Below are 115343 nucleotides of genomic sequence, written 5' to 3'. Positions count from 1 at the left end.
GGAGTACGTGTGGTGGAGCTGGCAGGCATCGGGCCGGGCCCGTTCGCGGCCATGCTCCTCGCCGATCTCGGCGCCGACGTCGTGCGCGTCGACCGTCCCGGCGGCGGCGGCCTCGCGATCGATCCCGAGTACGACGTGACCAACCGCAACAAACGCTCCGTCGTCGTCGACCTCAAGTCCGACGAAGGACCGGCCCGCGTCCTCGACCTGGTCGAACGCGCCGACGTCCTCATCGAGGGCTACCGGCCCGGCGTCGCCGAGCGCCTCGGCGTGGGCCCCGACGCCTGCCACGCCCGCAATCCGAAGCTGGTCTACGGCCGGATGACCGGCTGGGGCCAGGAAGGACCGCTCGCCCGGCGCGCGGGCCACGACATCGCGTACATCGCCATCACCGGCACCCTGGGCATGATCGGCAACCCCGACGAGCCGCCCGCCGTCCCCGCCAACCTCGTGGGCGACTACGCGGGCGGCTCGCTCTACCTCGTCGTCGGCATCCTCGCCGCGCTGCACCACGCGCGCGAGCACGGCACCGGACAGGTGGTGGACGCCGCCATCGTCGACGGCGCGGCCCACCTCTCCACGATGATCCACGGCATGCTCGCGGCCGGCGGCTGGCAGGACCGCCGCGGCGCCAACCTCCTCGACGGCGGCTGTCCCTTCTACGGCACGTACGAGACAGCGGACGGCGGCTACATGGCCGTGGGCTCCCTTGAGCAGCAGTTCTACGACGAGTTCACCACCCTGCTCGGCCTCGCCGACACCGCGCCCGCCCGCAAGGATCTGGCCCGCTGGGGCGAGCTGCGCGAAGCCGTCGCCGCCCGCTTCAAGGAACGTACGCGTGACGAGTGGACGGCCGTCTTCCAGGACTCCGACGCGTGCGTGGCGCCCGTGCTGTCCCTGCGCGAGGCGCCCGCCCACCCGCACCTCGCCGCCCGCGGCACCTTCACCGACCACGGGGGCATCACCCAGCCCACCCCCGCGCCCCGCTTCTCGGCGACCCCGACCCAGGTCCGCACCGGCCCCGCACAGCCCGGCGCCGACACCGCCGACGTGGCCCGCGACTGGGGCGTACCGGCCCTCGCGCACCCCCCGACCGAACCGCCCCGAGCGACCGCGGAGGAAGACCACTGATGCAGATCTCCGCACCGCTCGCCTACGCGGGCGACCCGCGCGAGGCCGCCGACAGCGCCGCCGCCCTGGAGTCCGCGGGCCTGGACGCCGTATGGGTCGCGGAGGCGTACGGCTTCGACTCGCCCACGATCATGGGCTACCTGGCGGCGCGCACGGAGCGCATGAAGATCGGCGCCGCCATCCTCAACGTCTACTCCCGCACCCCCGCCCTGATCGCCCAGACCGCGGCGGGACTCGACGCGGTCTCCGGCGGCCGCGCGATCATCGGGCTCGGTGCCTCCGGCCCGCAGGTCGTCGAGGGGTGGCACGGCAAGCCGTACGACAAGCCGCTCGGCCGCACCCGCGAGGCGATCGAGCTGACCCGCCGCATCCTGCGCCGCGAGGTCATCGACCACCACGGCATCACGGACATGCCGCTGCCTCCGGAGAAGGGCGGCAGGCTCGGCAAGCCCCTGAAGATCCTCACCCGACCGGTACGGCCCGAAGTCCCGCTGTACGTCGCCTCCCTGGGGCCCGCCAACGTCCGCATGACCGCCGAGATCGCCGACGGCTGGCTGCCCACCCTCTTTCTCCCGGAGAAGGCCCACCAGGTGTGGGGTGCCCCGCTCGCCGCGGGCAGGGAGAAGCGCGATCCGGCCCTCGGGCCGCTGGAGACCGTCGCCGGGGGACTGCTCGCCATCGGCGACGACGCGGCGGCCGTACGCGACCTCGCGCGCCCGCAGATCGCCCTCTACGTAGGAGGAATGGGCGCCAAGGGGAAGAACTTCTACAACGACCTCGCGGTCGCGTACGGCTACGAGGAGGCGGCCGCACGCATCCAGGACCTCTATCTGGCCGGGAAGAAGAGGGAGGCCGAGGCCGCCGTCCCGGACGAGTTCTGCGAGCTCATGTCGCTGTGCGGGCCCGCGGGCTATGTACGCGAGCGCGTCGAGGCCTTCCGCGAGGCCGGCGTCACCATGCTCAACGTCGTTCCCGTCGGCCCCGAGCCGGCCAAGTCGATCGAAACCGTCAAGGGCTGGCTCTGAGAGAGCTCGCCGGCTCATCCAGGGCTCCAGGAGGCCACGTACACATGAAGCGGCAGATCTTCTCCGCCGAGCACGACGCGTTCCGCGAGACCGTCCGCACCTTCCTCGCCAAGGAGGTGCTGCCCCACTACGAACAGTGGGAGAAGGACGGCATCGTCTCCCGCGAGGCCTGGCTCGCCGCGGGCAAGCAGGGGCTGCTCGGCCTCGCCGTCCCTGAGGAGTACGGCGGTGGCGGCAACGACGACTTCCGCTACTCCGCGGTCCTCGCCGAGGAGTTCACCCGCGCGGGCGCCGCGGGGCTCGCCGTCGGCCTGCACAACGACATCATCGGGCCCTATCTGACCTCCCTGGCCACGGACGAGCAGAAGCGGCGCTGGCTGCCCGGCTTCTGCAGCGGCGAGACCATCACGGCCATCGCGATGACCGAGCCCGGCGCGGGCTCCGACCTCCAGGGCATCCGCACGAGTGCCGAGGACCGCGGCGACCACTGGGTGCTCAACGGCTCCAAGACGTTCATCTCGAACGGCATCCTCGCCGACCTCGTCATCGTCGTCGCCAAGACGTCCCCCGAAGGGGGCGCCCACGGCCTGTCCCTCCTGGTCGTCGAGCGCGGCATGGAAGGCTTCGAGCGGGGCCGCAATCTCGACAAGATCGGTCAGAAGTCCCAGGACACCGCCGAGCTGTTCTTCAACGACGTACGCGTCCCCAAGGAGAACCTGCTCGGCGAGTTGAACGGCGCCTTCATCCACCTGATGACGAACCTCGCGCAGGAGCGCATGGGCATCGCCGTCGCCGGGATCGCCGCCGCCGAGCACCTCCTGGACATCACCACGACGTACGTGAAGGAGCGTGAGGCGTTCGGGCGTCCGCTCGCCAAGCTGCAGCACATCCGCTTCGAGATCGCGGAGATGGCCACCGAGTGCGCCGTCACCCGCACGTTCCTCGACCGGTGCATCGTCGATCACTCGAACGGGGAACTCGACGCCGTGCACGCGTCGATGGCGAAGTGGTGGGCCACCGAGCTGCAGAAGCGCGTCGCCGACCGCTGTCTGCAACTGCACGGTGGCTACGGCTACATGACGGAGTACCGCGTCGCCAAGGCCTTCACCGACGGACGCATCCAGACCATCTACGGCGGCACGACCGAGATCATGAAGGAGATCATCGGCCGTTCCCTGCTCGGCTGACCCGCACCGCACCCTCCCGGACAGCCCAGCACTTTTGGACCTCACCCTCTCGCACACCCTCGAAAGGCTCACGCGTGACCACCGAAGCGTACGTATACGACGCGATCCGCACCCCGCGCGGACGCGGCAAGGCCAATGGCGCCCTGCACGGGACCAAGCCCATCGACCTCGTCGTCGGCCTGATCCACGAGATCCAGGCCCGCTTCCCCGGCCTCGACCCGGCCGCCATCGACGACATCGTCCTCGGCGTGGTGGGCCCCGTCGGCGACCAGGGCTCCGACATCGCGCGCATCGCGGCGATCGCCGCGGGTCTGCCCGACACGGTCGCGGGCGTCCAGGAGAACCGCTTCTGTGCCTCCGGTCTGGAGGCCGTCAACCTCGCCGCGATGAAGGTCCGCTCGGGCTGGGAGGACCTGGTGCTCGCGGGCGGCGTCGAGTCGATGTCGCGCGTGCCGATGGCCTCGGACGGCGGCGCCTGGTTCGCCGACCCGATGACCAACTTCGAGACCGACTTCGCGCCGCAGGGCATCGGCGCGGACCTCATCGCCACGGTCGAGGGCTTCACGCGGCGCGACGTCGACGAGTACGCGGCGCTCTCCCAGGAGCGGGCCGCCGCGGCCTGGAAGGACGGCCGCTTCGCCCGCTCCGTCGTGCCCGTCAAGGACCGCAACGGCCTCGTCGTCCTCGACCACGACGAGCACCTGCGCCCCGGCACCACCGCCGACTCCCTCGCCAAGCTGAAGCCGTCCTTCAAGGACATCGGCGACCTGGGCGGCTTCGACGCGGTCGCGCTGCAGAAGTACCACTGGATCGAGCAGATCGACCACGTCCACCACGCGGGCAACTCCTCCGGCATCGTGGACGGCGCGTCGCTCGTCGCCGTCGGCACGAAGGAGGTCGGCGAGCGCTACGACCTCACTCCGCGCGCGCGGATCGTCTCCGCGGCCGTCTCGGGCTCCGACCCGCTGATCATGCTCACCGGGCCCGCGCCCGCGACGCGCAAGGCGCTCGCCAAGGCGGGGCTCTCGATCGACGACATCGACCTCGTCGAGATCAACGAGGCGTTCGCCGCGGTGGTGCTGCGCTTCGTGAAGGACATGGGGCTCTCCCTGGACAAGGTGAACGTCAACGGCGGCGCGATCGCGCTCGGTCACCCGCTGGGCGCGACCGGCGCGATGATCCTGGGCACGCTCGTGGACGAACTGGAGCGGAGGGACCTGAGGTACGGGCTGGCCACGTTGTGCGTGGGCGGCGGCATGGGCATCGCCACGATCGTGGAACGGCTGTAGGGCCACGCGCCGTTGGGGCCGGGGTGCGTCGCCCACTGCGGGTGTGTGGTGGTTGCCCGCGCAGTTCCCCGCGCCCCCAAAGGCATACGGCTCCGCCGCGCCTTTCCCGCGACACGCCTGAGACGGCGCACGGAGTGCGCCTTTCAGGGGCGCGGGGAACTGCGCGACCAGCCCCCACCGGCGGCCAGTCGGCAATGACACCGCAGCCACCCACCCCGGGCCCCGCCCTCCCCTCAGACTTCACGGAGAAGAAGACATGACCGAGAGCACCACCATCCGCTGGGAACAGGACGACACCGGTGTCGTCACCCTCGTCCTGGACGACCCCAACCAGTCCGCGAACACCATGAACCAGGCGTTCAAGGAGTCCATCGCGGCGATCGCCGACCGCGCGGAAGCCGAGAAGGACTCGATTCGCGGCATCATCTACACCTCCGCCAAGAAGACGTTCTTCGCGGGCGGCGACCTCAAGGACATGATCAAGGTCGGCCCGGAGAACGCCCAGGAGGCCTTCGACGCGGGCACCACCATCAAGAACTCGCTGCGCCGCATCGAGACCCTCGGCAAGCCCGTCGTCGCCGCGATCAACGGCGCCGCGCTCGGCGGGGGTTACGAGATCGCCCTCGCCTCGCACCACCGCGTCGCCCTCGACGCGTCCGGCTCCAAGATCGGTCTGCCCGAGGTCACCCTCGGCCTGCTCCCCGCGGGCGGCGGCGTCACCCGCACCGTGCGCCTCATGGGCATCGCCGACGCCCTCCTGAAGGTGCTGCTCCAGGGCACCCAGTACAACCCGAAGCGCGCCCTGGAGAACGGCCTCGTCCACGAAGTGGCCGCCACGCGCGAGGAGATGCTGGAGAAGGCGCACGCCTTCATCGACGCCAACCCCGAGTCGCAGCAGCCCTGGGACAAGCCCGGCTACCGCATCCCCGGCGGCACCCCCGCCAACCCGAAGTTCGCGGCGAACCTGCCCGCCTTCCCCGCCAACCTGAAGAAGCAGACGGCGGGCGCCAACTACCCTGCCCCGCGCAACATCCTCGCCGCGGCCGTCGAGGGCTCGCAGGTCGACTTCGAGACCGCGCTGACCATCGAGGCCCGGTACTTCACCGAGCTGGTCACCGGCCAGGTCGCGAAGAACATGATCCAGGCGTTCTTCTTCGACCTCCAGGCCGTCAACTCCGGCGCCAACCGCCCCAAGGACATCGAGCAGAGGACCGTGCGCAAGGTCGCCGTGCTCGGTGCCGGCATGATGGGCGCCGGCATCGCGTACTCGTGCGCCCGCGCGGGTATCGAGGTCGTCCTCAAGGACGTCTCCGCGGAGGCGGCGCAGAAGGGCAAGGCGTACTCCGAGAAGCTCTGCGCCAAGGCCGTGGCCAAGGGGCGTACGAGCCAGGACAAGGCGGACGCGCTGCTCGCCCGCATCACGCCGACCGCGGACCCGCAGGCCCTCGCGGGCTGCGACGCGGTGATCGAGGCGGTCTTCGAGGACACCTCGCTGAAGCACAAGGTGTTCCAGGAGATCCAGGACGTCGTGGAGCCGGACGCGCTGCTCTGCTCCAACACCTCCACCCTGCCGATCACCACGCTCGCCGAGGGCGTCTCGCGGCCCGTCGACTTCATCGGCCTGCACTTCTTCTCGCCGGTCGACAAGATGCCGCTCGTCGAGATCATCAAGGGCGAGCGCACCGGTGACGAGGCGCTGGCCCGCGCCTTCGACCTGGTGCGCCAGATCAACAAGACGCCGATCGTCGTCAACGACTCGCGCGGCTTCTTCACCTCGCGCGTCATCGGGCACTTCATCAACGAAGGCGTCGCGATGGTCGGCGAGGGCATCGAGCCCGCCTCGGTCGAGCAGGCCGCGGCCCAGGCCGGCTACCCGGCGAAGGTCCTCTCCCTCATGGACGAGCTGACCCTCACGCTGCCCCGCAAGATCCGCAACGAGACCAGGCGGGCCGTCGAGGAGGCGGGCGGCACCTGGGCCGGTCACCCCTCCGACAGCGTCATCGACCGCATGGTGGACGAGTTCGAACGTCCCGGCAGGAGCGGGGGAGCGGGCTTCTACGAGTACGTGGACGGCAAGCGGGACCGTCTCTGGCCGGGCCTGCGCGAGCACTTCACCAAGCCGGGGCACGAGATCCCGTTCAAGGACATGCAGGAGCGGATGCTCTTCTCCGAAGCGCTCGACACCGTACGCCTGCTGGAGGAGGGCGTCCTGACGTCCGTCGCGGACGCCAACATCGGCTCCATCCTCGGCATCGGCTTCCCGGGCTGGACGGGTGGCGTCCTGCAGTACATCAACGGTTACGAGGGCGGCCTGCCCGGCTTCGTGGCACGCGCGCGTGAACTCGCCGAGACCTACGGGGAGCGGTTCGCGCCGCCCGCGCTGCTGGTCGAGAAGGCGGAGAACGGCGGGAAGTTCAGCGACAGCTGACGTCCCCTCGGTGGCTCCGGTTCCGCCTGGTCAGGGGTGGAACCGGAGCCGTCGCCGCCGCGTCGTATCCTGCCGAAGAGCATGATCACGACAACTGAAGGGTGGCCGTTGTGCGGTTCACGACCGGGGGAACGACGCGCGCGGTCGGCGTCGGAGTGCTGGTCCTCTCGCTGGCCCTGACCGGCTGCGGGGGTAAGAAGGACAAGAAGAAGCACAAGCGGGGCTCCTCGTCCTCGCACGGCCGCACCGTGGGCGGCCACACGGGCGGCAAGGGCGCCGGGTCGCTGAGCGCGGCGCGTCAGGCCGAGACGATCCTGCCGCCCCTGGACACGATGCCGGCCGCCCTGCGCCACGTCGGCACGGAACTGCACACCCGCGCGAAGGCCCCCTCCGTGTGCAAGGACCCGGGCGGCAAGTGCAAGGGCGCCGTCGCCAACGGCCGGGTGGGGTACGTCACCGGTGACAAGGCCGAGGGCGCGGGCTACGAGCTGATCGCCTATCGGAACACCCGTGCCGCCGAGCGTGCCTTCGCCGCCTGGGAGAGCTACGTACACAACGACCGGCGCGAGATCACGGTCCTCGACGGCGCCCCGCAGGGCGACGAGAGCACCCTGTACGCGTACAAGTCTCCGGCGAAGAGCGACACCGTGACGATGGTGATCCGCCAGGACGAGTACATCGGCACGCTCGACCTGCGGGACACCGCCGGCCGCGCGGCCGGACAGAAGGACCTCGCGGCCCTGTCCGAGGTCTACGCCCAGCGGCTCGCGCAGGCCACGCGCAACGAGACGCCCAGCGCGACGGCGGCCCACGTCAAGGTCTGAGTGGTCGAGGGGGGAGTGGCCCTTGCGCGTGGCTCAGCTCTCCTTGAGCCACTCCCTCAGCTCCTCCTTGAGCGAGCGCTGGAACGCCGTCACCAGCGCCTGCACCACCATCGGCTGCATGTGCGCCGACAGCGACCGCATCGCCGCCACCTGCTCGGCGTCCTCGGCGTCCGATTCGCGCGCGCGGTAGGGGCCCCAGACCTCGTCGCGGAAGAGCCGGGACAGCTCACCGGCCGCCGAGCGCGTGTGCTCGAGCAGGACCGTGCGCGCCGCGAGGATCGTCTCGTGCGCGATGGGCACGTCCAGGAGCTGCACGCCCAGGCGCAACAGGCCCGGGTCCACGCGGTACGTCCCCGGGGCCTGGGTCCTGGCGACCACGCCCATCGCCGCGAGGCGGTCCAGGTCCTCGTCGTCGAGCGCACGGCCCGCCCTGCGCTCCAGCTCGGCGCGCGGGACGTCCTCCGCCGAGTCGGGCGCCCAGGAGGCCACCAGGGCGCGGTGGATGGCCAGGTCGTGCGCGCTCAGGTCCGCGGGCAGCTGTTCCAGGTACCGCTCGATCGCGGCGAGCGTCATGCCCTGGTGCTGCAACTCCTCGATGAGCGCGAGCCGGGACAGGTGCTCGCTGCCGTAGTGGCCGACACGGCGCGGGCCGATCACGGGCGGTGGCAGCAGGCCCTTGGTGCTGTAGAAGCGGATCGTGCGGACCGTGACCCCCGCGCGCGCGGCGAGTTCGTCGACCGTGAACGTCGGCTCACCCGTCTCGGTCGCCACGCCCTCGGTATCGGTCGTCATGGTGCAACAGTATTGCTGGCACACCAGTGTTGTGAAACCCTCCCGCCCAATCGATGGGCTCAATCGATGGCACCAGGAGGCGGTCATGACCACGATCCTGCGACTCCCCGGAGATCCTGCCGACATCACGCTCCCCGCCCTGCTGCTCCGCAATGCCGAGGACCACGGAGATCTTCCCGCGCTCTCCTGGCGCACGGGGGAGGAGTGGTCGACGCTCACCTGGCGCGAGGCGCGGCGCAAGGTCGCCGTCCTGGCCGCCGGTTACGCCGCGCTCGGCGTGGAGCGCGGCGAACACGTCCTGATGATGATGGGCAACCGCCCCGAGCACTGGCTGAGCGACCTCGCCCTGGTGCACCTCGGCGCCGTCCCCGTCACCGTGTACGCCACCGCGGCCCCCGAGCAGGTCGCACACATCGTCCGGCACAGCCGGGCCCGCTTCGCGATCGTCGAGGGCGCGGGTGAACTGCCGCGCTGGGAGCCCCTCCTGGCGGACGACACCGCACCCCTGGAGCGCCTCGTCGTCGTTGAGGCCGCCGAAGCGGGCGAGCACCGCACGTACGGCTCCCTGCACGCCACCGGCAGCCGCCTGTTCAACCCCGACGCCTTCGAGAAGGGGTGGCGCGAGAACCGCCCCACCGACGCCCTCACCGTCGTCTACACCTCCGGCACCACCGGCGACCCCAAGGGCGTACGCCTCACCCACCGCAACGTCCTCGTGGGCGGCGTCGCCCTGGACGGCGTCGTCGAGTTCCCCGACCACGTGGGCCACATCTGCTATCTGCCCTTCGCACACATCGCGGAGCGCCTGCTCGGCATCTACCTGCCGGTGCTGCGCGCCGCCCACGTCCATCTGTGCGCCGACCCCGCCCAGGTGGCCGCCACCGCGCGCGAACTGCACCCCTTCCAGTTCTTCGGTGTCCCGCGCGTGTGGGAGAAGCTGGCCGCCTCCGTACGGGCGGCGCTCGCCGGGCTGCCCGAGGAGCGGCGCCGCGCCATCGAGGCCGCCAACGAGACGGCACGCGCGCACGTGGCCTGCCGGGAGCGGCGCGAGGAGCCGTCGGAGGCTCTCCAGTCCGCGTACGAGGAGGCCAGGAGGGACATCCTGGACCCGCTCCTCAGTCTGGCCGGGTTCGACCGGCTCGTGTGGACGGCGAGCGCCTCCGCGCCGATGCCGCTGGACGTCTCCCGCTTCTGGGCCGGGTTCGGACTCGTGATCATGGACGCGTGGGGGCTCACCGAGACCTCCGGCGTGGTCACCACGAACAGTCCCGACGGCTTCCGGCTCGGCTCGGTGGGCCGCCCCCTGGAGGGGCTCGACGTACGCATCGCGGAGGACGGCGAGATCCTCGTGCGCGGCGCCACCGTCTTCGACGGCTATCTGCGGCCCGACGGAGGTCTCGACGACGCCCGGGACGCGGACGGCTGGTTCGCCACCGGCGACATCGGACGGCTCGACGAGGACGGCTACCTCTGGCTGACCGACCGCAAGAAGGAAATGATCGTGACGTCGACGGGCAAGAACGTCTCGCCCGCCCTCGTCGAGAACACGCTCAAGGAGCACCCTCTTGTAGGGCAGGCCCTCGTCCACGGGGACGGCCGCTCCTACCTCGTGGCGCTGCTCGTCCTCGACCGGGAGATGACACCCGCCTGGGCCGCCGCGCGCGGGATCGATGTAGAGGGCGATCCGGCCACGCACGAGGCCGTGCGGGCGGAGGTGGAGCGCGCGGTCGAGGCCGCCAACGCGCGCCTCAACCGCACCGAGCAGATCAAGCGCTACCGGCTCCTCAGCGAGGAATGGGGACCCGAGACGGGCGAGCTGACACCGTCCCTCAAGCTGCGCCGACGGGTGATCCGTGACAAGTACATGCAGGTCATCGACGGTATGTACACCCCCTGACCAGCATGTGAGAAGTCCCGCTATGTGACGTGCGCCACCGCGTGGGAGGCGATCTCTGGGGGAAGGTGTCCCGTCGGTCCGCGCGCGTCAGGGGTGCGCGGACCGGGGCACATCCGGACCCCGGAGTTCTTCCGGGCACCAGAGAGTAGATCCACCACGTGAGCAAGGAAGCCGTAGATTCGGCCATCCTGGACGCACCCCGCGCGGATGCGAACCAGGCCCCCGCGGACGCGGGCGACGCCGGATACAGCAAGGACCTCAAGGCCCGTCACGTCAACATGATCGCGATCGGTGGCGCGATCGGCACCGGCCTCTTCCTGGGGGCGGGCGGCCGTCTCCACTCGGCGGGCCCCGCGCTCGCCCTTGCCTACCTCGTGTGCGGCATCTTCGCGTTCTTCGTCGTCAGGGCGCTCGGCGAGATGGTCCTCTACCGGCCGTCGTCGGGTTCGTTCGTCTCGTACGCGCGTGAGTTCCTCGGCGAGAAGGGCGCGTTCTTCGCCGGTTGGATGTACTTCCTCAACTGGTCGACCACCTGCATCGCCGACATCACGGCGATCGCGCTCTACACGCACTACTGGAGTTTCTTCACCGACATACCCCAGTGGGTGCTCGCGCTGGTCGCCCTCGCGGTCGTGCTCGCGGTGAACCTCGTCTCGGTGAAGTACTTCGGCGAGATGGAGTTCTGGTTCTCGATCATCAAGGTGGCCGCACTGAGCGCCTTCATGATCATCGGCATCTGGCTGCTCGCCAGCCAGCACAAGCTGGACGGCGAGAAGCCGGGCCTCAACATGATCACCGACCATGGCGGCCTCATGCCGAATGGCCTGATGCCGGTCGTGATCGTCATGCAGGGCGTCGTCTTCGCGTACGCCTCGCTGGAGCTGGTCGGCGTCGCGGCGGGCGAGACCAAGGACCCGCACAAGATCGTCCCGCGCGCGGTGAACTCGATCATGTGGCGCGTCGGCCTCTTCTACGTCGGCTCCGTGGTGCTGCTCGCGCTGCTGCTGCCCGGTGTCATGTACTCGGCCGACCAGAGCCCGTTCGTGACGGTCCTCTCCAAGATCGGCGTGCCGGCCGCGGGCGACGTCATGAACTTCGTGGTCCTCACCGCCGCCATGTCCTCGCTCAACTCCGGCCTGTACTCCACCGGCCGCATCCTGCGCTCCATGGCGATGTCGGGCTCCGCCCCGAAGTTCACCGCCAAGATGAACCGCAACCAGGTGCCCTACGGCGGCATCCTGCTCACCGCGTCCCTCGGCGTCGTCGGCGTCGGCCTCAACAAGGTCGTCCCGGGCAAGGCCTTCGAGATCGTCCTGAACGTGGCCTCGCTCGGCATCATCGGCACCTGGATCACGATCATGGTCTGCCACCTCGCCTTCGTGCGCAGCGCGAAGCGCGGCGAGATCACCCGGCCGAAGTTCCAGCTCCCGTTCAGCGGTGTCACCGAGTACGTGACCATCGCGTTCCTGCTCGCCGTCCTCTGCCTGATGTGGAAGGACGCCGAGGTCGGCCGCAAGACGCTCTTCCTCATCCCGGTCGTGGGCCTCGCCCTGGTCGCCGGCTGGTTCGGCGTCAGGCGCCGGGTGGGCCGTCAGCCCGAGGGCCTCACCGGCCCGCAGGACCGGTAGCCCGCCCGCCACTGTCAGTGGCAGCCCGTACGGTGGCGTCATGTCGGAGATCACGTATGTCCGAGGTGACGCCACCGCGCCGTTCGGCAAGGGCCCCAAGCTGATCGCCCATGTCTGCAACGACCTCGGGGGCTGGGGGAAGGGCTTCGTGCTCGCGCTGTCGCGCCGCTGGCCGGAGCCGGAGAAGGCGTATCGCGCCTGGCACCGGCAGCGCGCGCAGAACGACTTCGGGCTGGGGGCCGTCCAGTTCGTCGAGGTCGGCCGCGGCCTGTGGGTCGCGAACATGGTGGGGCAGCGGGGGATGCGCACGGGCAGCAAAGGCGTCCCCGTGCGGTACGAAGCGATCGACAAGGCCCTGGTGGCCCTCGCCGACAAGGCCGAGGAGCTCGGCGCCTCCGTGCACATGCCGCGCATCGGCTGCGGACTCGCGGGCGGCAAGTGGTCCCGCGTCGAGCCGCTGATAGCCGAGCGCCTGGGGGCGCGGGGAATCGCGGTGACGGTGTACGACTTCGGGGACTGAGGGTGGACCGCGGGCGACCGGGGCCGTCCCGTCCGGGTACGGCGGTTGACCCACCTGCCGACAACTGCCCTGCATGTGTGCGTTGTTGTGCACGGATGAGCGGGTAGAGCCCCGTCATGCAGTTCATCCGTGTTCTCGCCGCACGTCTCCTGCTCCGCGTGGAGCGCGCCCTCCTGCCCGTCCCCGCCTTGGTGCCCGTCGTGGCCCCCGCCCTCGCGGAACCGGCTCCGCCCGCCGGTCGGCGGCGAACGGTGTCGACGCTGCTCTCGGAGGCGCACACCGGCGGGGCCCGGGAGGGCGCCGGGCCGCCGGCCACCGGGCAGGCCCGGGGAGAGGCGGAGCGCGCCGAGGCCGAGGCCGAACTGCGCCGCCAGATCTCCGAGTGGGCCTCCGAGGTGGCGGGACGCGCCGCGGCCGACCCGCTCGCGGGGCCTCCGGCGGGACCGAGTGCGACGCAAGGGCCCCCGGCGGGACCGGGTGCCACGTCGGGAACTGATCCGTCCGCCGACCCCGGCACCGATCCGTCGGCTTTTGGTCGCTAGGCGTACGGATTCACGCCCACGTCCCCCGCCCCCACTGGCGGGCCGGACACCGCGCCCCGAGACTCGCAGGCATGGACGTCATGGTCTCGGTCAAGGACGGCGAACTGTGGTCGCACGACTCGGGTGAACCGAGCGGCACGGGCGGCGGAAGCCTCCCCCTGGTCCTTCTGCACCCGGGTGTCGGCGACTCCCGCATCTGGGACGGCATCCTGCCGCGCCTCACGGAGCGCCACCGGGTGATCCGCTACGACGCACGTGGGTACGGCAGGTCACCCGCGCCGACCGCCTCGTTCTCACTGGTCGAGGACCTGATCGCGGTCCTGGACCACTACGGCGTGGGCCGGGCCGTCCTGGCCGCGTCCAGCATGGGGGGCGCGACGGCCATCAGCCTCGCACTCCGCGACCCCGCACGCGTGGCGAGCCTCGCCCTGATCGTCCCGGGCGTCACCGGCGCCGACGACCTCCTCCCGCCCGAGTTCATGGCCGAGGTCGGCCGCCGCGCCCAGACGGGCGACGTGGACGGCATCGTGACGATGATGCGGCGCGTATCCGCCGCTGCGGGCACCGGCGCCGACCCCGAGGTGACGGCGCTGCTCAAGGCCGTGGTCCCGGCGTGGTTCGCCGTGCATCCGCACCACGTGCCGGACCCGCCCGCCTACGACCGGCTCGGCGAGCTCGACGTCCCCTGCACCCTGGCCATCGGCGAGCACGACCAGCCCGAGGTGGTCCAACTGAACGAGGCCATGGCGCGGCGCATTCCGGGCTGCCGCGCGGTGCGGCTCGCGCACAGCGACCACTTCCCGACGGTGCGGGAACCGGACGCGGTCCTCGACATCATCCTGGAGGCGTACGCCGAGGCCCGCTGAGGCAGGTGCGTTCGCGGTCGCATACTGGGACGTGCACCAACAGGGCACGTCCGAGGAGCACGTCGAATGAACCACCCGGCCGACGCGCGCGAGCAGCACGCGGCCCACGACAAGAGCGACTCCGCCGACGCGTCCCCGCCCCCGCCCCCGCCCGGCGGGATCCTCTGGAACATCGCCGGTGACATCCGCATGCTCCTGATGCTGCCGCCCGCGCTCACCATGCAGGTGGCGCACCCGGCGGTCGGCGCGGGCGTCGACGAGCACTCGGTGTTCCGCACCGACCCGTGGGGGAGGGGCGAGCGCTCCATCCGCTCTGTCCTGCTGTGGGTGTACGGCGGGGACGAGGCGGCCGCCGAGGGCCGCAGGCTGCGCGTGCTGCACCGCACCATCCAGGGCACGGACACCCGAGGCCGCCGCTACCACGCGCTGATGCCCGAGAACTACGCCTGGGTGCACGCCACGGGCTTCCCCGTCTACCGGCACGCGCAGCAGTACCTGGGCCGCCCCTTCACCGAGGCGCAGGAGCGGCAGCTGTACGCCGAGTGGCTCCAGGTCGGCCGCATCCTCGGCATCCACGACCGGGACATGCCGCAGACGCTGGAAGAGTTCTGGCCGCACTACCGCAAGGTCCTCGCCGAGGAGATCGAACTCACCGGGGTCGCCGCGGAGCTGACCGCCGTCGACAAGACCGTCCCGCCGCCGGACCGCGGCCCGGCCGCCCTACGGCTGCTGCTGCGGGCCCTGTGGCCCGTACTCGTGCCCCCGCTGGCCCGCTTCCGCCGCTTCGTCACGATCGGCCTGATGCCCCCGGACGCCCGCGAGGCCATCGGCCTCCCCTGGACCGGCACGCAGGAGCGCAGGCTGCGCCGCCTCGGCCGGGTGGTCCGCACGGTTGTGCCGCTCCTGCCCGAGCGCCTGCGCTATCTGCCCGCGGCGCGCAGGGCCCGCGCACGCCACCGCGCCGCCGGGAGGTAGCCCCCCGGCGGCGCAGCGCACCGGATCGTCAGTGATCGTGCCCGTGGTCGTGCACGCCGTTCGTCGCCGCGATCTGCTTCCACGACTTCGGCTTGGCCGGGGCGGCGGCCGAGCGGGCGATGCCGGCCTCGCGCACGGCGGGCGCCGCGGGCCGCGACGGCTGGTACAGCCACGTGTCGAAGAGCTCCGCGAGCGGCTTGCCGGAGACCTTCTCCGCGTACTTCACGAAGTCGCCCACCTTGGCGTTGCCGTACGCGTGCTTCTGCGGCCAGCCCTTCAGGATCTCGAAGAACGTGTCGTCGCCGACCTCGTTGCGCAGGGCCTGCAGCGCCACCGCGCCCCGGTCGTAGACCCCGCCGTGGAACTGGTTGTCCGGGCCCGGGTCGCCCGGCTTGACCTTCCAGAACGGATCGTCGGCGGGGTGCTGGGCGTACACGTAGTCCGCCAGCTCCTGCGCCGTGCCCTCACCCTCCTTCTCCGACCACAGCCACTGGCTGTAGCGGGCGAAGCCCTCGTTGACCCAGATGTCCTTCCAGCCGTCCACCGAGACGCTGTCGCCGTACCACTGGTGGGCCAGCTCGTGGACGACGATGGAGGCGTTGGAGCCGTTCGCGAACGCGGAGGGGCTGTAGAAGGGCCGGGTCTGGGTCTCCAGGGCGTAGCTGCTCTTCACGTTCGGGACGTAGCCGCCGAGCGCGTTGAACGGGTACTTGCCGTAGAGCGTCTCCAGCCACTCGGCGACCTCGGTGGTCCGCTCGATGCTGGCCCGCGCCGCGCCCGCGTTGTCGCCCAGGTCCTTGCTGTACGCGTTGAGGACGGGCAGGCCGCCCTCCGTCTTGTCGGTCGTGATGTCGAACTTGCCGACCGCGAGCGTCGCGAGGTAGCTGGCCTGCGGCTTGTTCGACCGCCAGTTGTAACGGGTCCAGCCGAGCTTGGAACTCTGCGACTGCAGCACGCCGTTGGAGATCGCCTGGGTGCCGTCGGGCACCGAGACGGACACGTCGTACGTCGCCTTGTCGAGCGGGTGGTCGTTGGACGGGAACCACCACACGGCGGCCTCCGGCTCCTGCGCGGCGACACCGCCGTCCGGCGTCCGGTGCCAGGCCGTGTAACCGTTGATCTTCAGCTCGGAGGGCTTGCCCGCGTACCGCACGACGACCGTGACCGCCGTGCCCTTGGGCAGCCCGGCCGGCGGCGTGATCTGCAGTTCCTGGTCGCCGGTCTTCTTGAACTTCGCCTTCTTGCCGTTGACCCGCACCTCGGAGACCTTCAGGCCGAAGTCGAGGTTGAAGCGCGAGAGGTCCTGCGTGGTGCGGGCGTTGAGCGTCGCCGTGCCTTCGAGCAGGTCGGTCTTGGGCTGGTACTTCAGCCGCAGGTCGTAGTGCGAGACGTCGTATCCGCCGTTGCCGCTCGCCGGGTAATAGGGGTCGCCGATGCCCGGGGCCCCGGGGGAGAAGTCCGCGGCCGATGCCGGGATCGCCAGCAGGAGAGAGGCCGCCAGAGCGCCCGGGGCGATGAGTCTGCGGTGCACAAGAGCTCCAAGTCGTAGGGGCAAAACATGCGTTCGTCTTGGTCGTCGAGCCTATTCAGCCCCTTCCGTACCCGTCATGTCCATGGCCCCACCCGTCACACGATTGCCATTCGGCCGACATGTGCCTCAATGTCCCATGCACCTGTCGCCGCTGCGTGCTGCCCTCTGTCGCCCGGGAGTTCACCGGTGTACCTTCCGCGCCATGCCGATACGTGCGCGACGCACCCGCATCCTGTGGAGAACGCTCCTGACGGCGGCCCTCGCCGCCCTGATCGCCGGCCTCATGTCCCCGGGCGCGGCGCAGGGCGCCGCCGAGGCCTCGCGCATGCCGCGCGAGAGCAGACCCGTCTACTCGTACGAGGACGCGATACGCGAATCCGTATGGGTCGACACCAGGATCGACGGCGACGCGGACGGGAAGACCGACCGCGTCGCCGTCGACATAGTCCGGCCCCGTGAACTCGACCGCCGGGGCCGCCGCATACCCGTGATCATGGACGCGAGCCCGTACTACTCCTGCTGCGGCCGCGGCAACGAGAGCCAGAAGAAGACGTACGACGCGAACGGCAACCCCGTCCAGCTCCCGCTGTACTACGACAACTACTTCGTCCCGCGCGGCTACGGCTACGTCGCCGTGGACCTCGCGGGCACCAACCGCTCCGACGGCTGCGTCGACGTCGGCGGCCGCTCCGACGTCCAGTCCGCGAAGGCCGTCGTCGACTGGCTGAACGGCCGCGCCCGCGGCTACACCAGCCGCACCGGCACCGAACGGACGCGGGCGACCTGGAGCAACGGGGCCACCGGAATGATCGGCAAGAGCTACGACGGGACCGTGGCGCAAGGCGTCGCCGCCACCGGAGTCCCGGGCCTCAGGACCATCGTGCCGATCGGCGCGATCTCCTCCTGGTACGACTACTACTTCGCCAAGGGCGCCCCGCTGTACGGCAGCGGCCCCGACCGCCTCGCGAGCGGCATCGAGAGCCCCGAGGCCCGCGCCCGCTGCGGGGCCGTCAAGCAGCGACTCATCGAGGGCGCGCCCCGCAGCGGCGACTGGACCCCGCTGTGGAGCGAACGCGACCACGTCCCGGACGCCGACCAGGTGCGCGCGAGCGTCTTCGTCGTCCACGGCATGCAGGACCTCAACGTGCGCACCAAGCACTTCGGCCAGTGGTGGGACGCGCTCGCCGAGAACGGCGTGGACCGCAAGATCTGGCTCAGCCAGGCCGGTCACGTCGACCCCTTCGACCTCCGCCGCGCCGACTGGGTCCGCACCCTGCACCGCTGGTTCGACCACGAACTCCTCGGCTACGACAACGGGGTCGACCGCGAGCCGATGGCCGACATCGAGCGCGCACCGGACCGCTGGAGCACCGACCGCGTCTGGCCCCCGCGCGGCACCCGCGCCGTCGAACTCCGCCCCGCCAAGGGCACGGAGCCCGGCGTCGGCACCCTCGGCACCCGGCGCGGCAAGGGCACCGAGACGTTCACCGACGACCCGCGCCTGAGCGAGACGGCCTGGGCCGAGCAGATCGACATGTCGACACCGGCCAAGGCGGGTTTCACCAGCAAGCCGCTCGCCCGTGACCTGCGGCTCTCCGGCTCCTCCACGGTCACCGTCACCGCGACCCCGACGACCCGCACCGCCCACCTCTCCGCGGTCCTCGTCGACCTCGGCCCCGACACCATCCGCGACTACGCCGCCGCGGGCGAGGGCATCACCACCCTTCCCGAGCGCACCTGCTGGGGGCCGAGCACCGCGGGTGACAGCTCCTGCTTCAAGGAGACGCGCGCGAACACCGCCGACGTCGACTACACGATCTTCAGCCGGGGCTGGGCCGACCTCGGCAACTGGGCCGACGCCCGCCGGGGCCGCCCGCTCACCCCGGGCAAGCCGCACACCATCACCCTCGACCTGGCCGCCACCGACCACGTCGTGCCCAAGGGCCACCGACTCGCGCTGATCGTGGCGGGCACCGACCGCAATCTGATCGAAGCCCCCGCAGACACCCCGACGCTCACCCTCGACCTGGCCCGCACCTCGGCGAAACTGCCCCTGGTGGGCGGCCCCGGCGCGTTCACCACCACCGCGTCCGGCACTCCCCGCGAAGCCCGACTCGACGGCGTGGCCCCGCCGCGCCGCATCAACCCCGTCCCGGGAGGCAGCACTTCATGACACCGCGCATCCGCTCCCTCGCGCTCGTCTGCGCCACCGCCGCGCTCGCCGCGCCGTTCCTGACGGCGCCCGCACAGGCGACGCCGACCCCGCCCCGTACCGGATTCGAGGAGACGAACGGAGCGCGCTGGACCTCCCAGCCCGAGGAACAGGACCTGCTCGCCACCGTGGACCGGGCCACCAAGAGGGTCTCGGTCGACCGCATCGGCACCACCAAGAAGGACCGCCCCGTCCAGCTGGTCCGCATCGGCGAACGCCCGGCGAAGAACACCGTGCTGCTGATCTGCAGCCAGCACGGCGACGAACCCTCCGGCCGCGAGGCCTGTCTGTCCACGATCCGCGACCTGGCGTACGCGAAGGACAAGAAGACCAAGCGCTTCCTCAGCCGCACCACGCTCCTCGTCGTGCCGACCGCCAACCCCGACGGGCGCGCCGCGGACACCCGCGGCAACTCCGACGGCGTCGACATCAACCGCGACCACCTCTCCCTCAAGACCGCCGAGGCGCGCGCCATGGCCGCGGTGATCCGGGACCGCAAGCCCGACGTCATCTACGACCTGCACGAGTACGGCGCCACGCCCAAGTACTACGACAAGGACCTGTTCGACCTCTGGCCGCGCAACCTCAACACCGACGAAGCCGTGCACGGGGAGGCGCAGACGCTCTCCACGGCGTACGTGCGGCCGGCCGCCGGGCACGACGGGTACACCACGGGCACGTACGGCATCTGGACCGATCCGGTCACCGGCGACCCCATCAAGCAGACCGCGGGCGACGGGCAGGAGCGCATCCTGCGCAACATGTCCGGCATCAAGCACGCAGCCGGACTGCTGATCGAGAGCCGCGTCGACCCCCTCACCGAGGCCGAGAAGAAGGACGCGGCGCTCAACAACCGGCGCCGCGTGGCCTCCCAGCGCTCGGCGCTCGGCGGCCTGTTCGACTACACGGACGAGCGCCGAGGGAAGCTGGAGGCGGCCACCGGGGCGGCCCGCGTCGAGGGCTTCCGTGACCGCGGCCCCGTCTACATCGGTGGTGCGGACAACGACCCCGCCGAGCCGTCCGAGATCATCCAGGACCCGCCCTGCGGGTACCGCCTGGACGCCGCCCAGTACGGCGACATCAAGGACGAACTGGCCCTGCACGGAGTCACCGTGAAGCGCACGAAAACTGGCGCATTCGTTCCCCTGCGGCAGTCGGCCCGTGCGCTCGTGCCGCTGCTGCTCGACGAGCGTGCGCCGTATCACATGGTCACAGGTCGGCCCGACATGGCCTGTTGAGAAGGTGAGAGGTACGTCACATGTGGTAGGGGGTAACGAAGAACAAACTCTCGACTCGATACCGACCCCCTGAAAGGTGTCACTTGTGACGCAGGATCAGCATAAAGCGGACGACGGGGGAGGGGCGTCAGAGGCCATGACGCCCGCCCCCGGCGGCCGATCCCCGCAGACGGACCGGGTGGTGTTCGGTGTCACCGCCGTGCTCACCCTCGCGTTCGTGGTCTGGGGCGGAGTATCGACGGACTCGCTCGAGAATGTCTCCACGGACATGCTCAACGGTCTGATGCACAACGGCGGTTGGTTCTTCATGCTGACCGCCACAGGGTTCGTCGTCTTCGCGCTGTGGCTGGCCGTCAGCCGGTACGGAAAGATCACCCTCGGCAAGGAGGGCGAGGACCCGGAGTTCCGCACGGTCTCCTGGGTGGCCATGATGTTCAGCGCCGGCATGGGCATCGGCCTGATGTTCTACGGAGTGAGCGAGCCCCTCGCGCACTTCAAGGACCATCCGCCGGGCACCGACCCGGCGGACGCGCCCGCGGCCATGGAGACCGCGATGGCCACCACCCTCTTCCACTGGACGCTCCACCCGTGGGCGATCTACGCGGTCGTGGGTCTCGCCATCGCGTACAGCACCTTCCGCCGCAACCGTAGGCAGACCATCAGCGCCGTCTTCGAACCGCTCATCGGCGAGAAGCACGCCCGCGGCGCCTGGGGCCGCGTCATCGACATCCTCGCCATCTTCGCCACCCTCTTCGGCTCGGCCGCCTCGCTTGGCCTCGGCGCCCTGCAGATCGGCAGCGGCATGGAGGAGGTCGACTGGATGGACAAGGCGGGCACCGGGCTGCTCGTCGCGATCATCGCCGTGCTGACCCTGGCCTTCGTGGCGTCCGCCATCTCCGGTGTGGAGAAGGGCGTGCAGTGGCTCTCCAACATCAACATGGTGCTGGCCGGGCTGCTGGTCGTCTTCGTCTTCATCGCGGGCCCGACCGTCATCATCCTCGACATGGTGCCCACGTCCATCGGGGCCTACCTCAACGACCTGCCGCAGCTCATCGGCCGCACCGAGGCGTCCAGCGGCGAGGGCGTCGCGGACTGGCTGAGCAGCTGGACGGTCTTCTACTGGGCCTGGTGGATCTCCTGGACGCCCTTCGTCGGCATGTTCATCGCGCGCATCAGCCGCGGCCGTACGATCCGTCAGTTCGTCGGCGGCGTCATCCTGGTGCCCAGCACCGTCAGCCTCATCTGGTTCGCGGTCTTCGGCGGCAGCGCCATGACGGTCGCCGACCGCGGCGGACTCAAGGGCGACACGACCCAGGAGGCCCAGCTCTTCGGTCTGCTGAACGAGTACCCGATCGCCACCGTGACCAGCCTGCTGGTCATGATCCTCGTCGGCATCTTCTTCGTCTCGGGAGCCGACGCCGCGTCCATCGTCATGGGCACGCTCTCCCAGAAGGGCGCCCTCGAACCCGGCCGGTTCGTCGTGATCTTCTGGGGCATCGTGACGGGTGCCGTCGGCGCGATCATGCTCCTCATCGGCGACGGCAACGACGACGCGCTCACCGGGCTGCGCAACCTCACGATCCTGGTCGCCGCGCCCTTCACCATCGTGATGATCGGCATGTGCGTGGCCCTCATGCGGGATCTGCGCCACGACCCGCTGATCGTGCGCGGCGAGCACGGCACGGAGGTCCTGGAGAAGGCCGTCATCGCAGGACACGAGCACCACGACGGTGACTTCGAGCTCCAGATCGGCCCCGCGACCGACGACAACGGCGACGGTCCCGAACGGGACAACGACCCGGTCGCTCCCCGCTGACCCGCGGCCCCGGGAGGCGGCGCCACCGAGCGCGCCGCCTCCCGGGCCGCCCGGTATCGGAATGTGCGATGCCGTGCTCAGATCCCACCTCAGGTGGGGATACTCACAGCATGTCTGCCGAGTACGCGACCTTCGGTCTGGCACCGGCCATCCGCGCCGGTGGGGTTCTCGCCAACGGTGACTACCAAGTGCACCGCGATTTCGTCGACTTCATCGTCGACGGCCGCCCGCTCCTCTTCCGGCTCTCCGACCTCGACGCGGTGTCGCCGCTCGCCTCCGACATCCCGCCGGCCATCTTCACGACGCATGTGCGCCGACTCCTTCTCGAGGCGCAGGCGCCGCTGGAGGAGGGGCGTTACGTCATTTACGGCTGCCCCGAGTGCGAGGGCCTGGAGTGCGGCGCGGTCACGGCGGTGATCGAGAAGTGCGCCGACGGCAGCGACGACTTCGTCTGGCGCGACTTCGCCTGGCAGACGTCGGAACGGGCCGACCTGGCGCTCAACGGCTACCACGGCATAGGGCCGTTCCGTTTCCGCGGGGACGAATACCGGGCGGCGCTCGGGCAGTTGCTCGCCGAGGGCGACGCGCGGAACCGTCGCCGGGTCCTCCTCATCGGCGCGCGTGTGGCGATCCTCGCCAAGCTGGCGGCCGCGCTGCGGACGATCGGGGTCGGCGCGGAGATCGCGGCGGACGCGGCGGGGGTGCCGGCCGACGAACTCCGCACGTACGGTGCGGTCGCCTTCGGCCCGACGGTGCCCGAGGCCACCCGGCAGTCCGTGCGCGCGGCCTTCGACGCCGCGGCCGTCCCCGTCGCGTACGTGGACGGCCTCGCCCCGATCGTCCCGCTCCTGGTCGCCCAGATCGAGGACGCGCTGGACCGCAGCCCCCAGGAACAGCGCCGCCTCACCCGCCTCGCCGCGGGTCCCCGCTCGGCGGAGCTCGACGTCACCTCGACGTGCCGCGTGCAGCTCACGGCGTACCGGATGGACCGCCTCTCCCGCACCCACGTCCACGAAGTCTTCGACGAGGTCCTGGAGCCGGGCCACCACAAGGTCCCCCTGGCCCCGAGAACCACCAAGGGCACGTCGTACGTGGTGGCCCGCACGTCGACCCACGTGTTGGTCACCCCTACGTCGGCCCTGCCGGGGTGACGAGCGCCCAGACCGGCGCTCCGCGGCGGATGTTTCCCACCCGCCCGCCCACCCACCCACTACGACCTCGGCCACCTCCCGGAACCTCGCCGACCTACAATTGCCCCCTGATGACCGCAACCCTCGTCGCCAAAGATCTCGCCGCAGGCCACGGCGACCGCACCCTGTTCGCCGGACTCGACCTCGTCGTCGCCCCCGGGGACGTCATCGGGCTCGTCGGGGCCAACGGAGCGGGCAAGTCCACGCTGCTGCGGCTGCTCGCGGGGCTTGACGCCCCCGAAGGGGGTGAGCTGAGGCTCTCGCCGGTCTCCGCCTCCGTGGGGCACCTTCCCCAGGAGCCCGACCGCCGCCCGGGCGAGACCATCCGTGCCTTTCTGACCCGCCGCACCGGCGTCGCCGAGGCGCAGCGGACCATGGACCGGGACACGCAGGCCCTCGTCGACGGCGCCCCGGGCGCGGACGACGCGTACGCGGCCAGTCTGGAGCGCTGGCTCGCGCTCGGCGGCGCGGACCTCGGCGAGCGCGCGGAGGAGGTCGCCGACTCGCTCGGGCTCGCCGTGAGCCTGGACCAGCCGATGACCGCCCTCTCGGGAGGCCAGGCGGCCCGCGCCGGACTCGCCTCCCTGCTCCTCTCCCGCTATGACGTGTTCCTCCTGGACGAGCCGACCAACGACCTCGACCTCGCGGGCCTTGAGCGTCTGGAGGCCTTCGTGCGGGGCCTGCGCGCCGGCACGGTCGTCGTCAGCCACGACCGGGAGTTCATCACCCGCACCGTCACCAAGGTCCTCGAACTCGACCTGGCCCAGCAGCAGATCAACCTCTACGGCGGCGGCTACGACGCGTACCTGGAGGAGCGCGACACCTCCCGCAGGCACGCCCGCGAGGAGTACGAGGAGTACGCCGACAAGAAGGCCGCCCTGCAGAGCCGCGCCCAGATGCAGCGCTCCTGGGCCGACAAGGGCGTCAAGAACGCCCGCCGCAAGGCGGCCAAGGGCGGCGACAACGACAAGATCGGCCGCAACTTCCGCGCGGACGCCAGCGAGAAGCAGGCGGCGAAGGCCCGCCAGACGCAGCGCATGATCGAGCGCCTGGACGTCGTCGAGGAGCCCCGCAAGGAGTGGGAGCTGCGGATGGAGATCGCCGCCGCGCCCCGTTCGGGCGCGGTCGTCGCGAGCCTGCGCGACGCGGAGGTCCGCCGGGACGCCTTCACGCTCGGCCCGGTCACCCTGCAGATCGACTGGGCGGACCGCGTCGCGATCACCGGCGCGAACGGCTCGGGCAAGTCGACGCTGCTGGCGGCGCTCCTGGGCCGCGTCCCGCTGGACGAGGGCCACGCCGCGCTCGGCTCGGGCGTCCTGGTCGGCGAGGTCGACCAGGCGCGCGCCCTGTTCCACGGCGAGGAGTCCCTGCTCGACGCGTTCTGCGCGGCCGTCCCCGACACCGAGCCGGCCGAGGTCCGCACGCTGCTCGCCAAGTTCGGCCTGAAGGCGGATCACGTGCTGCGCTCGGCGGCGACGCTCTCGCCCGGCGAGCGGACCCGCGCGGGCCTCGCGCTGCTCCAGGGCAGGGGCGTCAACCTCCTCGTTCTTGACGAGCCGACGAACCACCTGGACCTGCCCGCGATCGAGCAGCTGGAGACGGCCCTGGACGCCTACCAGGGCACTTTGCTGCTCGTCACGCACGACCGCAGGATGCTGGACGCGGTCCGCGTGACGCGCCGCCTGGAGGTGGCGGAGGGCAAAGTGACGGAACTGCCACTCTGACCTCCACCCCTCGGTCCTGCGACGGCCCTAGGACGGTCCCGCGAAGACCCCGCGCGGCTCAGCGCCTGTCTTCGAACCCCCGCCTGCGCAGCGCGCGAACGACGGGGCTTCGAAGACAGGCTCTCAGCGCCGCTTCGGGTCGACCAGACCGGCCCGCCGCAGCGCCTCGGCCATCGCGTCGTTGGCGGGCGGCGGGCCCTGCCGCTGCGGCTTCTGCCCGCGGCCACCGCCCCGCTGTCCCTGGCTCTGTCCCTGGCCCTGCTGGCGTCGTCCCTGACCGCCGCCCTGGCCGCCACCGCCCTGGCCCCGCTGCCGCTGCTGCGGCGGACGGCCGCCGCCCCGCCTCGGCTGCTCCCCGTCACCGGCGGCCGCGTTCGCCTCGTCGTCGAGCCGCAGCGTCAGCGAGATCCGCTTGCGTGGGATGTCGACGTCCATGACCTTCACCTTGACGATGTCGCCGGGCTTCACGACGTCCCGCGGGTCCTTGACGAACGTCTTGGACATGGCGGACACGTGCACCAGGCCGTCCTGGTGGACGCCCACGTCCACGAACGCGCCGAACGCGGCCACGTTCGTCACGACGCCTTCGAGGACCATTCCGGCGGCGAGGTCGGAGATCTTCTCGACGCCGTCCTTGAAGGTCGCCGTCTTGAAAGCCGGCCGCGGGTCGCGACCGGGCTTCTCCAGCTCCTTCAGGATGTCCGTGACCGTGGGCAGACCGAAGACCTCGTCCACGAACGTGTCCGGCTTCAGCGAGCGCAGCGCCGCCGTGTTGCCGATCAGCGAACCGACCTCCGCGCCCACCGACTTCACCATCTTGCGCACCACGGGGTACGCCTCCGGGTGCACACTGGAGGCGTCCAGCGGGTCGTCGCCGCCGCGGATGCGGAGGAAGCCCGCGCACTGCTCGTACGCCTTCGGGCCGAGCCGGGCGACGTCCTTGAGGCCCTTGCGGCTCTTGAAAGGGCCGTTCGCGTCGCGGTGCGACACGATGTTCTCCGCGAGGCCCGCGCCGATGCCGGAGACCCGGGCGAGGAGCGGGGCGGAGGCGGTGTTGACGTCCACGCCGACGCCGTTCACACAGTCCTCGACGACCGCGTCGAGGGAGCGCGACAGCTTCACCTCGGACAGGTCGTGCTGGTACTGCCCGACACCGATCGACTTGGGGTCGATCTTCACGAGTTCGGCCAGCGGGTCCTGGAGGCGGCGGGCGATGGACACCGCGCCGCGGATCGACACGTCGAGGTCGGGCAGCTCCTGCGAGGCGAACGCCGACGCCGAGTACACCGAGGCGCCCGCCTCGGAGACCATGACCTTCGTCAGGTTCAACTCGGGGTGCCTGGTGATGAGTTCACCGGCGAGCTTGTCGGTCTCGCGCGACGCCGTGCCGTTCCCGATGGCGATCAGGTCGACGTCGTGCTCCTTCGCGAGCCGCGCGAGCGTCGCCAGCGACTGGTCCCACTTGTTGGCGGGAACGTGCGGGTGGATCGTGTCGGTCGCGACGACCTTGCCGGTCGCGTCGACGACGGCGACCTTCACGCCCGTACGGAACCCGGGGTCCAGGCCGAGCGTGGCGCGCGTGCCCGCGGGCGCCGCGAGCAGCAGGTCGCGCAGGTTCGACGCGAAGACCCGCACCGCCTCGTCCTCGGCGGCGGTCCGCAGCCGCAGCCGCAGGTCGATGCCGAGGTGCACGAGGATCCGCGTCCGCCAGGACCAGCGGACCGTGTCCTGAAGCCACTTGTCGCCGGGCCTGCCGAGGTCGGCGACGCCGAAGCGTTGGGCGACGATGCCCTCGTACGAGGACGGGGTCCCCGGCGTTTCGGCGGGCTCCTCGGGTTCCAGGACGAGGTCGAGGACCTCCTCCTTCTCGCCGCGCAGCATGGCCAGGACGCGGTGCGAGGGCAGGTCGGTGAAGGGCTCGGCGAAGTCGAAGTAGTCGGCGAACTTGGCGCCCGCCTCCTCCTTGCCGTCCCGGACCTTCGCGGCGAGCCTGCCGCGCACCCACATGCGCTCGCGCAGCTCGCCGATCAGGTCGGCGTCCTCGGAGAACCGCTCGGCGAGGATCGCCCGCGCGCCGTCCAGGGCGGCCTGCGGGTCCGCGACGCCCTTGTCGGCGTCCACGAACGCGGCGGCCGCGGCCTGCGGTTCGACGGTCGGGTCGGCGAGCAGCCCGTCCGCGAGCGGTTCGAGCCCCGCCTCGCGCGCGATCTGCGCCTTGGTGCGCCGCTTCGGCTTGAAGGGAAGGTAGATGTCCTCGAGCCGCGCCTTCGTGTCCGCCTCGCGGATCCGCGCTTCGAGCTCGTCGGTGAGCTTGCCCTGCTCACGGACCGAGTCGAGGATCGCGGCGCGCCGGTCCTCGAGCTCGCGCAGGTAGCGCAGGCGCTCTTCGAGCGTGCGCAGCTGCGCGTCGTCGAGCATCTCGGTCGCTTCCTTGCGGTAGCGCGCGATGAAGGGCACCGTGGAGCCGCCGTCGAGCAGGTCGACGGCGGCCTTCACCTGCCGCTCCCGTACGCCGAGCTCCTCGGCGATCCTGCCTTCGATGGATGCTGGGGTGGACGTCTTCAAAGCTGCCACGTTCCGGTACCGCCTTCTCGCTGAGGTTGCCGGGCAATTGTGGCAGGTGGCGCCGACAGAGGGTGATCAGACCCGGCTGGCCCGGCCCGTGTGTCCCGACCGTCGCCCGCCCCGCCCCGCGGAACGGGACGCTCCGCCGAACAGTCGGGCCACGGCCCGGAACGGCAGGGTGACGACCGTGGCGAGTGCGCCGCCGATCTGGCGCAGAACGTCCGCTATGGCACGGAACATGAGAACTCCCCTTTCGCCCCCGGGCCGCCGGGGATCGGCGGCGCCGGTGGACGAACGGGTACCTCGGACGCGCGAAGCCATGCGCGCCGGGCGGCTGGTGTCCGGCGCGCGTCTGTTCAGCGCTTGCCGAGCAGGTCCGCCGGGAACGCCCCGGCCTGGAGCGCGGCGCCGGCGATGAGGGTGCCGAGCTCGGTGAGCCGCTCGACGCCCGCCGCGCCCAGGTGCTCGTACGGGGCCCGGTCCAGGCGGTCCGTCTCGGCCTCGACGTCCCGGCGCAGCGCCACGCCGGTCTCCGTCAACTCGCCCTCGCCGTCGAGCACTCCGCGGTCCCGCAGCCGGTCCACGGCCGCGTCCCACTCCTCCTGGTTCCAGCCGCGGGTGGAGAAGACCCACTTCGGCCGGGTGCCCTTGCCGGTCGCGGTGTGGCTCACCAGGGCTTCGAGGCCGTCGAGTCCGGCGCCGAGCAGCGCGGTCAGATGGCCGTCGCCGCGGTGCTCGCGCAGCAGCGTCGCCGCGTGCCAGTAGGCGAGGTGCGGCTCCTCGGGGACGGGCAGGTCGGCGTGGGCGGCGTACAGCGGGCGGGCGCCGCGCGTGCACGCCTCGGTGGCGCGCAGCGCGAGGTCCGCGGCCTCGGCAAGCTCGGGCGAGGCGACGAGCTCCTCGCCGAGCAGCCGCCGCAGCGTCGTGTCCACGCCCCGCAGACGCGCCGCGAGGATGTCCTCCGGAGAGGCCGTCCGCCACACCTGGGGGACGTGCGCGGCGACGAGCTCGTACTTGTAGTTGTAGAAGGTGGCCGCCACCGTCCCGGGGCCGACGGCACCGAGCGCCGCCGCGCGCACGGCGAAGTTCACGGCGGTGGGGTGGGAGATGCCGAGGCCCTTCAGCTCCCGGTTCACGTCCGGCGAGAAGTAGTGCGTCGAGTGCAGGGCGTTCAGGACGGAGTGGCAACGGCGTCCGGCCCGTGACTCCAGTGCGGCGGACGAGGAGGACGAGGTCGTCGAAGAGGTCATGGGAGCACGTTACCTACTGGTCGGTATGTAGTGCGTGGGGCGGTGGCCCACCATGGCAGGAAAGGTGGGGTGCTCGTCATTGCGGACATCAGGTGCCGGGCGAAGAATCGACGGCATGACGCAGCGAATCGTCCTGGTCGTCCTCTTCGACGGCGTCCAGAGCCTTGATGTCACGGGTCCCGTGGAGGTGTTCACGGGCGCCGGGCTCTGCACGGGCGACACCCAGGACGGCTACCTCGTCCGTACGGCCTCCCCGGACGGCGGGCCCGTGCGCACCTCCAGCGGCCTCACCCTCGTCCCCGACCACGCGCTCGCCGACGCCCCCGTGCCGCACACCCTGCTGGTCCCGGGCGGCCACGGCACGCGCGGGGAGGACCCGGGGCTGACCGCCTGGCTGCGCGAGCACGGCCCGCGCGCGGAGCGCCTCGTCTCGGTCTGCACCGGCGCGATCCGCCTCGCCGAGGCGGGCCTCCTGGAAGGGCGCAGGGCGACGACGCACTGGGCGTACTGCGAGAAGCTCGCCAGGGACCATCCGGGCATCGACGTCGACCCCGACCCCATCTACGTACGGGACGGTCACGTCGCCACGTCCGCGGGGGTCACCGCGGGCATCGACCTCGCCCTGGCGCTCGTCGAGGAGGACCTGGGCCGCCACGTGGCGCTCACGGTCGCCCGCCACCTCGTGGTCTTCCTGCGGCGCCCGGGGAACCAGGCGCAGTTCAGCGTCCAGCTCGCCGCGCAGACCGCACGGCGCGAGCCGCTGCGCGAGGTCCAGCAGTGGATCACCGAGCACCCGGCCGCCGACCTCTCGGTCGAGGCACTCGCCGCGCGCGCCCGCCTCTCGCCCCGCCACTTCGCCCGCGCCTTCCAGGCGGACACCGGTCTGACCCCGGGCAAGTACGTCGAGCGCGTCCGCGTCGAACACGCGCGACGCCTCCTGGAGGACACCTCCGACGGCGTCGAGGAGGTCTCACGCGCCTGCGGCTACGGCACTCCCGAGGCCATGCGCCGCGCCTTCGTGAAGCTGCTCGGCGCGGCCCCGGCCGAGTACCGCCGCCGCTTCCGTCCCGTACCGGCCGTTCCGGCCGCCGAAGCCACCCGTCACACCGATCACCCACACCGATAGGGACACCATGCAGATCGCCATCGCCTTGTACGAACGCTTCACCGTCCTCGATGCCATCGGCCCTTACCAGACACTGGTCAACCTCCCGGGCGCCGAGACCGTCCTCGTCGCCGAGCAGGCGGGCCCGGTGCGCGACGACAACGGCTCCCTCGCCCTCGTCGCCGACAAGTCCTTCGAGGAGGTCCAGCGGCCCGACATCGTGGTCGTGCCCGGCGGCCCCGGGCAGAGCGACCAGATGGAGAACGAGGCGCTCCTCGGCTGGCTCCGCGCGGTCGACGCCACGACCACCTGGACGACGTCCGTGTGCACCGGCTCGCTCGCGCTGGCCGCCGCGGGCCTCCTCAAGGGCCGCCGCGCCACCTCGCACTGGCTCGCGCTGGCCGAGCTGGACCGGCTCGGCGTCGAGTCGACGGGGGAGCGGGTCGTCTTCGACGGCAAGTACGTCACGGCGGCCGGTGTCTCCGCGGGCATCGACATGGGCCTCACCCTGGCCGGCCGGATCGCGGGCGACGAGCACGCGCAGGCCGTGCAGCTGATCGCCGAGTACGACCCCCAGCCGCCCTACGACGCCGGGTCCCCGGAGAAGGCGCCCGCGCACCTCGTCGCGCGGTTCCGCGACGGGAGCCGCTTCGGTCAGTAGGTGAAGCGGGGCGGCCTGCGCTCCAGGAAGGCGGCGACACCCTCGGCGGTGTCGCCGCTGCCGCTTGCCTGCTCCGTCCAGTACGCGTCCCGGTCCGTGCGGCCCGTGGCGAACTCCTTGGCGGCCGCCTGCGTCAGCAGGGAGCGCGACACGAGGATCCGGGTGAACTCGGCGACCCGCTTGTCCAGCTCACCGGCCGGCAGCACCTCGTCCACCAGACCGGTGCGCAGCGCCCGCTCGGCACCGATCAACTCTCCGGAGAACAGCAGGTACTTGGCGGTGGCGGGCCCCACCAGGGACACCAGGCGACGCGTGGACGACGACGGGTAGACGATGCCGAGCTTGGCCGGCGTGACACCGAACGAGGCGCCCTCGTCCGCGAACCGCAGGTCGCACGCGCCCGCCAGCTGCGCGCCGCCGCCCACGCAGTAGCCCCGCACCGCCGCGAGCGTCGGCTTCGGGAACGCCGCGAGCGCCTCCTCGGCCCGCACCGCGAGATCCTGCGCGGTGCCGGGCGACTCCCGCAGCGTCGAGATGTCGGCACCGGCGCAGAAGGTGTCGCCCGCGCCGGTCAGGACCACGGCACGCACGGCCGGGTCCGCGCCGAGTGCCGCGAAGAGCGGCGGCACCTGACGCCACATGTCGGCGGTCATGGCGTTGCGCTTGGCCGGATGGTCGATGAGGACGGTGGCGACGCCGTCCGTGACGGTGTGGCTCAGCTGCGGCTCCATGCGCCGGATGCTATCCGCACGCCTCGAACGTACGATCAAGAAGGGGGCCGAGCGAGAGGGAGACGCCGATGGCCGGACCCAGGGACGACACAGCGACCTCGGAGGCCAGGACGGTCAGCCGCAGCTTCGGCTGGCTCGCCCTGCTCGGCGTGATCCTCGCCGTCGCCGGGCTCGTCGGCCTCGTCTACGCCGGTGTCGCCACGCTGACCTCGATGCTCCTGTTCGGCTGGCTGCTGCTCATCGGCGGCGTCGTCGGCCTGCTGCACGCCGTCCAGTCACGGGGCACCAGCTTCTTCTGGCTGGGCGTCGTGGTCGCCGCGCTGAACCTCGCCGCGGGCGTCGTCGTCATCCGCCGGCCCGACGTGGCGGCGGAGGCGCTGACCATGTTCGCGGCGCTGCTCTTCCTGACCGGCGGGGTCTTCCGGCTGGTCGGCAGCCTGGTGGTACGCGGCCCGCAGTTCGCCCTGACGCTCCTGCAGGGAGCCTTCGGCCTGCTGATCGGCATCCTGGTCCTCGCGGGGTGGCCCAGCAGCAGCCAGTACGTGATCGGCTGCTTCTTCTCCCTGGCACTGCTCTTCGACGGCCTCGGCCTGATCGCCACCGGCATCGGCGGGCGACGCATCGTCAGTCTCGTACAACCTGAAGAACACTTGAAGGCGAACCCTTCAGGGCAGGGCGGGCAGGACCAGTCGGACAACTGACGGCGTCCGACCCAGGCGGTCAAATCGCGTCGATAGTCGCTGACTTCTGGTCAGTGGAGCGGTCCGGGCGAGAGCGTTCCCAACACTCGTGGTGTGGCGACAATCGAGCGCGAGGGCGGCGACCGGACGATGGGGAACGACGGGAGAGGGCCGTGCCCACTCCCACGGAGCGGCGGATCGGTGCCGTACGAGGGGGTGTGGCGCTTCACCGCCCCCGCCGTGGACGCCTCCGTCCCCCAGGCCCGGCACGCGGTGCGCGACCTGCTGGCCCGGCAGGGCGTACCGGCGCCGGACGACCTCGTCCAGGGGCTGCTGCTCATCGTCTCCGAGCTGGTGACCAACGCGGTGCGCCATGCGGCCCTGCTGTCGCCGATGCTCGCGGTGGAGGTCGCGGTCGGCGCCGAGTGGGTGCGGGTCTCCGTCGAGGACAACCACCCCTACCGCCCGACCGCCCTGGTGGCGGACCACGCGCAGACGGGCGGGCGTGGACTCCTCCTCGTACGGGAGATCACCGCCGAGGCGGGCGGTGCATGCGACGTCGAGCACACCGCGAGCGGGGGCAAGGTCATCTGGGCGGCCCTGCCCCTGAAGCCCCACGGCGGCTGACGCCTCGCCGGCTACCAGCCCGCGGAGGGGCCCGTCAGCTCCTTGACCGCGGGCCGCGCCGCGTCGAGCACGGTCATGAACCACGCGGAGAACGGGTCCTTCGCGTGCCGCTCGGCGAGCTCCGCCGCCGTGACGAAGGCGGTGTCGCCGATCTCGTCCGGGTCGGGCCGCAGCGGCGACTGCACCATGCCCACGAACAGGTGGTTGAACTCCTGCTCCACGAGCCCCGACTCCGGGTCCGGGTGGTTGTAGCGCACCGTGCCCGCCTCGGCGAGCAGCGACGGCGAGACCCCGAGCTCCTCGTACGTGCGCCGGGCCGCCGCCGCGAACGGGGCCTCACCCGGGTAGGGGTGCCCGCAGCACGTGTTCGACCAGACCCCGGGGGAGTGGTACTTGCCGAGGGCGCGCTGCTGGAGCAGCAGACGGCCCTGCTCGTCGAAGAGGAAGACGGAGAACGCCCGGTGCAGCTGCCCGGGCGCCTGATGCGCGGAGAGTTTCTCCGCTGTGCCGATCGTCCTGCCGTCCTCGTCGACGAGTTCGAGCAAGATCGCTTCTCCGGTGCCGTTCGACGGGCTGGTCGCCGCGGTGGCAGGTGTGATCGGCATACGCATCCTTCTCTTCGGTCTTCGAACCCCAAGTCTGCCGTACGTTCCGGACACCTCGGGCACTTCCGGGATCCGCATGTCCCGCCGCGCCGGGGCGCGGCGGGACACACGGAGCGGGGTCAGACCCCGAAGGTGGCCGGATAGGTGATCGTGCCCCGCGGCAGTTGTGCGGAATCGTCGGATCCGTGCAGGGCCAGAGCCATCATCGCCTCGTCCGGGACCTCGAAGCCCGGCCGGATTCCGTACCCGGAAGCGGGCTTGAAACCGAACCTCGGGTAGTACGAGGGATGCCCGAGGACGAGGACGATCCGCTCCCCACGCGCGCGTGCCGCGTCGAGCACGGCATGCACGACCGCCGAACCGGCCCCCGACCCCTGGTGCTCGGGCAGGGTGGCGACGGGCGCGAGGGCCAGCGCGGGAGCCCCGCCCACCCGGCAGCGGGTGATCAGCGCATGCGCGGCCACCGAGCCGTCGGGCGCCTCCGCGACGTACGACAGACCGGGCAGCCATGCCTCCGGGTCCGTGCGCAGCGCGTCGACGAGGTCGGCCTCCGCCTCCGTCCCGAAGGCGGCGGCGTTCACGGCGCGCACGGCGGGGACGTCGGCCGAGGTCTCCGGGCGGGTGGGCCAGGAGTCCACGGGCCGCAGCACGTACCCGGTGTAGCCGTACTCGGCGCCGTGCTCGCGCCGCATCGCGAGCTCCTCGCGGGTGGCGGCGAGCGCCTCCGCCATGCCGGGCGCGCCCGGGTCCGCCGCGTCCGCGCGGGCGGCCAGCGGGCCGTAGTACTCCTCCCAGTCGGACTCGGGCTGCGGGTGCACGCCGAGCACGGAGTACCCGGCGCCGGTCGCCGCCCGCACGTTCTCCTCGCCGGTGCGCAGCGTGTAGTGCCGCTCCCAGAAGGCGCGGGCGGTGGCGGACGGCTCGGCGCTCGTCCACTCGCACTCGGTGAGCACGAGCGCCCCGCCAGGGGCGAGCAGGCGCCGCCAGGAGCGCAGCGCGGTGTCGAAGCCGATGCCGTACGCCGAGCTCTCCGCCCAGACGAGGTCGAACGAACCGTCCGGATGGGGGAGTTCACCCATGTCGGCGTTGACGGCGGTGATCGACCCGGCGAGCCCGCGGGCCTCGGCCGCGGCCCGGAGCTCGTCGAGGAACGGCTCGTGGAGGTCGACGGCGGTCACCTCGGCGCCGGCCTCGGCGGCGAGCAGGAGCGCGGACCGGCCGGGGCCGCAGCCCAGGTCGAGCACGCGCGGCCGCTCGGGCAGCGCACCCACGAGGGAGAGCAGCCGCCGGGTGGTGTCGTCGGAGCCGGGACCCTGCCGCGGAAGCCCGTGGTGCAGGGCGAAGAAGGCGCGGTGAAGGGAAGTGTTGTCAGTCAACGTGGAAATCCTTGAGTGAAGGACCCGCGGACCGCGCGTACGAGAGACGTACGAAGAGTACGAGTGCCGTACGCGAAGTCAGACGCGCGCCCGGAAAGTGGGGATGCACGTGTCGCCGCGCGGAGCAGCGCAGACCACGACAGTCATCAACCCACCTCCAAGGACTCAAGAAACTCCGTTCACTTTAACATCGTCCGGCCACCCGTCCGCGAAGCTGTTCGCCACCACGATGCGGACCTGCATCAGGACCGTGTTCTCGGCGCCGGGGGTGTCAGTGGCAGAGCTTCGCCTCGTGTTCCGCGTGGCCGCTCGGCTCCAGCTGGAACGTGCAGTGCTCGACGTCGAAGTGGTCGCCGAGGCAGCCCTGGAGCTCGTGCAGCATCTTCTCGTGGCCGGTCGCGTCGAGGGCCCAGGAACTCACCACGACGTGGGCGGAGAGGACCGGCATGCCCGACGTGATCGTCCAGGCGTGCAGGTCGTGGACCTCCTCCACGCCCGGCAGGTCGAGCATGTGCGCCCGCACCTCCGCCATGTCGACGCCCTTGGGTGCCGACTCCAGGAGTACATTCAGGGTCTCCTGCAGGAGCTTGACCGTACGCGGGACGATCATGACGCCGATGACGAGCGAGGCGATCGGGTCGGCGGCCTGCCAGCCCGTGAGCATGATCAGGACCGAGGCGACGATGACCGTGAGCGAGCCGAGGGTGTCCGCGACGACCTCCAGGAACGCGCCGCGGACGTTGAGGCTCTCCTTCTGGCCGCGCATGAGCAGCGAGAGCGAGATCATGTTCGCGACGAGCCCGAAGACGCCGAACCAGAGGGCGAGGCCGCCCTCGGTCTCCGCGGGGGTGACGAACCGCTGGACCGCCTCGTACAGCACGTACCCGCCCACGCCGAGCAGCAGCAGGCAGTTGGCGAGTGCCGCGAGGATCTCGGCGCGGGCATAGCCGAAGGTGCGGTTCTGGGTCGGCGGCCTGTTCGCGAAGTGGATCGCGAGCAGCGCCATGCCGAGGCCCAGCGCATCCGTCGCCATGTGCGCCGAGTCCGCGACCAGCGCGAGCGAGTCCGCCATCAGCCCACCCACGATCTGGGCCAGCATGACCGTGACCGTGATGGTGAGAGCGATGCGGAGCCGCCCCTTGTGGGCGTTGGCCGCCGTCCCCGTCGCCGGGGCTCCGTGCAGGTGTCCGTGATCGTGCCCAGCCCCCATGGAGCCGCCCTCCCGCATGCGTCGTCGGTGTGCTGTCCGCTGGTCGCGGGACCACAGTGAACTACGGGTGGGGGGTATCTGGCAACGCGGCACTGAACACCGTTATCACTGCGCTGACCTGCGAAAATGGCAACGGTTGCCGACTGGGGGAGCGGGCGCAGGTCAGGGCGCGGCAGCGATCAGCCGCGGCGCGCGTCCGGGTGGTGCAGACACCATCCCGCCCACGCCGACTCGACCATCTCGCGCACCCCGCGCCGCGCCGTCCAGCCGAGCTCCGCCGCCGCGAGACGGGCATCGGCCACGGCACGCGGCGAGTCGCCCGCGCGGGCCGGCTCGACGAGCGCGGGACGGGCATCCCCGCTCACCTCGCCGATGACCGTGATCAGTTCGCGTACGGAGACACCTTGCCCCCGGCCGATGTTCACCGTCAGATCGCCCTCGGCGCCCTCCGCGAGCCTGCGGGCGGCCGCCAGGTGGGCCTCGGCGAGGTCGGAGACGTGGACGTAGTCACGGACACACGTGCCGTCCGGCGTCGGGTGCGTGTCGCCGAAGATCCGCGGCGACTCGTCGCGCCGCAGCCGGTCGAAGACCATCGGGATCACGTTGAAGACGCCGGTGTCCGCGAGCTCCGGCGCCGCCGCGCCCGCCACGTTGAAGTAGCGCAGGCACACCGTCCCGATGCCGTGCGCCCGCCCCGCCGCCCGCACCAGCCACTCACCGGCGAGCTTCGTCTCCCCGTAGGGACTGACCGGAACGCACGGCGTGTCCTCGCCCACCAGCTCGGCGTCCGGCGGATTGCCGTACACCGCGGCCGACGAGGAGAACACGAAGCGCTTGATGCCCGCCTCGGCCACCGCGTCGAGCAGCGTCGTGAGGCCGCCCACGTTCTCCCGGTAGTAGCGCAGCGGCTGCTCCACCGACTCCCCGACCTGCTTGCGGGCCGCGAGATGCACCACACCCGTGACGCCGTACTCGGCGAAGACCCGGCGCAGCAGGTCCCCGTCCAGCGAGGAACCCTTCACGAGGGCCATGTCCGCGGGCAGCCGCCGCGGGACTCCCGAGGAGATGTCGTCCAGGACGACGACGTCCTCCCCGGCACCGGCCATGACCCGCGCCACATGTGCCCCGATGTAACCCGCTCCGCCTGTGATCAGCCATGTCATGGGCGCCCACCCTAAGCGACCTCCCGGCCGCAGCCCCGCACGGGCATGTGACCGTCAATCGGGCAAGCCGGGCACCGACGGGGGCGCGGTTTGTGGGCGCGGCCCCCCATCCACCATGATGATCGCGAAGGCCGAGGCCCTCGCAGGCCCCTCTTATCGGGGCGTGAACGGGTGATGAACGCCCGCTTCCCATCATCCGATAGCCTCAGCCGACGTGCCGCCCGGCCGCCATGGGCCCGGGGGCGCTCCCCTTACGCATGTGCCCGGCGCGAGCCGCGCCGGTACTCAAGGAGTGAGTTCGTCTGTCGACCGCCATCCTCACCGGACAGCCGGTCCCCGGGTCGCCGCTCGAAGGCGATCTGCGGTCCCTCGGCTTCGACGTGCGGGTCGCCTCCGACGCGGCGGACGCCGAGTCGCTGCTCGCGGCCGTGCCGGGCGACCAGCGGGTCGCGGTCGTCGACGCACGCTTCGTCGGACACGTCCACGCGCTGCGCCTCGGCCTGACCGACCCCCGCTTCCCCGCCTCCGCGGTGCCCGGCGCCGTCGCGGCCAAGCCGGAGGCCCGCACGGAGCTGACGCGCGCGCTGCGGGCGACGGCCACCACCACGGGCGGTGTCGTCACCCACGACGCCCTCCCCGACGACATCGCCACGGCCCTGGAGTCCGGCACGACGGACGTGCACCGTCCCGACCTCGGCACCCTCGTCGCCACCGTGCCCGACGACCCGCAGGCGCGGAACGAGGCACGTCAGGCCGTCGCCGCCGTCGACGACGAAGCCGTACGCCTGCGCACCGCGGTGAAGTCGCGGGACGGCTTCTTCACGACGTACTGCATCTCCCCGTACTCGCGCTACATCGCCCGCTGGTGCGCACGCCGCGGCCTCACCCCGAACCAGGTCACCACCGCCTCGCTGCTCACCGCCCTGATCGCGGCGGGCTGCGCGGCGACCGGGACGCGCGGCGGCTTCGTCGCGGCCGGCGTGCTGCTGCTCCTCTCCTTCGTCCTCGACTGCACGGACGGCCAGCTCGCCCGCTACTCCCTGCAGTACTCGACGCTCGGCGCCTGGCTGGACGCGACGTTCGACCGCGCCAAGGAGTACGCGTACTACGCGGGTCTCGCGCTCGGCGCGGCCAACGCGAACGGCGACGACGTCTGGGCCCTTGCCCTCGGCGCGATGGTCCTCCAAACGTGCCGTCACGTCGTGGACTTCTCCTTCAACGAGGCGAACCACGACGCGACCGCCAACACCAGCCCCACCGCCGCCCTTTCGGACAAGCTCGACAGCGTCGGCTGGACGGTCTGGCTGCGCCGGATGATAGTGCTGCCCATCGGCGAGCGCTGGGCGATGATCGCCGTGCTCACCGCGGTCACCACCCCGCGCATCACCCTCGTCGTCCTGATCATCGGCTGCGCGCTCGCCGCCTGCTACACCACCGCCGGACGCGTCCTGCGCTCGCTGACCCGCAAGGCGACCCGCACCGACCGCGCCGCCCACGCCCTCGCCGACCTCGCCGACAACGGCACGCTCGGCTCGGCCTTCGCCGCCCTCGGCCGCCGCGGGCGCTTCCTGCCCGCACCCGTGCTCGCCTTCGTCGGCGGCGCCGCGATCGTGGCGGTCGCCGCGTTCACCTCCTACGGCAGCCCGTGGGTCGTCGTCGCCGCGGTCGTGTACGTGGTCCTGTCCGGTCTCGCGCTCGCGCGGCCGCTCAAGGCCCCCCTGGACTGGCTGGTCCCGCCGTTCTTCCGCGCCGCCGAGTACGGCACGGTCCTGGTACTGGCGGCGAAAGCCGATGTGAACGGGGCGCTGCCCGCGGCTTTCGGGCTGGTGTCGGCGGTCGCCTACCATCACTACGACACGGTGTACCGCATCAAGGGCGGCGCCGGTGCGCCCCCGCGCCGGCTGGTGCGGGCGATCGGCGGCCAAGAAGGCAGGACCCTCGTGGTCGCGCTGGCCGCCACCCTGCTGTCCACCACCGATTTCACCGTCGCGCTCACGGCACTCGCCGTGGCCGTGGCACTCGTGGTGCTCGTCGAGAGCATCCGCTTCTGGGTCGCCGCCGAGAAAAAGGGCGCACCCGCCGTACACGATGAAGGAGAACCTGCATGATCGGCCTCGTCCTTGCGGCAGGCGCCGGACGGCGTCTGCGTCCCTACACGGACACCCTGCCCAAGGCCCTGGTGCCCGTCGATGGTGAGACCACCATCCTCGACCTGACGCTCGGCAACTTCGCCGAGATCGGTCTCACCGAGGTCGCGATCATCGTCGGCTACAAGAAGGAAGCCGTCTACGACCGCAAGGCGGCTCTGGAGGCGAAGTACGGCCTCAAGCTGACGCTCATCGACAACGACAAGGCCGAGGAGTGGAACAACGCCTACTCCCTGTGGTGCGGGCGTGACGCCATCAAGCACGACGTGATCCTCGCCAACGGCGACACCGTGCACCCGGTCTCCGTCGAGAAGACGCTGCTCGCCGCCCGCGGCAACGGCCAGAAGATCATCCTCGCCCTCGACACGGTGAAGCAGCTCGCCGACGAGGAGATGAAGGTCATCGTCGACGACGCCAAGGGCGTGCAGCGCATCACCAAGCTGATGGACCCCTCCGAGGCCACCGGTGAGTACATCGGCGTCACCCTCATCGAGGGCTCCGCCGCCGACGAGCTCGCCGACGCCCTGAAGACCACCTTCGAGCGCGACCCCGACCTCTACTACGAGGACGGCTACCAGGAGCTCGTCAACCGCGGCTTCAAGGTCGACGTGGCCCCGATCGGCGACGTCAAGTGGGTCGAGATCGACAACCACGACGACCTCGCCAAGGGCCGGGAGATCGCGTGCCAGTACTGACGAGGCTCATCCCCTCGCCGGTCGTCGTCGACATCCGGCCGGGGGCGCTCGACGACCTGGCCGGTGTCCTCGCCGACCAGCGGATCTGCTCGTCGACCGGCAAGCTCGCCATCGCCATCAGCGGCGGCTCGGGCGCGGTGCTCCGTGAGCGGCTGATGCCCTCGCTGGGCGGCGCGGAGTGGTTCGAGGTCGGTGGCGGCACGCTCGACGACGCCATCAAGCTCGGCGAGGACATCCGCAAGTCGGGCCGGTACGACGCGGTCGTCGGCCTCGGCGGCGGCAAGATCATCGACTGTGCCAAGTTCGCCGCGGCGCGTGTGGGTCTGCCGCTGGTCGCCGTCGCGACGAACCTGTCGCACGACGGTCTCTGCTCGCCGGTCGCGACGCTCGACAACGACGCGGGCCGCGGCTCGTACGGTGTGCCGAACCCCATCGCGGTCGTCATCGACCTCGATGTGATCCGTGAGGCGCCCGTCCGTTTCGTCCGCTCCGGCATCGGTGACGCGCTGTCCAACATCTCCGCCATCCGTGACTGGGAGCTCGCCGCCCGCGAGCGCGGCGAGGACATCGACGGCCTCGCGGCCGCCATGGCCCGCCAGGCCGGCGAGGCCGTGCTCCGCCACCCCGGCGGCGTCGGCGACGACGGCTTCCTCCAGGTCTTGGCCGAGGGCCTGGTCCTCACCGGCATCGCCATGTCGATCTCGGGCGACTCCCGCCCGGCGTCCGGCGCCTGCCACGAGATCAACCACGCCTTCGACCTGCTCTTCCCCAAGCGCGCCGCCAGCCACGGCGAGCAGTGCGGCCTGGGCGCGGCCTTCGCGATGCACCTGCGGGGTGCCCACGAGGAGTCGGCGTTCATGGCCCAGGTGCTGCGCCGCCACGGCCTGCCCGTGCTGCCGGAGGAGATCGGATTCACCGTGGACGAGTTCGTGAAGGTCGTGGAGTTCGCTCCGCAGACCCGCCCGGGCCGCTACACGATCCTCGAACACCTCGACCTGTCCACCGACCAGATCAGGGACGCATACGCCGACTATGCAAAAGCCATCGGTAGCTGAGCTCCGCCCGGTTGTTCACCCCCCGGGGGTGAAGGACCGGCGCAGCGGCGAACACTGGGCCGGCCGGCTCTACATGCGCGAGGTCTCCCTCCGCATCGACCGGCACCTGGTGAACACGCGGGTCACGCCCAACCAGCTGACCTACGTGATGACCGTCGCCGGCGCCCTCGCCGCCCCGGCCCTGCTGGTGCCCGGCATCACGGGCGCCGTCCTCGGCGTGGTCGCGGTCCAGCTCTACCTGCTGCTCGACTGCGTGGACGGCGAGATCGCCCGCTGGAAGAAGCAGTACTCGATGGCCGGGGTCTACCTGGACCGGGTCGCCGCCTACCTGTGCGACGCCGCGGTCCTGGTCGGCTTCGGTCTGCGCGCCGCCGACATATGGGGCTCGGGACGCATCGACTGGCTGTGGGCCTTCCTGGGCACCCTGGCCGCGCTCGGTGCGATCCTGATCAAGGCCGAGACCGACCTCGTCGGCGTCGCCCGTCACCAGACGGGCAAGGAGCCGGTCAAGGAGTCGGCGGCCGAGCCGCGCTCCTCCGGCATGGCGCTGGCCCGCAGGGCCGCCGCCGCGCTGAAGTTCCACCGGCTCATCCTCGGGGTCGAGGCCTCCCTGCTGATCCTCGTCATCGCGTTCGTCGACCAGGCGCGCGGCGACCTGTTCTTCTCGCGCCTCGGTGTGGCGGTGCTCGCGGGCATCGCGATGCTGCAGACCCTGCTCCACCTCGTGTCCATCCTCGTATCGAGCAGGTTGAAGTGAGCACCCTGAGCCCCGCGCCGGAGAAGCTGAAGGTCGGCGCCGTCATCATCACGATGGGCAACCGGCCGCAGGAGCTGCGTGCCCTCCTCGACTCGGTCGCCAAGCAGGAGGGCGACCCGGTCGAGGTGGTCGTGGTCGGCAACGGTGCCCCGGTGCCCGAGGTCCCCGCAGGCGTACGCACCGTCGAGCTGCCCGAGAACCTCGGCATCCCCGGCGGCCGCAACGTCGGCATCGAGGCGTTCGGGCCGGGCGGCACCGACGTCGACATCCTGCTCTTCCTGGACGACGACGGCCTGCTCGCCACCCTGGACACGGCGCGGCTGTGCCGCGAGGCGTTCGCCGCCGACCCGGAGCTCGGCATCATCAGCTTCCGCATCGCGGACCCGGACACGGGGGAGACCCAGCGTCGCCACGTGCCGCGGCTGCGGGCCTCCGACCCGATGCGCTCCTCGCGCGTGACGACCTTCCTCGGCGGCGCCAACGCCGTCCGCACGAAGGTCCTTGCGGAGGTCGGCGGCCTGCCCGGCGAGTTCTTCTACGCCCATGAGGAGACCGACCTCGCCTGGCGCGCGCTCGACGCGGGCTGGATGATCGACTACCGCTCCGACATGGTCCTCTTCCACCCCACGACGGCCCCCTCGCGGCACGCGGTCTACCACCGGATGGTGGCCCGCAACCGCGTCTGGCTGGCCCGTCGCAACCTCCCCGCGCCGCTGGTCCCGGTCTACCTCGGTGTCTGGATGCTCCTCACCCTCGCCCGACGCCCCTCGGGCCCGGCCCTCAAGGCCTGGTTCGGCGGCTTCAAGGAGGGCTGGACCACGCCCTGCGGGCCTCGCAGGCCCATGAAGTGGCGTACGGTGTGGCGGCTGACCCGACTGGGCCGACCTCCCGTCATCTGACAAGCTCGGGTCTGAGAGCATTCGGGCCATACCCCGGTCCCTGGCCCACGCCTACGCCCGACCGGCTGCGCTTTTCGAAGACGAAAGTTTCCACTCGTGAGTGAGACAACGCATGACGGCGGGGTCGCGGTGACATCGCCGTCGACTCCGTCGCCCGATGACGGGCTCTCCCGGGCCGAACTCGCCGCCAAGTACGGTCTGACCGTCAGCGGCGCCCGCCCCGGACTTTTCGAGTACGTCCGCCAGCTCTGGGGACGGCGCCACTTCATCCTCGCCTTCTCCCAGGCGAAGCTGACCGCCCAGTACAGCCAGGCCAAGCTCGGCCAGCTGTGGCAGGTGGCGACGCCGCTGCTGAACGCGGCGGTCTACTTCTTCATCTTCGGGCTGCTGCTCGGCGCCCGTGAGGGCATCCCGCACGAGATCTACGTGCCGTTCCTGGTGACGGGTGTCTTCGTCTTCACGTTCACGCAGAGCTCGGTCATGGCGGGCGTGCGGGCGATCTCCGGGAACCTCGGTCTGGTGAGAGCCCTGCACTTCCCGCGGGCCTCGCTGCCGATCTCCTTCGCGCTCCAGCAGCTCCAGCAGCTGCTCTTCTCGATGATCGTGCTCGTCGTGATCATGTGCGCTTTCGGGATCTTCCCCGCCCTGTCCTGGCTGCTCGTCCTGCCCGCGCTGGTGCTGCAGTTCGTCTTCAACATGGGACTGGCGCTGATCTTCGCCCGGATGGGCAGCAAGACGCCCGACCTGGCACAGCTCATGCCGTTCGTGATGCGGACCTGGATGTACGCCTCGGGCGTCATGTTCAGCATCCCCGCGATGCTCGCGACCAAGAAGGACGTGCCCGCCTGGGTCGGGGACGTGCTCCAGTGGAATCCGGCCTCCATCTACATGGACCTGATCCGCTTCGCCATGATCGACAAGTACGACTCCTCGTACCTGCCGCCGCACGTGTGGGCCTTCGCGGTCGGCTGGGCCGTGGTGATCGGTGCGGTCGGATTCGTGTACTTCTGGAAGGCTGAGGAGCGTTACGGCCGTGGCTGACGAAGACAAGAACCCCGACAAGTCGAACATCCCCACCGTCATCGCCGACGAGCTGCACATCGTCTACCGCGTCAACGGTGCGAAGACCGGCAAGGGCAGCGCCACCTCCGCGCTCAGCCGCATGCTCAAGCGCGGCGAGGAGCGCGGCGTACGCAAGGTGCACGCCGTGCGCGGCGTCAGCTTCACCTCCTACCGCGGCGAGGCCATCGGCCTCATCGGCTCCAACGGTTCCGGCAAGTCCACCCTGCTCCGTGCCATCGCCGGCCTGCTCCCCGCCGAGAAGGGCAAGGTCTACACCGACGGCCAGCCCTCGCTGCTCGGCGTCAACGCGGCCCTGATGAACGACCTGACGGGTGAGCGCAACGTCATTCTCGGCGGGCTCGCGATGGGCATGTCCCGCGAGCAGATCCGGGAGCGCTACCAGGAGATCGTCGACTTCTCGGGGATCAACGAGAAGGGCGACTTCATCACCCTTCCGATGCGCACCTACTCCTCCGGCATGGCGGCCCGCCTCCGCTTCTCCATCGCGGCGGCCAAGGACCACGACGTCCTGATGATCGACGAGGCCCTGGCCACCGGCGACCGCAAGTTCCAGAAGCGGTCGGAAGCCCGCATCCGGGAGCTGCGCAAGTCGGCCGGCACGGTCTTCCTGGTCAGCCACAACAACAAGTCGATCCGCGACACGTGCGACCGCGTGCTGTGGCTGGAACGCGGCGAGCTGCGCATGGACGGGCCGACCGACGAGGTCATAAAGGAGTACGAGAAGTTCACGGGCAAGTAGCCCGATCGAGCCACGGGGAACACCCGTTCGATAGTGGTGCCCCGCCGGGACGAGCCCGGCGGGGCACTGTCGTGACATGGTGTCCCAGGGGCCCCTCGGTCCCCTCAACTCACCGCAGGCGAAGGAAGATTGACGCCAATCGGTGTGTTGTTGTGATGCGCCGAACACCCCGACGATGCGTGTTGGGTTGTACAACGTAAGCTGTACAGGTGCTGATTCGCGGCAAGTGGGGCGATATCGCGCGGTGTCCCGCTTCGGAGGACGGCCCACCTCGGAGAGAGCCGAGCGGCGTGTCCGAAATAGGATGTATTGGGTCGGCAGTGTAGAACGGGAGATGTGACGGCAATGGCTACGGATGATCTCCAGCTCCGCGATGCTTCCGCCGTCCTCGCCAAGGCCGCGGACGAGAACTTCCCCGTCGCGCCCTTCTTCCTTCCCCGTGCCTGGCGCGACGACCTCATGGCCGTCTACGGCGTCGTCCGTCTCATCGACGACATCGGCGACGGCGACCTGGCCCCCGGCGCCCGCCACGCCCGCACGCTCGGCCTCGACGCCGACACGGACGACCCGCGGCCGCTCCTCGACGCCGTCGCCGCCGACCTGGACAAGGTCTTCGCCGGTGCCGAGCCCGGCCACCCGCTGGTGCGGGCGCTGCGCCCGGCCGCCGAGCGCGGCACCCTGACGGCCGCCCCCTTCCTGGACCTGATCGAGGCCAACCGCCAGGACCAGATCATCACGCGCTACGAGACGTACGACGACCTCGTCGCGTACTGTGCGCTCTCCGCCAATCCCATCGGCCGTCTCGTCCTGGCCATCACGGGGACGGAGACCCCGGAGCGCGTCCGCCGCTCGGACGCCGTCTGCACCGGCCTGCAGATCGTCGAGCACATCCAGGACGTCGCCGAAGACCTGCGGCGCGGCCGCATCTATCTGCCTGTCGAGGACATGAAGCGGTTCCATGTGAGTGAGTCAGATCTGGCCCTGCCGACAGCGGGCGCGTCGGTGCGCGCGCTGGTCGCATTCGAAGTGGAACGCGCCGGGGGCCTGCTGAATGAAGGCACCCCCCTGGTGGGTAGCGTCCACGGCAGGCTGAAGCTGCTGCTGGCCGGGTTCGTGGCAGGAGGGAGGGCGGCCGCCCGGGCGATCGTCAGCGCCGGGTACGACGTCCTGCCCGGCCCGCCCAAGCCGACCAAGCCGCGCCTGCTGCGCGAGACGGGTGCAGTTCTGCGAGGAGAGGGGTGAGCCGGGCCGTGGAGTCGGATCAGCACGTATCCGCGTCGGTGCTCGCCGCGTACAGCTACTGCGAGGCCGTCACCGGCCGACAGGCGCGCAACTTCGCGTACGGCATCAGACTGCTGCCGACGCCCAAGCGCCGGGCGATGTCCGCGCTCTACGCACTCTCCCGGCGCGTCGACGACATCGGCGACGGCGAGCTCGCCCCGGACGTCAAGGCGCAGCGGCTCGACGACACCCGTGCGACGGTCGCGCGGATCCGCGCGGGCGAGGTGCGGGAGGACGACACCGACCCCGTGGCGGTCGCCCTCGGCCACGCCGCCGCGCACTTCCCGATCCCCATGGAAGGCCTCGACGAACTCATCGACGGTGTCCTCATGGACGTACGCGGTGAGACGTACGAGACGTGGGAGGACCTCAAGGTCTACTGCCGCTGCGTCGCCGGGGCCATCGGGCGGCTCTCGCTCGGGGTGTTCGGCACCGAACGGGGGGCGCTCCACGCCGAGCGCGCGCCCGAGTACGCCGACACGCTCGGTCTCGCGCTCCAACTGACCAACATTCTCCGGGACGTTCGCGAGGACGCCCTGGACGGACGGACCTATCTGCCCGCCGACGATCTCGCCAAGTTCGGCTGCTCCGCCGGGTTCTCGGGCTCCGAGCCGCCCGCCGGAGCCGACTTCGCGGGCCTCGTCCACTTCGAGGTGCGCCGCGCGAGGGCCCTGTTCGCCGAGGGCTACCGCCTGCTGCCCATGCTGGACCGGCGCAGCGGCGCCTGCGTGGCCGCCATGGCCGGCATCTACCGCCGCCTCCTCGACCGCATCGAGCGGGAGCCGGAAGCGGTGCTGCGCGGCCGTGTCTCGCTCCCCGGGCGCGAGAAGGCGTACGTCGCCGTGCGCGGACTGTCCGGTCTCGACGCGCGGAACGTGTCACGACAGACCGTCCGGAGGCGTGTGTGATGCGCATCCGGATCGATCGTGGGGCAGTTGGGACAACGTTCGCAAAGCGGCGGGCAACCCTCCGCTCCAAGGTCGCGTCCCAGACTGCAACGGCCGAAGGGGTGGGTGCATGACGAGGAAAGACATGCAGCCCGAGGGGCTGACCGAGGACGCCGAAGGCCGCTCCGCAGGGGCGGCCGCCGTGGTGGTCGGCGGCGGCCTCGCGGGCATCACCACGGCGCTCGCGCTCGCCGACGCGGGCCTGCGCGTGACGCTCCTCGAAGGACGGCCCCGGCTCGGCGGGCTCGCGTTCTCCTTCCAGCGCGGGGCCCTGACCGTCGACAACGGTCAGCACGTGTACCTGCGCTGCTGCACCGCCTACCGCTGGTTCCTCGACCGCATCGAAGGCACCCACCTCGCACCCGTGCAGGAACGTCTCGACGTGCCCGTCCTCGACGCGGACCGCAACCGGCTCGGACGCCTCAGGCGCACCGCGCTCCCCGTGCCGCTGCACCTCGCGGCGAGCCTCGCCACCTACCCTCATCTGTCGGTCGCCGAGCGCGCCAAGGTGGGCCGCGCGGCGCTCGCCCTCAAGGGACTCGACCCGGCCGACCCCGTCCTCGACGGCCAGGACTTCGGCAGCTGGCTGGCCAGGAACGGTCAGTCCGCGCGCGCCATCGAGGCGCTCTGGGACCTCGTGGGCGTCGCGACGCTCAACGCCCGCGCGGGCGACGCCTCCCTGGGGCTCGCCGCGATGGTGTTCAAGACCGGGCTGCTCTCCGAACCGGGCGCCGCCGACATCGGCTGGGCCCGGGTGCCCCTCGGTGATCTGCACGACACACTGGCCCGCAAGGCGCTCGACGCCGCGGGAGTGCGTACGGAACTAAAGGCACGCGTCACCTCCATCTCCCGTACGGACAACGGCGGTTGGTGCGTGGAGGTTCCCGGCGAGACCATCGAGGCACAGACCGTCGTGCTCGCCGTGCCGCAGCACGAGACGCACGACCTCCTCCCCGATGGCGCCCTCGACCAGCCCGACCGGCTGCTCGACATCGACACCGCGCCGATCCTGAACATCCACGTCGTGTACGACAGGAAGGTGCTGAAGCGGCCGTTCTTCGCCGCCCTCGGCACGCCCGTGCAGTGGGTCTTCGACCGGACCGAGGCCTCCGGACTGACCGACGGGCAGTACCTGGCGCTCTCGCAGTCGGTCGCGCAGGACGAGATCGACGCACCCGTCGCCGCCCTGCGAGAGCGCTATCTGCCCGAGCTGGAGCGGCTGCTGCCCGCGGCGCACGGCGCCGGGGTGCGGGACTTCTTCGTCACCCGCGAGCGCACCGCGACCTTCGCGCCCACCCCCGGTGTCGGCAGGCTCCGCCCCGGCGCCCGCACCAAGGCCCGCGGCCTCTACCTCGCGGGCGCGTGGACCGCCACCGGGTGGCCCGCGACCATGGAGAGCGCCGTGCGCAGCGGCATCAGCGCGGCCGAAGCCGCCCTCTCCACCCTCGACCGCCCCCGTGATCACCTCTTCGCATTCGAGGAGGCGGCGGCGTGAAGCTCGACCTTCTGGGGTCAGGTCCCCAGCGAAACAGCACCGGAACAAGAGGAGAAACTGTGCCGACTGTGCCCTCGGCCGAGAAAACGGCTGCCGACACGGTGGACGTGACCTCACTGCTCGAGCAAGGAAGGACGCTGGCCACCCCGGTGCTGCGGGCCGCGGTGGACCGTCTCGCGCCGCCCATGGACACCGTGGCCGCCTACCACTTCGGCTGGATCGACGCGGAGGGCAACCCCTCCGACGGCGACGGCGGCAAGGCGGTGCGTCCCGCGCTCGCCCTGCTCTCCGCCGAGGCCGCAGGCGCGCCCCCCGAGGTCGGCGTCCCCGGCGCGGTCGCCGTCGAACTCGTGCACAACTTCTCACTGCTGCACGACGATCTGATGGACGGCGACGAGCAGCGCCGCCACCGCGACACCGTGTGGAAGGTGCACGGCCCCGCGCAGGCCATCCTCGTCGGCGACGCCCTCTTCGCACTCGGCAACGAGATCCTCCTCGAACTCGGCACCGTCGAGGCGGGCCGCGCCACCCGCCGCCTCATCACCGCCACCCGCGCGCTGATCGACGGCCAGGCCCAGGACATCAGCTACGAGCACCGCGACCGGGTCACCGTCGAGGAGTGCCTGGAGATGGAGGGCAAGAAGACCGGCGCCCTGCTCGCCTGCGCGGTCTCCATCGGTGCCGTCCTCGGCGGCGCGGACGACCACACCGCGGACACCCTGGAGAAGTACGGGTACCACCTCGGCCTCGCCTTCCAGGCCGTGGACGATCTGCTCGGCATCTGGGGCGACCCGGAGGCCACCGGCAAGCAGACGTGGAGCGATCTGCGCCAGCGCAAGAAGTCGCTGCCCGTGGTGGCCGCCCTGGCCGCGGGCGGCCCCGCGTCCGAGCGGCTCGGCGAGCTGCTCACCGCCGACTCCAAGAGCAGCGACTTCGAGAACTTCTCCGAGGACGAGTTCGCCGCGCGCGCCGCCCTCATCGAGGAGGCGGGCGGCCGCGAGTGGACCGCCAAGGAGGCCCGGCGCCAGCACGCCGTCGCCATCGAGGCGCTGGACCACGTCCAGATGCCGGACCGTGTCCGGGCGCAGCTCGTCGCGCTCGCCGACTTCGTCGTCGTACGAGAGAGATGATCATTATCGCGCGGATATCCGGGTGATCCGGGGGGAGACCCCCGGACCCACAGGCAGTCGCCGGCCGGCGTGACGCGTCGGCCGACGGCGGACCCACAGCAGACGTAGCCACCGCACTGCACGAAGGGGAAGCCATGACAGCGACGACCGACGGAAGCACCGGAGCGGCCACGCCCCGCGCAGCCTCGGCCAGCCAGTCCACCGAACCCGTCGACCTGATCCATACGACCGCGGCAGGCCCCCACGAGGCCGCCGCGCGCGCCATGCGGCGCTCCACGGACTTCCTGCTCGCCCGGCAGGACGCCGAAGGCTGGTGGAAGGGCGACCTCGAGACCAATGTGACCATGGACGCCGAGGACCTCCTCCTGCGGCAGTTCCTCGGGATCCGGGACGAGGACACCACGCGCGCCGCCGCGCTCTTCATCCGCGGCGAGCAGCGCGACGACGGCACCTGGGCCACGTTCTTCGGCGGCCCCGGCGAACTCTCCACCACCATCGAGGCGTACGTCGCGCTGCGCCTGGCCGGCGACCGGCCCGACGAGGCCCACATGGCGAAGGCCTCCGCGTGGATCCGCGACCGGGGCGGCATCGCCGAGGCCCGCGTCTTCACCCGGATCTGGCTCGCCCTCTTCGGCTGGTGGAAGTGGGACGACCTGCCCGAACTCCCGCCGGAGCTCATCTACTTCCCCAAGTGGGTGCCGCTCAACATCTACGACTTCGGCTGCTGGGCGCGGCAGACGATAGTGCCGCTCACCATCGTGTCGGCCAAGCGGCCCGTGCGCCCCGCGCCGTTCGCCCTGGACGAGCTGCACACCGACGCGCGCGTGCCGAACCCCACCAAGCCCCTCGCCCCCGTGGCGAGTTGGGACGGTGTCTTCCAACGGCTCGACAAGGCGCTGCACGTCTACCACAAGGTCGCGCCGCGCCCGCTGCGCAGGGCCGCGATGAACAGCGCCGCCCGCTGGATCATCGAGCGGCAGGAGAACGACGGCTGCTGGGGTGGGATCCAGCCGCCCGCCGTCTACTCCGTCATCGCGCTGCACCTGCTCGGCTACGACCTGGACCACCCCGTCCTGAAGGCCGGGCTCGCCTCCCTCGACCGGTTCGCCGTGTGGCGCGAGGACGGCTCCCGGATGATCGAGGCCTGCCAGTCGCCCGTGTGGGACACCTGTCTGGCGACGATCGCGCTCGCGGACGCCGGAGTGCCCGCCGACCACCCGCAGTTGGTCAAGGCCGCCGACTGGATGCTCGGCGAGCAGATCGTGCGCCCCGGCGACTGGTCGGTGCGCAGGCCCGGCCTCACGCCCGGCGGCTGGGCGTTCGAGTTCCACAACGACAACTACCCCGACATCGACGACACCGCCGAGGTCGCCCTCGCGCTGCGCCGGGTCGCGCACCCCGACAAGGCGCGCCTGGAGAACGCCATCGACCGCGGGGTGCGCTGGAACCTCGGCATGCAGTCGAAGAACGGCGCCTGGGGCGCCTTCGACGTCGACAACACGAGCCCCTTCCCCAACCGGCTGCCGTTCTGCGACTTCGGCGAGGTCATCGACCCGCCGTCCGCCGACGTCACGGGCCACGTCGTGGAGATGCTCGCCGTCGAGGGCAAGTCCCGCGACCCGCGCACCCGGCGCGGCATCGACTGGCTCCTCGCCGAACAGGAGGAGAACGGCGCCTGGTTCGGGCGCTGGGGCGTCAACTACATCTATGGCACGGGGTCGGTGGTGCCCGCCCTGGTCACCGCCGGGCTGCCCGCATCGCACCCGGCGATCCGGCGCGCTGTGCGGTGGGTCGAGTCGGTGCAGAACGACGACGGCGGCTGGGGCGAGGACCTGCGCTCCTACCGCGACCGGGGCTGGGTGGGACACGGCACGTCGTCGGCGTCGCAGACCGCGTGGGCGCTGCTGGCCCTGCTGTCGGCGGGCGAGCGCGAGGCGAAGTCGACGGAGCGGGGCATCGCCTGGCTCGTCGAGGCGCAGCGCGCGGACGGTTCGTGGGACGAGCCGTACTTCACCGGCACCGGCTTCCCCTGGGACTTCTCCATCAACTACCACCTCTACCGGCAGGTGTTCCCGCTCACCGCCCTCGGCAGGTACATCAACGGGGAGCCCTTCGCCGGCGGCTCCGACGCCCGCCCCGCCAAGGGCAGCTGATGGACCGGAACCCGGCCCAGCGGCCGGGCCCCGCCCCCCTGCTGATCGCCTGCGCGCTCGGCATCGAGCACCTCGCCCTGCGCACCGGCGACCGCAAGGGCGCGCCGGGAGACATGACCGTGCTGCGCACCGGCATGGGCCCCAAGAACGCCGAGCGCGCCGTCACCGGTGCGCTCGGGAAGCACACCCTGCGCGACGCGGCCGTACTGGCCACCGGCTTCTGCGCCGGACTCGCCCCCGGCATGCACCCCGGTGACCTCGTCGTCGCCGAGGAGACCAGGGACACGCGCGGCAGCACGCCCTGCACGGGAACCGGGCTGCTGGTCGAGGAGCTGGTGCGGGCCGTGCCCGGCCGCACCGTGCACACCGGACCGCTCACCGGCTCCGACCACGTCGTCCGCGGCCCCGAGCGCGGCGCCCTCCTGGCCACGGGCGCGATCGCCGTGGACATGGAGTCCGCCGCGACGCTCCACAGCGCCGTACGCACCGGTCAGCGGCCCGTTGCGGCCGTCCGGGTGGTCGTGGACGCCCCACAGCACGAACTCGTCCGCATCGGCACGGTGCGCGGTGGAATATCAGCTTTCCGTGTTCTTCGTGCCGTGCTCCCCGCTTTCTTTGAATGGCACCGTTCTTCGCTGCTCCCTCGGAGGTGAGCCAGATGGCCATGCCGCTTCGTCAGTCCATCAAGGTCGCTACGTATCTCTTTGAACAGAAGCTGCGCAAGCGCGACAAGTTTCCGCTGATCGTCGAATTGGAGCCGCTCTTCGCCTGCAACCTGAAGTGCGAGGGCTGCGGGAAGATCCAGCATCCGGCCGGCGTGCTCAAGCAGCGCATGCCGGTGGCCCAAGCCGTGGGAGCCGTCCTGGAGTCCGGCGCCCCGATGGTGTCCATCGCCGGTGGCGAGCCGCTGATGCACCCTCAGATCGACGAGATCGTGCGGCAGTTGGTGGCGAAGAAGAAGTACGTCTTCCTCTGCACCAACGCCATGCTGCTGCGCAAGAAGATCGAGAAGTTCAAGCCCTCGCCGTACTTCGCGTTCGCCGTGCACATCGACGGAATGCGGGAGCGGCACGACGAGTCCGTCGCGAAGGAAGGCGTCTTCGACGAGGCCGTCGCCGCCATCAAGGAGGCCAAGAAGCGCGGCTTCCGGGTCACCACCAATTCGACGTTCTTCAACACCGACACCCCGCAGACCATCATCGAGGTCCTGAACTTCCTCAACGACGACCTGAAGGTCGACGAGATGATGCTGTCGCCCGCCTACGCCTACGAGAAGGCGCCCGACCAGGAGCACTTCCTCGGCGTCGAGCAGACCCGCGAGCTCTTCAAGAAGGCCTTCGCGGGCGGCAACCGGCTGCGCTGGCGGCTCAACCACTCACCGCTCTTCCTGGACTTCCTGGAGGGCAAGGCGGACTTCCCGTGCACCGCGTGGGCGATCCCGAACTACTCGCTCTTCGGCTGGCAGCGTCCCTGCTACCTGATGAGCGACGGGTACGTCCCCACGTACCGCCAGCTCATCGAGGAGACCGACTGGAGCAAGTACGGCCGCGGCAAGGACCCGCGCTGCGCCAACTGCATGGCGCACTGCGGCTACGAACCGACCGCCGTCCTCGCCACCATGGGCTCCCTCAAGGAGTCCATCCGCGCGGCCCGCGAGACGGTCTCCGGAAACCGCGGGTGACGCAGTGAGCCCCGGAGGCCCGTATCCCGGGCCTCCGGGGCGCCGACGAGAGAGGGGGCTCGAGCATGACCATTCTGGACACCATCCGGGAGCCGCGGGACCTGAAGGGACTTTCCGGGGCCCAGCTCGACGAACTGGCAGGGGAGATCAGGGAGTTCCTGGTGCACGCGGTCGCCAGGACGGGCGGCCATCTCGGCCCCAATCTGGGGGTGGTGGAGCTCTCCATCGCCCTGCACCGCGTCTTCGAGTCGCCGGTCGACCGGCTCGTGTGGGACACCGGCCACCAGAGCTACGTGCACAAGCTGCTCACCGGACGCAAGGACTTCTCCAAGCTCCGCGGCAAGGGCGGCCTCTCCGGCTACCCCTCGCGCGAGGAGTCCGAGCACGACATCGTCGAGAACAGCCACGCCTCGACCGCGCTCGGCTGGGCGGACGGCCTCGCCAAGGCGCGCCAAGTGCTCGGCGAGCGGGGGCACGTCGTCGCCGTCATCGGTGACGGCGCGCTCACGGGCGGCATGGCCTGGGAGGCGCTGAACAACATCGCGGCCGCGAAGAACCGGCCGCTGATCATCGTCGTCAACGACAACGAACGCTCGTACGCGCCGACCATCGGCGGCCTCGCCAACCACCTCGCGACCCTGCGCACGACCGACAGCTACGAGCGTGTCCTTGCCTGGGGCAAGGACATCCTCCAGCGCACACCCGTCGTCGGGCAGACGCTGTACGAGTCGCTGCACGGCGCCAAGAAGGGGTTCAAGGACGCGTTCGCCCCGCAGGGCATGTTCGAGGACCTCGGGCTCAAGTACGTCGGGCCGATCGACGGGCACGACATCGGGGCCGTCGAGTCGGCCCTGCGGCGTGCGAAACGCTTCCACGGCCCCGTGCTCGTCCACTGCCTCACCGAGAAGGGCCGCGGTTACGAACCGGCGCTCGCCGACGAGGCGGACCGCTTCCACACCGTCGGCGTCATGGACCCGCTCACCTGCGAGCCGCTCGCGCCGTCCAACGGCCCGTCCTGGACCTCCGTGTTCGGCGACGAGATCGTCCGCATCGGCGCCGAGCGCGACGACGTCGTCGCCATCACCGCGGCCATGCTGGGGCCCGTCGGCCTGACGAAGTTCGCGGAGGCCTACCCCGACCGGGTGTGGGACGTCGGCATCGCCGAGCAGCACGCCGCCGTGTCGGCCGCCGGGCTCGCCACGGGCGGACTGCACCCCGTCGTCGCGGTGTACGCCACGTTCCTCAACCGCGCCTTCGACCAGCTCCTCATGGACGTCGCGCTGCACCGGTGCGGGGTCACCTTCGTGCTCGACCGGGCCGGGGTGACCGGCGTCGACGGCGCCTCGCACAACGGCATGTGGGACATGTCGATCCTCCAGGTCGTGCCGGGGCTGCGGATCGCCGCGCCGCGCGACGCCGACCAACTTCGGGCGCAGCTGCGGGAAGCGGTCGCCGTGGACGACGCGCCGACGCTCCTGCGGTTCCCCAAGGAGTCGGTGGGGCCCGCGATCCCCGCCGTGGACCGGATCGGCGGCCTGGACGTGCTGCTCCAGGAGCCGGACGCCGACGTGCTGTTCGTCGCCGTCGGGGTGATGGCGCCGGTCTGTCTGCAGGCCGCCGAACTGCTCCGGGAGCGCGGTCTGCGCTGCACCGTCGTCGACCCGCGCTGGGTCAAGCCCGTGGACCCGGAGCTGCCCGGCCTCGCCGCCCGGCACCGCCTCGTCGCGGTCGTCGAGGACAACAGCCGCTCCGCCGGGGTCGGCGCCGCGGTGGCGCTCGCGCTCGGCGAGGCCGAAGTCGACGTACCGGTACGGCGGTTCGGCATTCCCGAGCAGTTCCTCGCGCACGCCAAGCGCGGCGAGGTCCTCGCGGATCTGGGGCTCACCCCCGTCGAGATCGCCGGCCGCATCAGCGCCACGCTGACCGCCGGCCAGGGCACGCACCAGCAGGGTCCAGGCAAGGAGTACAGCGTATGACCAAGGAGTTCGACCTCGGCAGACTTCTCGCCGAGCGGGGCGCCGAACGGTACGAACTGCACGCCCGGCACCTCAACCACCAACTGCCCCGCATGCTGCACACCATCGGCTTCGACAAGGTCTACGAGCGGGCCGAGGGCGCGTACTTCTGGGACGCGGAGGGCAACGACTACCTCGACATGCTCGCGGGCTTCGGGGTCATGGGTCTCGGCCGGCACCACCCTGTCGTACGCAAGGCACTGCACGACGTCCTCGACGCCTCGCTCGCCGACCTCACCCGCTTCGACTGCCAGCCGCTGCCGGGCCTGCTCGCCGAGCGACTGCTCGCGCACAGCCCGCACCTGGAGCGGGTCTTCTTCGGCAACAGCGGCACCGAAGCTGTCGAGACGGCGCTGAAGTTCGCCCGCTACGCGACCGGGAAGCCGCGGGTGCTCTACTGCGCGCACGCCTTCCATGGGCTCACCACGGGCTCTCTCTCCGTCAACGGCGAGGACGGCTTCCGCGACGGGTTCGCGCCGCTGCTGCCCGACACCGCGGTCCCGCTCGGCGACCTGGACGCGCTGCGCGCGGAGCTGAAGAAGGGCGACGTCGCCGGGCTGATCGTCGAGCCCATCCAGGGCAAGGGCGTGCACGAGACCCCGCCGGGATATCTGCGCGCCGCCCAGGAGCTGCTGCACCGCCACAAGGCGCTGCTGATCGCCGACGAGGTGCAGACCGGCCTCGGCAGGACCGGCGACTTCTACGCCTACCAGCACGAGGAGGGCGTCGAGCCCGACCTGGTCTGCGTCGCCAAGGCGCTGTCGGGCGGCTATGTGCCGGTCGGCGCGACGCTCGGCAAGGACTGGATCTTCAAGAAGGTCTACTCCTCGATGGACCGGGTGCTCGTGCACTCGGCGAGCTTCGGCTCCAACGCGCAGGCCATGGCGGCGGGGCTCGCCGTCCTCGCCGTGATGGAGGACGAGAAGGTCGTCGAGAACGCGCGGGTGACAGGGGAGTCGCTCAAGTCGCGGCTCGCCGCCCTCGTCGACCGCTACGAGCTGCTGAGCGAGGTGCGCGGCCGCGGCCTGATGGTCGGCATCGAGTTCGGGCGCCCCAAGTCGCTCAAGCTGCGCGGCCGTTGGACGATGCTGCAGGCGGCCCGCAAGGGGCTCTTCGCGCAGATGGTCGTCGTACCCCTGCTGCAGAAGCACCGCATCCTCACCCAGGTCTCCGGGGACCACCTGGAGGTCATCAAGCTGATCCCGCCGCTGACCGTGGGGGAGCGGGAGGTGGACCGCTTCGTGGACGCCTTCACCGCCGTGATGGAGGACGCACACAGCGGCGGCGGGCTGATGTGGGACTTCGGCAGGACCCTGGTGAAGCAGGCGGTCGCGAACCGGTAGTCCCGCTTCGAGGACCTCTTTTGCCTCTCGGGCAAGAAAGTTGCCCGGGAGGCAAGGCTCTGGCTCAATCAACCCATGAGCCCTGCCGAGCCCAAGGAGCCCGCCGAGCCGCCCGAGGCGGCCGACGCGCTCCCCGCCGTGGCGCCCCAGCTGCGTGAACTGCGCCGCCGCGCCTCCCTGACCCTGGAGGCCGCGGCCCGCACGGCCGGGCTGTCGCCCGCCCATCTCTCCCGCCTGGAGACCGGGCAGCGCCAGCCTTCCCTGCCGATGCTGCTCACCCTCGCACGGGTCTACGGTACGACGGTCTCGGAACTGCTCGGCGAGACGGTCGCCGACCGGGACGCGGTCGTCCGCGCCCCGGACATGGAACCGACCGCGGCGGGCGGCTGGACCTACTGGCAGGCGGGCGCCCCGGGCCGCGGCATGCAGGCACTGCGCGTCCACGTCCCGCACGGGGCGCAGGGCGACATCGTGCGCGTCCACCCCGGCGAGGAGTGGCTGTACGTCCTGAAGGGGCGGCTGCGGCTGCACCTGGGGGACACGGTGCACGTCCTCGCGCCCGGGGACAGCGCGCACTTCGACTCGCTGACCCCGCACCGGATCGCCGCCGCCGACCCGGCCGGCGCCGACCTCCTGTTCGTCCACACGCTGCTGCAGAGCCCCGCCACCGCGCTGTGCCTCGGCGGCCCCACCCAGGGAGACCCGACATGACGGAACCGGAACAGCAGGGCCCTGTTCAGCCGGAGCGGCCCGCCCGCAACACCATGGAGGAGAAGTTCCCCCGAGCGCTCTGGGTCCGACTGATCATCTATGTGGCGGTCGGCCACCTCTTCGCGGCCTTCCTCTACCTGCTCTTCGAAGTGGGCGCGAACAACCAGTAGCGCCCGCTCGCCCCGCTCAGTCGAGGAGGCGTTCGCGCAGCCGCTCGCGGGTCTCGGGGCTGAGCTCCAGACCCGCGGAGAGGTACGTGTCCACGTCGCCCCAGGTCTCCTCGATGGTCTCGTATGCCGCCGCCAGGTACTCGGCGCGGGCGTCGAAGAGAGGGTCGAGGAGCTCCATGACCTCGGGCGACATCGCGTCGGCCGAGCTGTCCGAGCGGTGCACCTTGTAGCGGCGGTGCTTCACGTTCGACTTGAGGTAGTCCGCCTCGATCGCCTCGCGCTCCACGCCCACGGCGAGGAGCGCGACGGCTATGGACAGGCCCGCGCGGTCCTTGCCCGCCGCACAGTGCATCAGGGCCGGCACGCTGTCCTCGGCGAGCGCGTGCAGGACCTGGCTGTGCTCGGCGGTGCGCTCCTTGATGATCGCCCGGTACGCGGCGCCCATGCGGTCGGCGGCCCTGCCGTCGGAGAGGATCGAGCGCAGCTGGTCGAGGTCGCCGTCGCGCACCATCCTCCAGAACTCGGCGCCGTCGGCCGGGTCGGTCAGCGGCAGATTCACGTTCCGCACGCCGGGCAGCTCGACGTCGGGCCCCTCGAGGCGCTGGTCGGCGGCGTTGCGGAAGTCGAAGATCGTGTGCAGGCCCAGCGAGGAGAGGAACGCGGCGTCGTCGGCGGTGGCGTGCGCCAGATGACCGCTGCGGAAGAGCGTGCCCCGGCGGACGCGCCGGCCGTCCACGGTCGGCAGGCCGCCCACGTCACGGAAATTGCGCACTCCGGCGAGGTCGGGCTCCGACAGCTCCACCAGCGCTGCCAGCTCTGTCGGCGGGGACTCCTGCGTCACGGGCTCTCCTCGGGCTCTGCGCCGGCGCGGCTCGCCGGTAGATGCGTCTTCGACGATACGACATGGCTTCCTGAGGCAATCAAGTCCCGGCGGAGGCCCTCTCGTGACGCGTCAGGCCAGGGGTTCGCCGGTCTCCAGGAGGGTCTTGAGGCTGGAGAGGATGGCCGGCCAGCCCTGGCTGCACATGGACTGCAGCGTGCCCGCTCCGTCGAACTCGTGCGTGACGGTCAGCTTCACCTGATCGCCCTCGGGCTCCAGGTCGAAGGTGACCCGCGAACGGCGCTCGCTCGCGAGCCGTGCGCGCAGCTCCTCGTCGATGTTGTTGGCCTCGGCCCACTGCGTGCTGAAGGTGTGCCAGGTGTAGGCGAGTCTGCGGTGCGGTTCGTGGACGAGGACGACCTGCTCGGGGTCCTCCGTGGTGGCGCCCGTCTCGGTCCAGGTCATCGTCGACCCCGGTGTCCAGTCGGTGTCGAAGCCCACGCCCCAGTACCGGCGGGTGAAGGCCGGGTCGGTCAGGGCCTGCCAGAGCCGCTCCGGGGTGGTGCGGATGTATGTCGTGTACACGAAGGTCGTGCTGTCGCTGCCCATGGTCGGTTGCTCCAATGCTCTCTTCAGGTCCGCGAGGGCGTGCGCCCGTTCGCGGTCGAACCGGTTGATCCATCGCTCGGCGATGGCGTTGATCGGAGCGGCGTTCAGGTAGTGCAGCTTCTCCCGCCCCTGCCGCACCGTGGTCACGAGCTCGGCGGCCTCCAGTACGGCGAGGTGCTTGCTCACCGACTGCCTGGCCATGTCCAGACCCGCGCACAGCTCCCGCAGGGTCTGTCCGTTGCGGTCCCGCAGCCGGTCCAGCAGCTGCCGTCGGCTCGGATCGGCCAGCGCCTTGAACGCCGCGTCCACCTTCTGCCACCCCCAGTCATGCAGCCGGGCGGCTGCACTTTCATAATGGGCAGCCGAACGGCTGCATGTCAATCGGAGGGCTGTATGCCGACCAGGAGAGAGGCCGATGGTTGAAGCCGAGGCTTATTCCGAAATTGGGTGAATCTTGACCGGTGGCTTATCTCACGCACCGTCAACCCCTCCCTACGGTGGCGTAGGTCACTTAGGGAGGTGAAGGATGTGACGTCGTGAGCGCAGAGTCGACAACCTTCATCAATCACCCCATCAACAACGGCGTAATCAACTCCTACGCAGCGGTCGGCGACAGCTTCACCGAAGGCGTGGGCGACCCGGCGCCCGACGGAACCTTCGTCGGCTGGGCCGACCGCCTCGCGGTCCTGCTGGACGACCGGGTGCCCGAGCACACCTTCCGGTACGCCAACCTCGCCGTCCGCGGCAAGCTCCTCGACCAGATCGTCGAGGACCAGCTGCCGCGCGCCAAGGAGCTCGCCCCCGACCTGGTGACCTTCTGCGCCGGGGGCAACGACATCATCCGGCCCGGCACCGACCCCGACGAGGTCGCCGAGCGGTTCGAGCGCGCCGTCGCCGACCTCTCGTCGGCGGTCGGCACGGTCATGGTGACCACCGGCTTCGACACCCGCGGCGTCGCGGTGCTCAAGCACCTGCGCGGCAAGATCGCCACGTACAACATGCATGTCCGTGCCATCGCGGACCGCTACGGCTGCCCCGTCCTCGACCTGTGGTCCCTCAAGACCGTCCAGGACCGCAGGGCCTGGGACGGCGACCGGCTGCACCTCTCCGCCGAGGGCCACACGCGCGTCGCGCTGCGGGCCGGTCAGGTCCTCGGACTCGACGTGCCCGCCGACCCCGACCAGCCGTGGCCCCCGCTGCCGCCGCGCGGCACGCTGGAGGTGCGCCGCGACGACATCCACTGGGCGCGCGAGTACCTGGTGCCGTGGTTCGGACGGCGCATCCGCGGCGAGAGCTCGGGGGACCACGTGGAGGCGAAGGGCTTCCGCAACATCGACGCCCTCAAGATGCAGATCCACTCCGGTTCCTGAACCACCCGGGCCCGCCGTGCCCGCAACCATCGACCGCCCGGGGCCGTCTGGACAGGCGGGGACGGAAGGCGGACGCTGCGGGCAGGCGCGGCGGACGGACGCGCGCGGCCGGGGCGCCGCGCGTGCGGGACGGGGGCGGAGTGGGGGAGATCGGAGCGGACGAGGGCGTCTTCGCGCGGCTGCGCGCGACGGACTTCGCCTACCTCGACGAGACGCGGCAGATCTATCTGGACCACACCGGCGCAGCACCCGCGCCCCGCGGCCTCGTGCGGGCGCAGGCCGCGCGGCTGAGCGGGCGGGCGTTCGGCAACCCGCACACCGAGAGCCCCGCGTCCACGGCGTCGACCGAGCTGATCGAGGAGGCCAGGCTGCGGGTCCTGCGGTTCCTCGACGCGGATCCCGCCGAGTACACGGTGGTGTTCACGGCCAACGCCTCGCAGGCCGTCAAACTGGTCGCCGAGGCCTACCCGTTCCACCGCCGCTCGGCATCGCTGCTCCTCACCCAGGACAACCACAACTCCGTCAACGGAGTACGGGAGTTCGCGCGCGCCGCACACGCCAAGGTCGGCCTCGTACCGTTCACGGGCGACGAACTGCGGGTCTCCGGAGCGGCCGTGCGCAGGGCACTCGACGGGCGGCGCCGAGGCCTGTTCTGCTATCCGGCGCAGAGCAACTTCACCGGCGTACGGCATCCGTTGGAGTGGACAGCGCGGGCCAGGGCGGCCGGATGGCACACGCTCCTCGACGCGGCGGCGTACCTGCCGACCGGCAAGCTGTCCCTGCGCCGGACGCCCGCGGACTTCGTGGTCGCCAGCTGGTACAAGGTCTTCGGCTACCCCTCCGGCGTGGGCAGCCTGGTGGCCCGGCGCGAGGCGCTCGCCGGACTGCGCCGCCCCTGGTTCGCGGGCGGCACGATCCAGGTCGTCAGCGCACGGGCGCGCTGGCACCGCATGGCGCAGGCCCCCGCCGCCTTCGAGGACGGCACCCCCGACTTCCACGCCGTCCCGCAGGTGACCACCGGACTCGACTGGTACGACGAGGTGGGCGCCGAAGCCGTGGGCGCGCACGTGAACCGGCTGACCGGACGCCTGCTGCGGGGACTCGCCGAGTTACGGCACCCGGGCGGCAGGCCGCTCGTGCGCGTCTACGGCCCGCGCGGCACCGCCGGGCGCGGCGGGACGGTCGCCCTGAACGTCCTGGACACCCGCGGCAAGGTCGTCGACGAACGGATCGTGGCCCGCGAGTGCGCCGCGGCGGGCATCTCGGTCCGCACCGGCTGCTTCTGCAACCCGGGCGCGGGGGAAGAGGCCTTCACCATCGCGCCGCGCCTGCTCCGGCGCACCGGCACGGAGCGGTGGCGCGCCGAGACCATCGACGGCTACATCCGGCGCCTCGGCCTGCCCTCCGGCGGCGCCGTGCGCGTCTCGCCCGGCATCGCGAACGTCACCGAGGACATCGACGGCTTCCTCGATTTCCTGTACGCCACCTTCGCCGCCGCCACCCCGGTCAGGGGCGACCTGGCCCCCCGTCTGACGTGCTGAGGGCCTCGCCGAGCCGGTGGGTCGACGCGGGACAGCGCCGTCGCAGCACCAGCCACGCCACGACGAGCAGCGCCACGGCGCACCCGGCGAGGATCACCCAGCCCACCCACGCCGGATGCCCGAAGGTCTCCCCGTACGAGTCGAGCAGCGCCCGGCCCTCCGCGCCGCCGCCCCGCCACAGCTCCTCCAGACCGGCCCCGGAGCCCAGGGCCTCGAACGCCCACCGGTTGGTCATCGCGACACTGATCCACCGCCCGCCCGCGGCCATCCCGGGCACCGGCACGAACGCCCCCGAGAACAGCACCTGAGGGAAGCACAGCAGCGGCAGCACCAGCGCCGCCTGGCTCGGTTCGGAGACCAGGGCCGAACAGCACAGGCCGAGCGCGAGCGCCGCGAACGACGCCAGCGCCGTCGTCACGAACAGCGAGGCGTGGACAGAGAGTTCGGCGCTCGGCAGCCGGTCGAGGGCGCGCAGCACCACGAGCAGCAGCGCGTCCGCGAGGAGCAGGACGGGCCCGAGGACGGTGAGCTTGGCCAGCAGATAGGGCCACAACCGCAGTACCGTCCTGCGCTCCCTGCGCACCACCGCCAACTCGCCGCAGATCTGCGGGAGTCCATAGGCGAGCCCGAAGAAGAAGGCGCCGAACGCGATCCAGAACAGCACCATCGCGGAGGCCGCGGGCGACGGATCGCCGGGGTCGAAGGCACCGGGGCGGAACAGCAGCGCGAACATCGCGATGATGATGAGCGGCGACCCGATGGTGATGGCGGCGGTCAGCCGGTCGTGCCGCAGCAGCCGCAGGTCACGGCCGGTCAGGACGGCCCACTGGCGCAGGCGGCCGGTGGCGGGGGAGAAGCGGGGGCGAGCGGCGGGCGCCGCCGGTTCGTGCTGGTGCCGCGACCCGCCGTCCGCTGTCGGCACCTCCACGGCGTACAGGGCCTCGAACGTCCCGTCGGGCGACAGCCGCAGCAGCTCGGCCGGGGTGCCGCAGGGGCCGGGTCTGCCGTTCGGCGCGATGAACAGCACCTGGTCGCAGTGGTGCAGATCGGCGGGCGTGTGCGTGGTGAACACGACGGTGACGCCGCTCGCCGCGAGCCGTAGGAGGTGCTGCGTCAGCTGCGCCCCGGTGAGCGGATCGAGTCCGGACGTCGGCTCGTCGAGGAAGAGGAGCCGCGGACGGGAGAGCAGTTCGATCGCGATGCTCGCCCGCTTGCGCTGGCCTCCGCTGAGCGTCCGCACGGGCTGTTCGGCCGCCTCCGCGAGCCCCAACTCCGCAAGTACGAGGGGCACATCGCCGGGGTCGGTGCCGCGCAACCGGGCCGCGTACTCCAGGGCGGTCCGCAGTGGCAGCGCGCGGTGCACGATGTCGTCCTGCGGCACGAACCCGTACCGCAACGTCTGCGGCGTCCTCGCCCCGCCGTCGGCCACGGCGGTCCGCACCGACACCCGCCCGGCGCGCGGCACCCGCAGCCCCGCAAGGACCTCGAGGAGCAGCGTCTTGCCCGCGCCGCTGCCGCCCGCGACACCCAGCACGCGCCCGGGCCCGACCGTCGGCACGTCGATCCCGGACAGCGCCACACCGCCGCCCGGCAGCACCAGTTCGACGCCGCGCGCCGAGAGCTCCACGCCCGGCCGGTCCACGGACGTCACCGGCCGCCCGTCCGCAGGGACGCGGTGATCTCGTCGAGGACCCCGATGTCCTCGATCGTCGCCGGAACGGTGTAGTCCCGGCCGTCGGCGATCGCCCGGACCGTGCCGCGCAGAATCTTCCCGGAGCGGGTCTTGGGCAGCCTCGGCACGGCCACCACCCGGCGCGGGGTGGCGACGGCGCCGATGCGGCTCCGCACCAAGGAGCGCAGCTCCGCCTCCACGTCGCCGGCCGGCCGGTCCACGCCCTGGCGCAGCACGACCAGGCCGAGCGGCAGCTCGCCCTTGAGCTGGTCCGCGACGCCCACCACCGCGCACTCCGCCACGTCCGGATGGTCGGCGAGCACCTCTTCCATGGCGCCGGTCGACAGCCGATGCCCCGCCACGTTGATGACGTCGTCGAGGCGGCCCATCACGAAGACGTGGCCGTCCTCGTCGACATGGCCGCCGTCGCCGGTCAGATAGTGGCCCGGGTAGCGGCTCAGATAGGTGGCCGCGAACCGCTCGTCGTCGCGGTAGAGCGTGGTCAGACTGCCCGGCGGGAGCGGCAGGCGCAGGGCGAGGGTGCCGTCCGTGCCGGGCGGGCACTCCTCGCCCGCCTCGTCCAGGACGCGCAGGTCCCAGCCCGGCATCGGCCTGCCGGGCGAGCCCGACCTGGCGGGCAGCGCCTCGATGCCGAGCGGGTTGGCGACGATCGGCCAGCCCGTCTCGGTCTGCCACCAGTGGTCGACGACGGGCAGGTCAAGGAGCTCACGCGCCCAGTGGTACGTGTCGGGGTCCAGGCGCTCGCCCGCCAGGAACAGGGCGCGCAGCGACGACACGTCGTGCTCGGCCAGGTGCGCGCCCTTCGGGTCGTCGCGCTTGATGGCACGGATCGCCGTCGGCGCGGTGAACAGGGTGCGCACCCCGTGCTGCGCGACGACCCGCCAGAACGCGCCCGCGTCCGGCGTGCCGACCGGCTTGCCCTCGTACAGGAGCGTGGTGCAGCCGGCGAGCAGCGGTGCGTAGACGATGTACGAGTGCCCGACGACCCAGCCCACGTCGGACGCCGTCCAGAAGACCTCGCCGGGCCGGGCGTCGTAGATGTGCTCCATGCTCCAGCGCAGCGCCACGGCGTGGCCGCCGTTGTCGCGGACCACGCCCTTCGGGGAGCCGGTCGTGCCGGAGGTGTAGAGGATGTAGAGCGGGTCCGTGGCGGCCACCGGCACACAGTCGACGCTCGGCGCCGTACGGACCGCGTCCGCCCAGTCGAGGTCCCGTCCGGCCCGCAACTCCGCCCGCTCCTGCGGCCGCTGGAGGATCACGCAGGCCTCCGGGCGGTGCGCGCACTGCTCCAGCGCGGCGTCCAGAAGCGGCTTGTACGCGATGACCCGGTCGACCTCGATGCCGCACGACGCCGAGAGCACCACCTTGGGGCGCGCGTGGTCGACGCGGGCCGCGAGCTCGGGCGCCGCGAAGCCCCCGAACACCACGGAGTGCACGGCGCCGATGCGCGCGCACGCCAGCATCGCGACGGCCGCCTCGGGCACCATCGGCATATACACGACGACGGTGTCGCCCTTGCCGACGCCGAGTTCCGTGAGCATTCCCGCGGTGCGCGCGACCTCGTCGAGCAGTTCCCGGTAAGTGATGCCGCGGACCGTGCCGGTGACGGGGCTGTCGTGGATCAGTGCCGTACGGTCTCCGTGCCCGGCCAGGACGTGCCGGTCCAGGGCGTTGTGACAGGTGTTCAGCGCACCGCCCGCGAACCACCGGGGCGCGGTGGGCGCCTCGGCGTCCAGGACCGTGGCGGGCGGCACGTACCAGTCGACGGCCTCGGCCGCGCGGCCCCAGAAGGCCGTCGGGTCCAGGAGGCTCTCGCGGTGGGCACTCTCGTAACTCGTCGGCCTTGGCAACCGGTCACTCCGCTCTTCCGAGGTGTCTGGACGGCATCGTGGGGCGAACGCCCGCCATCGTAAAGGGAGTCGGCCGGTGAGGTGACAGGGCTGGAGTGGCGCGGACCCGCGCGGGCGCGCCGGTGCTGGGATGACGGCGAACCGTCCCCGCAGGGACGGGCAGCCGGAAGGGACCCCCGTCATGCGCTCAGCACGTTCCGTACGTTCCGTCAGTGCCCTCGCCCTGGCGCTCGCCGCCCTCGGGCTGCCGGGCGCCCCCGCCATCGCCGCCCAGACCGCGCCCGCCGCCCTCCCGGCCGCCGTCGCGGCACCCGATCCGGCGACGGTGAGCGTGACCGGGGCGGGCAGCGCTTCGGCGGCGCCCGACATGGCCGTGCTCACCGCCGGCGTCGAGGTCACCCGGCCGACCGCCGACAAGGCGCTCACCGAGCAGAGCGCCGCGGCCGACGCGCTGCTGGCCGCCGCACGCGCCGCGGGCGTCGCCGAGCGCGACATCAGGACCGAGAACCTCTCCCTGTCCGCGGTGTACCGGAACCGGGACGGCGACCCGGACCAGTACGAGGCCACGGGCGCGAGGGGCGAGGACGGGCTCTTCGTCGGCCACCGGGCCACGCAGATGTTTTCCTTGATCATCCGTGACATCGAGAAGACCGGCGCCGTCGTCCGCGCGGTCGCCGACGCCCCCGGCGACGCGAGCCGCATCCACTCGGTCGCCTTCGACGTGCAGAACCCGCAGGCGCTGCGCGCCAGGGCCCGTACGTCGGCGTACGAGGACGCCAAGGACAAGGCCGCGCAGTACGCCCGGCTGAGCGGCCGGGGCCTGGGCCGCCTGCTCTCGCTGGAGGAGAGCGACAGCGGACGCCCCCGGCCGGTGGCGGTCCCGGTGGCCTCCTTCTCCAAGGACTCGGTGCCGGTGGCGCCGGGGCGGATCCAGGACGAGGTCACGGTGACGGCGGTGTACGAGCTGCGGTGACGCGGTGCGCCGGGCGGGCTGGGCACCGGCGCAGGTGGCCCCGCAGGACTCAGCCGGGGCCCGTGGACATAATGGGGAGGCCTATTCACCCCCCTCAGGAGGTCCCGTGTCCCGGTTCCTGATCCCCGGGCTGCGCTCGCTGCGGTCCGCTGCCTTCGGAGCGGATCCCTCGGGTGCCCGGCTGGCACGCATCCGAAGGTCGCCGAATTTCTCCGTGGCGGAGGGATCCTTCCAGAACCCCGTGGGGGCGCGGACCCGGCCTACCGGGTCGTCCCTGGAGTTCGCCAAGATCTACTTCCGCAAGGAGGAGCGCGTACGCCGCGGACCCGCCGGAACGGTCCCCGTGCACGCCACCACCCTCGCCGACCTCGCCAAGCCGCCGAACGGCGGACTGCGGGTCACCTGGATGGGTCACTCCAGCGTCCTGGTCGAGATCGAGGGGCGGCGCGTCCTCTTCGACCCGGTGTGGGGAGAGCGGTGCTCGCCCTTCTCCTTCGCGGGGCCCAAGCGGCTGCACCCGGTACCGGTGCCGCTGGAGGCGCTCGGTCCCGTCGACGCGGTGGTGATCTCGCACGACCACTACGACCACCTGGACATGCCCACCATCAGGGCCCTCACCGGTACGGACACGGTGTTCGCGGTGCCGCTCGGCGTCGGCGCCCACCTGGAGCGGTGGGGCGTGCCGGCCGACCGGCTGCGCGAACTGGACTGGCACGAGTCGGCGAAGGTGTCGGGGCTGACCCTCACGGCCACCCCCGCCCGGCACTTCTGCGGGCGCGGCCTGCGCAACCAGCAGCACACGCTCTGGGCGTCGTGGGTGGTGGCGGGGTCCGAGCACCGCGTCTACCACAGCGGCGACACGGGCTACTTCGCCGGTTTCCAGGAGATCGGCGCCGCGTACGGGCCGTTCGACGCGACGATGATCCAGATCGGCGCCTACAGCGAGTTCTGGCCCGACATCCACATGACGCCAGAGGAAGGCGTACAGGCCCACCTGGACCTCCAGGGCGGAGCATCGCACGGCGTACTCCTGCCGATCCACTGGGGGACGTTCAACCTCGCCCCGCACGCCTGGTCGGAGCCGGGCGAGGACACCATGGCGGCGGCACGCCGCGCGGGCGCCGCCATCGCGCTGCCCTGCCCCGGCGAACCCTTCGAGCCCGGCACGCCGTCCGTGCCGACGACACCGTGGTGGCGCGGCGTCGCCCGCACGCCGAAGGGCGGGTGGCCGGAGCCGGCCGCGGCGGACACCGCCGGAACCGAGCGGACGCGCCCGTCGGACAGCGGCGAGCCGGAGGCGGCGCCCGTCGGGTGACGCGGGATGGGGCACCCCTGTGCCCCGTCACCTGTGTCCCCGTCCACCTGCGTCCCCGTCACCTCACGCGGTGCGTGCGCGGTGTCTGCGCACCGCGTCGCGGTTGGCGCAGCGCTGCGAGCAGTAGCGCTGCCGTCCCGTGCGCGAGGTGTCGGCGAAGAGCGTCGTGCACTCCGCCACCGCGCACCGCCGCAGCCGGTGCATGCCCCGGCCCGCCAGATGCAGCGCGGTGCCCACCGCGATCAGTGAGAACAGCAGGTCGCCGAGGGGCCTGTGCTCCTCGCGGTAGTGCAGGTGCCAGCCGCTGCCCGCGTGGTCGGTCAGCCGCGGATGGGACGCCGCCGCGGCCAGCATGGCGTTGACCAGCGCCGCACGCTCGTGCTCGTCGACCGCGTCGACGACCTCCTCCCAGGCGTCCAGGGCCTCCAGCGCGCGCACCAGGTCGTCGCGCGAGACCGGGCGCTCCAGCGTCAGCCCCGCCGCGCGGCAGCGGTCCGCGAGCTCCTGTGCGTCGACCGGCCGGCGGTTGGCCAGCTCGGCGGCCAGGTTCACGGCGTCCTCGCCGTAAGGGTTGAGGTGCATGAGGGCATTACAGCAGGGAAGGGCGGCGATTTGGGGCGTCCCGCGTGCGGCGCTAATCGGACCCGCGTACGAGGCGTCATACCAGAGCGGGACGCTGCCCCGCTGACTTTGTCAACTGCCCACCGCACGTGATGCGTTGCCGACTACCGTGAGTGGCCGTCGGGCGACGCAGGGATCACGACGCAGGGCTGACGTCGCGACCTGCCGACCGGCACGGCGATGCCGCAACCACGCCGCAAAGAGAGGTCCGGCCGACCGCCGGACCCTCGTCGCAACGTACCGAGGACGCAGATGTCTCACCTACGCGCACCGGCCGCCCGCGCGGACCGCCGAGAAGGCGGCCGGCACGGCAAACCCGGCAGCCGGACCGCCGCCGCACTGCCCGAGACCCACATACGGCCGCAGCTCCTGCGCATCGCCGTACTGCCGGCCGTCGCCGTGGGCCTGAGCGCCTGCGCGGCCGTGCTGTTCACCCTGCGCTCGACCGGCGCCCGGCCGGACCCCGTCCTGCTCGCCGTCCTCACCGCGGCCGCCCTGGTCGGCCTCGCCGGCATCGTGACGGCCGCGATCGCCGCCGAGCGCGCCGCCAAGACCGTGCGCGACCGCGTCATCGTGCTGCGCCGCGCCACCGCACGCGGCCAGACGGAACTGCGCGGCGTCGTCGAACAGTTGCGCCGCGGCGACCAACCGCCGACCCCCACCGCCACGGCCAGGGTCAGGCCCGGCGGCGACGAGTTCGACCAGCTCGCCGACGAACTGAACCGCGCGCAGGACGCCGCCGTGGGCGCCGTCGTGCAGGCCTCGCAGCTCTCCAGCCACGCGGGCAGCGAACAGAAGGTCGAGGTCTTCGTGAACCTCGCCCGGCGGCTCCAGTCGCTCGTGCACCGCGAGATCTCCCTGCTCGACGAGTTGGAGAACGAGGTCGAGGACCCCGAACTGCTCAAGGGCCTCTTCCACGTCGACCACCTCGCGACCCGCATCCGCAGGCACGCCGAGAACCTCGCCGTCCTCGGCGGCGCCGTCTCGCGCCGCCAGTGGAGCAACCCGGTCTCCATGCACGAGGTGATGCGCTCCGCCATCGCGGAGGTCGAGCAGTACTCGCGCGTCAAACTCGTGCCGCCCATCGACGGCACCCTGCGCGGCCACGCGGTCGCCGACGTCATCCACCTGCTCGCCGAACTCGTCGAGAACGCCACGGTGTTCTCCGCGCCGCACACCCAGGTCCTCCTGCGCGCCAACCTCGTCACCGCCGGGATCGCCGTGGAGGTCGAGGACCGCGGCCTCGGCATGCCCGTCACCGAGCAGAACAAGATGAACCGCCTCCTCACCGACCCCGACCAGGTCGACGTCGCCGGCCTGCTGCAGGACGGCCGCATCGGCCTCTTCGTGGTCTCCGCGCTCGCCCGCAGGCACGGCGTCGCGGTGCGGCTGCAGACCAACATCTACGGCGGCGTCCAGGCCGTGCTGATCCTGCCGCAGGAACTGCTGGGCGGCGATCAGGAGGCCGACCCGGTCACCCGCCGCCGCCCGGCGGCCGAAGAGGCGTCGCGGGGCGCCGCCGGGAGCGCAGGAGAAGAAGCGCGGGACGCGGCACGCCCCGCGGCGCACGCCGACCCCCCGGCCTGGCCGGACCCCACCCCTCTCCAGCCCCACACCCACGTACAGCCCCAGCCCGAACCGCAGTCCCAACCCGCGCCCCACCCAGCGGCCCAGGCCCCCGCACCGCCCAAGCCGCGCACCGCGACCGGCGCGTCACCCGCACCCCTCCCCGTGCGCGGCGCCCGCCAGGAACGCCCGACGCCCGCCGACGCCACCCCCGGCATCCGGCCCGAGGACCGGCAGGCGGCCGCCGAGCACGCCGCGGCACCGCCGACACCCCGCAACGGCGCCGTGCGCGGCCGGGTGGGCAGACCGCAGCTCCCCAAGCGCCGCGCCCAGGAACACATCGCACCGCAGCTGCGCGACTCCCCGTCGCCGCGGTCCGAGAACGACCAGCTCATCGGCCACGACCCGGGCCTGATGGCCGCGTTCCAGCGCGGCATCGGCCTCGCCCAGGCGCAGGACGCGCGCGAACCCACCCCGCGGGACCACCGGGCCGGCGCCCCGCACGACGGGCAAGGACACGGCGGCTGACCAGTACCCCGGGCCCGACCCCCGCCCCCCACCGCTGCTTGCGCAGACCTACGTACGTCCGTACCTCAAGGAGTCGATCCACCATGGCGAGCGATGCGCCGACCGGCCATGTATCCGATCTCGACTGGCTGATGAGCGGCCTCGTGCAGCGCGTGCCGCACACGCACAGCGCCGTCCTGCTCTCCTCCGACGGACTCGTGAAGTCGGTGCACGGCCTCGAACCGGACAGCGCCGACCACATGGCCGCCCTCGCCTCCGGGCTCTACTCGCTGGGCCGCAGCGCGGGCATCCGCTTCGGCGACGGCGGCGACGTCCGGCAGGTCGTCGTCGAACTGGACTCCACCCTCCTGTTCGTCTCCACCGCGGGCTCGGGCACCTGCCTGGCGGTCCTCGCGGGACGCGACGCGGACGCGGCCGTCCTCGGCTACGAGATGGCGATGCTGGTCAAGAGCGTCCGTCCGTACCTGGTCACCGCTCCCCGGCAAGCCGTCGGCGAACCCGCGCCGATGAGGCATTGAGGATGGCGGCCCCGCACGACGGGCCCTGGCTCGACGACGCCGCGGGGCGGCTGGTCCGCCCCTACACCGTCAGCAACGGACGGACGAGACCGAGCAGCCAACTCGACCTGCTCTCCCTGGTGATGGCGTCCGGCTCCACCCCGCTCGGCTACCTCGGGCCCGAGCATTCCACGGCCCTGGGACTGTGCGAGGAGCCGACCTCCGTCGCCGAGATCGCGGCCCAGCTGAAGCTGCCCGCCGCCGTGGCCAAAGTGATCCTCTCGGATCTCCTCGACTGCGGGGCCCTCACCCAGAAGGCCCCGGACTTCTACCACAACCCCACTGACCGGTCCCTGTTGGAGGCAGTGCTCGATGGATTACGACGACAGCTCTGACCCCTTCCCCACCGCACTGAAAATCCTGGTCGCGGGTGGCTTCGGGGTCGGCAAGACGACCTTCGTCGGCGCGGTCAGCGAGATCGCGCCGCTCAGCACCGAGGAACTGCTCACCACGGTCAGCGAGGGCACCGACGACCTGTCGGGCGTGGAGAACAAGACCACGACGACGGTCGCCATGGACTTCGGAAGGATCACCCTCGACCCCGAACACGTGCTGTACCTCTTCGGCACGCCGGGGCAGGAGCGTTTCTGGTTCATGTGGGACGAGCTCTCCGAGGGGGCGCTCGGCGCGGTGGTGCTCGCCGACACACGGCGCCTGGAGGACTGCTTCGCCGCCGTGGACTTCTTCGAGCAGCGCGGCATGGGTTTCATCGTGGCGATCAACGAATTCGACGGCGCCTACCGCTACGAACCGGAGGAAGTGCGTTCCGCGATCGACCTCGACCCTCAAGTACCCGTCGTGCGCTGCGACGCGCGCATCTCCAGTTCCGGCATCCAGACCCTGCTCATCCTCGTCAAGCACCTCCTCAACCACGCCCCCGCTGCCAGCTACGGAGCCCACACGTGATGCATGACCCGACCGGGCGCCTCCTGCTCACTCCCGTGGACAAGGAGGCGCCCGCGCGGGTGCGGAGGCTGCGCGGGCTCGGGATCGGGCAGTATCCCGAACCGGCCTTCGACGCCTTCGCGGACCGGCTCGCCGATCTGACCGGCGCGCCGTACGCGATGGTCAACTTCCTCGACGAGAACGGACAGTTCTTCGCCGGCCTGCACGCCCCGGGGCACCCGGACCGCGCGGCGAGCCGCTACATGACCCGCGACCACGGGTACTGCCCGCACGTGGTCGTCCGCCGCAAGGCCCTCGTCCTGGAGGACGTCCGCGACTATCCGCGGTTCGCGGGCAACCCCGTGGTCGACGAGACCGGCATCCGCTCCTACCTGGGCGCACCCCTGATCGACCGCACGTCGACGGTGCTCGGCACGGTCTGCGTCGTGGACGTCGAGCCGCGCCGCTGGGGAACGGCGGGGCTCGACACGATCAAACGCATGGCCGCGGAACTGGTCGAGCAGATCCACCGGCGTGAGGAGGGCGGTATCTGACGCGGTCCCGCGGCACGGACCCCGTTCTCCACGACCGCCTCAGGGCGACGTCCACGCGTCGGCGGGAAGAAACCTCGTCGGTGCGTGCATGGCCTCGTGGGGGAGGAAGACCGGCCGCGTGAGCAGACGGTCCCCTGCCCGCTGGGCGCACACGACCACGCCGAGGCTGGCCGACCCCGGTTCGCCGAGCTTCACGTAGAAGAGCTCCGAGAAGGGCTCGCGGGTCTCGGAACGGTCGATGATCCACTGCTCGACCTCCGACGGCACGCGGCCCACCAGGGCTGTGCCGTCGGCGAAGACTTGCGGCCCCTTCGAGGCGTCGACCGAGATGCCCCGCAGCCGTTCGTCCAGGCCGTAGTAGAACGTCAGACCCAGCCCCCAGCACTCCCCTTTGACCGTGCCGTACCGATCCTGCGGCAGAGCCGCACGCGTGTGGTGCTGGGGGTTCCGCGTGATGCCGCCGAGCGCCGCGGTGACGTCGGCGGGGCGCATCCCGAACCGCAGCGGGCCCACGCCCTGGAACGGTTCCAGCGACCAACGCCGCCGTTCGCTCTCCGGCAGAACATCCCACACACCCCACCGATCGAACACTCGCTCACCCCTTCGTCGTCGGTCCTGGCCGCCGTGCACGACGGGTGCCGTTCAGTCGATGGTCCGGCGCCGCCTGTGTGCCGCGGCGGCCAACGCCGTGCCGACCGCGACGAAGGCGCCGCCGGCACCGATCAGCCAGCCGGTGCCGGCGCTGCTCCCGGTCTCGGCGAGGGAGCCGCTCGCGGTGGTCCTGCCGGTGTCGTCGCCGGTCGTGCCGGAGTGCTCGGCGGCTGGGTGGACGGCGCTGTTGCCGTTGCCGTTGCTGTTGCCGTTGCCGGGAGTTGGGGGAGTGGCGGGCTGGGTGTGGTCGGTGGGGCCGGTGGCTTCGCCGCCGCCGCTCGTGTCGCCCTTGCCCGGGTGTCCGCCGGCACCGGGCTTGTGCCCGCTTCCAGGCTCGCCGCCACCTCCGGGCTTGTGCCCGCTTCCAGGCTCGCCGCCGCCTCCGGGCTTCTCGCCGTCCCCGGGCCTTTCGGGATCACCCGGCTTCTCGGGGTCTCCGGGCTCCTCGGGATCCCCGGGCCTTTCGGGGTCTCCCGGCTCCCCTCCGCCCTCGGAAGGAGCGATGATCTTCGACCACACCCAGTATTCGTCGTCCGATTGGACCTGCTCGTCGTAGACCCGCGGGCCCATGAAGAAGGCGGTGAGCGGTGCGTCCGACGCGGCGCGCATGCGGAGGTGGAAGGTGGTCCGGCCCGTCGGCAACGGGAACTCCAGCAGCAGTTCGAGATCGTAGTCGCCGAGGTCCGGGGGGCTGTAGACCCTTGCGTCGCGCCAGGCGCCGTCGACCTGTATCTGGACGCGGAGATCGTCCCCGTACAAGCGGAGGCCGGAGGCTTCGGTGTTGACGGCCATGTCGAGGTCCCAGAGGTTCCCCTCGTCGTGGGGGTTGTCGACGACGAGGGTGAAGTTCGACCAGTCGTCGCCCCCGATGAGGGCGTCCGGGACGCCTTCCAGCTTGACGTCAGGGGGCGCGGGCGCGCGCGTCTCGGAGGCGTGAGCTGCCGACTTCTCCTTCGGTCCGTGGTCGGGCGCAGGCACGGCTGCATCGGGGGCCTCGGCAGGGGCTGTTGCCGTGCCCGTCTCGGAGGCGTGAGGCGTCGGCTCTTCCTTCGGGCTGTGGTCGGGCGCAGGCACGGCTGCATCGGGGGCCTCGGCAGGGGCTGTTGCCGTGCCCGTCCCGGAGGCGTGAGGCGCCGGCTCTTCCTCCGGGCTGCGGTCGGGCGCAGGCACGGCCGTGCCGGGGGCCTCGCCCGCTGCCGCAGGCGTGGCCCCGAACAGCGCCGGTGCCATCGCGGCGACGGTGGCCATCGCGGTCAGATGCTTCAGTTTCACTACGTCATCCCTCATGCGGTGTCGTGCGGTGTCGTGCGGTGCCGCGACACCAGCCTCGAACTCCGCCGCAGTACTGAGTAGACGTGTCCGACTAATGCGGTCATAAGCGGTATCTATGAGTGTGCTGAGGGAAGCGCTGACGAAGAGGTGCCGGTACCGGTCTCCGGGGGGGGACTTCACGTGAGTCCGCGACCGAGGCCACACCGACCGTGCTCTTCAAGGGAGGCAGGTCACAGGGTGAGCTCCGTACCGTCGGGAAAGCGGACGCGGACGGTGCCGCCGTCCACGGCACAGGTGATGGATTCCCGTAGCGCGCTCGGGTCGACCGTGTCCTGGGAGAGGGCGATCAGGGTGACGTGGACGCTGTCGCCGCCCGGGTGGGACGCGGCGGTCAAGAACGGTGTCGCGGAGTGCGGGCCGTACGCGTTGGACGCCACCTCGCGGGCGGTGCCCGTCTCCTCGTCCCAGCCATGCAGGGCGACGACCGCGCTGGTCAGGCCCGTCGTCGTACGAGCGAGCGCCCAGCCGGGGCCGCACTCGGTGTGCGGCTGGGCGTCGTCCGCCACGGCGTGCCCGCCCTCGCGGACGGTGGCCCCCTGCGGCGCCTTCACCCGATGCACCCGGATCTCCCAGGGACCGTGCAGCGCGCTGGTCGTCTCGATGGGATACGTCTCGTCAGTGCCCGGATACCGGGCGTCGTGGCGGGAGGCGGCGACGCGGCCCGCGCAGCTCAGCGGGTGGATGCGCAGGCGCCGCGAGGGCGTGCCGTCGGGCGCGAGGAGTGTCAGGTGGCCGTCGACGGCACGGTCCCACGCGCGGGGCGCGGTCTCCGGGGCGGTCGCGGTGGAGTAGGCGAACTTGGCGTAGTGCGGATCGTCCTGGGCGGGGCCTTCGAGGGGGTTGTGGTCGCTGCCGTGGTTGATCAGGCGGACGACGCCGTCGTGCCGGGTGCCGTGCAGCAGCCAGCCGGGCTGCGGGAGCGCCGTGTACTGGTCGGACTCCTCGACGGGCAGCGGCATTTCGCGCTCCGTCCACACCGGATGGTCGGCGGGGAGCAGCAGCCCCAGAAATCCCTTGCTCGCCCAGTAAGGGGAGGCGGGCCCCGAGTAGGCCTGCGTGGCGGGCAGAAACGTCCCGTACCAGCCGAGCGGCAGCAGCCCCCGCTCGTCGGGCACACCGCGCTCCACGAAGTGCCGTGCCGTGCCGGAGGCGAGACGCCGCGTGAGACCGGGCGCCAGCGGAGTGCAGTCGGCCAGAGCTCCCATCCACACGGGCGCGGCAGCGGCGAAGCGGTACGTCAGGGAGCGCCCCTGGTGGACGGGCGCGCCGTCGCCCCCGAAGAAGTGCGGGTAGGTGGCGAGGAACTGGGCGAGGCGCTCCCGGTAGACCTTGGCGCGGCCGCCGTCGTCCCCGCCGGTCATCCGGGCCCACAGCAGCGGGTAGAGGTGCATGGCCCAGCCGATGTAGTAGTCAAAGTTGCGTCCGTCGCCGTCGCTGTACCACCCGTCGCCGTGGTACCAGTCCTCGATGCGGTCGAGGCCACCGTCGATGTCCGCTTGGCTGTAAGGAGCGCCCACCGACGCGAGGAACTGCTCGGACACCACCTGGAACAGCCGCCAGTTGTTGTCCCAGGTCTTCCCGCCGACGAATCCGGAGAACCAGTCGACGACCCGTTCCTGGACCCGGGTGTCGAGCTTGTCCCAGATCCAGGGGCGGGTCTCGTGCAGCCCGATCGCGATGGAGGCGGCCTCCACCATCTGCTGGGAACAGTCGGTGAGTTCCGGCCAGGCCTCACCGCTGTCACGGTCCGTGCCGGTTGTCAGACCTCGCGCGTACCGTTCCACGAGACGGGGGTCCGCCTCGCCACTCGCTCCCGCGATCCGGAAGGACGCGAGAAGGAACGACCGCGCGTACCCTTCGAGCCCGTCCGACACGACCCCGGACCAACTGTTCCGCCCCGGCAGCCGGTACTGAGCGAACCCTGGCGTGGCATAGGGCACGAGAGCGTCCAACTGCCGATCAGCGAGCGCTTCCCAGTGTGCCCGAGTCCACCCGGTGAGCGGAGACAGAACACGATCGGTGGAGGGCAGGGTCAGGTGCGGGGCGGGCACGTTCTTCGCAACTCCTAGGTGGCGAGGGACAGAGGGTTCGCGCGGGGCTGCTGGGGGCGGGGGCTGCTTTTAGGGGCGTGGGGAACTGCGCGAGAAGCCACCACGCACCCGCAGCCAAAGATCGGGTTTCAAGGGGCGCGGGGAACCGCGCAATCAACCATCACGCGCCCGCAGCCAAGAAACACCCCCCTCACCGCAGCTCGGCAGCATGCGTGTGGCCCCGAGATCCCTCCACCCGCACGGTGACAACCCCCCGCCTCCCCGGCCGGACGGCCACCGTGTCATCCGCCCGGACCACCCCCCGTACGGGAAACGGAAGCTCGACATCGACCGTAGCCCCGGTCCGCCCGGGATCGGCGACGGCAACCGACACGCCACCCCCACGCCCCCGTCGAACAAGCACCGTGCCCGGCCCCGACACCGAAAGCCCCCCGAGCCGCCCGGGACGCCAGAAGTGCGCGGCGAGGAGCCCGTCCCGCCGCGCCTCCACCGCCTGGACGCCCGCGTCGTTGGCGACGACCCGCACCGGCGAGGACCGCGCCCAGACCGCCGTCGCGGCCTCACTCGCCCCGGGCAGCAGGACATACGCGTACGACGCGTCCGAGGGCGCCACCCCGTGGTCGAGCCAGAGGGTGAGATACCGGCGCGTCACCGGCGACGCGCTGCCCCCCGTATCGGCGCCGGTGTTGATGTCGCGCCACGCGCCGACCCGCACCTCGCGCAGGGCGCGCAGGCCCACGTCGACCGCAGGACCGGGGCGGCCCGGGTATGAGGGGAAGACGTAGCCCCCGGTCCCGGACAAGTGCGCCCACCGCGCGCCGCCGAGCCGCGCGGACCACCCGTCGTGCCCCGGCCGGCCCCGCCCGTCCACCACCAGCCGCCGCGCGGGCCCGTCTGCGTACAGATTGCGGTTCTCGACGACCGTCTCGATCGTGCGCCCGTCGCTCGCGGAGATGCCCGCGCCGAGCGCGACGACGGCGTTGTCGAGGCAGAACCACGCCTTGCGCGCCCGCAGCGTGCTTCCGTCGGCGAGCAGCTCCATGGCCGCCGCCCCGTGGCGTGCGTCCAGGACGGCGCCGCCCGCCACGGCGTTCTTCGGGCGGTACGTGCCGGTGCCGCCGCCCGAGCCGATGTCGGCACGGGCCCGCGTGTCCACGGTCGTGCCCGGCAGGCGGTACGGATCGACGGTCGCCCAGAAGCCGTCACCGAACCGCCCGAGGTCGTCGCCGGCGTACAGATAGGTCATGCCGTCACCGGTGTACCAGCCGTGCAGGTTCTCGCCGTTGCCCGCCTCGTAGGCGGCGATGCGCTTCGAGGAGAGCGACAGCGCGAGGGTCCAGCCGGGCCTGCGGTGCACCACCCGGTCCATGTCGGCGAAGACGAAGTGCCCGGTGAGCCGGTCGTCGGCCGGGATCGACGCGTCGTCGAGGACGGCCTTGGCGCGGGCCAGCGCGGGGATCCCCACGAGTCCCGGGTAGGGCGTGTTCTTGTTGCGGCGTATCCAGCCCTTGGCCATGGCACGCCAGCGTCGTGCGTACTCTGCCGGGGCGCCGGACGCCAACTGCAGGATGTGGGAGAGCGTCGCCGCGCCGTCGTTGTGGTCCCGGGCCTTCTCCCTGGAGATCGCCCGGCCGCGCACCGCGTCCATCATCAGCCCGTCGAACACCACGGGCGCGAACGTCCGGTCCACCGCTTCGTACAGCACGGACGTCTTCGGGTCGGTGACCGCCCACGGGGAGTCCGCGAGCAGCGCGATCAGCTGGCCCGCGCTGCCGAGCAGGACACTGCCGTACGTTCCCGTGTACGCGACGGAGCCGTGCTGCACGAACGACCCGTCCTCGTAGAACCCGTCGCCCGAAGTGACGTACTGGAAGAGGCTGTTCCTGCCGTTGTCCCGGACGTCGGACAGCCCGTCGCGGGCCAGCGCCAGTGTGGCACTGTCCCGGGCGAGCAGACCGCGCAGGGCCACGATGACGGCCTTGTCGGCGCGGTTGGCGCCGGTCTCGGCCAGGGAGGGCGCGTTGGTGCGCCGGTCGGGGTCGGGGCAGAACTTCGCGACCGTCGCGGTGTACGCGGAGAGGTCGTCGGCCGGGAGGTGCGCTCGCAGCAGCACGCACGTGTCCATCAGCGCGCGGGGCGCGCCGATCTCCCAGAACCACCAATTGCCCGACTCCGGGCGGCCGGGGCGGTAGCCGGTTGCATGCAGGAAGCGCAGCGCGTCGAGCAGGGTGTCGAGCGCCTCCGCGCTGCCACTGAGGGAGGTGGCGGGGGTGGCCCAGGCCGTCGCGAGCGTGCGCAGACGGGTGTAGCCCTGACCGAAGTTGCCGGGGTCTGAGGCGGGGGAGAGGTCGGCCCACAGCGCCGTCCTGCCCGCCGACCGGTCCAACTGCCGCCACCAGCCGGACGCCTGGGTGTCCAGGGTCTTCAGGGCGGCGGCGAAGTCGGGGTCGGCCGCGTCGAAGTCGCCGCCGGTGAGTTGCGCGGCGGCACGGGTGAGGAGGGTGTCGTAGGTGTCATCTGAACCGGCTGGGGCCGGGGCCGCGCCCCACGCCGTGCCCACCCCCGCCGCCGACGGCACGACGACGGACGCCATCCCCACCGCCCCCGCCGTGAGCACCGCGCGACGGCCGGGCCCGGCGGAGCCGTTGGATCCGGAGGAGGGGGCAGGGGAGGGGGCGGGTGCGGGCATGCGAACTCCCAGCGGTGTCGGGGGCACATGAAGGCGTCGGAGCCCTTTGAGTGAGCCGATCCCGCGACAGCATGTAAGCGGTTGCTGCGACGCGCAAGAGCTCCCGGAATCTTTCTATGTTCTTTCTGAGTCGTCCGGGGGTGACTCCTGGCTGGACTCCCCTCGCGCAAGGGTCAACGAGGTATTGACCGTCGCAGTAAGCGATTACTACGTTGCCACCCCATGGCTGAGAAAAGGATCCGACCTCTGCGTGCCGCCATCGCGACGGCGGCCGCGGCCGCCACCCTCGCGCTCGCCGCCCCCGCCCCCTCTCCCGCCCACGCGACGCCCGCCACGCCCACCCCCGGCTCGGACGGCGTGGGCGACCCGCTGTACCCGACGCTCGGCAACGGCGGATACGACGTCCGCCACTACGACCTCTCCTTCGACTTCACGCCCGTGACGTATGACTTCGCCGCCACCATGAAGATCCGGGCGAGAGCCACCCAGGACCTGTCGTCCTTCAACCTCGACGTGGACTCGCTCGCCATCGACCGGATCACCGTCGACGGCGCTCCCGCCGCCTGGAGCATCGCTCCCGGCAAGACCGGCCAGGAGCTCACCGTCACCCCCGCCCGCGCCCTGCGCGACCGCCGCTCCTTCGACGTCGAGGTCACGTACCACGGCAACGGGAAGACGAAGCCCGTCGGCCTGCCCGGCTGGCGTCACATGTCCGACGGCGGCTTCGCCTCGGCCGCCCAGGCGTCGCGCGCCGACACCTTCGCACCCGTCAACGACCACCCCTCCGACAAGGCGACCTGGACCTTCCACCTCACCGCGCCCAAGGGCTGGACGCCCGCCGCGAACGGCAACCTCACCGGCCGGCGCAAGCCCCCCGGAGCCAAGGAGACCTGGGACTTCTCCCTCGGGTCCCCGATGGCACCGGAGCTCCTCGGCATCTCCGTCAACAAGCAGGCCTACGTGTACGGGCGCGGACCGCACGGTGTGCGGCTGCGCCACCTCGTGCCCGAGGACCAGCAGGCGAAGTACCGCCCGATCGTCCAGGAGACCGGCGGCCAGCTCGCCTGGCTGGAGAAGACCCTCGGCGTGCGCTACCCCTTCGACACGTACGGCGTGCAGATCGTGCGCGACGGCTACGGCGACGCGCTGGAGAACCAGACCCTCTCCCTCTTCGGCCCCGGCTGGTTCGACCGCCCCACCTACTCCACCACCATGGTCCACGAGCTGACCCACCAGTGGTTCGGCGACTCCGTCACCCCCGCCACCTGGCAGGACGCCTGGCTGAACGAGGGGCCCGCCGTGTTCTACGCGGCGGTGTGGGCGGATCAGAAGGGGTTCCAGCCCATCGAGGAGAAGATGAGGACCGCGTACGAGAAACTCGACGCGGTGCGCAAGACCGACGGTCCGCCCGGAAAGCCGACCGGGCTCGGCGGCTTCAACATCTACGACGGCGCCGCCGTCTCCCTCTACGCCCTGCGGCAGCGGATCGGGCAGGACGAGTTCGACGCGGTCATGAAGGCGTGGCTGATCAGGCACCGGCACGGCAACGCGTCCACGCAGGACTTCGTCGACAACGCGGTGAAGGTGACGGGGGACCGCTCCGTCGGGACCTTCCTGCGCCAATGGCTCTTCGACCTCGACAATCCGCCGATGCCCGGGCATCCCGACTGGGGTGGCGCCAAGTGAGGCGCCGCTCGGTGTGCGGCCGTGTCGGCGGCCGGTCCGGCGTGCTCGTCACCGCTCTCGCCGCTGTGCTGACCCTCGGTTCCCCGGCCACCCCTGCCTCCGCCACCGCGAAGCCGGGCCCGCACATCGTTCATGCCGCCCCGCACGGCACCGGCGACACGTGCAGCACCGCACGCCCCTGTTCGCTCACCGGTGCCAGAGACGCCGCGCGCATCGCCGCAGAGCGGGAGGCGCGTGACGTGCGCGTCGAACTCGCCGACGGCATCTACGAGTTGACGGACCCGCTGCGGCTCGGCGCTGCCGACTCCGGGCGCGCGGGACACACGGTCACCTGGACCGCTGCGCCCGGCGCCCGCCCCGTGCTCTCCGGCGGACGCGCCGTCGACGGCTGGGTGAAGAACGACGACGGAACGTGGACCGCCGCGGCCCCCGAAGGCGTCACTCCACGACAGCTCTTCGTCGACGGCCGCCGTGCCGTCCGGGCACGTGGCGCGGCCTGTGCCGCCACCACCTGCGACGCCACCAAGGACGGCATGACGGGAGCCACGGCCACCGGCATCGCACAGTGGAAGCGGCCGACGGGGGCCGAGGCGGTCATCAAGGTCCGCTGGCGCACCTACCGTTGCCGGATCGCGGGCGTGGCGGGCGACCGCATCACGTTCGCGCAGCCCTGCTGGGCCAACTCGTCGAGCGGGACCGGCCGCACCGGCCCCGCCTGGGACTCCACGACCGTCGACTCGGCCCGCTACCACGGCGTCGCCTTCTTCGGGAACGCCCGCGAACTCCTCGACAAACCCGGCGAGTTCGTGTGGGACGCCGTCGACCGCACCGTCACCTACCTCCCGCGTGCCGGTGAGGACCCGCGCCGCGTCCACGCGGTCACACCGGTGACCGAGCGGCTCATGGTCCTGGAGGGCGCCCACGACATCCGTGTCGACGGCATCGGCTTCGCGTACGGGGCCTATCACCAGCCCGGAACCGACGAGGGGTACGCGGGTACCCAGGCAGGCCTCACCCTCACCGGCGCCACCGGGCCCACCGACCACGCGGGCCGCCACTACACCAAGCCCGTCGCCGCGCTCACCGTCCGGGGAGGACGTCATGTCGCCGTCCAACGGGCCGACTTCACCCGTCTCGGCGGTGCGGGCGTCGTCCTCGAAGCGGGCACCAAGGACACCTCGGTCACCCGTTCCCGCTTCACCGACCTCTCCTCGGGCGCGGCCTACATCGGCGACACCGAGCCCGACCCGCGGCCCGAACTCGCGGGGGAGCGGAACACGTTCGCGTACAACACCGTCCGTCGCGCGGGAGTCGAGTACACGGACGCGGTGGGCATCTGGGCCGGCTACGAGGCGGAGCTGAACGTCGATCACAACACCCTCACGGATCTGCCCTACTCGGGGATCTCCGTCGGCTGGGGCTGGAACCAGCCCGAGGCCCGGGAATCGGTGCTCCGCGACAACCGCGTCACCGGCAACCGCATCACCGACGTCATGCGCGTCGAGCACGACCAGCACGACGGCGGTGCCATCTACACGCAGGGCGCGCAGCCCGGCACGGTCATCTCCGGGAACTACATCAACCGCTCGGCGTACGGGAACACCGAGCGCGACGGCAACGGGATCTACCTGGACGAGCAGTCCTCGTACATCCGCGTCGAGCGCAACGTGATCACGCGCATCGGCTACAAGTGGGTCTCCAACTGGGCCGATTACGGCATCCGGAACCTGGCCACCGGCAACTGGACCGACACCGACACACCGGCCCTCGCCGGCACGGGCTCGACCATGCGGGACAACCACACCGAACTGGACCGGCTGCCCGCCGACGCGCTCGCCGTGGCGCGGCGCGCGGGCGCCCACCCGGAACGGGTCGAGCAGTTGCGCCCCGACCTGGCCCGCACGGGCCGGGCGAGCCAGTCCTCCACGGACGGCGACGCCCCGGCCGCGTACGCCGTCGACGGCGACACGTCCACCGACACCCGCACCCTCGCCGAGCCGGGCGCCTGGTGGCAGGTGGACCTCGGCGAGGTGCGGCGCGTCGGGCAGGTCGAGGTGTGGAACGGGGCGTCGACGGCCACGGCGGACTTCGACGTACAGCTGTCGAGGACCGCGGACTTCGCCGACGCCACGACCCGTCACGTCGGCGGCCAGGCGCTGCGGCCGACGCTCCTGGAGTTCGGCGGGGGAGAGTCGGCGCGGTTCGTGCGGATCAGACTGGCGGGGACCGGGCGCGTGGCCCTCGCCCATGTGCTCGTCCATCCGTAGCGGGGCCGTCCGAACTCTCGACAGGGGCGGGCGGCGCCGGATAGATAAGGATCAAGCTCGCCCCCGACCGGCGCCGCCCGCCGCACCCGCACTTCCGCACGCGCATCCCCGCACCCGCACTCCCGCACCCGCAACACCCGCTCAAGCGAAGGAAGTTCCATGACCGACCTCCGTCTCGGCGTTCTCGGCTACGGACTGCGCGGCTCGCTCGCCCGCACCGCCCACCGGCCGGACGCGGGCGCACGCGTCACCGCGCTCGCCGACCACGACGCCACCGCCCGTGCCGAGGCGGCCGTGGCCTTCCCCGGGGCGCTGATATCCAGCGATCACCGCAAGGTCGTCGAGGACCCCGACGTCGACGCGATCGTGGTCCTCACCCCCGACCACACCCACGCACAGCTCGCCTGCGAGGCACTGCGCGAGGGCAAGCCCGTCTTCGTGGAGAAGCCGCTGGAGACGAGCGTCGAGGCCTGCGACGAGATCCTGCGCACCGCCCACGAGACGGGCACGCGGCTGTACGTCGGGCACAACATGCGTCACATGCCCGTGGTCCGCCTGATGCGCGACATCATCGAGCGCGGCGAGATCGGCGCGGTCAAGACGGTCTGGGTGCGGCACTTCGTGGGCTACGGCGGGGACTGGTACTTCAAGGACTGGCACGCCGAACGGCAGTACACCAACGGCCTGTTGCTGCAGAAGGCCGCTCACGACATCGACGTACTGCACTGGCTCGCGGGCGGCTACACACGCCAGGTGCAGGCCCTCGGCGACCTCATGGTCTACGGGGACAATCCGCACCGCCGCGAGCCGGGCGAGCCGAAGGCCGACGACTGGTACACCAAGGACGGCCACTGGCCCCCGCACACCCAGCGCGGCCTCAACCCCGTCATCGACGTCGAGGACGTCTCCCTGGTCAACATGCGCCTGGACAACGGCGTCCTCGCCGCCTACCAGCAGTGCCACTTCACGCCCGACTACTGGCGCAACTACACCGTCATCGGCGACGCGGGCCGGCTGGAGAACTTCGGCGACGGGCCCGGGGGAGTGGTCAAGGTGTGGAACGCGCGCCGGTCGGGCTACCGGGGAGAGGCCGACGCCGAGTACGCGGTGCCGGACGCGCAGGACGACGGCGGGCACGGCGGCGCGGACCCCCTGCTCATCGACGAGTTCGTGCGGTTCGTGCGGGAGGGCGGACGTACCGACACGTCGCCCGTCGCGGCGCGCATGGCGGTGGCGGCGGGCGTGCGGGCCACCCAGTCGCTGCGGAACGGCGGTACGCCCCGCGAGGTGCCTGGCCTCGACCCCGAGCTGATCGCCTATTTCGAACGTGGTCAGACCCGCTGAACCCCAGGGTCTGAAGGAAAGCTGCGGCGGCGCTTAAGAAATCCTCGATGGACCGGGGCGCCGCCGTAGGGAAGATTCCTGTGTCGTCGGGGGAAGAAGCGACGTACGACGGGAGCCGTGGCGTTGAAGGCGCTGGTCAAGGAGAAGGCGGAGCCGGGTCTCAGCCTGAAGGACGTACCGGAGCCGGTCATCGGCCACGGTGATGTGCTGATCAAGGTGCTCCGCACCGGGATCTGCGGGACGGACCTGCACATCAGGGCGTGGGACGGCTGGGCGCAGCAGGCGATCTCCGCGCCGCTGGTGGTCGGGCACGAGTTCGTCGGCGAGGTAGTGGAGACCGGCCGTGACGTCGCCGACATCAAGATCGGCGACCGGGTCAGCGGCGAGGGCCACCTGGTGTGCGGCAAGTGCCGCAACTGTCTGGCCGGGCGGCGCCACCTGTGCCGCGCCACGGTCGGGCTCGGGGTCGGGCGCGACGGCGCCTTCGCCGAGTACGTGGCGCTGCCCGCGTCGAACGTGTGGGTGCACCGCGTCCCCGTGGACCTCGACGTCGCCGCGATCTTCGACCCGTTCGGCAACGCCGTGCACACGGCCCTGTCGTTCCCGCTGGTCGGCGAGGACGTCCTGATCACCGGGGCGGGACCGATCGGCCTGATGGCGGCGGCCGTCGCCCGGCACGCGGGCGCCCGCAACGTCGTGGTCACCGACGTCAGCGAGGAGCGCCTGGAGCTGGCCCGCAAGGTCGGCGTCAGCCTCGCCCTCAACGTGGCGGATGCGACGATCGCCGACGGCCAGCGCGAGCTCGGCCTGCGCGAGGGCTTCGACATCGGCCTGGAGATGTCCGGCAACCCGCGCGCGATGCGCGACATGGTCGCCAACATGACCCACGGCGGCAAGATCGCCATGCTCGGCCTGCCCGCCGAGGAGTTCGCCGTCGACTGGTCGCGGATCGTCACCTCGATGATCACCATCAAGGGCATCTACGGCCGCGAGATGTTCGAGACCTGGTACGCGATGTCGGTGCTGCTCGAAGGCGGCCTCGACCTGGCCCCCGTCATCACCGGACGGTACGGCCACCGCGACTTCGAGGCCGCGTTCGACGACGCGGCGAGCGGCCGCGGCGGCAAGGTCATCCTCGACTGGACCGCCTGACCACCGTCCTTCGCACCGGCCCTCCGCCTCCCGATCTCCTTAAGGAATCACGCATGTTCGACTCCGTACGCGCAGACCTCCAGGCCACCCTCGACGAGATCCGCGCCGCCGGTCTCCACAAGCCCGAGCGCGTCATCGGCACCCCGCAGTCCGCGACCGTCGCCGTCACCTCGGGCGGCCGCCCCGGCGAGGTCCTCAACTTCTGCGCGAACAACTACCTCGGCCTCGCCGACCACCCCGACGTCGTCGCCGCCGCCCACGAGGCGCTCGACCGCTGGGGCTACGGCATGGCCTCCGTCCGCTTCATCTGCGGCACGCAGGAGGTCCACAAGGAGCTGGAGGCGCGTCTGTCCGCGTTCCTCGGCCAGGAGGACACGATCCTCTACTCCTCCTGCTTCGACGCCAACGGAGGCGTCTTCGAGACGCTGCTCGGCGCCGAGGACGCGGTGATCTCCGACGCCCTCAACCACGCCTCGATCATCGACGGCATCCGCCTCTCCAAGGCCCGCCGCTTCCGCTACGCCAACCGCGACCTCGCGGACCTGGAGCAGCAGCTGAAGGAGGCCACCGAAGGCGGCGCCCGCCGCAAGCTGATCGTCACCGACGGCGTCTTCTCCATGGACGGCTACGTGGCACCGCTCGCCGAGATCTGCGACCTCGCCGACCGCTACGACGCCATGGTCATGGTCGACGACTCGCACGCCGTCGGCTTCGTCGGCCCCGGCGGCCGCGGCACGCCCGAGCTGCACGGCGTCATGGACCGCGTCGACATCATCACCGGCACCCTGGGCAAGGCCCTCGGCGGCGCCTCCGGCGGCTACGTCGCCGCCCGCGCCGAGATCGTCGCCCTGCTGCGCCAGCGCTCGCGCCCGTACCTCTTCTCGAACACCCTCGCCCCGGTGATCGCCGCGGCCTCCCTGAAGGTCCTCGATCTCCTGGAGTCCGCCGGTGACCTGCGCGAACACCTCGCCGCCAACACCGCGCTCTTCCGCTCGCGGATGACCGAAGAGGGCTTCGACGTGCTGCCCGGCGACCACGCCATCGCGCCGGTCATGATCGGCGACGCGGCGGTGGCCGGACGCATGGCCGAGCTGCTCCTGGAGCGCGGCGTCTACGTGATCGGCTTCTCCTACCCGGTGGTGCCGCAGGGCAAGGCCCGCATCCGCGTGCAGCTGTCCGCCGCGCACTCCACGGAGGACGTGAACCGCGCGGTCGACGCGTTCGTCGCCGCACGGGCCGAGCTGGAGCAGGAGTCCGGCCGGGCCTGACCCCCCTGCGGGCCCCCTCCGGGGCCCGTGGTGCACGGGTGGCTGCCGGTTTGGGAGAATCGGCGGCATGATCGAAGCGCGGCGGCTGCACATCCTCCGTGCGGTGGCCGACCACCGCACGGTCACGGCCGCTGCCGCCGCGCTCTACCTCACCCCGTCGGCGGTCTCCCAGCAGCTCACCGCCCTGGAGCAGGAGACGGGGCACCGCCTCGTCGAGCGCTCGGCACGGGGCGTACGCCTCACCGCGGCCGGCGAGATCCTGCTCACGCACACCAACGCGGTCCTGGCCCAGCTGGAGCGCGCCGAGGCCGAGCTCGCCGCGTACAGCTCCGGCGAGGCGGGGACCGTGACCGTCGCCGCCTTCGCCACCGGCATCGGCCTCGTCGTCGCCCCCGCCCTGGCCCGCCTCGCGGACTCCGCCCCCGGCATCCGGGTCCACGTCCAGGACGCGGAGGGCGACGCGAGCCTGCCGATGGTCCTCGACCGGCAGGTGGACGTGGCCGTCGCAGTCGAGTACCGGGGCGCCCCGGGCGCGGACGACCCGCGGCTCACCCGCGTCCCCCTCTACGCCGAGCCCTTCGACGCGGTGCTCCCGCTGGGCCACCGGCTCGCGGACGCGGAACGGGTGGCCCTGGCCGAGCTCGCCAAGGACGCGTGGATCGGCCCCTTCGCCGGCAATCCCTGCCACGACGTGGTCGTCCTCGCCTGCGAACAGGCCGGATTTCAGCCCCTGTTGGAACATTGGTCGGACGACTTCCGGGCAGTTGTCGCTCTCGCCTCGGCAGGCGCGGGCGTCGCCCTCGTACCGCGCTCGGCGCTGCGCGGCATGGACGTGACGGGTGTGGTGGTGCGTCCGGTCGAGGGCGCGGCTCCCACGCGCCGGGTGTTCGCGGCGGTGCGGTGCGGCGCGGAGGACCATCCGCTGATCCGGCCCGTGCTGGCGGCGCTGGGCGAGGCGGCGGCCTGACGCACGGCCCCGCCTGTGGACGCGGCCCTCGCCCCCTCGCGCATGGCCCTCCGCCCCGTCACACCGTCTTGACGGAGTTCCCGTCGATGACGTGGTCCGCGCCGGTGATGCTCGCGGCGAGCGGTGAACCCAAGTAGACGACGAGCGCGGCCACTTCGGCGGGTTCGGCGAGCCTGCCGGTGACCATGCCCGCCGTGGTCGGCAGACCCTCCAGGAACTGCGCGTGGGGGACACCCGCGGATGCGGCGAGTTGCGCGCCGTACCCGTCGGGACTCTCCCACATGGCCGTGCGGACGGGCCCCGGCGAGACCGTGTTGACGCGCACGCCCAGCGGCCCCACCTCCTCGGCCAGCGCCTTGCCGAAGGCGGTGAGGGCCGCCTTCGCGGTGCTGTACGCGATCGGCCCGGCGTGCGGCGTACGGGCGCTGGTGGACGAGACGTTGACGATCGCGCCCCGGGCCTCGACGAGGTGCGGCAGCGCGACCCGTGCCGTGCGGACCGAGGCGAAGAAGTTCACGTCGAACGCGTCCGACCACTGCTGTTCGGTGACGTCGAGGAAGCCGCCCGTCCAGCCGGCGTCGGCGTCCCCGCCGCCGACGTTGTTGACGAGCAGGTCCAGGCCGCCGAGCTCGGCCAGGGCCCGCTCCACGAGGCGGGCGGGCCCTTCGGTCTCGGTCAGGTCCACGGCCACGCCTGTCGCGCCGGTGGCCCGGAGCTCCGGGGTGATCGTGCGGGCCGCCGCCACGACGCGTGCGCCCTCGTCGAGGAGCGCCTTCACGGTGGCGAGTCCGATGCCACGGCTCGCTCCGGTCACCAGCGCGGTCTTCCCGGTCAGTCGCAGATGCATGTGAGTCCCACCCTCTTCGCCCGTTCTGCCCGAACTCTTGGCCCTAAGGGCCACCAAATCACCTGAACGACACTGATCAGGACATTGGGCGGCACATTCAGGCCGTGCCGCATTTCAAAGATTGCCATGTACAGGAGTCTTACAGGATCGTCATCGTGCAAGCGCAAAACGTTTCCCGGAAATGGTCGTCCAATGGCCACGTACGGGCCCGGAAACAGGGAGTACTTGTGCTGTCGAAAACCAAGAAGGTCGCCCGCTCGGCGACCGTGGCGATCGCCGCAGCCGCCGCTTTCACCGTGGTGATGCCCAGTGGCAATGCCTTCGCCATCGACCACGTCGAATGCCGTGGCGGCGAGAACTTCTTAAAGATCTGGTCGCACTCCAGCGACGGGCGCTCCAGCGTGGACTGCTACGCCAACAAGGGGCGGACCGGCTTCGGCAGCTGGTGGGTCGACCGCATCCAGACGGGCAACAACGACCTCATCTACTACGACGCCAACGGCGACTCCGTACGCGTCAACCGGTGGACCGACATCACCTTCCCGAACCGTCCGCCGAAGGTGAAGGATATCGAAATCCTGTGACGAGTCTAAGGCTTCGGTAAATAGGGGCCAATAACTCGGCAATCCGATGGTCATCTCCGCACCATGGCCATTTCTGATTGTCCCGGCCACGCCTTTCCGGGCGTGGCCGGTTTCGGCTTTCACTCGCACTTTCCCGTGCTTCCCCGCACCACCACTTCTCCTCGTACCCGTTCCACGCGCGACCGCCGACCCGCCGGCTCCCGCAGGGCCAGTTCCAGGACCGCGCGGCCCATCTCCGGCAGCGGCAGCGCCACCGTCGTCAGCGGCGGAGTGAGTTCGCGTACGAGAGGGATGTCGTCGAAGCCCGCGAGCGACACGTCGTCCGGGACCCGCACGCCCCGCTCCCGCAGCGCCGCGAGCGCGCCGACCGCCATGACGTCCGTCACCGCGAAGACGCATGTCGGCGGGCGGCCCCTGCGGAGCAGTTCCGCCGCGGCCGCGTAGCCGCCGTCCCGCGTGAACGTGCCCTCCACGACCCGGTCCCGGGGCAGCGCGACACCCGCCTCCGCGAGCGCCGCGCGGAACCCCGCCAGCCGGTCGGCGACCGTCGTGAGGCGTTCGGGTCCGGTGAGGACGGCGAAGTCCCGGTGCCCGAGCCCGAGGAGCGCCCGCGCCAGCGCCGCGGCGCCCTCGCGGTTCTCGGGCAGCACCGTGTCCACCCGCAGGCTGCGATGCCGGCTGACGACGGCGACCCGGCCTCCGCTCCGTACGTACGGCGTCAGCTCGGCCGCCAACTCCCGTTCCCAGGAGGGGTCCTGGAAGCCCGAGCCGATGAGGAGCACGGCGCGGGCCCGCTGGGCGCGCAGCATCGACACGTACGCGATCTCGCGCCCCGCCTCCCGGAACGTGCTCGCCAGCATGACGAGCAGCCCGCGCTCGGCCGCCGCGGCCATCACCCCGCTCGCGATGGCGGCGAAGTAGGGGTCGCCCACGTCGTGGCAGATGACGCCGACCGTGTTGTTGGAGGAGCTGGCGAGGGCCTGCGCGTGGGCGTTGGGGATGTACCCGAGGCGGGCCGCGGCGGCCAGGACCCGGCTGCGGAGGTCGTCGCGGACGCGAGCCGTGCCGTTCAGGGCGCGGGACGCGGTGGCGAGCGAGACCCCCGCCGTCCTCGCGACCGACTCCAGTGTGACGTGCAGACCGCGCTCGGCTTCCCTCACCGCACCCCCAGGGTCGTGGCCCACGCCGCGAAACTCAGGTCCGACCTATTGACCCTGCGGTCGGCCACTCATTAGCGTGGCGGACAGCCTACCAGAAAGCGCTTTCTGAAAGCGTTTTCCGGTGATGCATCCGCATCTGCATCCGCTCTCCGCAACTGCATCCGCTCTCCGCAACTGCCTCCGAAGTCCGCCGAACGTCAGGGGAGTTCACCGTGAGCCAGAGCGTCGTGACCGGAACCCCTGTGAAGACGGCGGGGGTCGCCGAACGGGAACGCCCGAGTCTGGGGCGTCGTACCGCCGAAGCGGCCGAGAAGAGCTGGCGCCCCCTCGCGCTCCTCGTCGTCTGTTTCGCCGCCTGGTGGGTGATCGCCGCCACCGAGATGGTCGAGGCCTATCTGGTGCCCTCGCCCGGCGCCACCCTCGACGTCATCCTCGACAAGCCCGACTACCTCTGGCAGCACACCTGGGTCACCACGTACGAGACCCTGATCGGCTTCCTCATCGCCGTGGCCGTCGGCATCCTCTCCGCCGTCCTGATGGTCGCCTCGACCACCGTCGAGAAGACCCTCTACCCCATCCTGCTCTTCGCCCAGGTCGTGCCGAAGATCGCGATCGCCCCGCTGTTCGTCGTCTGGCTGGGCTTCGGCATCGCCCCGAAGATCCTCATCGCCGTCCTGATCGCCTTCTTCCCCGTCGTCATCTCGATGGTCACCGGACTCAAGGCCGTGGACCCCGAGATGCTGCAGCTCTCCGCCACGATGGGTGCGCGGCCCTGGCAGACCTTCCTCAAGATCCGCTTCCCGGCGTCGCTGCCGCACCTCTTCTCCGGCCTGAAGGTGGCGGTCACGCTCGCCGTCACGGGCGCGGTCGTCGGCGAGTTCGTCGGCGCCAACGAAGGCCTCGGCTACGTGATCCTCCAGGCCAACGGCAACCTCGACACCCCCATGCTCTTCGCGGGGCTCCTCGTCATGTCGCTCATCGGCGTGGTCCTGTTCGCGATCGTGGAGATCGCGGAGAAGCTGCTGCTCCCGTGGCACGCCAGCCGCAGGGACCAGGGCGCGACCACCACGTACTGACCCCCGCCCGACGCACCCCCTCCATGTCCTCCGTACGCGAGAAGGGCCGTCCCATGCACGCGCGCAGACTCCTCACCGCCCTCGTCCCCCTGGCGCTCGTCGCGGCGACCGCGACGGCCTGCGGCGACGACGACAAGACGAGCACCAGCGCCTCCGGCGAGAAGCTGGACAAGGCGACCCTGACCCTCAACTGGTACCCGTACGGCGAGCACGCGCCGTTCTACTACGGCAAGAAGCAGAAGATCTTCGAGAAGCACGGCATCGACCTGGAGATCAGGGCGGGCCAGGGCTCCCAGAAGACCGTGCAGGCGACGGGCGCGGGACAGACCGACTTCGGCTGGGCCGACACCCCTGCCGTGCTCGCCGGAGTCGACCAGGGCGTCAACGTGAAGAGCCTCGGGGTGTTCCTGCAGACCACGCCCGCGTCCGTGCAGTCCTTCGAGGCCGAGGGTGTGGCGTCGCCCGCCGACCTCAAGGGCAAGACGGTGGCGGGTACGGCGGGCGACGCGCTCACCAAGACGTTCCCGATCTTCCTGGAGAAGAACGGCATGGAACTCTCCGACGTCAAGGTCCAGAACACCGACCCCGCGGGCAAGATCGCCGCGGTGATCTCCGGCAAGACGGACGCGCTGCTCGGCTACGCGAGCGACCAGGGCCCCACCATGCGGAACAAGGCCGAGAAGGACGTCTCGTACCTCCGCTTCTCCGAACACGGCCTGAACTTCTACTCCAACGGCCTCATCGCCGGCAGCAAGACCCTCCAAGGCCGGGGCGATCTGGCCAAGCGGATGACGGCGGCGGTCAGCGAGGCGTGGGCGGCCGCCGAGAAGCAGCCGGGCCCGGCGGTCGCGGCGATGGAGGGCGCATCCGAACAACTCCCGCCCAAGGACGTCCTGTCGGAACAGTTCAAGACGACGCTGACGCTGCTGCACACCGACGCCACGAAGGGCAAGGCGCCGGGGGCCAACACCGAAGCGGACTGGAAGCAGACCATCGAGGTCTTCTCCGAGGCGGGCCTGGTCAAGAACCCCAAGTCCGTGACGGAGTACTGGGATTCGGCCAAGGGGATCAAGGGGTGACCATGCCCGACGACACGACGCTCGGCAAGTACGGCGGACCCACGCGGGTGAACGCGGCGGGGGACGTGGCCACGGGTGTGGCTACGGGTGTGGGCGCGAGTGTAGGGGCGGGCGTGGGCACGGCCGCACCCGCCGTGCGGATCGGCGATGTCGCCGTGCGCTTCCGTACGAAGAAACGGGACGTCACCGCACTGCGCGACGTCTCACTCGACGTCGGCGCGGGCGAATTCGTGGCCATCGTCGGCCCCTCGGGCTGCGGCAAGTCGACACTGCTCAAACTCGTCGCGGGACTCCTCACGCCGTCGTCGGGCGAGGTGCTCCTGGGCGGCGAGCGGGTGCGGGGGCCGCGGCCCGACATCGGGTACGTGTTCCAGCGCGCCGCCCTGCTCGACTGGCGCTCGGCGCGCCGCAACATCCTCCTCCAGGCGGAGATGCGCAGGCTCCCCGCGGAACGGGCACGCGCGCGTGCCGACGACCTGATCCGCATGACCGGGCTCGACGGCTTCGAGGACGCGTACCCGCACGAGCTCTCCGGCGGTATGCAGCAGCGGGTGGCGCTGTGCCGCGCGCTGCTGCACGAGCCGCCCGTGCTGCTCATGGACGAACCGTTCGGCGCGCTCGACGCGTTGACGCGGGAGCAGCTGAACGTCGAACTGAACCGCATCTGGCGCGAGACCCGCACCACGGTGCTCCTGGTGACGCACTCGATCGCCGAGGCCGTGTACCTCGCGGACCGCGTCGTGGTGATGAGCCCGCGCCCGGGCACGGTGACGGAGATCATCGAGGTCGGCCTGCCGCCGGAACGGGGGTACGCGGAGACCTTGGCCTCGCCGGAGTTCCGCGAGGCGACCGGGCGGGTCAGGGGGCTGTTGGGGGCGGCGTCGGCGCACGACTGAGCAGTAGTCCACTGAGTAGATCTCGCTGCTGAGTGCCTTGGGCAAGACATCAGCCTGGGAGAGGACTTACGGGCCCTCGCCTCCGAGACAGGCTCGGTTCTGGCTACCCGCGCTAGGTCTTGCGCTTCTTGTAGGTGTCGTACAGCAGAGTGCCAACGAAGACGATGGGCGCCCACAACAGAGCTGTCCACCCTGCGAAAACGACGGCACCCGAGAACGGAGTACCGCCCACGAGGACCAAGAGCCCAGCAACCAGCCCAAGAACGACTGCCGTTGTCACTGAGACGAGGACGCGCTGCGTAAGGCTGTCGATACTGGTGTCACCCATGCTGTTCCCTTCGCGTACCCGATGGTCGAGAGGTAGACGTTTCCAGTCCGGCAGGGCTGCGCCCGCGCGCATGCACTTGCTGAGGTGCTGCAACTCGCTCCCCACGCGCCGTCGTTGGGCTCCGCCTCCGAAACGGGCCTCCAGACGCAACACGTGAGTCCGTAGGTGCCAACGCCTTTGAAGCGCTTGCTGACCTTCTTCACGTCCGGCCAGACACAAGGACGTCTTCACCGCCTTCGTCGACGACGTCTTCGTCTGCGCTGTACACCGCTGGCCCTCGAAGCCGGCCGCAGTCCGGGGCGGCGGGGTCATAGGTGAAGGAGACGTTGCTGCCTCCTCGGGCATGCGAAGGCCCGGCCGCGTCTGCAACCGGGCTTGTTCCTGGGTCAGACCTCGCAGAAGCCCGTCGCCCGGAGGGCTTCGTTGATCTTCGCGCCCTGCCCCTCTGTCGTCATCACGTCCTTGTACGTGAAGCGCTGTGACGCCAGCCAGTTCAGGCGCTTCGCCTTGCCGTTGATCGCCATGCACTGGTTCCGCGAGGCGTCGACGGCCCTGTCCTCATAACGGACGACGTTCGGAGCTGCGGCCTGTAGGGCCCGGATGAGCTTGGCTTGCTCGGCAGCGTCGGGCTTCGGCGGCAGACCGGCCGATCGGACGGCGTCGTCCTTCTGCTTCTGCGTGGGCTCGGCGGCGCTCGGCTTGGGCTTCGGTTCGGCGTCGGTCTTGTCGTCGCTCGATGAGCAGGAGGTGAGCGCAAAAGCGCACGCGAGAAGCAGTCCGGTGGTGGTGATGCGGTGGTTCATGGTCCCCCCCAGGGATGTGTGGTGCTGAGGGAGGCCATCATGCCGCGTGGGACGGGTGCGGTGGCAGCCCGATTGGTTTCGGGCATGCCGGATCGGCGGATGAATAGTTGGTGTTCCATCAGTGGGGGTGCCCGACGAGGTGACCTTGGAGGAGGGCGAGCAATACAGCATCCGTAGCGTCCCTGCCCGCCGGTCTGGTACCGATCTCACGTTTTCGGGACCCCACGTCCACAGCACGGCATCGCGCAGTGATCCGCCCCCCTACACGCGGGAGGCCTTCTTCATAAGGGTCGTGAACGTGGACGGACCCCGGTCAGTGTGTACTTCCCGAACCTGCTGTTCGATCGGCGGCACGCCTGGGGGCTGGACACGAGGCCGTTCAAGTTCGAGATGAACGGCTTCCACTTGTTCGTGCGGGCAGTGGGCTCATGAGGTGGGGTCACATCGAGGCGCGTCTTCGTAGAGAGGCTGTCGAGCGGATAGCCGTGAAGGGACATGCCCTTACCCGCTGCGTGCAGGTCCAGGCGCCCTCACCTGCTCGCCGGGAACTGACCGCGAACATGCGGCGGCCCCGACCAGGTGTCTGGTCGGGGCCGACGTCTACTCGGCCTTTACTCTCCGTTGCCGGCTCCGAACTATCCAGAGCACTACGCATGCGATCAGAGCAGCTGTGAAGAGGACTGACACTGCAATGCGTGAGACGAGCCAGGCGGTGCCGGGCGGATGCCACAGTTCTTCGGCCAGGTTCAACGTAACCGCGAGTGAACAGGTAAACCACAAAGCGCTCTTAGCGTGACTGGCAGACTCTTCCGGGTTCACTTTTTGTTCCCTCTCACTCCGGCGCCCACGCATACGGGTTGCGGCAGCTGTTCAGGTCCTTTGCTCTGTCCTTGAGCGAGTTGTCGGTGTCTTCCCATGCCTTCTTTGCGTAACACCCGGCTGGCGCCGCGCTTGAGGCCCTGCCCAAGTGGTGGAGACCGGAGGGGGCCTGGTTACCGCCCGCGAAACGGTAGGGCTTGGTGGCCTTCCCCGAGGTCGCCGACCGCTCCACCAGCGCCTGCGCGGCGACGCCGACTGTACATACGCACAGGCCAACCCCCGCCGCGCGGGGAGAAGTCCGAGCGGCGGGGCCACTTCCCCTTGTTCGGCACTTCGGCCAGTCTCGTGGTGTGGTACAGCAGAGCGCTGAGCGGAAAGTACGCTGTCACTTGCCTCGATCGCGCCGCAACCGCAGCAGTAAGAGAACGCCCAGGGCGATTACCGCGGCGCCGAACGCTACTTGTCCCCAAAACGGTAGGCCAGGACCACCGCCTGGAGCAGCAAAATCCATCACTGCCATGTCTCTTCCTCTCGGGCCCTATTGAGGCGCTCGGATGAATCGCGCCGCCATCGTTGAAGCTGACACCGCCTCCGACGCAACCTCCGAATGCGCAGACTTCCCCGCTGAACCCCCATGGGGCCAGGCCGCTGGGGTCGTTGCGGCTTACGGGGGTCCCCTTCGGCGTAGAGGTAGGGGTTCCGTTCCTGGCCGGAGGGGCCGGGTTGGGTGAAGCGGTCGATGTTGGGGTCGTAGTGGCGGGCCGCATAGTGGTAGAGGCCGGTGGGGTCCTGGTAGCCGCCAGCGAAGCGGTGGGGCTGGGGGTCTTCTCATTGGTCGTGGAATGGGCTCCGCCGCGCGGGCTGTAGGAGTATGTGTTGACTTTCTCGCCGGCCTCGTCGGTGACCGCCACAACGGAGTCGATGGCGTCGCCGAGGTGGAAGTAGCTCTTTCCGTCCCGGGGCATGGAGTTCAGAGTGCCCCCGGGCTCGCGACTGAAGCCCTTGTCCACACCGGCAGTTGAGGTCGCCGACAATCCCAGCGGATCGTTGTGGAAGTACGTGTCACCGACCGAAGCCTGATCGGCGTCCGCCCAGGCGCTGAGCCTGCTGGCGTCATAAGCCCTGACGAAACCGTCGGCCCCCGCGGACCAGCCGCGCCACTGCCCCCAGGGGAGCGCCACCTGTGTACCGCCCGGCGCGGACGTTGCCCTGCTCGCACGGCGCCAGCGCGCCCCGCTGCCGCCCGCCGAAACCCCTGCCAAGCCCGGCCGTTACCGCCAGGCACCTGCCCCGCCGATGGCCGAACCACGCACGCTCCCGCAGCGAATCGCAGCCGCGACGGAGCCTTCGTCTGCCGTGGCGTGTCCTTCAACAGCCGGTGCGAGGCCCCGTCTTCCTTCGCAGCCGCGCCTCCGTCGGCAGTGACTTGCTGTCGCCTACACGGAACCAACCGGCCATGAAAGTGATCAATACCAGTACCACCTGAATGGCCCAATGCTGTTCTCGAACGGGAGATCTGAGTTGCAGTTCACGGTTCGCCAACCGCTGTCCGGTAGACCCGCCATAGCCATGCTGGCGCTCGTCGGCATCACTGCCGGCGTACTGATCGGCCGGACAGGGCTTCGCACCGTGGTGGGCTGCGGCGCCGCAGCCGACGCCTACCCCTCGCAGAGCGCAGCGGACTGGAAGGCCGGCGCGGACCACGTGGTCGTGGCGCTGCCGACTGCCGAGCGCGAGAGCAACCGGCATGACGTCGCCAAGGGGCCGGTGCGGTACACGATCGACCGCGCACTGACGCTCCGAAAGGAGAAAGTGCTCTGGTCCGCCGCCACCCCCCGGCATGAGCTGGGAAGCGAGTTCGAGATGACCGCGCCAGGCTGGTCGGTGTACCGGAACGGCAAACGAATCGAGAGCATGGCTCCGGAGGCACCCCGGCTCGCGACCGGTCACACATATGTCCTCGCCCTGCGCTGGGACGCAGGCCACTGGGTGGTTCTCGGAGAGGGCGCCGCCGTGCCGTTCGACGACCATGTGGCGGGGCGAGGGGAGTGGTGCGGCCAGGTGCTGAGCGAGGACGACTTCGCCAAGGGCGAGCGGTTCTCCCAGCGCGTCGGCCACAGCCTGGAAGAGACCGTACGGGGGCGAGACGAAACGGCCATCCTGCGGGAACTCGAAAAGGCGAGGGCCAAGCGGCCGTAACGCGGTGCCATGCCCACCCTTCGTCCGCCGCGCGTAGCGGCGCGTCAGCTCCGGTATCTGTTCGACGAACGTGCGATGCGAGCACGCGGCGTTCTCACATCTGTCCGACGTGCTCGCGGCCGGACTTGCATGCCTCGTCTAACGGCTGTCCCGTATAGAGGAGTTGTCGACGTCCCGGATTCGGGATAGCGTCCCGGATATGGAACAAGATGGAGAGGGAGTCGACGCGCGCCTCGCCGCTCGGCTCTCCGAGCTGCGGGCCGAACGCGGCTGGTCCCTCGGCGAGTTGGCCGAGCTCAGCGGGATCAGCCGCTCCACCCTGTCCCGCGCCGAGCGCGCGGAGATCAGCCCCACCGCGGCGCTGCTGAACCGTCTCTGCGTGGTCTACGAACGGACCATGTCGCAGCTCCTCAGCGAAGTGGAGGCGGAGCCCGCCCAGCTGGTGCGCGCCGTGGACCAGGCGGTCTGGGCGGACGACGAGGCGGGCTTCATGCGCTGGGCCGTCTCGCCGCCCCGCACCGGGATGCGCGGAGAACTGGTCGAGGGCCGACTCCAGCCGGGCGCCGACATCGCCTACGACCGGCCGCCCGTGCCCGGCCTCGAACAGCACATCTGGGTGCTCGAAGGGGCCATGGAGGTCACGGTCCAGGGCGAGCCGCACAGCCTGCGCACCGGCGACTGCCTGCGCTTCCGGCTGTGGGGCGCGTCCCGGTTCCGCTGCGCGGGCGAGGAGGCGGTGCGGTACGCGCTCGTGGTGGTCAAGCCGTGAACGTGCCGCGGGTTGCCGGCGGCCCGGCGGCCGACGCCCCGCACATCGAACGCCTCACCGCCGCCGGTCTCCACGCCGTCGCGGACCAGCTCGGCGACCTGCTGGTCGACACGGTGCGGAGCGGCAGTTCGCTGGGGTTCCTCGCGGGGCTCGACCGGGCCGCGGCGAGTGGTTGGTGGCGAGGGCTCGGGCCCGTGGTCGAGGCGGGACGGCTCGCCGTCTGGGTGGCGCGGGGCCGGGAGCGTGACGACTCGCGGATCACGGGCACCGTCAGCGTCGCCTTCACCGACAAGCCCAATGGGCGTCACCGCGCCGAACTCGCCAAGCTGATGGTGCGCCCCGATGCCCGCGGGCAGGGCCTCGCCCGCACCCTGCTGGCCGCCGCGGAACACGCGGCGGCGGAAGCGGGCGTCACCCTCCTCGTCCTCGACACCGAGACCGGCAGCCCCGCCGAGACCGTCTACCGCAGGGCGGGCTGGACCGAGGCCGGCACCATCCCCGACTACGCGGCGGACCCATCGGGTGCCCTCCACGCGACGACCCTCTTCTACAAGCGACTCGGCACAGCGGCTCGGCGCCGGGTGACCGACGCCGAGCCGGAGCCCGCGGTGCGTCAGTAGCGCAGCGCCGCCAGATACGCGTAACTGTTGCGCGCCGTCGCGAACGGGTCCGCGGGGGAGTCGTGCTCGACCAGCCACTGCCGGACGCCCCCCACGCGCGCGTGGGCGAACATCGCGGCGAAGTCGAGCGTCCCCGAACCGACGTCGGCGAACCCGCCGTCGGGCGCCATGTCCTTCACGTGCAGCGCGGGGAACCTGCGCGGGTGCCGCCGGAAGTACGTCGCCGGATCCGCGCCGCCCTTCACGGCCCAGTACACGTCCAACTCGAACCCGACCAGCTCGGGATCGGTCTCGGCGACCAGCACGTCGTACAGGTTCGTGCCGTCGACCACCACATGGTCCGAGCCGTGGTTGTGGAACAGCACAGGGCCGAGCCCCGCCTCGCGCGACGCGCACCCGATCCTGTTGAACTGCCGCGCCGCCTCCCGGAACCCGACCGGCGTGTGCAGCGCGCCGGGCAGGCTCGGCACGACGGGCCACTTCGCGCCCAGGGCGTGCAGGTCCTCCAGCGCCTGCGGGAGCCCGGAACCGGTGAGCGTGGGATAGGCGACGTGCTCAAGAACCGCGCGCAGTCCGACGGCGTCGAGCATCCGACGGATGGCCACGGCGTCGTACCCGTGGCGGCCGCTCACCCCCACGGTCGCGTAACCGATGCCGGCGAGCTGCTCCAAGGTGCCCGCGAAGTCCCGCGCCAGGGCGTCGCGCATCGTGTACAGGTGCATGCCGATGCCGCCGCGCGGAATACGCCGCTTGTGCGCCCGTTCCGCCGCCCGCGCGGGCAGCGTCCCGCCGACCGCTGCCGCGAGCCCCAGCGACGTACCGAGGGAGGCGCGGAGGAAGGCCCGTCGGCCGCTGTTGACGGAAGACGCGCTCGGATACCTGGTCATCGTCGTCCTCACTTCGCCGAGATCCGGACGGCGCCGGTCGTCGTGTCACCCTTGTCGTCGGTGACGGTCAGATGCGCCGTGTACGTCCCCACGCGCGCGTACGTGTGCTCGGCGCTGCCGCTCTCCGTGCCGCTGGGCTTGGAGTTGTCCCCGAAGTCCCAGTGGTACGAGGCCGCGGTCCGGCCGGCGGGGAGTTTTACGGTGCTCGTGAGCTTGACGGCGAGCGGCGCGGGACCACTGGCCGGTGCCGCCTTCACCGTCACCTTCGCTCCGGCCTTCTTCTCGGCCCCGGGGCCGTTGAAGTGCAGCCAGTCGACCGTGAGCAGGTCGGCCTTGTCGGACGACCACTCCGGGTTTTTGAATACTGCATACGTGTTCGTCGTGCCGTCGTGAGGGGCCAGTTCGGTGGTCGGTGAGATGAAATTGCCCCACCCTCCCGTGTTCGGCACGCTCACCTTCCCGAGCAGCCGCCCCGTGGGAGACCCGGCGCGGAACTCGACGTCACCGCCGAGACCGCCCGAAGCTGCACCCACCGTCACCGAGTCGACGCCTTTCAGGTGCACCGGGTCGAAGGAGACCCAGTCCCCGTCCTCGATCTCGATGAGCCGCTTGCCGCCGGACGCGTCCGCGCGGTCGCCGATGTCGGCGCCGCCGTGCGCGCCGCCCGTGGCGGTCCGGTGCTCGGCCTCGCGGAAGGACGTCCGCAGCGTCAGCGACGCGGACCCCGTCAGCGCGGGCACACCGCTCGCGCCCTTGTCCTCGTACTGCGCCGTGATGCCGTAGTACAGGTTCTGCCCCGGGCCGTGACTGTCGCCCGCGTCCGTCACGATCTCGCCCGCGCAGCCGGTGTAGTTGTCCAGCGGATGCAGATGCGTGTCGTGGCCCAACTGGGACTGCACGACGACCCGCGCGCAGTCGATCCGCTTGTCCTCCCGGTCCGTCACCTTGACCTTGAACGGAATGGTGTCCCCGAAGCTGAACGTCCCGCCGTTCGGCGGCTGCTGGATCGTCACTTCCGGCCGTGTGTTGCCGACCGTGATGTCCCGCACCGCGAGATTGCTCAGCTCCTTCGGCCCGGTCACCTTGAGACGGGCTGTGAACTGCCCCTTCCGCGTGTACGTGTGCGTCGGGTTCGCCTCGGTCGAGTCGGTCCTGCCGTCGCCGTCGAAGTCCCAGGCGTACGTGACCGGCGTGTCGCCCGGCAGCCCCGACCCCTCGCTCGAGAACTTCACGGTCAGAGGCGTGCTGCCGTTGTCCGGCGTCGCGCTCACCCGGGCGTCCGGGAGGCGGCCGTCGGCCACGTAGTCGATGCGGTAGATGCCGGAGCCCTCGTTGCTGCCGCCGCGGCCCGTACCGCTGCCGAGCCCGAAGTCGATCACGTACAGCGCCCCGTCGGGCCCGAAGTCGGCATCGAAGGGCTGGTTCCACTTCATGTCGGAGAACACGGAGTTGATCGACTGCACATCGCCCGCCTTCGCCGGCGGGAAGCGCGGATCGGAGAACGACTGGTCCTTCTCCTGGATCGAGAAGGTCTTGAACCACTGCCGGGTCAGCTCGTACGCGAGCCACTTCCCCTCGAAGTACTCGGGGAACTTCGTTTTGTACGTGTTCGCCGCGTCGTAGTCGTACACGGGGCCGCTCATCGGCCCGCCGCCGCCCGTGCCGAGCTCGGGGAACTCCTTGGACTCGGAGTACGCGTACCAGACGTCGGCGGGCTTGGCGGGCGGCAGCTCACGCAGCCCCGTGTTGTTCGGCGAGTCGTTCACGATCTTCGAGCAGTCGAATTTCGCCTTGGATGTCTTCGTCGCGAAGTCGTAGTCGTTGAACGGAGTGTTGGCGCCGATGCAGTACGGCCACCCGTAGTTGCCGGCCTTGGTGATCCGGTCGAACTCGACCGTCCCCTCGGGGCCGCGGTCCGCCACCGCCTTCTTCGCGTCGGGACCGTAGTCCGCCATCAGCAGCGCGCCGCTCACCGGATCGGTCGTGATGCGGAACGGATTGCGCAGCCCCATCGCGTACACCTCGGGCCGCGTCCTGTCCGTACCGGGCGGGAACAGGTTCCCCTCCGGCACGGCGTACGTCCCGTCGTCCTTCGGCGTGATCCGCAGGATCTTGCCGCGCAGATCGTTCGTGTTCCCCGCGGTGCCCTGCGCGTCCCAGGCGCGGCGCCCCTCGCGCTCGTCGATCGGCGCGAAACCGTCCGACGCGAACGGATCGGTGTTGTCGCCCGTGGCGACGTACAGGTCACCCTTCTTGTCGAACGCGATCGACCCCGCCATGTGCGAGTTGGCCCGGCCCTCGCCGCGCCACGTCGGAATCGTGAGCAGCCGCTTCTCCGACGACGCGTCGACCTTCCCGTCCGCCTCGGTGAAACGGGAGAGGTTGATCCGCTTCTCCGTCTTGTCGGAGTGCAGCAGATACAGCCAGTGGTTGTCCTTGAACTTCGGATCCAGCGCGAGGCCGAGCAGCCCGTCCGACTGGCTCGTCATCTCCGGCGTGTACGCGAGGTCGAGCGCCGTGGAGACCTTGAGCGACTCCTGGTCGATGATCTTCAGCTTCCCGGTGCGCTGGACGAAGAAGACCCGGCGATCGGGCGCGACGGCGAGCTCGAACGGGTCGGCGAGATCGTCGGTGGCCAGCGGAGTCCGCTGGAAGGCACCCGTCTTGGTGGCCGTGCAGTCGCCCGGCTTGTCACCGGCGGCCCACTGGATGCCGCCGAGGATGTGCCGGAGGAACCCCTCCTCCTGGAAGGCCGACGCGGCGTGCCCGCCCGCCGTGTACCAGGAGCGGCCGCCGTCGTAGTTCTGGCACCAGGACCACGGGTGGTCGGCGCCCTCGTCGAGCCCCGTGATGCCGTCGCGCACCTTGATCTGCGCGAGGGTGTGCACCTTCCCCGTGGGATTGGTGCGCCAGTTGTACCACTCCTCCTCGCGCTCCCAGAGCTCCGGAAGCCCCTTCGTGGACGGGTGCGCGTGGTCGAGCACCTTGACCCGTCCCTTCTGGACGGCGGGGTGCTTGTCGAAGATCGCCCCGACCAGACCCTCGTACCACTCCCAGTCCCGCTCGCTCGCCGACGCCGCGTGCAGCCCCACCCAGCCGCCGCCCGCCCTGACGTACTTCTGGAACGCGGCGCGCTGCTCCGCGTCGAGCAGATCGCCCTTCTCGGGCGTGGAGTTGGTGTTGTTGAAGACGACGGCCTGGAACCGGGCCAGGTTGGCGTCGGTGAACGCCCCGGCGTCGTCGGTGGCCTCGACCTCGAAGCCGTGCTCGCCGCCGAGCTTCTTGATCGCCTCGACGCCTGCCGGAATCGAGTCGTGGGGGTAGTTCGTGACCTTGGAGAAGACCAGGACACGGAAGGCCGGCGCGGCCTCGGCGCGGGGCGGGGCCGCGAGGCCGAGACCCACGACGAGCGCGAGCAGGGCGACGAAGACGAGCAGGGCTCGGGGCGCGCCTCGCGGCGCTCCCCTCGGAGCCACGGAACTCGCGGAACTCATGGAACTCATGGCGCTCCCTGGGCTGGGCTGGCTTGGCTGATGGCCGGCTGCCGGTTGCCGGGTGTGCGGTGAGTCGCGTGTGCGGGGCGCTGAAGGCGGCGCTCGCTTAGAAAGCGCTTTCATTGCGCGGGACTCAGGGTAGGTTCCGGTTCCGTGGAGGGTCAATGGGTCGGACGGGTCGGGTGGGTTCCGATCGGCCTCCGGCCGAGTTCCGCCGAGTGTCGGCCGCGTTCCGGCCGGGCTGCGACGCGCTCCGTCCGGGTGGGTTCTGCATGAGGTCCCGCGCGCGGGGGAGGCTGGCCGGGAGACGGTCGACCGCAATCATGAAGACCGTCGACTGTATGCACGAGACGGACGACCGCATACACGAACTACATCGACCATGGACCGTACGTACCCGTACCAGGGAGCCCGCGCGATGACCGACCGAGCCGACGACACCAACGCCAACGCCCCTGCACCCGCCTACACGGCGGGACTGCTCAACGCCGCGGACGGCGTGCCCGTGGCCACGTACACCTGGCTGCCGGCCGACGGCAGGCCCCGCGCGTACGTGCAGATCGCGCACGGAGCCGCCGAACACGCCCTGCGCTACGACCGCTTCGCCCGGCACCTCACCGAGCACGGCTACGGAGTGGTCGCCTCCGACCACCGCGGCCACGGCGCCACCGCCCAGGCCACCGGCGGCTACGGCGTGACGTCCGAGTCCGCGGGCCCCGACGACGCCGACACCTGGCGGGCGATCGTCGACGACCTGAAGGCCATCGGCGACCAGGTGCGCACGCTGCACCCCGGCGCCCCGTTCTTCCTCCTCGGTCACAGCCTCGGCTCGATGCTCGCGCGGGACTACGCCCAGGAGTACGCCGACGGACTCGCCGGAGTGATCCTCTCCGGTACGTTCCGCTCGCTGCCCGGCGCCGAGATCGAGGGGTCCATCGCCCGCCTGGAGCGCGAGGTGACGGAGGGGGGCCGAGCCGCCCGCTCGTCGTACGTCTCCGACCTCTTCGCCTCGTTCAACGACCCGTACGAACACCGCACCGGCTTCGAGTGGCTCTCGCGGGACGAGGCCGAGGTCGACGCCTACGCCGCCGACGAACGCTGTGGATTCGCCTTCTCGGCCGGCCTCTCCCTGGACTGGGTGCGCGCCGTGCGGAAGATCAACGACCCGCGCAACATCGCGCGCATCCCCGCCGATCTCCCCATCCACGTCGCCGTCGGCGAGCAGGACCCCTGCAACCAGCGCATGACCCTCGTCCACGAACTACTGGAGGACTTCCGCTACGCGGGCGCGGAGGACCTCACCTGGAAGGGCTATCCGGACGCCCGCCACGAGATCCTCAACGAGACCAACCGCGACGAGGTCCAGGAGGACTTGACGGAGTGGTTGGACAAAAGGGTGCTCTGACCCCAGGCAGGATGGACGGGCGTCGAGGGGCCAGTGTCAGTGGCGTTGGCTACGGTTCATGGCATGTCGAAGTCCAGATCCCGCGCCCGCGTCACCTCGGATGACGTGCGCCGCATCGCGCTCGCCCTGCCGGAGACGGTGGAGAAGGTCGCGTGGAGCATGCCCACGTTCCGGGTCGCCGGAAAGATGTTCGTGACGGTTCCCGACGACGAGACGTCCTTCGCCGTGCGCTGCCCGAAGGTCGAGCGCGACGAGCTGGTCCTCGCCGAGCCGGACAAGTTCTGGGTCGCCGCCCACGAGGCGGGCTCGGCATGGGTGCGGGTGCGCCTCGCGGCGCTGGACACCGACGAGCTCAAGGACATCCTGGCCGACTCCTGGCGCCAGGCCGCCCCGCCCCGACTCCTGGAGCAGCACCCCGAGTTGGGGGTGGCGTCGCCTGAGCACTGAACCGCGCCACTCGTCGAGTGCCGACCGGGATATTCATAGAGAGCGCTGTCCATGCTCCGTGGCATGATCCCACCGTCGCGTAGGGGGAGGGGTGGGGGAGCGTGTCGAAGGGCTCGGAGGCGCACTCGCAGGCGCAGGGGATGAGTGACGGAGGCATCTGGTCCCGCGACTTCGGGCTGTTCTTCGCGGCCCGTGCCGTGGCGAAGCTCGGCGACACGATGCTGCCGGTCGCCCTGGCCGCCGGACTGCTGCGCCACGGACACGGCGCCGGAGCGGTCGGCCTCGCGATGGCCGCCACGACCGTGTGCTTCGCGGGCCTCGTGATCTTCGGCGGGGTCTTCGCGGACCGCTTCAGCACGCGCCTGCTGATGATCGGCGCGGATCTCGTCCGGCTCGGCACCCAGTCGCTCGCGGCGGTGTTCTTCTTCACCGGCAATGTCGTCCTCTGGCAGATCTGCGCGATCGGCGCGGTGAACGGCGCGGCCGCCGCCGTCTTCCAGCCGGGCGTCGCCAGTACGGTCCCGCGCCTCGCCGCCGACGTGCAGAAGGCGAACGGTGCGATACGCGTGGCCGAGTCGACCGCGTCCCTCGCGGGTCCGGCCGCCGCCGGAGTCCTGGTCGGCCTCGCCTCGCCGGGTGCCGTCTTCGCCGCGCACGCGGCGACGTACGGAATCAGCGCCCTCTGCCTCCTCGTGCTGCGCCTGCCGCCCGCCCGACCGGGATCGCAGCCCCACAGCGACGGTTTCCGGGCCGACCTCGTGCAGGGCTGGCGTGAGTTCAGGTCCCGTACCTGGCTGTGGGGCGTCATAGCCGTCTTCGGCGTGCTGATGATCACGACCACGGGGCCGACCGTGCCGCTGGTGGCGACGCTCGTGGTCCAGGAGCACGGCTCCGGCGCGTACGGCCTGGTGAACTCCGCCCTGGGGGCGGGCACCGTCCTCGGCGGCCTCCTCGCCCTGCGGCTGCGCCCCCGCCGCATGCTCCGCGCCGGAGCGATCGCCCTGGTCGCCTACGCCGCCTTCCCCGCCGCAGTCGGCGCCCAGCTGAGTGTGCCGCTGATGTCGGCGGGCGCGGCCGTCGCCGGCGCGGGCGTCTCCTTCTGGGGCGTGATGTGGGCGACGAGCGTCCAGACGCAGGTCCCGCCGGACGTCCTGAACCGCATCCACGCCTACGACGTCGCCGGTTCCCTCGCCCTGCTGCCCGTCGGCCAGGCCCTCGCGGGACCCGCGGCGGCGGCGTTCGGCGCGGAGACGGTGCTGCTGACGGGCGGCGTGATGACAGTGATGGTCTGTATCGCCCTGTTCGCGATCCCGGCGATCAGCGGCCTGGTCCGCGCGGACGCCCCCACGCTGTCCGGTGCGATCCCTGCGCCCGGCTCGAGGCACGCGAGGGCGGGACAGACGGGACCGGACGGCGGCCGGTGATCCGGGTCACAGGGGCGCAAGGCTCGTCCCCTCACGAGCCCGAGGCGGCGGGGGAGAGGCGGCTGGTTCAAGCTCATGCCCGCACCCGACCCGGGAAAGGCGTGAGCGATCACGGGTCGGAGTGCGGTATTGTTTCGGTGCGCGTTCGGCCAGGGGAAACCCCAGGTCACACGGGCAACGGGACGTGGCGCAGCTTGGTAGCGCACTTGACTGGGGGTCAAGGGGTCGCAGGTTCAAATCCTGTCGTCCCGACTCGTAAGAGTCGCAGGTCAGGGGCCGTTTCAGAGGAATCTGAAACGGCCCCTCGATCGTGTTCGGGGAAAAACGCGTGCCGCGTGAGGGGGCGCCCGCCAGGATGAGGACCATGACTGGTGAGACGCCCGTGGGGAGCCGGCAGGACGTGGAGGACGCGGGGCGCCCGCTCGCCCTGGTCACGGGGGCGGGGCGGTCGGCCGGGATCGCGGCGTCCGTCGTACTGGAACTGGCCCGGGCCGGGTGGGATGTGGCCTTCACGTACTGGACTCCTTATGACGCGCGGATGGAGTGGGGTACGGAGCCGGGCGCGGCCGAGGAGCTGCGGGAGCAGGTGGCGTCCCTGGGGGCGGGAACGTTCGCGGTCGAGGCGGACCTGAGCGATCCGACCGTGCCGGCGCGGCTCTTCGACGGCGTCGAGCGCGAGCTGGGGAACGTCACCGCGCTGGTGCTATGCCACTGCGAGTCGGTCGACTCCGGCCTCCTCGACACCACGGTGGAGAGCTTCGACCTGCACTTCGCGGTCAACGCGCGGGCGACCTGGCTGCTGATCCGGGAGTACGGGCTGCGGTTCCGCGGGCCGCACGGCAGCGGCCGTGTCGTCAGTCTGACCAGCGACGACACCGCCGGCAACCTGCCGTACGGGGCCAGCAAGGGGGCGATGGACCGGATCACGCTGGCCGCCGCGCAGGAACTCGCGCACCTCGGGGTGACCTGCAACGCGATCAATCCCGGGCCGACGGACACCGGGTGGATGACCGATGAGCTGAAGGCGGAGATGATCCGCGCCACGCCTCTGGGACGCCTCGGTGTGCCGCGGGACTGCGCGCGTCTCGTTTCGTTCCTCTGCTCCGCGGAGGGCGGCTGGATCAACGGACAGCTTCTCCAGAGCAACGGCGGCATGGCATGACCGACCCGACCCGCGACCCGGACTTCCTGCGGAACCCGTACCCGGCGTACGCGGCGATGCGGTCCGCCTGCCCGGTGGGACCCGTGCCCGGTGGGTCCGGTGGGTCCGGTGGGTCCGGTGAGGTCGGTGGATCCGGTGGATCCGGTGGGCGCACCAGCTACCTGGTCACCGGCTACGCGGAGGCCCGTGAAGCGCTGGCCGACGCGCGGCTGTCGAAGGACACCGCGGTCTTCTTCGCGGACAAGGGGTCACGCCGCCGCCTGCACCCCGCGGTGGCGCACACCATGCTGGCCAGCGACCCGCCCCGGCACACCCGGCTGCGCAAGCTGGTCACCAAGGCGTTCACGACGGGGGCCGTCAAGAAACTGTGCCCGTTCATCGCCCGCACCACGGACGAGTTGCTGGACCAGTGGACGACCGGCGGGCGGTATGACTTCGTGGCAGACCTCGCGGTGCCGCTGCCCGTCATGGTGATCTGCGAACTGCTCGGAGTGCCGCGGGCCGACCGGCCCGACGTCCGGCGCTGGTCGGCGGAGCTGTTCGCGGCGGGAGAGCCGGACGTCATCGACGACGCCTCGCACGCGATGGCCGACTACATGACGGGCCTGATCGCCGCCAAGCGCCGGGCACCCGGCGACGCGCTCCTCGACCGGCTCATCGCGGCCCGCGACGGCGACGATCGCCTGAGCGAGGACGAGCTGATCTCCCTCGCGGTGCTCCTTCTCGTCGCCGGACACGAGACCACCACCAACTTCCTCGGCAACGCCCTCCTGGCGCTGCTCCGGCACCCGGACGAACTCACCCGCCTCCGGCGGCACCCGGACGACATCCCCGGCTCGCTGGACGAGTTGCTGCGCCACGACTCTCCCGTGAGCACGGCCACCTTCAGGTTCACCAAGGAAGCCGTCACGCTCGGCGGCACCGACATTCCGGCCGGCGTCCCGGTCCTGGTCGCCCTCGGAGCGGCCAATCGCGACCCGGCACGCTTCTCGTCACCGGACGCGCTCGACCTGGAGCGAGACGCTTCCGCACACCTCGGCTTCGGCCACGGCATCCACCGCTGCGTCGGCGCTCCCCTCGCCAAGGCCGAGGCGGAGATCGCCCTGCGAGCGGTGCTCACCCGCTTCCCCGCGATCCGCCTCGCCACCGCGCCCGACCAGTTGACCTGGCGCCACACCCGCCTCGTACGCGGCCTCGCGTCGCTCCCGATCCTCACGTGACCCTCTGGCGTTCGGGGAGTGTTGGACGGTTTCGTCGTCGATGCCGAACCCCACGAAGGCGGCGGCCGGGACGCCGAGGCCGAACTAGGGGCGCGCCGCCGCCCAGGGCGATGGCCCACGTCACGCTCAAGTTCCCGAAAGCCGGCCGTACGCCGGTAAGGGGTGGGGTGCGTGATGGTCACCTCGCCGTCATCGACCCCGTCGTGAACGCCCGGAACGAGAACCTCAGCTCACCTCCACCTCCCCGGTACTGGGTCAACTCGACTTCCTGCACGTCCTCCGCCATTCCCGGCCCTGTTACCCGCTTATGACACAACGATCTTGAAATGGCCGTCATCACCCAAGTAGGTTCACCGTGCACCGATTTCCCCTCACCAGCCGGCGCCCGGCGCCGGGAGAAGAGATGCCTCATGGGTTCCCACGCTCGCCCCAGCCGGCTGCACCGGACCGGGGCCCGGATCGCGACCGTCGCCCTGGTCGGGGCCGTCCTCCCGATCACCGCCGGCGGTCTCGCCGAGGCGGCCACCCCCAGTGCCACCCACTCCGTCGACGAGAATGAGCGGACGAGCGGCCAGGCTGCCGGGACCGTCGGGCAGGGACAGGAACAGGGCCGGGGACAGGGCGCGCCCGACGCGACTGGCCAGGACGCCCCCGTCATCAAGGCCGACCACGCCTTTCTCCTGGACGCCCGCGACGGCAGCCAGGAGCGGGAGATGTGGGCCGGGGCGAAGGCCGACGAGAGCGTGGCGATGGCCAGTACGACCAAAATCATGACCGCCCTCGTCGTGCTCAAGTACCCGGAGCGGCTGGACCAGCAGTTCACGGTGAAGCAGGAGTACCGGGACTACGTCGCGAAGGCCGGTTCCAGCACGGCCGACCTGCAGACCGGCGACAAGCTGACCGCCAGGCAGCTGCTGCACGCCATGCTGCTTCCCTCGGGGGCGGACGCCGCGATGGCGCTGGCCGACAACTTCGGGTCCGGGGACACCATGGACGCGCGGATCGCCGACTTCGAGAACCAGATGAACGCCGAGGCGCAGCAACTGGGCCTGACGGGCACGCACTTCGACTCCTTCGACGGCATATCGCACGGCGACAACCGCAGCACCGCCCGCGACCTCGCCAAGCTCGGCCAACGCGCCATGCTGAAGCCGGTGTTCGCCGACGTCGTGAAGAAGAAGCAGTTCAAGACCGAGGCCCCCGCGGCCAACGGCCGTACCCGCTACTACACCTGGAACAACACCAACGTGCTGCTGAGCACCTACGACGGCGCGCTGGGCATCAAGACCGGCAGCGGCGCGGAGGCCGGCTACGCCGTCGTCTTCGCCGCCGAGCGCGACAACCGCACCCTGGTCGGCGCGATCGTGGGGGCCGACAAGGACCGCTTCGAGGACGCCGCCAAGATGCTCGACTGGGGGTTCGCCCACTGACCGGATGGGGCCGGAGAAGGCGCAGCCGCCGCCGGGCGCTCCGGCGCTCCGGCACGAACGCGGTCGCCGCGCCACCGGACATTGTCGGGAATTTGACGACAACGCCCTTCGGATAGCACCCTTCCCTGCTGACCTTCGCACCGAGCGGTCCGGCCGCCCGGCACTCCGTATGCGCGCATATGGAGTGCCGGGCGCCGTGACGTGCCGCGCGCCGTGCCCTCGTGTGCGAATCCCCCCTCAGCAAGGAACCTCATGTCGACTTCCCCCGCCCGTACCGTCGCGCCCGCCGACGGCGAGTCCGCCGCGGACGACGACGAAGGCGGCCATCCGGAGGAAGAGGGCCGCACGGCGGGCGCCGCGGCTCCCGGTGGCCGTGGACGCACCGACCTCCCCGTACTGGCCGTCAGCGGCGGGCTGCTCACCGCGTTCGTCCTGGCCGCGCTGATCGCGCCCACGGCCACGGGCGACGCCGTGAACGCCGTGTTCACCTTCGTCGCGCGGTGGTTCGGTCCGCTGTGGCAGGTGCTGCTGCTCGCGACGTTCGGCGTCGCGCTGTGGCTGGGCTTCTCCCGGTACGGGAAGGTGCGGCTCGGGGGCGCCGGGGCGCGGCCGGAGTACGGCAGGTTCCAGTGGATCGCGATGATCATGTCGACACTGCTCGCGGGCGGCGGCGTCTTCTTCGCGGCGGGCGAGCCCGTGGAGCACTACATCAACACGCCCCCCTTCTACGACGGCGTCAAGAGCGGCACCCAGGAGGCGGCCGACGCCGCGCTCTCCCAGAGCTTCGCGCACTGGGGCTTCCTCGCCTGGGCCGTCCTAGGCACGCTCGCCTCGATCGTGATGATCCGGGGCCAGGAGCGCGGCATGCCGCTGCGCCCGCGCACCCTGCTGCACCCGTTCCTCGGTGAGCGCGTCCGGCACTCCCGTCTCGGGGCCGCCGTCGACATCGTCTGCGTCATCGCCGTGGTGGCCGGCACCGTCGGCCCGATCGGCTTCCTCGGCCTCCAGGTCTCGTACGGGCTCTCCGAGGTGTTCGGCATCTCCGGCGGCTACCCCGTGCAGCTCGGCGTCATCGTCCTGCTGACCGTCGTCGCGGTGCTCTCCGTCGCCAGCGGTGTCGACCGCGGCATCCAGTTCTTCAGCAAGGCCAACATCTGGCTCGCGGTCGCCCTGATGGCCGTCTTCCTGGTCCTCGGCTCCCTCGGCTTCGTGCTCGACTCGTTCCTGGGCGGCTTCGGCCAGTACGCGCGGGACTTCGTTCCGCTGGCGCTGAACCGGGGCGACCACGCGTGGCTCGGCTCCTGGACGGTCTTCTTCTTCGGCTGGTTCCTCGGCTACGGGCCGCTGATGTCCATCTTCGTGGCCCGCATCTCCCGGGGGCGCACCCTGCGCGACCTCGTGGTCTCCACGGCGATCGTGCCTCCGCTGGCCACCATGTTCTGGTTCACGGTGTTCGGTGGCACCGGCATCTTCCTGGAGCAGCGCGACCCCGGCGCGATCTCGGGCCCGCTGAAGTCGGTCGGCATGGACGCCGCCGTCATCTCCATGGCGCAGCGGCTGCCGATGGGTGCGGTGGTCGCGGTCGCGCTGCTGCTGCTGACGATCACGTTCGTGGTGACGACCACCGACTCGATGTCGTACAGCATCGCCTCCGCGGGCACGAGGGCCGGTGAACCGACGCGTGCGGTACGGGCGTTCTGGGCACTGTTGATGGGCGCGGCGGCCGCGGTGCTGATCCTGGTCGGCGACGGAGGCATCACGGCACTGCAGTCGTTCATCGTGGTCACGGCGGTGCCGGTGGGCTTCATCATGCTGCCGACGCTGTGGACGGCGCCCCGGGTGGCGCGTGAGATGGCGCGGGAGCAAGGGCTCGTCCCGCCGGAGGTGCCGTCGGAGGTCCCGTCGCAGGTCCCGCAGGAGGTCCCGCAGGGCCGGGGGTGAGCTGTTGAGCTCCACGCCCGCCCCTCAGTCCGCGGCAGCCGCCCTTGCCGTGCCATCCGCTTCCGCAGTCGACCTCCTCGCCCGGAGGAGTCACGACGGCCTTCTCGGGCGTGAAGCCCTGCCTCGGCTCGACTTTCTCACTCAGGATCAACCCCTATCAGGAGTGCCTCAACACGAAGGAGCAGGGCGAGAAGGTGCAGCTGCTCTCCTGACGCAGTAGTGGGGGTGCGGGATCGGCTCCGGCATCGGCATCGGCAGCCGCTCCGGCATCGGTTCGCGGCGCGTGGCGTCATCGCTCCTTCTCGCGGTGGCGCCACGCTCACGTTCCGGCGCACCGAGACGCGCTCCTGCAATCCGGTGACCGGGCGCGTGTCGAGCGTCTGAACGCATCCTGTTTCCCGCCCAGGATCTACGTTTTTCTCCGCAAGTGCAGACCGGGTTTTCTCGGAGGAAACTCGGCGCGTCGCCAAGGAGAAATGACGGCATGATGTTTCGAAATGCAGTGAGCGGATGCCTTGCGGTTGCTCTCGCTTCCGTGGCCTTCACCGGTGTCGCGCAGGCGGACACCCAGCACGTGCGGGACTCCGGCGCCTCGGTGTCGGCCCCGGCCGCCAAGCCGGTCAAGGGCACCGTCACCTCCCGGCTCGGAGTCAACGTACGCCAGTACCCGACCTCCAACTCGAAGGTCGTCGGGACCTACCGCTACAAGCAGGTCATCGACCTGATCTGCAAGAAGACGAACGGTCAGCCGGTCAACGGAAACCGCGTCTGGTACAAGGTCAACAAGCCCAACGGCTGGGTCACCGCCCGCTTCGTCAAGAACCACGCCGCGGTGCCCCTGTGCAAGTAAGCAGGTAGGTACGCAGGCAGTCGTAGTTTCTTCGGCCGGGCGCCCCGTGCGCCCGGCCGAAGGCGTATTGGCCTTTTGGTCAATGGAGACTGGCCTTTTAGTCGAAGCGCTCTGCGGCGTCCGACTCGTAGCGTTGTGGATGCCGGAGGAAAGGAAAAGGACTTTTCCTCACCGTAGATAGATGAGCAATTCAATGCGACACTCACGTCTCGCCGCACGATACGTACGACCGCCGTCACCCCGGGTGCCGTCGTCGCGGGCCTGCCCGGGTCGGCGCGCCGCATGACGGCCACGAGACGCCGCATGGCGCCGAGGGCCTCCGTCGCCTCCCGCTCGATGCGTTCCAGCACGGCCGCGGTCTCCCCAGGATTCCGCGCGACCTCTCCCGGGTCCTGCGCGGCGAACCGTGCGGCCTTCGTCTGTACGACGATGCCGGTGACGTGATGCGCGACCACGTCGTGCAACTCGCGGGCCAGTTCGCGCCGTTCGGCCGAGCGCAGGTCGTCGAGGTCCCGTACGCGCTGCTCCGACTGCGCGCGCAGCAGCAGCGAGAACGCCGCGACGATCACGGTGATGAGCGTGATCGCCAGCGTCCATTCGTGCGGGTTCGAGTCGCGGGCGAAACTCGCCGCGCGCAACCGCGCCGAGATCGCCGTGTGGGCCTGGGAGAGCGGCCCGGCCCGCGGCTGAGGGAGGGGCGACTCGGGGCGGCTCATGTTTGTGCCCCCGGGGCGGCCGTGTGCGTCCGGGGGCGGGGTGTGCGAAGGGGTCGGTGGCCCGGCGTCTACGCGGTCGTGTGGGCGAGCTCCTGGCCGAGGTGGTGGGCGAGCTGGGCCGGGGTCGGATTCTCGACGATGGCGACCATCGCGATCTCCATGCCCGTCAGTGTCATCAGGGTCTTGGTCAGTTCGAGCGCGGTGAGGGAGTTGAGGCCGTTCTCGAGGAAGTTGCTGTCATCGGTCAGCGTGGTGTTGAGGAGGGTGCCGGCCTGCGTGCGAATGGTGTCGGTGAGGAGCTTCTCGCGCTCCTCGGGGGTGGCCGCGGCGAGCTGCTTCTCCAGCTCGGTGGCGTCCTGGCCGGGCGTGTTGTCGGTGCTGCTCATGAATGCTCCTGTGTGAGTGGGGTGTTGACGTGTCACACCGTGTGTCACACCGCGGTGTGCGTGGTGTGGTCGTGCAGCCAGTAACGCGTGGCCTGGAAGGGGTACGTCGGGAGGTCGATGGTCCGGGGCCGGGCCGCGCGCCGGGTGAGTGGCGTCCAGTCGACCGTGCCGCCCGAGGTGTGCAGCCCCGCGAGTGCCGTCAGGACCGTGTGCACGGCGGATGAGTCGGGGGAGAAGGCGCTCAGGTCGAGGAGGGTATGGGTCTCGGGGTCGAGGTCGGAGGAGGGTCCGGGGCCGTGGTCGGCGGAGGTGAGGTGGTGGTGCCAGTAGCCGGGGGAGGACAGGGGGGTGTCCGCCGGGGCGGTGCCGGTGAGCGCGAGCGTCGCGGGCCGGAAAGTGACGTCCTTCAGCACCGGTTCGTACGTTTCGGGGGTGGGTGACCCGACCTCCGCCGCGGTGGCCGTGAAGTGGGTCGCGGCCAGGCGGCACGCGTCGTCGAGGTCCAGGACGCCCGCCGCGTGCGCGGCGGCGATGTGGCCGACTCCGGTTCCGCCGACCGTGTGGGCGTGCACCCCGGCTTCCAGCAGCACGCGGGCGAGCGCCGTGTGGAGCGCGAAGTGCAGGGGCTCGGTCGCGGTGGCGGGGAGAGGCGCGGACAGGTGGGTGTCGAGGAGGGCCCGGGTCTCGTCGAACGCCGCCGCGAAGAGGGGGAAGGCCGCGCCCAGGTCGGCGGCCGCCGCCTCGGCGCCGGCCGCGGGCGCGCCGTCGAAGTGCCAGGCGATCTTCTTGGGGGTGGCGTCGGCGTCGGTACGGGTCAGGCCGGGGTGGTCGTCCCCCGCGGCCAGGGCGCGGGCGGCGGCGAGGAGATCGGCGCTGTCCGTGCCGGTGAGGACGGCTCGGTGCTCCAGGGGGCTGCGAGTGACGGCGAGGGAGTGGGCGACGTCGGCGGGGGAGGGCTCGGGATCGGCGGACGTCAGGTGTGTGACGAGTGCTTTCGCCTGCTCCTGGAGGGCTTCGGGCGTACGTGCGGACAGGGACCAGGCCACCGGGAGTCCGGGCACCGCGGTGGCGGGGGCCGCCTCGGTGGGGGCGTCCGGCGCCGGCGGCTCCTCGAGGATGAGGTGGGCGTTCGTGCCGGAGGTCGCGAAGGCGGAGATGCCGACCCGGCGGGGCTCGTCGCGGCGCGGCCAGTCGACCGCCTCGGTGAGCAGCCGGACCGCGCCCTTCTTCCAGGCGGCGAGCGGGGTGGGCCGGTCGACGTGGAGCGTCGGCGGCAGCGTGTCGTGCCGGAACGCCTGGACCATCTTGATCAGCGCCGCGGTACCGGCGGCGCCTTGCGTGTGCCCGGTGTTGGACTTGACGGAGCCGAGCCACAGGGGCCGCTCGGGGGAGCGGCCCGCGCCGTAGGTCGCGAGGAGCGCCT

The 115343-nt window shown here is 71.1% G+C and carries 96 protein-coding genes, 1 tRNA gene and 2 pseudogenes (2 of these 99 running past the window's edge); 71 read left to right on the top strand and 28 right to left on the bottom strand.

Annotated elements, in window-relative coordinates; translation table 11 throughout:
• The 6 genes from DEJ48_RS05130 to DEJ48_RS05105 all read left to right on the top strand — a co-directional run.
• Positions 1-1131: the 3' portion of a CaiB/BaiF CoA transferase family protein gene (locus tag DEJ48_RS05130; RefSeq protein WP_150220974.1), read on the top strand. It extends 33 nt beyond the left edge of the window; only the last 1131 of its 1164 coding nucleotides appear in the window; its start codon lies beyond the left edge, outside the window; it ends in the stop codon at positions 1129-1131.
• Positions 1131-2156 carry an LLM class F420-dependent oxidoreductase gene (locus tag DEJ48_RS05125; protein ID WP_150214859.1) on the top strand — a complete coding sequence of 342 codons (1026 nt, stop codon included), beginning with the start codon at positions 1131-1133 and terminating at the stop codon, positions 2154-2156. The genes DEJ48_RS05130 and DEJ48_RS05125 overlap by 1 nt, the downstream gene beginning before the upstream one ends.
• A gap of 44 nt (positions 2157-2200) precedes the next feature.
• Positions 2201-3343 carry an acyl-CoA dehydrogenase family protein gene (locus tag DEJ48_RS05120; RefSeq protein ID WP_150214857.1) on the top strand — a complete coding sequence of 381 codons (1143 nt, stop codon included), beginning with the start codon at positions 2201-2203 and terminating at the stop codon, positions 3341-3343.
• Between the two features lie 74 nt (positions 3344-3417).
• Positions 3418-4632, top strand: a complete 1215-nt coding sequence (locus DEJ48_RS05115) for an acetyl-CoA C-acetyltransferase (RefSeq protein ID WP_150214855.1) — start codon at positions 3418-3420, stop codon at positions 4630-4632.
• A gap of 256 nt (positions 4633-4888) precedes the next feature.
• Positions 4889-7060, top strand: coding sequence for a 3-hydroxyacyl-CoA dehydrogenase NAD-binding domain-containing protein (locus tag DEJ48_RS05110; RefSeq protein WP_150214853.1), 2172 nt, complete (start codon positions 4889-4891; stop codon positions 7058-7060).
• Between the two features lie 110 nt (positions 7061-7170).
• On the top strand, positions 7171-7884 hold the full coding sequence (locus DEJ48_RS05105) for a hypothetical protein (RefSeq protein WP_150214851.1): 714 nt from the start codon (positions 7171-7173) through the stop codon (positions 7882-7884).
• Positions 7885-7917: 33 nt separating this feature from the next.
• On the opposite strand, the gene DEJ48_RS05100 is transcribed toward DEJ48_RS05105, so the two are convergent.
• Entirely contained in the window at positions 7918-8655 is a 738-nt protein-coding gene (locus DEJ48_RS05100; RefSeq protein ID WP_150220973.1) for a MerR family transcriptional regulator, read from the bottom strand.
• 106 nt (positions 8656-8761) lie between these two features.
• Here DEJ48_RS05100 and DEJ48_RS05095 point away from each other — a divergent pair, with 106 nt between their 5' ends.
• The 6 genes from DEJ48_RS05095 to DEJ48_RS05070 all read left to right on the top strand — a co-directional run bounded on the left by DEJ48_RS05095 (position 8762) and on the right by DEJ48_RS05070 (position 15104).
• On the top strand, positions 8762-10573 hold the full coding sequence (locus tag DEJ48_RS05095) for an AMP-dependent synthetase/ligase (RefSeq protein ID WP_150214850.1): 1812 nt from the start codon (positions 8762-8764) through the stop codon (positions 10571-10573).
• 158 nt (positions 10574-10731) lie between these two features.
• Positions 10732-12201 carry an amino acid permease gene (locus DEJ48_RS05090; RefSeq protein ID WP_190537211.1) on the top strand — a complete coding sequence of 490 codons (1470 nt, stop codon included), beginning with the start codon at positions 10732-10734 and terminating at the stop codon, positions 12199-12201.
• Positions 12202-12241: 40 nt separating this feature from the next.
• Positions 12242-12721 carry a macro domain-containing protein gene (locus tag DEJ48_RS05085; protein ID WP_150214848.1) on the top strand — a complete coding sequence of 160 codons (480 nt, stop codon included), beginning with the start codon at positions 12242-12244 and terminating at the stop codon, positions 12719-12721.
• A 116-nt stretch (positions 12722-12837) separates the two neighbouring features.
• Complete coding sequence (locus tag DEJ48_RS05080) at positions 12838-13263, top strand: hypothetical protein (RefSeq protein ID WP_150214847.1); 426 nt, start codon at positions 12838-12840, stop codon at positions 13261-13263.
• A gap of 71 nt (positions 13264-13334) precedes the next feature.
• Complete coding sequence (locus DEJ48_RS05075) at positions 13335-14129, top strand: alpha/beta fold hydrolase (RefSeq protein WP_150214845.1); 795 nt, start codon at positions 13335-13337, stop codon at positions 14127-14129.
• A 66-nt stretch (positions 14130-14195) separates the two neighbouring features.
• Positions 14196-15104: an oxygenase MpaB family protein gene (locus DEJ48_RS05070; protein ID WP_150214843.1), complete on the top strand. Its 909-nt coding sequence runs from the start codon at positions 14196-14198 to the stop codon at positions 15102-15104.
• Between the two features lie 28 nt (positions 15105-15132).
• Here the strand turns inward: DEJ48_RS05070 and DEJ48_RS05065 are convergent, their stop codons facing one another.
• A complete protein-coding gene (locus tag DEJ48_RS05065) occupies positions 15133-16635 on the bottom strand; it encodes a M1 family metallopeptidase (protein WP_150214841.1) in 1503 nt (500 codons plus the stop codon).
• 202 nt (positions 16636-16837) lie between these two features.
• Here DEJ48_RS05065 and DEJ48_RS05060 point away from each other — a divergent pair, with 202 nt between their 5' ends.
• The 5 genes from DEJ48_RS05060 to DEJ48_RS05040 all read left to right on the top strand — a co-directional run bounded on the left by DEJ48_RS05060 (position 16838) and on the right by DEJ48_RS05040 (position 24815).
• Positions 16838-18808 (top strand): Xaa-Pro dipeptidyl-peptidase, encoded by a 1971-nt coding sequence (locus DEJ48_RS05060; RefSeq protein WP_150214840.1) that lies wholly within the window; start codon positions 16838-16840, stop codon positions 18806-18808.
• Positions 18805-20085, top strand: a complete 1281-nt coding sequence (locus DEJ48_RS05055) for a M14 family metallocarboxypeptidase (protein WP_150214838.1) — start codon at positions 18805-18807, stop codon at positions 20083-20085. The genes DEJ48_RS05060 and DEJ48_RS05055 overlap by 4 nt, the downstream gene beginning before the upstream one ends.
• A gap of 136 nt (positions 20086-20221) precedes the next feature.
• Positions 20222-21901 (top strand): BCCT family transporter, encoded by a 1680-nt coding sequence (locus DEJ48_RS05050; protein WP_150214836.1) that lies wholly within the window; start codon positions 20222-20224, stop codon positions 21899-21901.
• Positions 21902-22011: 110 nt separating this feature from the next.
• Positions 22012-23052, top strand: coding sequence for an oxidoreductase (locus DEJ48_RS05045; RefSeq protein WP_150214834.1), 1041 nt, complete (start codon positions 22012-22014; stop codon positions 23050-23052).
• Between the two features lie 110 nt (positions 23053-23162).
• Entirely contained in the window at positions 23163-24815 is a 1653-nt protein-coding gene (locus tag DEJ48_RS05040; RefSeq protein ID WP_150214832.1) for an ABC-F family ATP-binding cassette domain-containing protein, read from the top strand.
• 123 nt (positions 24816-24938) lie between these two features.
• On the opposite strand, the gene DEJ48_RS05035 is transcribed toward DEJ48_RS05040, so the two are convergent.
• From DEJ48_RS05035 to DEJ48_RS05025, 3 genes are all read right to left on the bottom strand, one after another.
• Entirely contained in the window at positions 24939-27389 is a 2451-nt protein-coding gene (locus DEJ48_RS05035; protein ID WP_190537209.1) for a Tex family protein, read from the bottom strand.
• Between the two features lie 66 nt (positions 27390-27455).
• Positions 27456-27620 carry an LPFR motif small protein gene (locus DEJ48_RS39620; protein ID WP_190537207.1) on the bottom strand — a complete coding sequence of 55 codons (165 nt, stop codon included), beginning with the start codon at positions 27618-27620 and terminating at the stop codon, positions 27456-27458.
• A 116-nt stretch (positions 27621-27736) separates the two neighbouring features.
• Positions 27737-28630, bottom strand: coding sequence for an SCO6745 family protein (locus DEJ48_RS05025; RefSeq protein ID WP_150214828.1), 894 nt, complete (start codon positions 28628-28630; stop codon positions 27737-27739).
• A 115-nt stretch (positions 28631-28745) separates the two neighbouring features.
• Between DEJ48_RS05025 and DEJ48_RS05020 the strand changes: the two genes are divergently transcribed.
• A complete protein-coding gene (locus DEJ48_RS05020; protein ID WP_150214826.1) occupies positions 28746-29756 on the top strand; it encodes a GlxA family transcriptional regulator in 1011 nt (336 codons plus the stop codon).
• 7 nt (positions 29757-29763) lie between these two features.
• Positions 29764-30396: a DJ-1/PfpI family protein gene (locus DEJ48_RS05015; RefSeq protein ID WP_150214825.1), complete on the top strand. Its 633-nt coding sequence runs from the start codon at positions 29764-29766 to the stop codon at positions 30394-30396.
• Here DEJ48_RS05015 and DEJ48_RS05010 read toward each other — a convergent pair.
• A complete protein-coding gene (locus DEJ48_RS05010) occupies positions 30390-31127 on the bottom strand; it encodes an enoyl-CoA hydratase/isomerase family protein (RefSeq protein ID WP_150214822.1) in 738 nt (245 codons plus the stop codon). The two genes, DEJ48_RS05015 and DEJ48_RS05010, sit on opposite strands and share 7 nt — an antisense overlap.
• Positions 31128-31195: 68 nt before the next feature.
• On the opposite strand from DEJ48_RS05010, the gene DEJ48_RS05005 reads away from it, so the two are divergent.
• Both DEJ48_RS05005 and DEJ48_RS05000 read left to right on the top strand, forming a co-directional pair.
• The gene (locus DEJ48_RS05005; RefSeq protein ID WP_150214820.1) at positions 31196-31828 is read left to right on the top strand and encodes an HdeD family acid-resistance protein; all 633 of its coding nucleotides are present in this window, start codon (positions 31196-31198) and stop codon (positions 31826-31828) included.
• 129 nt (positions 31829-31957) lie between these two features.
• Positions 31958-32434, top strand: coding sequence for an ATP-binding protein (locus DEJ48_RS05000; protein WP_223832432.1), 477 nt, complete (start codon positions 31958-31960; stop codon positions 32432-32434).
• Between the two features lie 11 nt (positions 32435-32445).
• Here the strand turns inward: DEJ48_RS05000 and idi are convergent, their stop codons facing one another.
• The 4 genes from idi to galE all read right to left on the bottom strand — a co-directional run bounded on the left by idi (position 32446) and on the right by galE (position 36788).
• Positions 32446-33039, bottom strand: a complete 594-nt coding sequence (gene idi, locus DEJ48_RS04995) for an isopentenyl-diphosphate Delta-isomerase (RefSeq protein ID WP_150214816.1) — start codon at positions 33037-33039, stop codon at positions 32446-32448.
• 119 nt (positions 33040-33158) lie between these two features.
• A complete protein-coding gene (locus DEJ48_RS04990) occupies positions 33159-34415 on the bottom strand; it encodes a GNAT family N-acetyltransferase (protein WP_150214815.1) in 1257 nt (418 codons plus the stop codon).
• 271 nt (positions 34416-34686) lie between these two features.
• Positions 34687-35625 carry a cation diffusion facilitator family transporter gene (locus tag DEJ48_RS04985; RefSeq protein WP_150214813.1) on the bottom strand — a complete coding sequence of 313 codons (939 nt, stop codon included), beginning with the start codon at positions 35623-35625 and terminating at the stop codon, positions 34687-34689.
• A 179-nt stretch (positions 35626-35804) separates the two neighbouring features.
• On the bottom strand, positions 35805-36788 hold the full coding sequence (galE, locus tag DEJ48_RS04980; RefSeq protein WP_150214811.1) for a UDP-glucose 4-epimerase GalE: 984 nt from the start codon (positions 36786-36788) through the stop codon (positions 35805-35807).
• A gap of 302 nt (positions 36789-37090) precedes the next feature.
• On the opposite strand from galE, the gene DEJ48_RS04975 reads away from it, so the two are divergent.
• The 18 genes from DEJ48_RS04975 to DEJ48_RS04890 all read left to right on the top strand — a co-directional run bounded on the left by DEJ48_RS04975 (position 37091) and on the right by DEJ48_RS04890 (position 57089).
• The gene (locus tag DEJ48_RS04975; RefSeq protein WP_150214809.1) at positions 37091-38896 is read left to right on the top strand and encodes a DUF5941 domain-containing protein; all 1806 of its coding nucleotides are present in this window, start codon (positions 37091-37093) and stop codon (positions 38894-38896) included.
• Positions 38893-39630, top strand: a complete 738-nt coding sequence (locus tag DEJ48_RS04970; protein WP_150214807.1) for a sugar phosphate nucleotidyltransferase — start codon at positions 38893-38895, stop codon at positions 39628-39630. Before DEJ48_RS04975 ends, DEJ48_RS04970 begins: the two co-directional genes overlap by 4 nt.
• Positions 39618-40685 carry an iron-containing alcohol dehydrogenase family protein gene (locus DEJ48_RS04965; protein WP_150214805.1) on the top strand — a complete coding sequence of 356 codons (1068 nt, stop codon included), beginning with the start codon at positions 39618-39620 and terminating at the stop codon, positions 40683-40685. Before DEJ48_RS04970 ends, DEJ48_RS04965 begins: the two co-directional genes overlap by 13 nt.
• Positions 40663-41442: a CDP-alcohol phosphatidyltransferase family protein gene (locus DEJ48_RS04960; RefSeq protein WP_150187310.1), complete on the top strand. Its 780-nt coding sequence runs from the start codon at positions 40663-40665 to the stop codon at positions 41440-41442. Before DEJ48_RS04965 ends, DEJ48_RS04960 begins: the two co-directional genes overlap by 23 nt.
• A gap of 26 nt (positions 41443-41468) precedes the next feature.
• On the top strand, positions 41469-42341 hold the full coding sequence (locus DEJ48_RS04955; protein ID WP_150188607.1) for a glycosyltransferase family 2 protein: 873 nt from the start codon (positions 41469-41471) through the stop codon (positions 42339-42341).
• Positions 42342-42437: 96 nt separating this feature from the next.
• Positions 42438-43382 (top strand): ABC transporter permease, encoded by a 945-nt coding sequence (locus DEJ48_RS04950; protein WP_150214803.1) that lies wholly within the window; start codon positions 42438-42440, stop codon positions 43380-43382.
• Complete coding sequence (locus tag DEJ48_RS04945) at positions 43375-44163, top strand: ABC transporter ATP-binding protein (RefSeq protein WP_150214801.1); 789 nt, start codon at positions 43375-43377, stop codon at positions 44161-44163. Before DEJ48_RS04950 ends, DEJ48_RS04945 begins: the two co-directional genes overlap by 8 nt.
• A gap of 345 nt (positions 44164-44508) precedes the next feature.
• Positions 44509-45405 (top strand): squalene synthase HpnC, encoded by an 897-nt coding sequence (gene hpnC, locus DEJ48_RS04940; protein WP_150214799.1) that lies wholly within the window; start codon positions 44509-44511, stop codon positions 45403-45405.
• Positions 45402-46352: a presqualene diphosphate synthase HpnD gene (gene hpnD / locus DEJ48_RS04935; RefSeq protein WP_150214797.1), complete on the top strand. Its 951-nt coding sequence runs from the start codon at positions 45402-45404 to the stop codon at positions 46350-46352. The genes hpnC and hpnD overlap by 4 nt, the downstream gene beginning before the upstream one ends.
• A 124-nt stretch (positions 46353-46476) precedes the next feature.
• Positions 46477-47886 (top strand): hydroxysqualene dehydroxylase HpnE, encoded by a 1410-nt coding sequence (gene hpnE, locus DEJ48_RS04930; RefSeq protein ID WP_223832431.1) that lies wholly within the window; start codon positions 46477-46479, stop codon positions 47884-47886.
• Positions 47883-49016 (top strand): polyprenyl synthetase family protein, encoded by a 1134-nt coding sequence (locus DEJ48_RS04925; protein ID WP_150214794.1) that lies wholly within the window; start codon positions 47883-47885, stop codon positions 49014-49016. The genes hpnE and DEJ48_RS04925 overlap by 4 nt, the downstream gene beginning before the upstream one ends.
• 134 nt (positions 49017-49150) lie before the next feature.
• The gene (gene shc, locus DEJ48_RS04920; protein WP_150214792.1) at positions 49151-51169 is read left to right on the top strand and encodes a squalene--hopene cyclase; all 2019 of its coding nucleotides are present in this window, start codon (positions 49151-49153) and stop codon (positions 51167-51169) included.
• On the top strand, positions 51169-51822 hold the full coding sequence (locus DEJ48_RS04915) for a 1-hydroxy-2-methyl-2-butenyl 4-diphosphate reductase (protein WP_150214790.1): 654 nt from the start codon (positions 51169-51171) through the stop codon (positions 51820-51822). The genes shc and DEJ48_RS04915 overlap by 1 nt, the downstream gene beginning before the upstream one ends.
• Before the next feature lie 5 nt (positions 51823-51827).
• Positions 51828-52850, top strand: a complete 1023-nt coding sequence (hpnH, locus tag DEJ48_RS04910) for an adenosyl-hopene transferase HpnH (protein WP_150214789.1) — start codon at positions 51828-51830, stop codon at positions 52848-52850.
• A gap of 65 nt (positions 52851-52915) precedes the next feature.
• A complete protein-coding gene (gene dxs / locus DEJ48_RS04905) occupies positions 52916-54826 on the top strand; it encodes a 1-deoxy-D-xylulose-5-phosphate synthase (RefSeq protein ID WP_150214787.1) in 1911 nt (636 codons plus the stop codon).
• Complete coding sequence (locus DEJ48_RS04900) at positions 54823-56208, top strand: aspartate aminotransferase family protein (protein WP_150214785.1); 1386 nt, start codon at positions 54823-54825, stop codon at positions 56206-56208. Before dxs ends, DEJ48_RS04900 begins: the two co-directional genes overlap by 4 nt.
• 75 nt (positions 56209-56283) lie before the next feature.
• Positions 56284-56919, top strand: coding sequence for a helix-turn-helix domain-containing protein (locus DEJ48_RS04895; RefSeq protein ID WP_150214783.1), 636 nt, complete (start codon positions 56284-56286; stop codon positions 56917-56919).
• 53 nt (positions 56920-56972) lie between these two features.
• The gene (locus DEJ48_RS04890) at positions 56973-57089 is read left to right on the top strand and encodes a DUF6126 family protein (RefSeq protein WP_150220970.1); all 117 of its coding nucleotides are present in this window, start codon (positions 56973-56975) and stop codon (positions 57087-57089) included.
• A 16-nt stretch (positions 57090-57105) separates the two neighbouring features.
• On the opposite strand, the gene DEJ48_RS04885 is transcribed toward DEJ48_RS04890, so the two are convergent.
• A complete protein-coding gene (locus tag DEJ48_RS04885) occupies positions 57106-57930 on the bottom strand; it encodes a tyrosine-protein phosphatase (RefSeq protein WP_411757421.1) in 825 nt (274 codons plus the stop codon).
• 111 nt (positions 57931-58041) lie between these two features.
• Positions 58042-58827: an ArsR/SmtB family transcription factor gene (locus DEJ48_RS04880; RefSeq protein WP_150214779.1), complete on the bottom strand. Its 786-nt coding sequence runs from the start codon at positions 58825-58827 to the stop codon at positions 58042-58044.
• Between the two features lie 227 nt (positions 58828-59054).
• Here DEJ48_RS04880 and DEJ48_RS04875 point away from each other — a divergent pair, with 227 nt between their 5' ends.
• Together DEJ48_RS04875 and DEJ48_RS04870 are read left to right on the top strand one after the other, a co-directional pair.
• Positions 59055-59888 carry an SGNH/GDSL hydrolase family protein gene (locus DEJ48_RS04875; protein WP_223831903.1) on the top strand — a complete coding sequence of 278 codons (834 nt, stop codon included), beginning with the start codon at positions 59055-59057 and terminating at the stop codon, positions 59886-59888.
• 140 nt (positions 59889-60028) lie between these two features.
• Positions 60029-61429, top strand: a complete 1401-nt coding sequence (locus tag DEJ48_RS04870) for an aminotransferase class V-fold PLP-dependent enzyme (protein ID WP_150214777.1) — start codon at positions 60029-60031, stop codon at positions 61427-61429.
• Here the strand turns inward: DEJ48_RS04870 and DEJ48_RS04865 are convergent.
• Both DEJ48_RS04865 and DEJ48_RS04860 read right to left on the bottom strand, forming a co-directional pair.
• Complete coding sequence (locus DEJ48_RS04865) at positions 61395-63080, bottom strand: ATP-binding cassette domain-containing protein (protein ID WP_150214775.1); 1686 nt, start codon at positions 63078-63080, stop codon at positions 61395-61397. The genes DEJ48_RS04870 and DEJ48_RS04865 overlap by 35 nt on opposite strands.
• Positions 63077-64972, bottom strand: a complete 1896-nt coding sequence (locus DEJ48_RS04860) for a propionyl-CoA synthetase (protein ID WP_223831902.1) — start codon at positions 64970-64972, stop codon at positions 63077-63079. Before DEJ48_RS04860 ends, DEJ48_RS04865 begins: the two co-directional genes overlap by 4 nt.
• A 181-nt stretch (positions 64973-65153) precedes the next feature.
• Here DEJ48_RS04860 and DEJ48_RS04855 point away from each other — a divergent pair, with 181 nt between their 5' ends.
• Both DEJ48_RS04855 and DEJ48_RS04850 read left to right on the top strand, forming a co-directional pair.
• Positions 65154-65945, top strand: coding sequence for an SIMPL domain-containing protein (locus DEJ48_RS04855; protein ID WP_150214771.1), 792 nt, complete (start codon positions 65154-65156; stop codon positions 65943-65945).
• A gap of 106 nt (positions 65946-66051) precedes the next feature.
• The gene (locus DEJ48_RS04850; protein ID WP_150214769.1) at positions 66052-67260 is read left to right on the top strand and encodes an MBL fold metallo-hydrolase; all 1209 of its coding nucleotides are present in this window, start codon (positions 66052-66054) and stop codon (positions 67258-67260) included.
• A gap of 63 nt (positions 67261-67323) precedes the next feature.
• Here DEJ48_RS04850 and DEJ48_RS04845 read toward each other — a convergent pair whose 3' ends face one another.
• The gene (locus DEJ48_RS04845) at positions 67324-67842 is read right to left on the bottom strand and encodes a CGNR zinc finger domain-containing protein (protein WP_150214767.1); all 519 of its coding nucleotides are present in this window, start codon (positions 67840-67842) and stop codon (positions 67324-67326) included.
• A 291-nt stretch (positions 67843-68133) separates the two neighbouring features.
• On the opposite strand from DEJ48_RS04845, the gene DEJ48_RS04840 reads away from it, so the two are divergent.
• The 5 genes from DEJ48_RS04840 (at position 68134) to DEJ48_RS04820 (ending at position 71971) form a co-directional block, all read left to right on the top strand.
• Positions 68134-69975 (top strand): ATP-binding protein, encoded by a 1842-nt coding sequence (locus DEJ48_RS04840; RefSeq protein ID WP_150214766.1) that lies wholly within the window; start codon positions 68134-68136, stop codon positions 69973-69975.
• Between the two features lie 83 nt (positions 69976-70058).
• A complete protein-coding gene (locus tag DEJ48_RS04835; protein ID WP_150214764.1) occupies positions 70059-70493 on the top strand; it encodes a roadblock/LC7 domain-containing protein in 435 nt (144 codons plus the stop codon).
• A gap of 2 nt (positions 70494-70495) precedes the next feature.
• Positions 70496-70867 (top strand): DUF742 domain-containing protein, encoded by a 372-nt coding sequence (locus DEJ48_RS04830; RefSeq protein ID WP_150214762.1) that lies wholly within the window; start codon positions 70496-70498, stop codon positions 70865-70867.
• Positions 70845-71438, top strand: coding sequence for a GTP-binding protein (locus tag DEJ48_RS04825; protein ID WP_150214760.1), 594 nt, complete (start codon positions 70845-70847; stop codon positions 71436-71438). The genes DEJ48_RS04830 and DEJ48_RS04825 overlap by 23 nt, the downstream gene beginning before the upstream one ends.
• A complete protein-coding gene (locus DEJ48_RS04820) occupies positions 71435-71971 on the top strand; it encodes a GAF domain-containing protein (protein ID WP_150214758.1) in 537 nt (178 codons plus the stop codon). The genes DEJ48_RS04825 and DEJ48_RS04820 overlap by 4 nt, the downstream gene beginning before the upstream one ends.
• Before the next feature lie 39 nt (positions 71972-72010).
• Here DEJ48_RS04820 and DEJ48_RS04815 read toward each other — a convergent pair whose 3' ends face one another.
• The 4 genes from DEJ48_RS04815 to DEJ48_RS04800 form a co-directional block, all read right to left on the bottom strand.
• Positions 72011-72562 (bottom strand): hypothetical protein, encoded by a 552-nt coding sequence (locus tag DEJ48_RS04815; protein ID WP_150214757.1) that lies wholly within the window; start codon positions 72560-72562, stop codon positions 72011-72013.
• Positions 72563-72613: 51 nt separating this feature from the next.
• Positions 72614-73894, bottom strand: a complete 1281-nt coding sequence (locus DEJ48_RS04810; protein WP_150214754.1) for a hypothetical protein — start codon at positions 73892-73894, stop codon at positions 72614-72616.
• Between the two features lie 230 nt (positions 73895-74124).
• Positions 74125-76005, bottom strand: a complete 1881-nt coding sequence (locus tag DEJ48_RS04805; protein ID WP_150214751.1) for a DUF2264 domain-containing protein — start codon at positions 76003-76005, stop codon at positions 74125-74127.
• Between the two features lie 190 nt (positions 76006-76195).
• Positions 76196-78598, bottom strand: coding sequence for a polysaccharide lyase 8 family protein (locus DEJ48_RS04800; RefSeq protein WP_150220968.1), 2403 nt, complete (start codon positions 78596-78598; stop codon positions 76196-76198).
• Between the two features lie 318 nt (positions 78599-78916).
• Between DEJ48_RS04800 and DEJ48_RS04795 the strand changes: the two genes are divergently transcribed.
• From DEJ48_RS04795 to DEJ48_RS04770, 6 genes are all read left to right on the top strand, one after another.
• Positions 78917-80380, top strand: a complete 1464-nt coding sequence (locus DEJ48_RS04795) for a M1 family metallopeptidase (RefSeq protein ID WP_150214750.1) — start codon at positions 78917-78919, stop codon at positions 80378-80380.
• On the top strand, positions 80317-82647 hold the full coding sequence (locus tag DEJ48_RS04790; RefSeq protein ID WP_150214748.1) for a discoidin domain-containing protein: 2331 nt from the start codon (positions 80317-80319) through the stop codon (positions 82645-82647). Before DEJ48_RS04795 ends, DEJ48_RS04790 begins: the two co-directional genes overlap by 64 nt.
• A gap of 159 nt (positions 82648-82806) precedes the next feature.
• Positions 82807-83991: a Gfo/Idh/MocA family protein gene (locus DEJ48_RS04785; RefSeq protein ID WP_150214746.1), complete on the top strand. Its 1185-nt coding sequence runs from the start codon at positions 82807-82809 to the stop codon at positions 83989-83991.
• A 123-nt stretch (positions 83992-84114) separates the two neighbouring features.
• On the top strand, positions 84115-85143 hold the full coding sequence (gene tdh, locus DEJ48_RS04780; protein WP_150220967.1) for an L-threonine 3-dehydrogenase: 1029 nt from the start codon (positions 84115-84117) through the stop codon (positions 85141-85143).
• A 53-nt stretch (positions 85144-85196) separates the two neighbouring features.
• Positions 85197-86411, top strand: a complete 1215-nt coding sequence (locus DEJ48_RS04775; protein WP_150214744.1) for a glycine C-acetyltransferase — start codon at positions 85197-85199, stop codon at positions 86409-86411.
• A 67-nt stretch (positions 86412-86478) separates the two neighbouring features.
• Positions 86479-87378, top strand: coding sequence for a LysR family transcriptional regulator (locus DEJ48_RS04770; protein WP_150214742.1), 900 nt, complete (start codon positions 86479-86481; stop codon positions 87376-87378).
• A 58-nt stretch (positions 87379-87436) separates the two neighbouring features.
• Here DEJ48_RS04770 and DEJ48_RS04765 read toward each other — a convergent pair whose 3' ends face one another.
• A complete protein-coding gene (locus DEJ48_RS04765; protein ID WP_150214740.1) occupies positions 87437-88225 on the bottom strand; it encodes an SDR family NAD(P)-dependent oxidoreductase in 789 nt (262 codons plus the stop codon).
• A 227-nt stretch (positions 88226-88452) separates the two neighbouring features.
• Between DEJ48_RS04765 and DEJ48_RS04760 the strand changes: the two genes are divergently transcribed.
• Complete coding sequence (locus DEJ48_RS04760; RefSeq protein ID WP_150214738.1) at positions 88453-88809, top strand: beta/gamma crystallin domain-containing protein; 357 nt, start codon at positions 88453-88455, stop codon at positions 88807-88809.
• Between the two features lie 119 nt (positions 88810-88928).
• On the opposite strand, the gene DEJ48_RS04755 is transcribed toward DEJ48_RS04760, so the two are convergent.
• Entirely contained in the window at positions 88929-89969 is a 1041-nt protein-coding gene (locus tag DEJ48_RS04755; protein WP_223831901.1) for a LacI family DNA-binding transcriptional regulator, read from the bottom strand.
• A 212-nt stretch (positions 89970-90181) separates the two neighbouring features.
• Here DEJ48_RS04755 and DEJ48_RS04750 point away from each other — a divergent pair, with 212 nt between their 5' ends.
• From DEJ48_RS04750 to DEJ48_RS04740, 3 genes are read left to right on the top strand one after another with little or no spacing between them, the layout of a single operon-like run.
• The gene (locus DEJ48_RS04750; protein ID WP_223831900.1) at positions 90182-91045 is read left to right on the top strand and encodes an ABC transporter permease; all 864 of its coding nucleotides are present in this window, start codon (positions 90182-90184) and stop codon (positions 91043-91045) included.
• Between the two features lie 53 nt (positions 91046-91098).
• On the top strand, positions 91099-92124 hold the full coding sequence (locus DEJ48_RS04745; RefSeq protein ID WP_150220964.1) for an ABC transporter substrate-binding protein: 1026 nt from the start codon (positions 91099-91101) through the stop codon (positions 92122-92124).
• A gap of 2 nt (positions 92125-92126) precedes the next feature.
• Positions 92127-93020, top strand: a complete 894-nt coding sequence (locus tag DEJ48_RS04740; RefSeq protein ID WP_150214736.1) for an ABC transporter ATP-binding protein — start codon at positions 92127-92129, stop codon at positions 93018-93020.
• A 714-nt stretch (positions 93021-93734) separates the two neighbouring features.
• On the opposite strand, the gene DEJ48_RS04735 is transcribed toward DEJ48_RS04740, so the two are convergent.
• A complete protein-coding gene (locus DEJ48_RS04735) occupies positions 93735-94151 on the bottom strand; it encodes a hypothetical protein (RefSeq protein WP_150214734.1) in 417 nt (138 codons plus the stop codon).
• Between the two features lie 1329 nt (positions 94152-95480).
• Positions 95481-95732, bottom strand: a pseudogene (locus DEJ48_RS41020) (hypothetical protein); the annotation flags it as partial.
• Positions 95733-95904: 172 nt separating this feature from the next.
• Here DEJ48_RS41020 and DEJ48_RS41015 point away from each other — a divergent pair.
• From DEJ48_RS41015 to DEJ48_RS04715, 4 genes and pseudogenes are all read left to right on the top strand, one after another.
• Positions 95905-95967, top strand: a pseudogene (locus tag DEJ48_RS41015) (hypothetical protein); the annotation flags it as partial.
• A 497-nt stretch (positions 95968-96464) separates the two neighbouring features.
• Positions 96465-97169 carry a hypothetical protein gene (locus tag DEJ48_RS04725; protein ID WP_150214732.1) on the top strand — a complete coding sequence of 235 codons (705 nt, stop codon included), beginning with the start codon at positions 96465-96467 and terminating at the stop codon, positions 97167-97169.
• 199 nt (positions 97170-97368) lie between these two features.
• Positions 97369-97938, top strand: a complete 570-nt coding sequence (locus tag DEJ48_RS04720) for a helix-turn-helix domain-containing protein (RefSeq protein ID WP_150214731.1) — start codon at positions 97369-97371, stop codon at positions 97936-97938.
• Positions 97939-97940: 2 nt separating this feature from the next.
• On the top strand, positions 97941-98558 hold the full coding sequence (locus DEJ48_RS04715; protein WP_411757524.1) for a GNAT family N-acetyltransferase: 618 nt from the start codon (positions 97941-97943) through the stop codon (positions 98556-98558).
• Here the strand turns inward: DEJ48_RS04715 and DEJ48_RS04710 are convergent.
• On the bottom strand, positions 98552-99445 hold the full coding sequence (locus tag DEJ48_RS04710) for a sugar phosphate isomerase/epimerase family protein (protein ID WP_150214729.1): 894 nt from the start codon (positions 99443-99445) through the stop codon (positions 98552-98554). The two genes, DEJ48_RS04715 and DEJ48_RS04710, sit on opposite strands and share 7 nt — an antisense overlap.
• 8 nt (positions 99446-99453) lie before the next feature.
• Entirely contained in the window at positions 99454-102948 is a 3495-nt protein-coding gene (locus DEJ48_RS04705) for a ThuA domain-containing protein (RefSeq protein WP_223831899.1), read from the bottom strand.
• 409 nt (positions 102949-103357) lie between these two features.
• Here DEJ48_RS04705 and DEJ48_RS04700 point away from each other — a divergent pair, with 409 nt between their 5' ends.
• The 9 genes from DEJ48_RS04700 to DEJ48_RS04660 all read left to right on the top strand — a co-directional run bounded on the left by DEJ48_RS04700 (position 103358) and on the right by DEJ48_RS04660 (position 112818).
• A complete protein-coding gene (locus DEJ48_RS04700) occupies positions 103358-104344 on the top strand; it encodes an alpha/beta fold hydrolase (protein ID WP_150214727.1) in 987 nt (328 codons plus the stop codon).
• Positions 104345-104407: 63 nt separating this feature from the next.
• A complete protein-coding gene (locus DEJ48_RS04695; RefSeq protein WP_150214724.1) occupies positions 104408-104791 on the top strand; it encodes an MmcQ/YjbR family DNA-binding protein in 384 nt (127 codons plus the stop codon).
• 140 nt (positions 104792-104931) lie between these two features.
• Positions 104932-106215: an MFS transporter gene (locus DEJ48_RS04690; protein WP_150220961.1), complete on the top strand. Its 1284-nt coding sequence runs from the start codon at positions 104932-104934 to the stop codon at positions 106213-106215.
• Positions 106216-106393: 178 nt separating this feature from the next.
• Positions 106394-106467, top strand: a tRNA-Pro gene (locus tag DEJ48_RS04685).
• Positions 106468-106579: 112 nt separating this feature from the next.
• Positions 106580-107377, top strand: coding sequence for an SDR family oxidoreductase (locus DEJ48_RS04680; RefSeq protein WP_150214722.1), 798 nt, complete (start codon positions 106580-106582; stop codon positions 107375-107377).
• On the top strand, positions 107374-108597 hold the full coding sequence (locus DEJ48_RS04675; protein WP_150214720.1) for a cytochrome P450 family protein: 1224 nt from the start codon (positions 107374-107376) through the stop codon (positions 108595-108597). The genes DEJ48_RS04680 and DEJ48_RS04675 overlap by 4 nt, the downstream gene beginning before the upstream one ends.
• A gap of 410 nt (positions 108598-109007) precedes the next feature.
• Positions 109008-110027 carry a D-alanyl-D-alanine carboxypeptidase family protein gene (locus DEJ48_RS04670; RefSeq protein WP_150214718.1) on the top strand — a complete coding sequence of 340 codons (1020 nt, stop codon included), beginning with the start codon at positions 109008-109010 and terminating at the stop codon, positions 110025-110027.
• Positions 110028-110279: 252 nt separating this feature from the next.
• Entirely contained in the window at positions 110280-111968 is a 1689-nt protein-coding gene (locus tag DEJ48_RS04665; protein ID WP_150214716.1) for a BCCT family transporter, read from the top strand.
• A 535-nt stretch (positions 111969-112503) separates the two neighbouring features.
• On the top strand, positions 112504-112818 hold the full coding sequence (locus DEJ48_RS04660; RefSeq protein ID WP_190537205.1) for an SH3 domain-containing protein: 315 nt from the start codon (positions 112504-112506) through the stop codon (positions 112816-112818).
• Here DEJ48_RS04660 and DEJ48_RS04655 read toward each other — a convergent pair.
• From DEJ48_RS04655 to DEJ48_RS04645, 3 genes are all read right to left on the bottom strand, one after another.
• Complete coding sequence (locus DEJ48_RS04655; RefSeq protein WP_223832429.1) at positions 112713-113387, bottom strand: histidine kinase; 675 nt, start codon at positions 113385-113387, stop codon at positions 112713-112715. The genes DEJ48_RS04660 and DEJ48_RS04655 overlap by 106 nt on opposite strands.
• A 215-nt stretch (positions 113388-113602) precedes the next feature.
• The gene (locus DEJ48_RS04650) at positions 113603-113920 is read right to left on the bottom strand and encodes an acyl carrier protein (RefSeq protein WP_150214710.1); all 318 of its coding nucleotides are present in this window, start codon (positions 113918-113920) and stop codon (positions 113603-113605) included.
• Positions 113921-113964: 44 nt separating this feature from the next.
• Positions 113965-115343: the 3' portion of a type I polyketide synthase gene (locus DEJ48_RS04645; RefSeq protein WP_150214708.1), read on the bottom strand. The gene runs 1033 nt beyond the window's last position; the window shows 1379 of its 2412 coding nt (coding positions 1034-2412); its start codon lies off the right edge, out of view — the gene reads right to left on this strand; its stop codon occupies positions 113965-113967.

The sequence above is a fragment of the Streptomyces venezuelae genome (assembly GCF_008642315.1).
In the GTDB taxonomy this organism is placed as follows: Bacteria; Actinomycetota; Actinomycetes; order Streptomycetales; family Streptomycetaceae; genus Streptomyces; species Streptomyces venezuelae_D.
This window is presented reverse-complemented; position numbering and strand designations above follow the sequence as displayed.

What these genes read in the sequence shown, in the direction of transcription:
- DEJ48_RS04770 (WP_150214742.1), top strand. Translation starts at nt 86,479, where the DNA reads ATGATCGAAGCGCGGCGGCTGCACATCCTCCGTGCGGTGGCCGACCAC.
- DEJ48_RS04735 (WP_150214734.1), bottom strand. Translation starts at nt 94,151, where the DNA reads ATGAACCACCGCATCACCACCACCGGACTGCTTCTCGCGTGCGCTTTT.
- DEJ48_RS05070 (WP_150214843.1), top strand. Translation starts at nt 14,196, where the DNA reads ATGAACCACCCGGCCGACGCGCGCGAGCAGCACGCGGCCCACGACAAG.
- DEJ48_RS04710 (WP_150214729.1), bottom strand. Translation starts at nt 99,445, where the DNA reads ATGACCAGGTATCCGAGCGCGTCTTCCGTCAACAGCGGCCGACGGGCC.
- DEJ48_RS05025 (WP_150214828.1), bottom strand. Translation starts at nt 28,630, where the DNA reads ATGACCTCTTCGACGACCTCGTCCTCCTCGTCCGCCGCACTGGAGTCA.
- DEJ48_RS04680 (WP_150214722.1), top strand. Translation starts at nt 106,580, where the DNA reads ATGACTGGTGAGACGCCCGTGGGGAGCCGGCAGGACGTGGAGGACGCG.
- DEJ48_RS04740 (WP_150214736.1), top strand. Translation starts at nt 92,127, where the DNA reads ATGCCCGACGACACGACGCTCGGCAAGTACGGCGGACCCACGCGGGTG.
- DEJ48_RS04670 (WP_150214718.1), top strand. Translation starts at nt 109,008, where the DNA reads ATGGGTTCCCACGCTCGCCCCAGCCGGCTGCACCGGACCGGGGCCCGG.
- DEJ48_RS05020 (WP_150214826.1), top strand. Translation starts at nt 28,746, where the DNA reads ATGACGCAGCGAATCGTCCTGGTCGTCCTCTTCGACGGCGTCCAGAGC.
- DEJ48_RS04705 (WP_223831899.1), bottom strand. Translation starts at nt 102,948, where the DNA reads ATGAGTTCCATGAGTTCCGCGAGTTCCGTGGCTCCGAGGGGAGCGCCG.
- DEJ48_RS04890 (WP_150220970.1), top strand. Translation starts at nt 56,973, where the DNA reads ATGGAGGAGAAGTTCCCCCGAGCGCTCTGGGTCCGACTGATCATCTAT.
- DEJ48_RS04970 (WP_150214807.1), top strand. Translation starts at nt 38,893, where the DNA reads ATGATCGGCCTCGTCCTTGCGGCAGGCGCCGGACGGCGTCTGCGTCCC.
- hpnC (WP_150214799.1), top strand. Translation starts at nt 44,509, where the DNA reads ATGGCTACGGATGATCTCCAGCTCCGCGATGCTTCCGCCGTCCTCGCC.
- DEJ48_RS04960 (WP_150187310.1), top strand. Translation starts at nt 40,663, where the DNA reads ATGCAAAAGCCATCGGTAGCTGAGCTCCGCCCGGTTGTTCACCCCCCG.
- shc (WP_150214792.1), top strand. Translation starts at nt 49,151, where the DNA reads ATGACAGCGACGACCGACGGAAGCACCGGAGCGGCCACGCCCCGCGCA.
- dxs (WP_150214787.1), top strand. Translation starts at nt 52,916, where the DNA reads ATGACCATTCTGGACACCATCCGGGAGCCGCGGGACCTGAAGGGACTT.
- DEJ48_RS39620 (WP_190537207.1), bottom strand. Translation starts at nt 27,620, where the DNA reads ATGTTCCGTGCCATAGCGGACGTTCTGCGCCAGATCGGCGGCGCACTC.
- DEJ48_RS04915 (WP_150214790.1), top strand. Translation starts at nt 51,169, where the DNA reads ATGGACCGGAACCCGGCCCAGCGGCCGGGCCCCGCCCCCCTGCTGATC.
- DEJ48_RS05010 (WP_150214822.1), bottom strand. Translation starts at nt 31,127, where the DNA reads ATGGAGCCGCAGCTGAGCCACACCGTCACGGACGGCGTCGCCACCGTC.
- DEJ48_RS04840 (WP_150214766.1), top strand. Translation starts at nt 68,134, where the DNA reads ATGTCTCACCTACGCGCACCGGCCGCCCGCGCGGACCGCCGAGAAGGC.
- DEJ48_RS05055 (WP_150214838.1), top strand. Translation starts at nt 18,805, where the DNA reads ATGACACCGCGCATCCGCTCCCTCGCGCTCGTCTGCGCCACCGCCGCG.
- hpnH (WP_150214789.1), top strand. Translation starts at nt 51,828, where the DNA reads ATGGCCATGCCGCTTCGTCAGTCCATCAAGGTCGCTACGTATCTCTTT.
- DEJ48_RS04720 (WP_150214731.1), top strand. Translation starts at nt 97,369, where the DNA reads ATGGAACAAGATGGAGAGGGAGTCGACGCGCGCCTCGCCGCTCGGCTC.
- DEJ48_RS04835 (WP_150214764.1), top strand. Translation starts at nt 70,059, where the DNA reads ATGGCGAGCGATGCGCCGACCGGCCATGTATCCGATCTCGACTGGCTG.
- DEJ48_RS05110 (WP_150214853.1), top strand. Translation starts at nt 4,889, where the DNA reads ATGACCGAGAGCACCACCATCCGCTGGGAACAGGACGACACCGGTGTC.
- DEJ48_RS04745 (WP_150220964.1), top strand. Translation starts at nt 91,099, where the DNA reads ATGCACGCGCGCAGACTCCTCACCGCCCTCGTCCCCCTGGCGCTCGTC.
- DEJ48_RS05060 (WP_150214840.1), top strand. Translation starts at nt 16,838, where the DNA reads ATGCCGATACGTGCGCGACGCACCCGCATCCTGTGGAGAACGCTCCTG.
- DEJ48_RS04855 (WP_150214771.1), top strand. Translation starts at nt 65,154, where the DNA reads ATGCGCTCAGCACGTTCCGTACGTTCCGTCAGTGCCCTCGCCCTGGCG.
- DEJ48_RS04800 (WP_150220968.1), bottom strand. Translation starts at nt 78,598, where the DNA reads ATGGCGTCCGTCGTCGTGCCGTCGGCGGCGGGGGTGGGCACGGCGTGG.
- DEJ48_RS04765 (WP_150214740.1), bottom strand. Translation starts at nt 88,225, where the DNA reads ATGCATCTGCGACTGACCGGGAAGACCGCGCTGGTGACCGGAGCGAGC.
- DEJ48_RS05085 (WP_150214848.1), top strand. Translation starts at nt 12,242, where the DNA reads ATGTCGGAGATCACGTATGTCCGAGGTGACGCCACCGCGCCGTTCGGC.
- DEJ48_RS04650 (WP_150214710.1), bottom strand. Translation starts at nt 113,920, where the DNA reads ATGAGCAGCACCGACAACACGCCCGGCCAGGACGCCACCGAGCTGGAG.
- DEJ48_RS05050 (WP_150214836.1), top strand. Translation starts at nt 20,222, where the DNA reads ATGACGCCCGCCCCCGGCGGCCGATCCCCGCAGACGGACCGGGTGGTG.
- DEJ48_RS04700 (WP_150214727.1), top strand. Translation starts at nt 103,358, where the DNA reads ATGACCGACCGAGCCGACGACACCAACGCCAACGCCCCTGCACCCGCC.
- hpnE (WP_223832431.1), top strand. Translation starts at nt 46,477, where the DNA reads ATGCAGCCCGAGGGGCTGACCGAGGACGCCGAAGGCCGCTCCGCAGGG.
- DEJ48_RS04895 (WP_150214783.1), top strand. Translation starts at nt 56,284, where the DNA reads ATGAGCCCTGCCGAGCCCAAGGAGCCCGCCGAGCCGCCCGAGGCGGCC.
- DEJ48_RS04795 (WP_150214750.1), top strand. Translation starts at nt 78,917, where the DNA reads ATGGCTGAGAAAAGGATCCGACCTCTGCGTGCCGCCATCGCGACGGCG.
- DEJ48_RS04690 (WP_150220961.1), top strand. Translation starts at nt 104,932, where the DNA reads ATGAGTGACGGAGGCATCTGGTCCCGCGACTTCGGGCTGTTCTTCGCG.
- idi (WP_150214816.1), bottom strand. Translation starts at nt 33,039, where the DNA reads ATGCCGATCACACCTGCCACCGCGGCGACCAGCCCGTCGAACGGCACC.
- DEJ48_RS05080 (WP_150214847.1), top strand. Translation starts at nt 12,838, where the DNA reads ATGCAGTTCATCCGTGTTCTCGCCGCACGTCTCCTGCTCCGCGTGGAG.
- DEJ48_RS05120 (WP_150214857.1), top strand. Translation starts at nt 2,201, where the DNA reads ATGAAGCGGCAGATCTTCTCCGCCGAGCACGACGCGTTCCGCGAGACC.
- DEJ48_RS04830 (WP_150214762.1), top strand. Translation starts at nt 70,496, where the DNA reads ATGGCGGCCCCGCACGACGGGCCCTGGCTCGACGACGCCGCGGGGCGG.
- DEJ48_RS05045 (WP_150214834.1), top strand. Translation starts at nt 22,012, where the DNA reads ATGTCTGCCGAGTACGCGACCTTCGGTCTGGCACCGGCCATCCGCGCC.
- DEJ48_RS04985 (WP_150214813.1), bottom strand. Translation starts at nt 35,625, where the DNA reads ATGGGGGCTGGGCACGATCACGGACACCTGCACGGAGCCCCGGCGACG.
- DEJ48_RS04785 (WP_150214746.1), top strand. Translation starts at nt 82,807, where the DNA reads ATGACCGACCTCCGTCTCGGCGTTCTCGGCTACGGACTGCGCGGCTCG.
- DEJ48_RS04775 (WP_150214744.1), top strand. Translation starts at nt 85,197, where the DNA reads ATGTTCGACTCCGTACGCGCAGACCTCCAGGCCACCCTCGACGAGATC.
- DEJ48_RS05000 (WP_223832432.1), top strand. Translation starts at nt 31,958, where the DNA reads ATGGGGAACGACGGGAGAGGGCCGTGCCCACTCCCACGGAGCGGCGGA.
- DEJ48_RS04695 (WP_150214724.1), top strand. Translation starts at nt 104,408, where the DNA reads ATGTCGAAGTCCAGATCCCGCGCCCGCGTCACCTCGGATGACGTGCGC.
- DEJ48_RS05125 (WP_150214859.1), top strand. Translation starts at nt 1,131, where the DNA reads ATGCAGATCTCCGCACCGCTCGCCTACGCGGGCGACCCGCGCGAGGCC.
- DEJ48_RS05075 (WP_150214845.1), top strand. Translation starts at nt 13,335, where the DNA reads ATGGACGTCATGGTCTCGGTCAAGGACGGCGAACTGTGGTCGCACGAC.
- DEJ48_RS04675 (WP_150214720.1), top strand. Translation starts at nt 107,374, where the DNA reads ATGACCGACCCGACCCGCGACCCGGACTTCCTGCGGAACCCGTACCCG.
- galE (WP_150214811.1), bottom strand. Translation starts at nt 36,788, where the DNA reads ATGACATGGCTGATCACAGGCGGAGCGGGTTACATCGGGGCACATGTG.
- DEJ48_RS04845 (WP_150214767.1), bottom strand. Translation starts at nt 67,842, where the DNA reads ATGCACCTCAACCCTTACGGCGAGGACGCCGTGAACCTGGCCGCCGAG.
- DEJ48_RS04825 (WP_150214760.1), top strand. Translation starts at nt 70,845, where the DNA reads ATGGATTACGACGACAGCTCTGACCCCTTCCCCACCGCACTGAAAATC.
- DEJ48_RS04665 (WP_150214716.1), top strand. Translation starts at nt 110,280, where the DNA reads ATGTCGACTTCCCCCGCCCGTACCGTCGCGCCCGCCGACGGCGAGTCC.
- DEJ48_RS05040 (WP_150214832.1), top strand. Translation starts at nt 23,163, where the DNA reads ATGACCGCAACCCTCGTCGCCAAAGATCTCGCCGCAGGCCACGGCGAC.
- DEJ48_RS05005 (WP_150214820.1), top strand. Translation starts at nt 31,196, where the DNA reads ATGGCCGGACCCAGGGACGACACAGCGACCTCGGAGGCCAGGACGGTC.
- DEJ48_RS04900 (WP_150214785.1), top strand. Translation starts at nt 54,823, where the DNA reads ATGACCAAGGAGTTCGACCTCGGCAGACTTCTCGCCGAGCGGGGCGCC.
- DEJ48_RS04725 (WP_150214732.1), top strand. Translation starts at nt 96,465, where the DNA reads ATGCTGTTCTCGAACGGGAGATCTGAGTTGCAGTTCACGGTTCGCCAA.
- DEJ48_RS05095 (WP_150214850.1), top strand. Translation starts at nt 8,762, where the DNA reads ATGACCACGATCCTGCGACTCCCCGGAGATCCTGCCGACATCACGCTC.
- DEJ48_RS05015 (WP_150214825.1), top strand. Translation starts at nt 29,764, where the DNA reads ATGCAGATCGCCATCGCCTTGTACGAACGCTTCACCGTCCTCGATGCC.
- DEJ48_RS04790 (WP_150214748.1), top strand. Translation starts at nt 80,317, where the DNA reads ATGGCTCTTCGACCTCGACAATCCGCCGATGCCCGGGCATCCCGACTG.